This window comes from Actinomadura mexicana (assembly GCF_900188105.1).
GTDB lineage: Bacteria > Actinomycetota > Actinomycetes > Streptosporangiales > Streptosporangiaceae > Spirillospora > Spirillospora mexicana.
The window spans coordinates 1-112,528 of the sequence record NZ_FZNP01000004.1; the positions used below are offsets into that span (position 1 = coordinate 1).

Here is a 112,528-nt window from a genome sequence, read left to right on the forward strand (position 1 = left end):
GTGGCGGGCGTGGTGTACGACCCGGTGCGCGACGACATGTTCACCGCCTCGCTCGACGGCGCCACCTGCAACGGCGAGCCGATCCGCAGCCGGGGGGCGACCCGCGACGAGACCGCGGTGCTCGTCACCGGGTACCCCAACGCGCGGGAGATGCATCGCCGCGGAGAGGATTCTCTGCGGGACTTCGGTTCGCTGGTGGACGCGTTCGCCACCGTCCGCCGTCCGGGCAGCGCCGCCCTCACCCTCGCGCACGTCGCCGCCGGATGGGCGGACGTGGCCTACGGCACGTCCGTCAACGCCTGGGACGTCGCGGCGGCCGTGCTGCTGGTCAGGAAGGCCGGCGGCACCTACCTGCCGCTGAACGGGGAGCCCGGCGGCGACGACTGGGAGGCCCCCGGGTACCTCGCCTGCGTGGGCGGCTTCGACCTGGACGGCTCCGTCATCGCCGGGGTCGCGGGACTCGTGAGCGCCGGGGAGCCGGCATGAGCGCCGCCGAGCGGACCGTCGACTGGATCGTCACCGACCTGGACGGGACCCTCGTCGGGCGCGACCTGCGGATCGTCGAGCCGAGCCTGGCCGCGCTGCGCCGCTTCATCGCCTCCGGCGGCACCGTCGTCATCGCCACCGGGCGCAGCGAGGAGGCCGCGCTGCCGTACTACCGGACGCTCGGCCTGACCACGCCCGCGATCCTGTACAACGGGGCGCGCGTGGTCGACCTCAGCACCGGCGCCGTCCTGCACCGGCGCTGCCTCGGCGTCGCCGCCTGGGCGAAGCTCACGCTGCTGTTCGCCGAGCTGCCCGCCGGGGTCTGGCCGGTGGCCTTCACCAAGGGCCACGCGCACACCGCGGGCTCCTCGCCGGCGCTGCGGGAGTACGCCCGCCGCGACGGGATCGAGCTCGGACGGATCGGCTCGTGGGGGGACCTGCCGTTCGACGACATCGTCAAGGTCATGCTCATCTGCGACCGCCCCGAGCTGATGGATCCGACCGAGGAGGCGGTCTCGGCGGCCGTGTCCGGCGTCACCCTCGTCAGGTCCGAGAGCACCTACCTGGAGGTGCTGCCCGCGGGCGCGACCAAGGGCACGGCGCTGCGCGAGCTGGCCGCGGCCCAGGGCGTGGCCCTCAGCGCCATCGCGGCGATCGGCGACAACCCGAACGACCTGGACATGATCCAGGCCGCCGGTCTCGGCGCCGCCGTCGGGGACGGCGCCGGGACCGTCCGCGCCGCCGCCGACGTGGTGGTGGGCCCCTGCGCCGAGGGCGCGGTGGCCGACCTCGTCGCCCGCGTCCTACCATGATCCTGACCGTCGTCGGCTGCGCGGGCTCGGTCCCGGGGCCGGAGGCCGCGTGCTCCTGCTACCTGCTGGAACACGGCGGCTTCCGGCTCCTGCTGGACGCCGGGACGGGCGCCCTCGGCCCTCTGCAGCGCTTCGCCGACCCGTGCGCGATCGACGCCGTGGTCATCAGCCACCGGCACCGCGACCACTGCTCGGACCTGGTGCCCCTCGCCTACCTGCGGGACCGCAGGGGCACCACGGCCCGGCTGACCGTGGTCGCCCCGGCGGGGACCGAGGCGCACGTCGCCGCCCCGTCCGGCTACGCGCGGGTCCTCGACTGGCGGGGCCCGCCCGCGGGGCCGTGCCGGCTCGGGCCGTTGACGATCGAGACGGCTCCGGTGCGGCACTCGGTGCCGGCCCAGGCCGTCCGGGTCACCGCCGGATCCGGGAGCCTCACCTACTCCGGCGACTCCGGTGAATGCGCCGAGCTCCTGGAACTGGCGCGCGGGACGGACGTCCTCCTGTGCGAGGCGGCGGCCGCCGTCGAGACCCCCGGGTCGGCCGCCGCCCACCTCACCCCGGGGCAGGCGGCACGCCTGGCCAAGGAAGCGGGCGCCGCCCACCTCGTCCTCACGCACCTGCGCCCATGGGCCGACCCCATGGCGGCCCTGCGAGAGGCCCGCGAGTCCTACGACGGCCCCCTCACCCTGGCGACCCCCGGCCTGAGGCTGATCACCTGACCCCCGGCGGCGAACCTCCTCGGCACGGGGGCGGTGCTAAGCTAACGTACTAGTTCGTCCATTGGAGAGGGGCGCATCGCGGCATGCGCAGGTCAATCGCGACCGTTTCGCTCAGCGGGTCGCTGGCCGACAAGCTGACGGCCATCGGGGCCGCCGGGTTCGACGGGGTCGAGATCTTCGAGAACGACCTTCTCGGCAGCGACATGAGTCCCGAGGACGTGCGCCGCCGGGCGGCGGACCTCGGGCTCACCATCGACCTCTACCAGCCGTTCCGCGACTTCGAGGCGGTGCCGCCCGACGTCCTCGCGGCCGGGCTGCGGCGCGCGGAGCACAAGTTCGCCGTGATGGAACGGCTCGGCGCCACGCGGCTGCTGGTCTGCTCGAACGTCTCCCCCGCGGCGATCGACGACGACGCACTCGCCGCCGAGCAGCTGAGGCTGCTCGCGGAGCGCGCCGCGGAGCACGGCATCGACATCGCGTACGAGGCGCTCGCCTGGGGACGGCACGTCGACGACTACTTCCACTCCTGGCGGATCGTGCGCGCGGCCGACCACCCCAACCTGGGGCTGTGCCTGGACAGCTTCCACATCCTGGCCCGCGACGTCGACCCGTACGCGATCCGGACGATCCCCGGCGACAAGATCTTCTTCGTGCAGCTCGCGGACGCGCCGGCGCTGCCGATGGACGTCCTCTACTGGAGCCGGCACTACCGCTGCTTCCCCGGGCAGGGCGACCTCGACGTGGCGGGGCTCGTCGACCACGTCCTGCGGACCGGGTACGACGGCCCGCTGTCGCTGGAGGTCTTCAACGACATCTTCCGGCAGGCCGCCGCGATGCGCACCGCGCAGGACGCCATGCGGTCGCTCATCGCCCTGGAGGAGGCCGTCCAGCGGGCGGGCGGATCGCCGCGCCTGGGCGGGGCCCTCCCCCCTCCCGTCGTGCCGACCGGGTTCGCGTTCGCCGAGCTGGCCGCGCCGTCCGCCGGACCGGTCGGCGAACTGCTCGGCGCGCTGGGGTTCGTCCGCGGCGGGCGGCATGCCGGCAAGCCGGTGGAACTGTGGGAGCAGGGGGCGGCGCGCATCCTGGTGAACAGCGGGAGCGCGGAGAGCCAGGACGGTCCCGCGCTCGGCGCCGTCGGGCTGGAGTCGCCCGACCCGGCGGCGTCGGTCAAGCGCGCCGAGGCGCTCCTGTCGCCCGTCCTGCCCCGCCTGCGCGGTCCCCGGGACGCGCCCCTGGACGCCGTCGCGGCTCCGGACGGGACCGAGGTCTTCTTCTGCCGCACGGCCCGGCCCGACCATTCGAGCTGGACCGACGACTTCTCGCAGGACCGCCGCCCTGCGGGTGCGGCGGCGGGCGAGATAACCCATATCGACCATGTGGCGCTCACCCAGCCCTGGCACCACTTCGACGAGGCGTCGCTGTTCTACCGGAGCGTCCTCGGGCTCCGGCCGCACGACAGCCTGGAACTGCCCGACCCCTACGGGCTGATGCGAAGCCGCGCGGTCTCCACCGAGGACGGCGGGGTGCGGGTGGCGCTCAACGTCGCCTATGTCGGGGCGCACGACGGCAGGTACGACCTGGCGTGGCAGCACGTCGCGCTGGCGAGCGCCGACATCGTGGCGACCGCGCGGCGGGCGCACGCGGCGGGGGCGGCGACGCTCGCCATTCCGGACAACTACTACGACGATCTCGAGGCCCGGTTCGACCTCGGCGCGGAACGGCACCGGCTCCTCCGGGAGCTCGGGCTGCTCTACGACCGGGACGAGCAGGGGGAGTTCCTGCATTTCTACACGGCGACCATCGGCCGGGTGTTCTTCGAGATCGTTCAGCGGCTGGGCGGCTACCGGGGATACGGCGCGGTCAACGCGCCGGTCCGGCTGGCCGCGCAGCACGCCCGGCGAACCCGCCGCCGCGCGTCACACTAGGATCTGGTCCGTCAGCCACCACCTTTGCGGAGTCACATGTCGACGCGGTCCGTCACACCCGCCTCGGGAGAGCGTCAGCGCGACGCCGACCGCACGCGGGCGGAGATCCTGGACGTCGCTCAGCGGGAATTCGCGCGGCACGGTTACGCCGGCGCCCGGGTGGACGACATGGCGGCGCTCATGCGCACCACCAAACGGATGATCTATTACTACTTCGGCGGCAAGGAAAAGCTGTACCTCGCCGTGCTGGAGAAGGCGTACGCCGAGGTCAGAAAGCTGGAATCGGCCATCGACGTACGGCATCTGGCGCCGGTGGAGGCGATCCGGACGCTGGCGGAACTGACCTTCGACCACCACGAGGCGCATCCCGACTTCATCAAGCTGGTCAGCATCGAGAACATCCACCAGGCCGAGCACCTGCGCGAGTCGCGGATGCTCGCCGATCTCAGCGGGCCGGTCGCCGACCTCATCTCGCAGATTCTCGACGCCGGCCGCGCGAGCGGCGACTTCGTGGCCGAGGCGGACGCCGTCGACGTGCACATGATGATCAGTTCGTTCTGTTTCTTCCGGATCGCCAACCAGCACACGTTCGGTGTCCTGTTCGGCCGCGACATGACGGCGCCGGAACACCGGGAGCGTCACCGCGAGATGATCGGCGACATGGTCGTGGCCTATCTGACCGGCGCCGGACGCGGTGGACCGCGGGAGCGCGGGAACTAGCGGCCGGACGGCCGGCGGTCAGCCGATCTCGTCCAGAAAGGCGTCGGCGGCCGGCACGTTCCCTCGAACCTCCTGGGGCGCCTGGGCATGCCGGGCGGATCCGGGCCTGCGGTAGACGAAGCCGGGGCGCGCGGCGGCATCCCGGGCGGCGGCCATCGCGGGCTCGCGCACGAGTTCGTGGTCGGGGGAAAGGGAGCAGGCCGGATCGGTGCGCGCGGCGTCTCCGGTGAGCGCGAACGCCTGGCAGCGGCATCCGCCGAAGTCGGTCTCGCGGCGCGGGCACTCCCCGCACGGGCCGGTCATCCAGCCGGTCCCCCGGTAAGCGTTGAACGCGTCGGACTCGGTCCAGATCCAGGCCAGTGAGCGGTCGCGGACGTTCGGCGGGCGCAGGTCCGTCATGGCGTACGCCGCCGGGCACGGCAGCGCGGTCCCGTCGGGCGCCACCGTGATGGAACGCGCGCCCCATCCGCCCATGCACGGTTTGGGAACGCCTTCGTAGTAGTCAGGCATCACCCACACGAGCTCCGGCCCGCCTCCGGTCGCCCGACGGGCGGCGACCGTCGTCTTGGCGCGTGCGAGTTGCTCTCGGGTGGGAAGCAGGGCTCCCCTGTTCCGCAGTGCCCAGCCGTAGAACTGGGTGTTGGCCAGTTCGATCCGGTCGGCGCCCCAGCGCGCGCCCAGTTCGAGGATCTGGGGCAGATGATCGAGGTTGTGCCGGTGGAGGACGACGTTCAGCCCGAACGGCAGCCCGGACGCGCGGATCAGCTCGGCGGCGCGCGCCTTCGCCGTGAACGACGCGCGCCCGGCGATGAGGTCGGAATCGGTCCGGTCGGCGTCCTGCACCGACAGCTGGACGCCGTTGACGCCTGCCTCGGCCAGGGCGCCCAGCCGTTCGGCGGTAAGGCCGAGGCCGCTGGTGACGAGCTGGGTGTAGACGCCCGCCCGTCCGGCCGCCGCCGCGATCTCCTCCAGGTCGGGGCGGAGCAGCGGTTCACCGCCCGAGAGGTGCGCCTGAACGACGCCGAGCCCGGCGGCCTCGGCGAAGACGCGCGCCCACTCGTCCGCCGTCAGTTCGGTGCCGCGCCTGACCAGCTCCAGGGGGTTGGAGCAGTAGGGGCAGTGCAGTGGGCACGCGTGGGTCACTTCGGCGAGCAGCGCCCAGGGTGCGGCGGGTTCGGTCATCGCAGCCATCCCTCCTTGCGGATTCGCGTGAGGAAGTCGGGGACGTCCTTGTCGAGCGGGGCGTCCCGGTAGGTGCGGGCGAGTTCGGCGATGATGTCGGGCAGGGTGCGCCGTCCGTCGCAGAGCCGCAGGATGCGGCCTCCCTCCCGGCTGAGCAGGACGGCGCGTTCCGGCATGAGGAGGAGATCGGCGTCGCGGACGCGGTCGTGCCGCAGGATGACCGACCGGGCCAGGACCGGCCGCCAGGGTCCCGCCGGCACGGGGGCGGGCGGTGCCGCAGGGGCGCTGTCAGCGGGCATCCGCCGCCCCCGCGGGCGCGGGGGACGCGTGCTCTACCGCGTCCAGAAGAGTCCAGAGGACATCGCACTTGAAAGTGAACGCCGCCAGAGCCTTCTCCTGGTCGGCGCGGCTCTCGGCCCAGCGGTGCACCAGGGCGAGCGCCTCGTCGGCGTCGCGGCGGCCCTGCCGAACCCTGACCTGGAAGTAGCGCAGCCCTTCGGGCTCGACCCAGGGGTAGTGGCGCTCCCAGGCCCCGATCCGCGTGACCATGAGGTCCGGTGCGAACAGCTCGGTCAGCGACGACGCGACGGCTTCGAGAGGCGAGCCGAAACGACAGAAGTTGAGGTATCCGTCCACGGCGAACCGCACGGCCGGCAGGACGCCCTCCCCCGACAGCAGCAGGACGCGGTCCAGCCCGGCCGCCTCGCCGAGCCGCAGCCACCGCTCGATGCCGCCTGCATCGCCGGGACCGCACCCGCCCCCGGCACCGTCGCCGTCCCGGCCGTCGTGGTCGTGGATGCGCCGGATCCAGCTCCGCCGCAGCTCCCGGCTCTCCAGTCCGGCCAGGATGATCGCGTCCTTGATCGGGATGTTGCGCTGGTAGTGGAAGCGGTTCAGGATCCAGCAGCGCAGTTCCTCCCGCGACAGCAGGCCCTCGTGCATGCGCAGGTTGAAGGGGTGCCGGTGGTGGTAGCGCTTGGCGGCGATCTCGCGCAGCCGGCGCTCCATCTCGTCCGGCGTCCAGGGGCGGGGACGGGCGTCGCCGCGCGCGGGACGGGTCGGAGCCGTGCTCAAAGTTCGATCACCAGGCCTTCCGGTGCCGTCTCGACGCCCAGCGCGGCGAGGGTCCGATGCCCCTCGTGCCCCGGGTCGACGAGGGGGTTGGTGTTGTTCAGGTGGGTGTACAGGCGCCGGGCCGCGGGCAGCGCCGCGAGCCGTTCCGCCGTCCCGCCGGGGCCGATGATCGGCAGGTGGCCCATCTCGGTGGCGGTCCTGCGGGTGAAGCCGGACCGGCGCGGTTCGTCGTCGTCCCAGAACGTCCCGTCGACGATGACGCAGTCGGCGGTGGCGAGCGCCGCGGAGAGGCCGGGCGACCAGTCCGCGACCGCCGGGGCGTACACCAGGCTCCTGCCGCTGCTCCGGTCGGTGACGTGCAGCGCCACCGACCAGCGGCCGTCGGGGATGTCGAGATCGGCCGCGTAGCGGGGGCGCTTGCCCGACACCCGCACGGCGCTGATCTCCAGATGATCGGAGCCGTCCAGCGGTACGGGCCCGTCCTCCGGCAGGTCCGTCCAGGCGAGGTCGGTGTAGGGGGCGAGGACGCGGTCGAGGCGCAGCCCGCGCTCCAGCGCGGCGCGGACGGTGCCGGTGGCGGCGATCGGCAGGCTCGGCGCCTCCCGCAGCCGCGGGAGGCCGAGCGTGTGGTCGAGTTCGGCGTCGGTGAGGATCACCCCGGCGACGGGGGTCCGGCGGCCGGCCGGGCCCCCGGGGCGGGGGTCCGGCCGCGGCGCGGCGCTCGACTCGATCTGCTCGGCGATGTCGGGCGTGGCGTTCACCACGTGCCACCGGCCCTCGGCCGCCTCGATCGCGATCGAGGCGTGCCGGCGGCGCCATGACGGGTGCGCGCGGGCGGCGGCGCACCCGTGGCACGCGCAGTTCCACTGGGGGACGCCGCCGCCCGCGGCGGTGCCGAGGATCTGCACCCGCATCGTCACGAGGTCAGAGTTCGGCGCCGAAGTAGGCCGTGACCTCCATGGAGGTCTCGACGATCTGGTAGCCGGGCGTCGACCAGGCGGCCGCCCGCTCCCCGGCCGGGGCCGCCGCGTGGGCGTCCCGGCTCTCGGCGGCCGCGGCCTCGGCGTCGGTGGTGTGCACGGTCATTGCTGCTTCCCTTCCGTTCGGTGATCTGGACGGCCCGGGGCCGGCGCCCCGGGCGGCTCACTGGACGACGATCTTCCCGGTGCTCTGCGGGAAGACGGGGTCGTTGTAGAAGTACTCGCCGCGCTCGGTGAACCTGTGCCTGTAGGTCTCGCCGGGCTTGAGCCGCCCGCTGTTGAAGACGTGCTCGAAGAACGACGCGGCGCCGTGGGAGTGCTCGTTGCCGGCGGGGTTTTCGAAGGTGACCTCGGTGCCGACCGGGACCGTCAGGTGCTGCGGCGCCATGGCGTTCTGCGCGACGGTGTTCTCCTCGCCGCCGGGCGCGCCTGCCGCGGGGTCCCAGATCCGGCCGAGCGTGACCGTGGCGTCCACGGCGCTCCCCGCGACCGCCGCCGCGCGGATCTGGTTCCGCTTGGACGGCGGCGTGGGCGTGGGCGCCGGGCCGACCTCGCCGCCCATTCTGAACGCCCAGAGGTGGTCGCCCTTGGGGATGTCGGGATAGGGCAGCCCGCTGCCGCCTGCGAAGACCGCGATGTACTGCTCGCCGTCGATCTCGTAGCTGATCGGACTGGTGTGGACGCCGGCGCCGCATTGCCAGGTCCACAGGTCCCGGCCGTTGGCGTCGTCCATGGCGACGAGCACCCCGTCCGGCCGGCCCTGGAACATCACGCGGCCGGCCGTGGTGAGGATGCCGTTGCCGTGGGCGAGGGACCATTCGCCTTCCTTGCGCCACACGGGCTTGTTCGTGCGCGGGTCCACGGCGGCGAGGCCACCCGAGAAGTACTCCCCGAGCGGGCGCGCGGTGTTGACGCGCCCGCCGTTGGTGTTGGAGTAGGACGAGTTGATGAGCCCGTAGCCGACGTAGACGAACCCGGTGTGCGGGCTGAACGAGAGGTACGACCAGTCCGCACCGCCGCCCGCGCCGGGGAACAGGATGGTGGCGTCGTCCCAGAACGGCGTGAAGATCTCCCCGGTCGGGTAGTACGGCACCGGCCTGGTGGTGTCGTGGAAGCTCGGCGCCTGGTGGACGAACGGCTCGCCGCCCGGGAAGGGCTGGGTCGGCCAGGTCTTCTGGCGCGGCTCCTGCGGGACGGGCCGCTCGGTGATGCCGTGCACGGGCCTGCCGGTCGCGCGGTCCAGGATGTAGTACATCCCGACCTTGCTTCCGTACATCACGACCTTGCGCCTGCGGTGGCCGATCTGCAGGTCGATCAGCACCGGGGCCATGACGTTGTCGTAGTCCCAGATGTCGTGGTGGACGGACTGGAAGTGCCAGCGGCGCTCCCCGGTCTTGGCGTCGATGGCGACCAGGCAGTTGGAGAACAGGTTCGCGCCGCCCCGGGTGGAGCCGTTGGTCCGGGGATAGGGGTTGCCGAACGTCCAGTAGACCAGCCCGAGCTCGGGGTCGATCGCCGGGTGGATCCAGCAGACGGCGCCGCCGGTCTTCCAGGTGTCGCCCTCCCAGGTGTCGTTGCCGTACTCGCCGGGGCCGGGCGTGCCCCAGAACGTCCAGACGACCTCGCCGGTGCGGGCGTTGAGCGCGTAGCCGCGGCCGCGGGCGCCGGCCGTGCTGCCCTCGGTCCCGACGTAGATGAGGCCGTCCCAGTAGACGATCGCCCCGGCGAGCCCGCCGCGGTTGCCCCCGCACTGCCCCTCCTCGGGGTCGCAGGACGGGTCGCCCTCCCCGGCGACGAGCAGCTCGCGCCGCCAGACGACGGCGCCGCTCTTCTGGTCGAGGGCGTAGACGATGTTCTCGCCGGAGGTGGTGAAGACCAGCCCCTCCCCCAGTCCGACGCCGCGCATGTTGGTCTGCCTGGCGCCGACGCCGGTCCGCCACTTGATCTCGCCGGTCCGGCCGTCGACGGCGAACACGTTCTGCTGGGCGGTCTGCACGTACAGGACGCCGTCCGCGGCGACGATCGTGCTCTGCTGCGAGCGGCCGGAGGTGCTGCCGCCTTCGAGGTTGACGTGCCAGGCGCCGCCGAGGTGCTCGACGTTGCCGCGGTTGATCCTGCGGAGGGTGGAGTGGTTCTGGTTGGCGAGGTTCCCGCAGACCGTCGGGAAGTCGCGTCCGGTGGGACCGAACGCGGCCGGCTGCCGGGGCACCGGCAGCGCGAGCCGGGAGCGGGCGGCCTCGGCCCGCGCCTCCGGGGCACGGAGCGGCGCGAAGGCCACGGTGCCGCCGACGGCCGCCGCCGCACCGGTCAGGAAGTTCCGTCGTTCCATGCCCTCTTCCTCCAAAGGTCCGCTAGACGGACTTAAAGGTCCAGTGAACGGACGCCACGGTAAGCCGGTTTCCACTCCCTGACAAGAGGTCGCACGCGGAATCCGCGCATGGAACCGCTGCTTTCGACGCCGAAATCCCGTAAGTCTGAGGGAAGGGACCCCGACCGCAGATCGGGTATTGCCGCCGCCGAACCTCGCATGAGATGGTCCTAAAACCTCTTGACGGTCCAATTAGTCCGCTAGACGGACCATTGAGGACGCAAGCCAGGAAGGAGTCCGTTCCATGAGGAGACCCTCGTCCCCCCTCGTCACCGGGACCGCCGCCGCGCTCGGCACGGCCGCGGTGCTCGCCACCACGTCGCTGCTCGGCGGAGCGTCCGCCACCGCCGGCGGCCCGCTCGCCAAGCCCAAGGACCGCGGTGCCCAGGAACTCGGCGACCCCGACTACGGCGTGTGCCGCGGCACCGACCCGCGCTGCTACCACGACTGGGGCAACTTCGACCCCGCCGAGGGCTTCAAGATCCTCGTCTACAGCCGGACCGCCGGCCCCCGGCACGCCAACCTCGGGCCCGCTCTTCCGGCGGGTATGAACCCCCCGCTCGGGGACGCGAACGTGGCGCAGAAGGCCCTGGTGGAGATGGGCCGGAAGAGCGGGTTCGCCGTCGACTGGACCGAGGACGTGGCGCAACTGTCCTCCCCTGCCAGGCTCTTCGGCTACAACGCGGTCGTGTTCCTCAGCACGACCCGCGACTCCCTCGACGACGCGGCCCAGACGTCGCTGCGGCAGTACATCCGGGGCGGCGGCGGATTCGTCGGCGTCCACAACGCGTTCGGGACCGAGTACAACTGGCCGTGGTACGAGGGCCTCCTCGGCGGCGCCAACTTCTACGACCATCCGCGCGAGCAGCCCGGGACCGTCCAGACCGTCGACCGCAAGGACGTCTCCACCGCCGGGCTGCCCAGCCGCTGGGCCTTCGCCGACGAGTGGTACAACCTCGTCCCCTTCCCGAGCCGGGTGCGGTTCCTGGCGACCGTGGACGAGAGGACCCTGGAGCAGGGCGTCGCGGGCAACATGAACCACCCGGGGCACGGTTCGTTCCACCCCGTGGCCTGGTGCCAGTACTACGACGGCGGACGCGCCTGGCTCACCACGCTCGGCCACGACGCCAAGGCGTTCACCGACGACGGCGGCGCCTATGCCGGGGCGGAGGAGTTCCAGAGCCTGCTGCTCAACGGGATCGAGTCCGCGATGGGCAGGAAGCCCTTCTGCCGCTGACGTGCGCTGCGCCGGCCCCCCGCGGCCGGCGACCGGGGACGGGGGGCCGCGCCTCATCGCCCACAGGCGCGGTCCCCCGTGCCCGCCCGCATCACAGGCCCAGGTAGATGCGGCGGACGCGGACGTCGTCGCGCAGTTCGCGGGAGGTGCCGGTCATGGCCACCTCCCCGTTCTCCATGACCACGCAGTCGCTCGTCGCCTCGAAGGTCAGCTTGGCGTTCTGCTCGACCAGCAGCAGGCTCAGCCCCTCCTCGCGCAGCCGCAGCAGCACGGCGAGGATGTCCTCCACGAGCTTGGGCGACAGCCCCATGGACGGCTCGTCCAGGAGGATCAGCCGCGGCCGGGCCATCAGTGCCCGGCCGACGGCCAGCATCTGCTGCTGCCCGCCGGACAGGGCCCCGGCGAGCCGGGACCGCATCTCCCCCAGCACCGGGAACAGCTCGTAGACCTCGGCGAGGGACTCCCTGGTCCCGGTGTCTCGCCACGACCGGGCGTAGGCGCCCAGCATCAGGTTCTTCTCGACGGTGAGGCCGGGGAAGACGTGCCGCCCCTCGGGGACGTAGCCGATGCCGTGCCGGACGACGTCGCGCGCCCTGACCTTCGCCAGGTCGGCGCCTGCGAAGGTGACGCGGCCGCCGCTGCGCGGCACCAGGCCCATCAGCGCCTTGAGCGTGGAGGTCTTGCCCGCGCCGTTCGCGCCGATGATGCCCACCGACTGGCCGGGCCCGACGGTGAAGCCGATCGAGCTGACCGCGCACACTCCCCCGTAGTGGACGGACAGGTCCTCCACCGTGAGGGTCGCGCCCTCCCTTCCCGGGGGCGTCTTCTCGCGCCGGGTTCCGGCGGAGGTCGGGTCGGCGTTCATGGGGTCACCTCGCTGGTGTCCGGAAGGGGCATCTCGGCCATGGCGGAGTCGCCGAGGTAGGCCTCGATCACCGCATGGTCGGCGACCACCTCGGCGGGCGTGCCCTCGGCGATCACCGAGCCGCCGGCGAGCACGGTGACCCGCTCGCACAGCGACATCACCAGGCCCATGTTGTGCTCGATGAGGACGACGGTGACGCCGCTGTCGCGGATCGACCGGACGATCTCGGCGAGCTGGCGGACCTCCTCGCCGTTCAGCCCGGCCGCCGGCTCGTCGAGCAGCAGCAGGCGCGGCCCGGCCGCCATCGCGCGGGCGATCTCGATGCGCCGCTGGATGCCGTAGGGCAGCGCGCCCGGCGCGGCGCCGGCGAACCCGGTCAGCCCGAAGCGGTCGAGCAGCTCGTCCGCCCGCCGGTGCAGCCGGTGCTCCTGCCGCCAGACCCCGACGGGCCACAGCGCGTACCGCCAGATGGCCCGGGTGCGGGACCGGTCCAGCGCGACCAGGAGGTTGTCCCGGACGCTCAGCTCCCCGAACAGGCGCAGGTTCTGGAAGGTGCGGGCCACGCCCAGCATGGAGAGCCGGTACGGGCGCGAGCCCGACACGACCCGCCCGTCCATGAGCACCCGGCCCCCGGACGGCCTGTAGAAGCCGCTGATGACGTTGAACAGCGTCGTCTTCCCCGAGCCGTTCGGGCCGACGATGCCGCGGATCTCCCCGCGCCGCACCGTCAGCGAGACGTCCTTGAGCGCCTTGAGACCGCGGAAGTGCTTGGCGATCTCCCGGATCTCCAGGATCGGCTCGCCGCCCGGCCCGGCGCCGCTCGCGGCATCGGCGGTGTCCGCCGGCTCGTACGGCCGGAACGGGCGCAGCACGGCGCGCTCGGCGGTCCGGCCCCGGCGGCGGTGCACCAGGCTCCTCACCCGCGCCGGGACCCCCGCGAGGCCCGTCGGCGCGAACACCACCATGAGGACCACGACGGCGCCGAAGCCGAGCTGGGCGTAGGTCGGGTAGTCGACGAGCTGCTCGCGCACGAGCGTCAGCCCGACCGCGCCGACGACGCAGCCGACGAGGCTCTGCCGTCCGCCGATCACCACCATGGCGAGCAGCAGGAACATGTTGGCGATGTTGAAGGTGTCGGGCGCGACGTAGCGGATGAGCCCGGCGTAGAGGATGCCGGCGAGGCCGCCGAAGACGCTGGAGAGCATGAACGCGGTCATCCGCAGCAGCGGGATCTCCGCGCCGACCGCGCCGGCGGCCAGCGGGTCGTCCCGCATGGCCATCATCCTGCGGCCGAGCCCGGTCCGGACGACGAACAGCCCGAACGCCAGCGCGCCCGCGAACACCACCACCTCGAGGTAGTAGTAGAGGTACTCGCTGGACAGGTCGATGCCGAACATCGGCGGGACGGGGATGGCGGAGATACCCTCGGCGCCGCCGGCCAGTTCGGCGTTGGTCGTCCAGTTGATGAACCCGAGCGCGAGCCCGAGGGTGACGATGCCGAGGTAGTGCGACTGCATGCGCAGCGCCGGGATGCCGACCAGCAGCCCGATCAGGGCGGTGGCCACGAGCGCGATCAGGGCGGCGGGCCAGAACCCGAGTCCCCTGTCGGTGGTGAGGATCGCGGTGGCGTAGGCGCTGACCCCGAAGAAGGCCACCTGGGCGAGGTTGATCTGGCCGGCGATCCCCATGGCGAGGCCCATGCCGATGGCCAGCAGCGCGAACACCAGCGCGATGTTGACGACGTGGATGGCGTAGCCGCCGAGCTGGTACGGCAGCAGCCAGGCGACCAGGACGAACGCGACGAGCGTCGCGAGCCCCGGGGTGCGGCGGTGGCGGAGGAGGGCGTTCACGCGCGGCTCACCGTCGTCTCGCCGAAGAGGCCGGTCGGCCGGATCATGATGGCCGCGGTGAAGACCAGGAAGACCACCAGTTCGGAGTAGCCCTGGAAATGCCCGGCGGCGAACGAGTCGAGGATCCCGATGAGGAAGCCGCCGGCGATCGCCCCGGGCACGTTCCCGCAGCCGCCGAGCATGGCGGCGGCGAAGCCCTTGATCCCGATGGTCCCGCCCATCGTCGGGTTCACGTACAGCAGCGGGCCGGCGAGCCCGCCGGCCAGCGCGGCGAGCCCGGCGCCGACGGCGAAGGCGATGGCGTTGCTGCGGCCGACGTGGATGCCGACCGCGGTGGCCGCCTCGTGGTCCATGGCGACCGCCTGCATCGCGGCGCCCATCTTCGTCCGCTGGAGGAAGCCGACGAGCAGCAGCACCGCGAGCGCCGCGATGACCAGCACGACGAGGTCGTAGGTGCGCACGCGCAGCCCGAGGAACTCCAGCGGAGCGGCCTTGACCGGGGACGCGACGGCTCGGCCGGTGGCGCCCCAGATGAGCACCGCGACGGCCTGCAGGACCATCCCGAAGCCGATCGTGCCGATCAGCATCAGGGTGAAGTCCTTGTTCTCCAGCGGGCGCAGGACCCGCTCGATGAACAGGCCGATGAGCGCGGTGATCGCGATGGACAGCGCCATCGCGAGCGCGAAGGGCAGCCTGCTGGACATGGAGAAGGTGGAGGCGGTGTAGGCGCCGATCATGAGCACGTCGGCGTGCGCGAAGTTGACCAGGCCCATGGTGCGGTAGACGAGGGAGAACCCCATCGCGACGAGGGCGTAGATCGCGCCGAGGCTCAGCCCGCCGATGAGTGTCTGGAGGAAGACCTGCATGGTTCTCTTTCTGACGCGGGCCGGCGGAAGGGCCGGCGGGGACGGGGCGGGCGGCCGGGCACCGAGCTCGGTGCCGGCGTCCGGCCGCCGGCGCCCGTCCGGTCGCCGGATCAGGTTCCGGCCTCGACGACCGTCCCGTTCTTCATGATCCCGATCGTGGTGGCCTTGATCCCGACCCCCGTCCCGTCGTAGGCGAAGTCGCCGAGCAGGCCCTGGTACCGCACCGCGCGGATCGCGTCGGCGAGCTTCCTGCCGGTCGCGACGCCGCTGTTCTTCAGCGCGGTGAGCAGGATCTGCGCTCCGTCGTAGGCCTTGGCGCCGTGCAGTTCGGCGTCCTCGCCGTAGGCCGCCTTGTAGGCTGCCGCGAACCTCTTGGACGCCTCGCTCACGTCGTTGCTGAGGTAGGGCGAGCTGACGATGGTCCCCTCGGCGTTCTTGACGCCGGCCGTGTCGCGGTACACCGGGGTGCCCTGCGGCGCCGCACCGGCGAACGGCACGGTGATGCCGAGGTCGCGGGCCTGCTTGACGATCAGCCCGGACTCCACCTCCTCGGCGCCGAGGAAGATCACCTCCGGCGACCTCTGCCGGATCTTGGTGAGCTGGGCGCTGAAGTCCTTCTGGTCGGTGGTGACGACCTGGTCGGTGACGGGCTTGAGGCCCCGGTCGCCGAGCGCCTTGAGGAAGGCGTCGTGCTCGCCCTTGCCGTAGGACCCGTTGTTGCTGATCATCGCGATCTTCTTCATCTTCTTCTGATCGACGACGTACTCGGCCAGGGTCTCGTCGTAGGTCGTGCTCGTGGGTCCGTTGAGGAAGAGGAACGGGCTCTTCAAGGCGACCATGCCCGGCGACTGCCCGGAGGCGATGTTGGGGATCTCAGCCTGCCTGAGCGAGGGCGCCATGGCGATCGTGACGGCGCTCTCCGCGGTGCCGAGCATCGCGATGTAGCCCTGGCTGTCGATCTTGCGGGCGAGGTTCGTGCCGACCGTGGGGTCGCCCTGGTCGTCGAAGACGTCCAGCTGGATCTTCCGGCCGTTGACGCCGCCCTTGGCGTTCCACTCGTCGACGGCGAGCTTGGCGCCCTTGTGCTCCCACTTGCCGAGCGAGCTCAGCTGCCCGCTCTGGGCGTCGACGACGGCGATCTTGATCGGCCCGCTGCCGCCGGAACCGGAGTCCTTCGACTCACCGGGGGCACCGCACGCCGCGGTCAGGCCCGCGGCGAGGACTCCGGCGGTCAGGGCGGTGACACGGAGTCTGGGGATGTTGAACATTGCTTCACCTCGGTGGGTGGCTGTCGGGGTGGGTTGGGGGTCGGTCGGCTCAGGAGGTGGGCGGCGTGGAGTGGCCGCCGCCGCCCGGGAAGACACCCTGGTAGATGTCGTTGATGTTCCAGTGCCCGGGTGTGGGCACGGGCTCGTTGACCATGGGCACGTCCAGGACCGCCGGGCGGCGCGCGCCGACGGCCGCGCGCAGCGCCGGCAGCAGTGCCTCCGGCGCGTCGATCCGGTGCCCGTCGGCTCCGCACGCCTCGGCGAAGGCGGCGAAGTCGGGGCTGTAGGGCCGGCCGGCCGGGTCGCGGAACTCGCAGCCGTAGGCGGCGCCGAAGTTGGCGGCCTGCAGGTCGGCGATCGTGCCGTGGGCGCGGTTGTTCATCACCACGAACACGACCGGCAGGCCCTGCTCGACCGCCATGGGGACGGCCGGCAGCTGGGCGCTCATCCCGCCGTCGCCGACCAGCGCGACCACCACCTTGCCGGGCGCGCCGATCTGCACGCCGACGGCCGCGGCGGGCCCGAAGCCCATGGTGGACGCGCCGCCGGGGGTGATGAACCGTCCTTCGGCGGGCAGCTCGTAGCACTGGGCCACGCCGTTCTTGTTCCAGCCGACGTCGGTGACCAGCACCGCGTCGGCCGGCAGCGCCTCCCGCAGGTCGGCGAGGATACGCTCGGGCCGGAGCGGGAAGTCGGCACCGCGGCCGCGCTCGCGGCTCCGCCCGAACAGCTCGGAGCGGGCGGCGCGGATGCGCTCGCGCAGCTCCGGGCGCGCCACGGGCTCCGGCCGGACGGCCCGCACGGCCTGTTCGACGGCCTGGACGGCGAGCGTCACGTCCGCGACGGCGCCGATCTCCACCGGGTAGTTGCGGCCGATCTCCGCCGGGTCGATGTCGATCTGGATGAGCCGCCCGGGCGTCCCCCCGTCCGCGGCGGCTGTGCCGGCGGCGCCGAGGTTCCAGGTGTGGCGCGGGTCCCACGAGCTCGCGTCGGTCTCGGCGAACCGGGTGGCCAGGGCGATCACGACGTCGGCCGTGCGGGCGTAGTCGTTGGTGGTGCGCAGGCCCCAGAACCCCGGCATGCCGAGCAGCAGCGGGTGGTCGTCCGGCACGGCGCCCTTGCCCATCAGCGAGTGGACCATGGGGACGTCGAGGTGCTCGGCGAGGGCGAGCAGGGCGCGGCGGCCGGTCTCGCCGCGCAGCCCGCCACCGAAGTAGATCAGCGGCCGTTCGGCCTCGGCGAGCCGCACGGCGATCCGCTCGGCGACGTCGGCGGGCAGGGCGGGCGCGCCCTCGTGCGCCGGGAGCGGGTGCTCGGCCGGGGCGACGGGCCGCGAGAACAGGTCCATCGGCACGTTGAGCAGCACCGCGCCGGGGCGTCCCGAGGAGGCCGTCCAGAACGCGCGCTCGGTGAAGCGGGCGAGGTCCTCGGCGCGGTGGACATGCCAGGCGCGTTTGACGAAGGGCCGGTAGACGGCCGTCTGGTCGGCGTCGGCGTGGAGGTTGACCTCCTGGTGCGGGTGCCGGCCGTGGTAGTAGGACGGGACGTCGCCGGCGATGGCGACCAGCGGCACCGAGTCCAGCGCGGCGGTGGCCACGCCGGTGACGGCGTTCATCATGCCCGGTCCGACATGGACGAGCAGGACACCGGGCCTGCCGGAGGCGCGGGCGTAGCCGTCGGCGGCGTGCGCCGCGGCCTGCTCGTGGCGGGCGATGACGAAGGTGATGGGGCTGCGGCGCAGCGCGTCCAGCAGGGCGATGTTGGTGTGGCCGCAGGTCCCGAAGACGTACTCCACGCCGTAGCCTTCGAGCTGCCGGACGAGCGCCTCCGCCGCTGACACCGACACGGCGCTGTCGTCACGGGGGTGGACGTCCACGGTCATGAGGCGTTCTCCTCGGTTCGGGGCAGGCTGATCCAGGTCTTGCCGGCGATGCCGGCCGCCCGCGCGAAGGCCGCGGGCGCCTCGGCGAGGTCGAAGCGCTCGCGCAGCACCCGGCCGGGGTGCAAATCGTGCTCGGCGAGCGTCGCGATCGTGCGGGGGAAGTCGGCCGGATGGTCGTAGATGAGGCAGCCGCGCACGGTCAGGCGGCGTTGCACGAGGGTGAAGGTGGAGAGGCGGGCGGGCCGGCCGCCCTGGCCGACGGCGATGAGGGAGCCGCCGGGGGACGTGCGCTCCAGCGCCCGCTCGAACGCCTCCGGGGCGCCGGAGGTCTCGATCACCACCGGGAAGGTCGTCCCGGACGGCGGTCCGGAGGCGTCCTCGGCCCCGAGTTCCCGTGCCAGCGCGCGGCGCCCGGGGTGGGGCTCGACGACGAACGGAATTCCCCGGGCATGCGTGACGGCCACCGACACCAGCAGCCCCTGGGAGCCCGCGCCGACGACCAGGCACCGGTCCCCCGGGGCGAGGCCGCTCATGCGGACGGCGTTCAGCGCCACGGTGAACGGCTCCACGCAGACGACGTCGGTGTCGTCCCAGCCGTCCGGGACGGGCCAGGTGAAGCGGGACGGGACCGCGACGCGCTCGGCCAGCAGACCCGGCTCGGAGATGCCGGCCGCGCGGCGGTTCCCGCAGCCCGCCGTGGCACCGGTCCGGCACTGCGCGCACCGCAGGCACGGATAGTTGGGTTCGACGACGACGCGCTGCCCGGGGAACCGGTCGGCGACCCGGTCGCCGGCGGCCGCGACGACGCCGAACGCCTCGTGCCCGAGCACCCACGGCAGGGCGGGCACGGGGCGGTGGCCGGAGACGACCGCCAGGTCGGAGCCGCACAGCCCGACCCCGTGGACCGCGACGACGACCTCGTCCGGGCCGCAGGCGGGCTCGGGCCGGTCGTCCACGACCGCCACCGTCCCCGGCGCGACGAGCGCGACCGCCTTCACGCGGTGCCCCACAGCGAGGTGCCGCGGAGCATCAGCGTCTTGACGACGGTGTAGTCCTCGATCATGCAGCCGGGCGACTCGCGCCCGAAGCCGGAGTCCTTGACGCCGCCGAAGGGCACGTGGTCCAGGCGGTAGTTGGACGAGCCGTTGACGACGAGGCCGCCGACCTCCAGCTCGCGCCAGGCCGTGACGATCCGGTCGAGGTCGCGGGTGAACAGGCCCGCCTGGAGGCCGTACCGGCTCTCGTTGCACTGCTCGACGACGCCGCCGAAGTCATCGAACGGCATGACCGCGACCAGCGCGCCGAAGACCTCCTCGCGGACGAGCGAGGCGCCGGGGGGCGGATCGGCCACGACCGTCGGCAGGGCGGTGGCCCCGTCCCGCCGGCCGCCGAGGAGCACGCGCGCGCCCTGCTCGGCGGCCTCCGCGCTCCAGCGCACCACCCGTTCGGCGGCGTCGTCGTCCACCATCGACCCGACGTCGGTGCGCGGATCCAGCGGATCGCCCACGGTCAGCGACCCCACCTCGGCGGTGAACCCGTCCAGGAACTCCTCGAAGCGCGAACGGTGGACGTAGACGCGCTGGACGGAGATGCAGCTCTGGCCGGAGTTGCTGTATCCGGTGCGGGCGCAGATCCGGGCGGCCTCGGCGATGTCGGCGTCCTCGCACACGATCGTGGCGGCGTTCCCACCCAGTTCCAGCACCAGGCGCTTGGCCCCGGCCGCCCTGGCGACCGCCGCCCCGGTGGCGGCGCTGCCGGTGAAGCTGATGACGGCGACCTCTTCCGCCGCGCACAGTTCGGCGCCGACCGCGCCGTCCCCGTGCAGCAGCTGGACGGCCTCCACGGGCATGCCCGCCTCGACCAGCAGCGCGACGACGGCCGTGGAGACGGCGGGGGCCTGCGGCGGCGCCTTGACGATCGTGGTGTTGCCGGCGGCGAACGAGGCGCCCAGCTTGTGCGCGAGGAGGTTCGCCGGCGCGTTGAAGGGGGTGATGGCGAGCGCCACGCCCGCCGGGGCCCGGTAGGTGAAGGCGGTGTCGGCGACCCCGCGGGCCCACCCCGCGACCGGGAGGGTCTCTCCCCCGATCCGCCTCGCCTCGGCCGCGCAGACGGCGAACGTGTCGGCGACGCGGTCGATCTCGCCCCGGCCGTCCTTGACGGGCTTGCCCAGCTCGAGGGCGAGAAGGCGGGCCAGGTCGTCGCGGTTCCCTGCGGCGGCGCGCGAGGCCCGTTCCAGCACGTCCGCCCGCGAGGCGGGCGCCAGCCGCGCCACCGTCCGGGCGTAGGCGCGCGCATGGCCGCGGACGGCGCCGACCTCGGCGGGGCCGGCGGCCGGCGCCCGGCTGACCGTCGTGCGCAGATACGGTCCGACGCGCTCGCTCTGCGGGCCGTCCGTACTCCACCGGCCGCCGACGAGAGCCGCCGCCTGTACCGGCCCGCCCTCGGCGACCGCCGCGAGCACCGCTTCCAGCATCCGTTCCTCCCGAACCGCTAAGCGGACTACTAGTGCCATCGTGCGGACTTCGCGTTAACGTACGGGCCGCCGCCGGGTGCTGACAAGGGCCGGGGTGGAGAAACCTGCGCGGCGCGCCCCGGCCGCGAGGACTCGCGCATGGCGCTCCACCTCTATCGCTTAATGTTCGAACCAGTGAGTTAGTTATAGGTGACGAGACTCACCAGGGGAAGGGTGCGCGGGAAAATCGTCCGCGAGAGGACCGAAGCCAGACCGGCTAATGGTCCAACTAGACCGCTATGTGGACTACGTGTAACGTACGGAACGTCCCCCGCCCCGGGGCGCGGTCTTCGCCGGTTCCGCGTCCCTCGACGGCGGAGAACCCGGGACACTCGTGCTTCCACCGTCCCGGACCAGAATCGGGGAGAACCAGTGAGCCCAGCGAAGAAGAACGGCGGCGACCAGGCGGCCGACGCCGGGGGCGTCCGCAGCGTCCAGCGCGCCGTAGAGATCATGTCCCTGCTCGGCGAGGAGCGCCCCGTCATCTCGATCCGCGAGATCGTCGAGGCGACCGGCCTGGCGAAGACGACGGTCATCCGGCTCGTCCAGACGCTGGAGCAGAACGGGCTGCTGTGGGCCGCTTCCAACGGCTACCTTCCCGGGCCCGGCCTGTGGCGGTGGGCGCACCTCGCGCGCAGCAGCTGGGAGCTGCCGCCGGAGACCCGCAAGGTCATGCGGGACCTCGGCGCCCGCCGCCGCGAGACGGTGAACCTCTACATGGTCCGCGACATCTACCGGGTCTGCGTCGCGCAGCAGGAGAGCCCGCAGCCGCTCCGGCACGTCGTGCACGTCGGCGACGAGCTGCCGCTGTGGGCGGGTGCGTCCTCCAAGGTCCTGCTGCGCGACGCCCCCGAGACCCTCCTGCGACGCGTCGCCGTCGCCTCCCCCTACGGCGAGGGCCACGTCAAGCGGTTGCGGGAGTGGATCGACGAGGCAGCCCACCAGGGCTGGGCCGACAGCCACGGCGAGCGCGAGGACGGGCTGTCCGCCGTCGCCGTCCCGGTCATCGGACGGTCCGGCTCCGTCGTCGCCGCCCTGTCGCTCAGCGGTCCCACGGTCCGCTTTCCCGAGGAGATCGTCGAGCAGTACGCCGCGGACCTGCGCCAGGTGGCCGGGGAGATGTCCGAACGCGGCTTCGACCACCCGCTCAGCCCCGCGCGCTGAACCCGCGCGGGACCGGCTCAAAGGAGCAACCGCAATGCCGAAGCGACCGCTCAGCGGCGTCCGGGTCCTCGACCTGACCAACGTCCTGGCCGGACCGTACTGCAGCTACCAGCTGATGCTGCTCGGCGCCGAGGTCGTCAAGATCGAGGTGCCGGGGCAGGGCGACCTCGCCCGGCACCTCGGTCCGGAGGCCGAGCTGAACCGGACGGGCATCGGCGCATCGTTCCTGGCGCAGAACGCGGGCAAGAAGTCCGTCGAGACCGACCTCAAGGACACCGCGGGCCGCGCCGAGTTCGAGGACATGGTCCGCGGCGCCGACGTGCTCCTGGAGAACTTCCGCGCCGGCGTCCTGGCCAGGCTCGGCTTCGGCTGGCCGCGGCTGCGCGAGCTGAACCCCCGGTTGGTCTACTGCGCCATCTCCGGCTTCGGGCAGACCGGCCCGATGAGCCAGGCCCCCGCCTACGACCAGATCATCCAGGGCCTCTCCGGGATGATGAGCATCACCGGCACCAGGGACACCGCCCCGCTCCGGATCGGCTTCCCCGTCTGCGACACCGTGGGCGGGCTCACCGCCGCCCTGCACATCTGCGCCGCCCTCGCCGGCCGCGACCGCACTGGAGAGGGAACGTTCCTCGACGTCTCCATGCTGGAGTCGGCGGTGTCGGCCATGGGCTGGGCGATCTCCAACTACCTCGTCAGCGGCGTCCCGCCCGAGCCCATGGGCACCCAGAACGCCACCGCCGCCCCCTCGGGCACCTTCGAGGCCGCCGACGGCCCCCTCAACATCGCCGCCAACCGCCAGCGGCAGTTCGAGACACTGTGCGCCCTCATCGACCGGCGCGACCTCCTCGGCGACCCCCGCTTCACCGACCGGGAGCAGCGCAAACTGCACCGCGACGAACTGACCGGCGAGCTCAACCTCGCCCTGCGCCGCCGCACCGCCCGCGAATGGGAGCAGATCCTCAGCACCGCCGGCGTCCCCGCCGCCCGCGTCACCACCGTCCCCCAGACGGTCGAACTCGACCAGCTCGACCACCGCGGCTTCTTCACCGAACTCCCGTTCCCCGGCGACTCCGAACGCGTGTTCAAGGTCGTCGGCAGCGGCGTCCTGCACGACGGCGAACCGCTGCGCCCCACCGGTCCCCCGCCCCTGCTCGGCGAGCAGAACCCCGAACGCGGTGCCCTGGCGGGCCGCTGGAACGGCCGGAACGCCGTCACTCCATGACCGACCGTCGAGCGCAGGAGGCTCCCGTGAACGACATCGACCCGACGGGCGCCGTCGCGGATTGGTGGGCGACCGCCATCACCCGCATGGAACCCGGCGTCATCGAACTGCGCGGCCGCCCCGTCCAGGACCTCATCGGCACCACCGGCCTCACGTCCATGATCTGGCTGATGCTGCGCGGCGACCTCCCCGCCGCCCGGCAGGCGGCCCTGCTGGAGGCGGCGCTCGTCGCCGCCGTCGACCACGGCCCCCAGGCCCCCTCGATCGCCATCGCCCGCATGGCCGCCACCTGCGGCGTCGGGCTCAACAACGCCGTCGCCAGCGCCGTCAACACCCTCGGGGACGCGCACGGCGGCGCGGGCGAACAGTGCGTCCGGCTGCTGGACGACGTCCTCCGGCGCGAGGCCGCCGGGCTCGACCTCCGCGCGGCGACCGAGCAGACCGTCGCCGCCTGGCCCCGCTACCTCCCGGGATTCGGCCACCGCTTCCATCCCCGCGACCCCCGCCGCGACCCGCTGATCGCCCTCGTCGAGGACGCCGTCCGCGACGGCGTCGTCCCCGGCGACCACCTCCGCGCCGGCACGTCCGTGGAGGCCCTCCTCGCCGAGGGCCGCGACAGGCCCGTCCCGATGAACATCGACGGCGCCACCGCCATCATCTACGCCGAACTCGGCTTCCCCGCCCCGCTCGCGCGCGGCCTGTTCGTCCTCAGCCGCAGCATCGGCATCCTCGCCCACGCCTGGGAGGAGACCCAGAGCGGCCGGCGCAACAAGGGCCCCGTCCCCCGCACGATCCTCCCGGCACACCCTGGACGCACTGGCAGGTCTCAAGGACGGTAGGACGGCGCTGCTCGATGCTCCACACCGGCTTGGGGGCTCAGAAGGTGAGGCGCCCCTACCAGGTCAAGCGTTGCCTCCCCAGCGGGCGCCCGCGTACCGGGCGAGAGTCATCTCGATCTCCTTGCGGGATCCCTTGAGCCGGTAGACGGGGACGACCATGATCCAACCGGTCTTCCTCTCCAGGTAGCACAGCGGGGTTCGCGGCCCCCGGACCGCCGGCAGAGGCGTACCCAGCAACGGGAACACACAGACCGCCCACCCGGCGTCCTTCGCGCGGCGCACCACGACCCGGCCGATCTCGTGCCATCCGTAATGGACGCGTCGGCCGCTGTACCGGAGGTCGAGGCCATCGGCGCCGATCTGCAGTTCGCAGGGTCTGAAAAGCGCGTTCAGTTGCGAGGACAGCCACTGCAACGGGACGCGCACCAGCCAGAACGCCACCACGGCCAGAACCGCGAGGACCAGCGCGAAGAACGCGCCGCCGGAATCCGCCGACTCGATCGCGGCGCGCAGCGCCACAATGCCGAGAGCGATTCCCAGCAGCAGGCGGAGGGCGTACCCGACAAGCGCGAGGACCACGGGCGGGATACTGGCCTCGAACCGCACGGACTGGTAGCGGCCAGGCCGCTGCGTGGCCAGCAGGCCTTTGTCGCCTTCGAAAGGACCTGTCACATCGTCCACCCGCTCGAAAGTGGTGGAGGTGCCGGTGACGTGATATCGCGTCAACATGCCGTGCACGGGAGGGGGAAGCCACGCACCGCTTTCACCGGTCGAGGACAGCACCTCCACCAGTTCCCCCGGGCTCGGCCGTGCGGCAGGGTCCTTGGCGAGGCAGTCCGCGACGACGCCTTGCAATGGGGCGGGGAGAGCATCCAGAACCGGGGACTTGTGCACCACCCGATAGGTCAGCGCCTCCACCGGCCCTTCCCCGAACGGCCGCACTCCCAGGGCGTAGGCGAGCACGGCGCCCAGGGCGAACACGTCGCACGCCGGGGTGATCTCTCCCTCGGAGATCAACTCCGGTGCCATGAAACCGGGGGTTCCGGCGAGGGCGGTGACACCGGAGGCGTCCACCGCCCGGGCGATGCCGAAATCGATGACGCGCGGCCCGTCGGCGGCGAGCAGGACGTTCGAGGGCTTGAGGTCGCGGTGGACGACACCGGCACCGTGGACGGCCTCCAGCGCCTCCGCCAGCCCGGCCCCCAGCGCGAACGCCGAAACCGGCGGGAACGGTCCGTGCTCGGCGACCGCGGTGGCAAGCGACGGCCCGGGCACGTATGCCGTGACCAGCCATGGAATGTCCGCCTCGGGGTCCGCGTCGACGACGGGGGCGGTGTGGAAGCCGCCAACTCGGCGTGCGGCCTCCACCTCGCGTTTGAAACGCCGGCGGAACTCGGCGTCAGCGGCGAAACCCGGGTGGACCAGCTTCACGGCGACCGGCCGGCCGCCGGGAGACGAACCGAGGAACACCTGCCCCATCCCGCCGGCGCCGAGTCGGGCCGACAACGTGTACCGGCCGATAGCACGGGGGTCGCCGGGCCGTAGAGCGTCCACCGCAGTCCTCATCTTCCGTTGTTCCTGGTTCGTACCCGATCACGGGACGTCTCCCGATTGAACCGGACCGGTACTGTTTCTGCCAGTGGCCGTTCTCCCTAGACTGCCTGGACCACCGCCACGCGTCCTTAACGGTGCTTCCACGATTCCTTGACACCGTTTCCATCGGCCTCTTCCAACGCGCAGCACTTGTTCCACGTCGTTGCAGTGAGGTCCGGCCGGCCGATCCGACGGCGCGGCAGGGGCGACGGCGCGCGGCCCTGTGCCAGGTCCGCCATTCCCGAGCCGGGCCCTCCTACGCTCGCCCGGCCCGCGCTTCGTCCTGGCCACGACGCTGTAACGTTATTCCTCTGAGAAACCTCACGGCCGTAACGAGTGGACCTGGGGAAGCCAGTGATCGAAACGGTGTACAGAACCGAGGACTTCCCTCCGGCGGAGAGATTCGACCACTGGCGGGAATGGATGGGCCGTACGCACGTTCCCGTGGATCTGACCAGCGAACATGCCGCGGACTTCCGTGGTCACCAGCGCACCCTGCTGCTCGGCGCGGCGACCGTGTGGCCGACGACCGTCCAGCCGCTGCTGTCCCGGCGGACGGCGAAACTCGTCAGGTGCTCCGATCCCGAGACGTACAACCTCACACTCGTCCTCGAAGGGACCGCAAGCGCCAGCTGGGACGACCGGGAGGCCGAATACCGTCCCTACGACCTGCACAGCGCGAGTTCCTCGCACCCCTGCACGGTCCGGGTCGGGCATCACGATCGAATCGTCAGGTGCGTGGGAGTCGAGATTCCCAAGGACCTTCTGGCGCTCCCGCGGGAGAGCGCCGACCGCGCGATCGGCCGGCCTCTGTCGGCGCGGGAGGGCGTCGGAGCGCTGCTGGCCGGATTCCTCACCCGCCTCAGCACCGACACCGCCGCCTACCGGACCACCGACGGCCCGCGGCTCGGTGCCGTCCTGACTGATCTCGTCTCGGCCCTGCTCGCCCACACCCTCGACTCCGACCGCGAACTCTCCCCCGAGGCCCACCGGCGGACGTTGACTCTGAGCGTCCGCTCCTTCGTCAGCCGGAACCTGCACAACCCGGATCTGACCCCGTCAAGCGTCGCGGCCGCGCATCACATCTCCACCAGCCATCTGTACCGTCTCTTCCAGGACGAGAACGTCCCCATCGGCGCACTGATCCGCAGGGAACGTTTGGAACGCGCTCGTCGGGACCTGGCCGATCCGACCCAGCACGGGGTCCCGGTCCACGAGATCGCCGCCCGCTGGGGTTTCACCCACCATTCGGCCTTCACCCGGGCCTTCCGCGCCGCCTACGGCACCTCCCCCAGCGACTACCGACAGGAAACGCAGCAACCGGCGTCGAACTGAACAGGCTTCCGGACGCCCGGCGTCAGCACCGTCTTCGGCTGCGTCCCCCTCGATCCGTTCGGCTGGGTTACCACGGCGGCGGCCATCGCCGCGGCGATGACGGTCGCCCGTTTCCTCCCGAACGGCGAGGGAGGCTCCGCTCGACAACGGCCGGGCGGGACGGCCGACGCCGAGCGGGCACCCGGCCAGAGATCGGCCTTCGGCCTGGGTGCGGTGCCGCGTCAACGCGTCGTTTGTCCCCCGTGCGAGCTACAGGCGAATGTCCTCCGTGCGGGGAAGATCGCGGGGTCGCCGACTCCCTAGCATTCGTCCTGGCCGGGCCGACGGCCCGAGAAATCCCGCGAAGAAGTCTCGCAGAGGAGTCGGCATGCTGCTGTTGAAGCAACTCCTGCCCGTCGTGGCGGTCGCTTTCGTTGGCGGCCAGTGCCTCATCGCGGTGGAGGACGACGCGGTCCTGAGCCTAATTCTCGGTGTCGCGACGGCCGTGCTCGCTGTGCTGGTGTACGCCTGGACGTCGCGAACATCGCCTTCCTCGGCGACTACCGGGTCGAGAACTTCGGGACGGCGGCGGGCCCGGTCGGCCTGTTCGGCTTCATGGCCCGGCGCCCGCGAAGCCGCGGCCGCTACCCTCGCCCAGTGATCGTTCTGCGGCGGGTCGGGCCCCTGTGGCGGAGTTGGGACGTGACCGTCCGCGATCTCCCGCTCGCGCTCCTGCTCGTCGTCATGTCGTTCCTGCCGGTGCTCCGCGGCCATGAGACGCATGTCGGCGAGCTTCCGGCCCGTCCGTTCGACGCGCCGGCCATCGCGGCGCTCGCCTTCCTCTGCCTCCCGCTCGCCGTGCGGCGGCGGTGGCCGGACGCGTGCCTCGCCCTGGTGTCGCTCGGATTCGTCGCCGCTGAACTCCGCGGTCACCACATGGTCGCGGGAACCGCCTTGCCCATCGCGCTGCTGAGCGCCGGCGCCCACCTGGAACGCCACCGGCGTACCACCGTGATAGTCCTGTCCGCCGCATACGCGCTGCTGGCCGTCGCGCTCCACAGGCTCGGCGGGGCCGAGCATCTGGCCGGGTACCTGACGTTCTACCTCGCGCTGGCCGTCGTCTGGGGCATCGGATCCTGGCTGCGTTCCACCCGCGCCGCCGAGGCCGAGCGCCGCCTCCGCATCGCCGATGCCACCCGTGCCGCCGAACGCACCCGCATCGCCCGCGAGCTCCACGACGTCGTGACCCACCATGTGACGGCGATGGTCGTGCAGGCCGAGGCGGCACGGTACCTGACCGCCGCGCCCGACCGGCTCGACGCGACCCTGAACGCCGTCACCGAAACCGGACGGCGAGCCATCACCGACCTGCGGCACCTGCTCGACCTGCTCAACCCCGACCACGGCGCCCCGCCCCGAGACGACGTCAGGACGGCGTCCGCCGGCGACCTCCGCGCGCTCGTGGAACAGACGCGCCAGGCCGGGCAACCGGTGGAGTTCACCGAGGAGGGCGAGCCGGCGGAGTCAGCCGGCAGCGCCGAACTGGTGGCCTACCGGGTCGTGCAGGAGGCCCTGACCAACGCCCTCAAGCACGCCCACGGCGACCGCACCGTCACCCGGGTGCGTTACGGCGAGAAGGAGATATTCGTGCAGGTCGGCACCAACGGTCCCGCGAAGCGGGTCCGGTCCCCCGGCGGGAGCGGGCGGGGCCTGGCCGGGCTCCGCGACCGGGTCGGCGCTCTCGGTGGCGAGTTCAGCGCGGGCTCGGAGGCCGGCGGCGGTTTCGTCGTCCGGGCGCGCATCCCGACGGGGAGCCCGTCGTGAGCGCACCGGTCCGGGTCCTGGTCTGCGACGATCAGGCGCTGATCCGCACCGGGTTCGCGACGATCATCGATGCCCAGCCCGACCTGGAGGTGGTGGGCGAGTGCGGGAACGGGCGGGCCGGAGTCGACCTCGCCCGCCGCCTGAACCCGGACATGGTGGTGATGGACGTCCGGATGCCGGTGCTGGACGGCATCGAGGCGACCCGCCTGCTGGCCGGCGCCGGGGTCGAGGATCCCATCAAGGTGCTCGTGGTGACGACGTTCAACCTGGACGAGTACGTGTACGAGGCGCTGCGCGCGGGAGCGAGCGGGTTCCTGCTCAAAGACGCCCCACCGGCGCAGATCCTGCAGGGTATCCGCACCGTCGCGTCAGGGGCCGCCCTGCTGGCGCCCGAGGTGACGCGGCAGCTCGTCGGCAGGTACGCGGCGCGGATCCGTCCCGCCCCTGGCACGGCGGACGGCGTCGCGCTGACCTCGCGGGAACTGGAGGTGTTGCGCCTCATCGCCAACGGCCTGTCCAACCGCGAGATCGCCGCCACGCTGGTCCTCAGCCAGGAGACCGTCAAGACCTACGTGTCGCGCATCCTCACCAAACTCGATCTGCGCGACCGCGTGCAGGCAGTCGTCTACGCCTACCGCAACGGCCTGGTCACCTGACCGTCCGCCGTCGGATGGCCCGGTCGCCATGATCGTCGTCGCGCGAACCGTCAAGGACGGGTGCGGTGCGCGGCCCCCTCGGCACGGCGGTTGCGCGGCCATCCGCGGACGGGACCACTCGAGGGGGCGGGGCGCTGTGGTGCGCCGTTCACGGAGGAGACGTGTCGATCAGTATGCGGGCTCGGTCGTCGGCGGAGAGGAACGCCGCCAGTGCCCGTCCCTGATCGGCGACTCCGGCGCGGTCGTCCCTGGAGAAGCGGCGCAGCGGGGTGACGATCACGTCGCCCTCCCTGACGCCCCAGGTCGCGGCCACCCGGCCGTCGACCAGGACGACGCGCTCACCGGCGACCGACAGCCCGCGGTGGGCGTCGTCGACGACCCGGCTGCGGTCGTGGTAGCCGAGGAGCGCGTTGTCGAAGGCCGGCAGGAAGCGCACGGGGGCGGGCGTGTCGGGGTCGGGGCGCGGCGCGTCGGGCAGGTCCAGCAGTTCCCGGCCTCGCTCGTCGCGGAAGGCGACCAGTTCCTCGCGTATCGCGGCGACCGCGGCGGGCAGGCCGGCGAGGCCGCACCAGGCGCGGAGGTCGGCCGTGGCGGCGGGGCCGTACGCGGCCAGATAGCGCCGCACCAGTGTTTCGCCGACCGGATCGGCGCCCTCCCCGGCCGGGGGATCGATCTCGCGTCCCAGCCAGGAGGAGAGCGGGACGTTGCGGACCCCCGCCTTCGCGCGCCACAGCCCGCGCGGCGGCAGTTGCACCATCGGGACGAGCGCGGCGACCACCATCTCGCCCAGCACCCGCGGCCCCGGCTCCGGCCACCGGTCGGCGAGCGCCCGGCCGAGCTCGGGCATCGAGCGGGGCTCGCCGTCGGCCAGCACCGCCCGGCCCGCCGCGGCGAGCTCGTCGAGGTCCACCCCGGCGAGCACCCTGCGGTAGACCCCGAGCGCCCGCTGCCGCAGCATGGGGTCGTGGCGGGCTCGCCAGGCCAGGGCGTCGTCGGCGGTGACGAGGTGGACGGTGCGACGCATGAGATGGGTCCGCACGACGCGCCGCCGCACCAGCAACTCGTCCAGCGCGGCCGGGGCGAACGCGCGCAGCCGGGACCAGAGCCCGACGAACGGTGCCTGCGGTTCCTGCGCCTGCAGGCCGCAAAGGTGCGCGACGGCGTCGCCGACGGGCATGTCGGCGCGTTCGAGCAGCAGCTGCCGGGCGAGCGTGGCGCGGTTGAGGGCCCGGGTGCCCAACACGTTCGTGGGGCTCATGCCGCGGCGCGCCCATCGGACGGTCGGCGGCGTAGCGCCGCGCGAGCGATGACCGGTGGCGCCGAGACCCGGAACCTTGTCCGGCCCGGAGTACGCATCTTCACTGCTGCTTCCTAATCGTCGAGTCGTCCGTGCAGGGGCGCCCACGATCGCACGGATAGCGGCCGGAACGTGGCCGCTATCCCGCGCGATATGGGAGTCATGCCAAAGACCTCAGTGCTTCTGCCGGCGCTGCTGACGCTTCTCCCGGTGCGCCGGAACGGGCCGGGGCGCTGCTCGCCGAGCGGCTGGACCCGGCGTGGAGGGCCTCGGCCCTTCCGGGGCGAACGGCCACGGGTAGGTGGTGATGGCCTCAGCCCCGGGGACCAGGTTGATCGGATGGGACCCGGCCGTAGACGACCGGGTCCCATCCGACACGTGGGACCTCGCCCCTCCCCGGCCGGCGAGCCCTACAAGCTCGGCAGTCGCAGGTAGCGAATCGCCTGTTGCGGGGTGAGGGAAGCGGGAAGGCTCAGAAGCTGCCGCTGCCAGACGTCCACGTTCTCGCGCCATGTGCGGTAGAAGGACAAGCAGCTCATCGGGGAGATCTCCAGGAGACGCTTCTTCGCCTCATCGAGGCGTCGCAGGATCCGGTCGCGATCCGGAATCGGCTCTTCCGTTCCGCGAGCGGATCCGTGCAGGCGGTCCACCACCTCGTCGATGAAACGCGAGCGTTTCTTGATCGCGTCCGTCCAGAAGTAGAGCGTGGACACATCCGCTCCGGAATGGAGCGCCCGGACCAGACCTTCGGCGATGAGCTCGCCGAACTCCTCCGGCGTGGCGCTCCGGCTGAACGGATCGTACGCCAACTGACGCAGCCTGCCCGCGGCGCCCGCCGAGCGAGCCGCGACCGCGTCGTACATGAAGAGCCAGTCCTCATTGTAGATCGCGGGGAAGTACGCGTCCGCGCGACGCACGTCGACGAGAAGTGCGTTGCCCCCGATGAAGGTCGACTGCGCTCCCCCGGAAACCCGGTTGGCATGACACACGACCGAATTGTCGGGAAAGTCGGGTATCTGGAACCCGACCACCCGATACTGCCCGGTCAGACCGGCGGCCTGCCTGATCAGAGAAGGCTCCATGTCCCGGATGTCGTCGTCTAGGAAAAAGACCGTCCGCCAGCCGCACAGGCGGGCCATCAGCAGTCCGATGTTCCTCTTCGTCGCGATGTCCGTGTGCTTTTCCACCGCCCGCCGCTCGAAGCCGAGCAGCGGGTGGGTGTACCCCCGCGAGACTTCCAGGCAAATTGAGTCGGAGGACAGGACATGGCACATCCTGTCCAACTCCCGCAGCTGTGGATACGTGCTGCCCAACAGGACGATCGTGCACTCCAGAGCTTTTGCCAAGGCGATCGCCGGCCCGACCAGCCGCGGAGTGATGGTAGGAACCAGAATGGCGTCCACCGTTCCGGGGCTCACACTGCCGCCAACCTTCGATAAGTCTGTTAACAGATTGATGTGCGAACCCACATGGGACGCCTGTTCAAAATGATCTGTACTCATCTTTCCTCCGTTTGTATTCGTCCGTGACCTGGTCGCGAACGGTCCGAGATCAAGAGTGATCCGAACACTGCTTACTGTCCGAGGAAGAGCCGGCAGGGCAACATGCACCTGGGAGACCGAAGGGCCAGGGAAACGAGAACCGGCGAGCCCTGCAACCGGCTCTTTTCAGCCGGCCAGGCGTCGGTCGTCCGCTCCCGGACCGGGCGTGGTCGCTCAGGCCTCTGCCGAGGGCGTCGCTCGAGGCGTCCCGGTCCCGCTCGTCGCGGTCATGGCACCGTCCGGTCGCGGGTCTGTGACAGCGGATCGATCATGCTGAGCACCTCGGACGTGGGGCGAACGTCGCCGAAGGTCCGGTAGACGGTGTGCAGGGTCGCGTTGTGGTCCCGGTCGCGGCGTGCCGCGTTGGCATCGGCGACCATGATGACCCGGAATCCGAGTGTGCTCGCGTCGCGTGCGGAGGACTCGCAGCACACGTTGGTGACGGTGCCGGTGATCAGGACGGTGTCGATCTCGCGCCGTTCCAGCAGGTCCGGAAGGGGACAGCGGCCCGGAAAGAAGGCGCTGGCCGCCGACTTCTCCACCAGCAGATCGTCGGCATGGACCACGAGGTCACACCAGAGGCGTTCGGTCATCGGCCCGGTGCCGCCGGAGGTACGGTACATCTCGGCCGCTTCCGGTCCGAAGAACTCGTCGGCCACCGCGGTGCGTTCGCCCACCGCCGGCAGGACCCAGGCGACCGTACCTCCTGCGGCCCGGAGAGTGCCGGCCAGGCGGTCGATGTTGGGCACGATCCCCCGGCAGTAGGGATTGCCGGCCACGAAGAACGGCACCATGTCGATCACGACCAGTGCCGTACGGGCGGGAACGAGTTCCGTGAACGCGAACCGGCGGCCGCGGCGGCGTTCCTGGCGGGTGTACTCCCGGGCCTCGATCCGCCACCGGTGCAGCTGCGTCCCGACCTCTGACGGCACGGACCTCTCCCCTCCAGCGCAGCCCGCAAGCACCACCAGGCGGAGGGCTTCGGGCCCGGACAGGCTCACGGTACCGATGGCGTGCGAGATGAGTGAGCCGAACACCGGGTGCGCCAGGTTCCGTGAGCCGCGACGGCTCGAACTGAGCGGCGCCGCCCATGACCGGTCCCCGGAGCCGGTTTCCGAAGGACTTCCTGAGCCGACCGCTTAGGCTGCGGGCGTGAACTACAGCGAACTTGAGGCGGACGTTCTCCGACTGGTCATCGAAGCCGCCGAGGACGACGTTCGCGCCTTCGGAGAGGAGACGGTCACCCGGCTGGTACGGCCGGAACTGCTCTGTGGTGCGGCCGATGACGAGCTCACCGAAGACGCCCGTGCGGCACTCGCAACCGCCTGTGCGAACGTCTTGACGATCGGCGCCACCGAGCTGCAGGACGAGCTCGCCACGATCCATGACGGCGTCCTGGTCGATGACGATCTGGACAACGGAGTCCTCACCGTCATCCGCGCGTTGGCGCACTGGCAGAGCTACTTGGAGCAGAACCGGCGCGGCGAGCTCTACGAACTCGCCATCCGCTCCATCGAGAACGTCGACCACGAGGTCTCCGCTGATCTCGACGACTTCCTCGCCACACCCGAGATGGCCGCTGAGTACGAGCGCATCCGCCGTCTTCTGGCCCCGGGGCAGGGGCGCCGGAACCCACAGCATGTAGTCCAGAGATGACCTGGTCCCTCGCGCTCCCTACAGGCCGACTGTCCGCGGACCGGCGTAAGCCGATAACGACCACCAAGGCCAACGGGCGGAGACCGTCGACCAAGCGGTAACGCCTCCGCACTGTCATCCCTTGACTGCCGTCCCCTAGCCGGGCGCGGGACGGTCGGCGAAGACACCGTGGAGCATGCCCGTGGCCTGCCCGACCTCGATGAGATAGCCGTCCGGGTCGCGCATGTAGCAGCGGATCTCCGCCTTGCGGTCCAGGGGCTCGGTCAGGAACTCCGCGCCCTGGCCGGTGGCCGCGGCGTAGAACGCTCCGATGTCGGCCACCCGGACGTTGAGGAACGTTGACACCGGATCGCCGGGCTCGGGCGGCCTGAGGGTGACGTCGGGCTTGTCCGGGGTGGGGCCGCCGCCGGGGTTCATGATGATCCAGGTGTTGGCCACCTGCACGATGGCCGGGTTCTCCGGGAGCACCACCTTGCCGCCGAGGACGCTCGCGTAGAACTCCCTGGAGACGGCTACGTCCCGGACGGTCAGGAAGTGCGTGATCACGAGCCCCTGGCTCGGCGCCGGAAGGTCGCCTTGGTCCGACATTCAGATTCCTCCGCGTCGCAGGTACTACCTCAGTCCCCGGGCCAGTGATGCGCGTCTTCTTTCAGGGCGGCCCGGCCGTGGTCACCGCGCGGCGGCGACCTCATAGGCGCAGAAGACTCCGATCGCCTTCGGTCCGGCTCGACCGCTGCGGGCCACCGCCCGTACAGCATTAGGAATTGTCCATTCTCGTGTCCGCAGTACACCGCACCCGGCGTTATCGAGGAGGCGCCGAACCCGTCAAGTTCTGGCTAAGCACAAGAACAGAAGACGCCCTCTTCGCCCGTAGTGGGTGATATCCGGGTCGATGAAGGTCTGGTGACGGGCACATCGCCGTTGCCGCGGTCTTTCGTCGTCGGCATCGTCATCGATAGGGTGCCGCTGGTCGTCACAAGTCCGGGCCTGCCCGCGGTCTACGGCCTGATCGTCTTCCTCGCAGGTAGGCCGCGGCGTGTCCGGGAGGCGGCCGCCGTACCCTGCACGGCTCTGGCGCTGATCGAGAGTCTGGACGTCGCCGGCGGCGAGGACGGTGACGTTCCGGTGCGCTTCGATCTCACCGTCGTGCCGGACGACGCGTCGGCGTTCCGCGTCGGGACAACGCAAGACAGCAACGTCGTCGACCTCGCCGACTACCGGCCGAGCGCTCCCTGCAAATGGACACCACGGTCAACGCGTCGTGGCCCTTCTCGTCAGGTGCGGAGGCGATCTCCACCTTCACACTCAGGGCCCCGGGGGGTGATCCAGGGCGAGTCCGCGAGATCACCCCGCATCCTCTCTTCTCAGGGGATGGACTCCGCGGCGGCGAGGGTCAGGGCGCCGGCCAGGGCCGCGCGGGCGCCCAGGGATGAGGACCGGACCTGCACTCGGTCACTGATCGCGGGTTGGGCGAAGCGGCGAAGGGACTCGCGGACGCCCTCCAGGAGGGGGTCGCCTCCCGTCGCGAGCTCGCCGCCGATGACGAGCATCGCGGGGTCCAGGGCGTTGCACAGGTCGGACAGGACGCGTCCGAGCCGGCGTCCCGCGTCGGCCACGATCCGGGCCGCCACCGGGTTGTCGACCAGGGCGTCCAGGGACAGGTCGTCGGGCCGTTCGGGGAGCGGGAGACCCGCCGCGATGAGCTGCCGCCACACCTCGCCGATCGACACCACCGACTCCAGGCAGCCGCGCTGGCCGCACCGGCACTGCGCCCCGCCCTCCTGGATCAGCGTGTGCCCGATCTCCCCGGACGCTCCGTACGCCCCGGTGTAGCGGCGCCCCGCGAGGATCAGCCCGGCCCCGATGCCGTGGGACGCCTTGACATAGATCAGGTCGGACACGTTCCGTGCCGCCCCGTGCGTGTGCTCGGCCAGCGCGGCGAGCTCCGCGTCGTTCGCGATCACCACCTCGCCGCCGAGCCTGGCGGTGAGCTCCTCCCGCGGCCGCACGCCGGCCCAGCCCGCGAGGATCGTCGCCGACTGGATCCGGCCGGTCGCCTGGTTGATCGGCCCCGGGATCCCCGCCACCGTCCGCAGCACCGAGCCGGCCGGGACCCCCGAACGGTCGAGCAGGCCGGCGACCAGTGCGCCCGCCTGGTCGAGCGCGTTGGCCGCCGAGCCGTCCACGTCGACGGGCACCCGGTCCTCGGCGACGACATGCTGCGCAGTCGAGGCGAGGACCGCGGAGACGTGCGTGTGCCCGAAGTCGATGCCGACGAGGTACCCCGGAGGGCGGTGCGGCGACAGCGGGGAGGACGGTCTGCCGCGGCCCGCGCGCTCGGCGGCCGGGTGCTCGTGCACCAGGCCGTCGGCCAGCAGCCCCCGGACGATCCCCGCCACCGTGCTCGGTGCGAGCCCGGTCCGGCGGCTCAGTTCCTGCCGGGTCGCGGGGAAGGACTGGTTCAGCGCGTCGAGGACCGTGCGCCTGCTGCGTTCGATCCTCGGGTTCGGTGGGTTGGGCACGGGACGATGATACCGAATTAGAGCGGTGAATGTACTAAATAATGAGCTTTAAGAGTGTTGACCATAGAGTTTCGCCCAACCTACGATCACCGGACCGTTTGTGGAGCGTTCCCGTCACCTCCACCACCCCCCAGGGAGGCGCATATGGGCCGTGCAGGCACGAAGTGGCGAAGAAGGCGAGGGGTCTCGCTCGCCGTGGCGGCGGCCCTCATGGTCCCGGGAGCATTCGTGGTGGCCCCGGCCCGGGCGGAAGCGCCTCCCCCCTCAGGCGGACTCGTCGAGGCCGCCGGGAAGGACGCTCGGGTCGTCCGGTCACCGGACGGGGACCTGCGGGTGGCGATCGCCACCGAGGACGGGCGGCTCACCTACAGCGTGAAGGAGCGCGGCAGGGTCCTCGTCGGCGCGTCCGGACTCGGCATGGATCTCGCGGGACGGCCCAGCCTCACGCGGGACATGTCCATCCGATCCGTCGAACGGCGCACGATCGACGAGACGTGGAAACCCGTGTGGGGCACGTCCAGCAAGGTCAGGAACCACGCGAACGAGCTCACCGTCCACGCCGTCCAGGACGGGACGGGGTTCAGGCTCGACCTGGTGTTCCGGGTCTTCGACGACGGGGTCGGGTTCCGCTACCGCTTCCCCGGACAGCCGGGCCTCGACGCCTACACCGTCACCGCCGAGCAGACGGAGTTCACCTTCGAGCCCGGCGCGAGGAGCTGGTCGATCGCCGCGGGCACCAACTGGACCGCCGACGAGAAGCACTACCGCGACCTGCCCCTGTCCAGCGTCCCCACCGCGCAGACGCCCATCACCGCATCGCCCGCCGCCGACTCCTACGTGGTGGTGCACGAGGCCGACCTGACCGACTACCCCAGCATGACCCTGAAGGCGGTGCCGGGACGGCCCGGCGCGTTCTCCAGCGACCTGATCAGCCTCCCCGACGGCACGAAGGCCAAGCTGAACGGCGAGTTCTCCACACCCTGGCGCACCCTGACCACGGGCGAGCGCCCCGGTGACCTCGGCGAGTCCCATCTGATCGAGAACCTCAACGACGCCTGCGCGATCTGCGACGACACGTCCTGGATCAAGCCCGCGACGTACGTCGGCGTCTGGTGGGAACTGCAACGGCGGGCCACCACGTGGAACGCCGGGCCGAAGCACGGCGCGACCACCGCCCGGGTCAAGCAGTACATCGACCTGGCCAAGCAGGCGGGCGCCGGATACGTGCTGGCCGAGGGCTGGAACACCAACTCCGGCGGCTCGTGGACGGGCCAGGACTTCCTGACCCCGCAGGCCGACCTGGACCTCCCCGAGGTGCTGCGGTACGCCGAGGCCAACGGCGTCGGGTTCATCGCGCACAACGAGACCCGGGGCGACGTCGACCACTACGACCAGAACCTGGAGAAGATCTTCTCCAGGTACGAGGCCCTCGGCATCCACTCGATCAAGACCGGCTACGCCACGAAGTACCTGCTCGGCGGGGTCAACCGCAGCCACTACGACCAGGAGGCCGTCCGGCACTACCAGCGGGTGGTCGACGCGGCGGCCCGGCACCACATCACGGTCGACGCCCATGAGGCGATCAAACCCACCGGCCTCGCGCGCACCTACCCGAACATGATGACGGGCGAGGGCGTCGCGGGCATGGAGCAGCACAACTACATGGGCGCCAACGGCAACCCGCCCGCGCAGGCCACGATCCTCCCGTTCACCCGGTTCATGGGAGGGCCGGCCGACTACACGCCCGGCGTCCTCAACGTCACCTGGGACCCGGCCCGCCTCGGGACCCGCGTCCAGACCACCTCGGCCGCGCAGCTCGCCCTGTATCCGACGTTCTTCAGCCCCATGCAGATGCTCGCGGACACCCCCGAGAACTACGCCGCCCACCCCGGATTCGCGTTCCTCAAGGACATGCCCGCCACCTGGGACGAGACCCGCGTCCTGAACAGCGCCATCGGGGACTACACGACGACGGCCCGGCGGAGCGGCACTACCTGGTACCTCGGTGCGATCACCGACGAGAACGACCGGACCCTCCAGGTGCCGCTGTCGTTCCTGCCGCACGGCACGTTCGTGGCGGAGACCTACGCCGACGCCCAGGAGACCACCTGGAAGGGCGACCCGCTGCCCGTCGAGATCCGCAAGACGCTGGTCAGGTCCTCCACCCGGCTGTCCATGTCCCTCGTCGGCGGTGGCGGTCAGGCGGTCAGGATCAGGCCCGCGACCGCCGGCGACCTCCGCGGTCTCCCCCGGTACGCCGCGCCCCGAGCGGACTACGGCGCCGCTGAAGCCGTGCTGGACCAGGGCACCCAGCGGCTCACCGTGAAGGCTCCGCTCACCAACGAGGGCAGCACCGTGGCCGAGTTCCAGCCCCGGGTGTTCCTCGACGGCCGCGCCGCCGGCGAGGCCCGGAGGCTCCGCGTGGCAGGCGGCGGAACACGGACCGTCGAGTGGACGCTGCCCGCCTCCGAGGTGCCCGACGGGGACTTCCGGGTCGCGGTGGGCACGTCCAGTGGCGGCGCCGGCAGGCCGGTCCGGGTGGAACAGACGCGTTCACTGGCCGAACTCGTCCAGGACCTGCGGCGGACCGGCAAGATGACGCCGTCGGCGGCGGCCGACCTCCAGCCCGCGATCGTCAAGGGCGAGGCCATGCTCCGCCGGGGCGATGTGACCGGCCGCCTCCTGGCCCTGCAGGACGTGCGGCTCGCCCTCTACGGTCTTCCTCTCGGCGAAGTGAGCGCGCAGGCCCGCACCGCGATCGACGACCGGCTCACCGCCCGCCTCGGCGCACCGGAGGGGCTCCTCTCCCTCGCACTCAAGGTGCGAGTGGCGGCCGACGAGCGGGCCGTCGACCCGGCCCTGTCCGGCAGGCTCGCCGCCGAGGTCAAGGCCGCGGTCCACGCTGCGGCCGCGAGCGACACGACGGGGATGAGAAAGGCCCTCGACCGGTTCGACACCCTGGTGGAGGGCGCGCCGATCGCCCCGGACGTCGCGGCCGGCCTGCTGGCCGCGAGCAGGGCGCTCGCCGCCGAACCACGCACGATCGAGGCGGAGTCCGCGCAGTTCGTCAGCGGCGCGTGCCGGCGCACCGACCACACCGGCTACACCGGCACCGGCTTCGTGGCCTGCCTGAAGACCAAGGACAGCGGCCTGCGGTTCGATGCCCCGGTCACCGCCGAGGGCCTCTACACGGTCCGCCTCCGCTACGCCAACGCCATGGGCTCGACGCGGACCATGACGCTCGCCGGCGGGACGCAGTCCGTCCAACTCCAATTCCCGAACCTTGCGTCCTGGGACACGTGGGCGGAGCACCGGGCCGGCATCCGCCTCGCCCCGGCCATGCCGCTGACCTTCGTCTACGGACTGGATGACAACGGCAACGTCAACCTGGACTCGATCACCATCGAACCCGAACTCGGGGTCGTCCACCGATGACCGCGGCGCCCGGCCAGGATCAAGCGATCCTGGCCGGGCCGGGGGGCGTCCTTCCGGTCAGCTCGCCATGCCGGCGAACATGCCGGGTTGGTAGGAGCCTCCCGGGTTGCGCACGATCACGTTGAGTCGGTTGTTGACGTTGATCATGGCGATCAGGAAGATCCGCGCGGCTCGTTCGCGCGGCGGGGTACCGAACCGGCGGTGTCGGCTCTTGCGGCTAGCCGACCTGGCCGGGCTGATAGTCGCCGCCGCGCCGGCCGACGATGACGCCCATGCGGTTGGTGGCGTTGATGAGGGCGATGAGCATCACCAGATCGGCCAACTGGTCCTCGTCGTAGTGCTCGGCGACGTTCGCCCAGGCCTCGTCGGTGACCCCACCGGCCGCGTCGGCGATGCGGGTGCCCTGCTCGGCGAGTTCCAGGGCGGCACGCTCGGCGTCGGTGAACACCGTGGACTCGCGCCAGGCCGTGACCAGGTTGACGCGCGTGGTGGTCTCCCCGGCGTGCGCGGCGTTCTTGCTCCACACGTCGGTGGCGTAGCCGCAGCCGTTGATCTGGCTTGCGCGCAGCAGCACCAGCTTCTGGGTCGCGGTCGGCAGCGTCGACTCCTCCAGGATCGTTCTGCTCGCCGCGCCGAAATGCCTGGCGGCCTTGGCCGCGGTCGCGGTCGGGTTGCTGAAGAGGTTCAGGCGAGCGGTCATCGTGCGCTCCTTGCTGTCGTAGCCGTAACCCGGTCGGACAAGAGATGCCGGCGACCCGGCGCCTGTGACGCGAACCCGTGTGACGTGCGCCACGCGACCGCGGGCCAGTGAGGATCAGGCCGGATCCGCGTCAGCTGGATCGGGGCCGGTATCGCGCCGTCCACGGTTCGGCGAGCACTCGCGAGGCGATACGCCCGCAGTAATCGGATAGCAGCGGCTGTGGCCGGTTACAGAGGAGGACGGGCGGAGACGTCCAGCAACCGGGCTGCGGCGTGGGCGAGGGGAACGGCTTCCTGTTCGATCCGGCGGAACGGGGTGAGACCCGCGGTTGCGACGGTGTCGTAGGCGGTCGCCTCGGCTTCGGTGAGGTGAGGCAGAACCGCCGGGGACGGCTTGATGGGGCGGCCCGCCTTGTCGTGGTTCAGCCCGTGCTGGGCGTAGCGGTGCAGGTCCGCGGCGTCCATCAGTATCGAGGTGACCGGCTTCGGGGGCGCGCCGTCCGGTGCGGGCTCGGCCAGCGCGGCGCGGAACCGGTCGAGGATCGCGTAGCCGTCCGCGTCGATGTCTCCCCAGTAGACGACGTGGTCCGTGGCGCGGATCCAGGGCACGTTCGCGAGCATGGCCGCGGCCGCCTTGCCGCCGCCCTCGACCACGATCGTGTCCCGCACCGGGGGGAACCAGAGCCGGGAGTCGCGGTTCTCGACGACGAGGACGGTCCGTGGCCGGTAGGCGATGTCGTGCGTGTCGCCGGTGGTCCAGGCGTCGTGCCTGCGGCGGCCCGACGCGGCGTGGTCGGGGTCGACGTAGGTCAGGTGCAGCACGGTCGGACGGGGCCGGACCTCATCCCGGACGTCGCGTCCGGCGACGTCGCGCAGCAGCGCACCATGGGTGTCGAGCCACTTGGTGTGCATGCCGGGGATCGGGAGTTGACGTGCGGTCCATCCCCCCGCGTCCGGGTGCCGGCGCAGCCAGGTCACCGCGCTGAGCAGCACCTCGGCGTCGCCGGCTCCGAGCTGGCAGGCGGCCCGGAGGGCGGCCGGGGTGAGGACCGCGCCTGCGGACCGCAGCGACGACGCGAGCGCCCGGGCGCGGGCGGCGTCCACGGACGGCGGCGCGGTTCCGGAGGAGATCAGTGCGACCGCGGCGTCCAGGTCCACGACCAGCGTGGCGGGGTAGTCGTCCGTCACGCCCTGGACGGACACCGGCTTGCGGACGATCACCACGCCTGCGGGGTGCCGGTCGGCGAACTCACGCCAGCGCATGTGCCACTGGTGCCACGCGGCGTGCCCGATGCGCGCCACCGCACTCCCGGTCGACACGCCGGGACGGAGCGGGACGGAGAACGTGACCGGGTCGCCCACGCCGAGGTCGGCGCACACGGCCTCCGCCCACCTCTGGTCCACCCTGCGACGGAGTGACTCGACCGCGTCGGCCGGAAGGATCAGTCGGGAGGTCACGCGTCGGGAATCGCGACGATGGGTTTCGCCCATGACCGCCCCTCGGTGCTCTTCAGGATCAGGTATTCCGCGTCCACATGGGGCTCGATCGCGCTGTGCTTGTCGTTGGGGGCGCCGATGACCAGTTGGAAGCCCAGCCCGCGCCAGGCGCCGATGGCCCGGCCGGTGAAATGCGCGTCCGCCTTGATCAGCGCCTCGTCCAGGAAGACGGGGGCGTAGCGGGGGCGTTCGGCGCCCGCGTCGCCCAACTGGTAGCGCAGCGCGGCGCCGACGATGAACGCGACCAGTTCCTGGGACTCGCCGCCGGACTTCTCTCCGATGTGGTCGTAGACCGCGACATGCTCGCCGGCGAGGTCGCACTTCTCCGCGCTGATCCGGACGTGGTTGCGCACGTCGACCAGATCGGCGAAGTCAGGCGCGGTGCGGCGGATGCGGTCGATCACCTTGGCCATCCGGTGGTAGGCGCGTTCCCGGTCGGCGTCCGTGGCCGACTTGTCGATGACGGCGCGCACGTCGCGCAGTTCCTTGCGGAACCGGGCGCGCACCGCGGAGTGGCTTTCCTGCGGGTCGATGCGCAGCCGGTGGCCGTCGTCGGCGAACGGGAGTCCGGCGAGGATGCGGTTGACCGGGTCGATCCGGTCGCGGATCTCCCGGACGGCTGCGGCGAGCTCGCTGTCCAGGCTGGTCAGGTCGTTGCCGGAGAGTTTGAGCAGGCTGTCGCGCCACTCGGTCTCCAGCTCGTGCAGGCCGCTGGTCTCCAGATCGGTGAGCAGGCGGTCGAAGTCGCGGTAGGAGGCGTCCGGTTCGGTGCCGAGGTTCGGGTTCGGCCAGCGCTCGACGAACGTCGAGAACGTCTCGTGCAGCGCCTTCCGTGACCGGCTGATCGATTCCTCCGCCGACTTCCGATCGTCGTGCATCCGTTCGACGCCGCGGCGGTGCGCCGCGTCGAACTCGGCCAGCGCCTTCGCCGGGTCGGCGCCGTCCGGGGCGTCGTCGAACAGCGCCGCGAGGTACTCCCTGTGTTCCCAGCTCACCTCGGTACCGGTCGCCGCGGCGGTGTCGAGCGCGCGCTGGGCGCCGTCCACCTCCTCCACGATCGACGCCCAGGACTCGTCGAGGCGCTCCACCTCCTTCTTCTGCCCGCCGATGCTCTCGGTCAGCTTGGTGACCTGTCGCTTGAGCTCCTCCGCTTCACGTTGCAGCCGGTCGATCTCCGGGTTGCCTTCGCGAACCTCGGTGATGACGCGCTCCCAGCGTTCCCGTTCGGCCGTGACGGACTCGACGTCCACCTGGTCCCAGGACAGTTCGGTCAAGGTCTGGTAGGCGGTGCGCCTCTCCTCGAACGAGTTGAGGTCCTGCTCCGCCTTCGTCGCCCTTGTGACGGCGTCGCCGAGACGTTCGCGGGCGCGGCCGATCCGGGTGTCGAGGTCGGCGAGAAGCCTGGTGTTGGTGAATCCCAGCAGGTTGGCCCGTCCATGACCGCCGTGCGCGCCCCGGCCGCCCTGCGATGTCTGCCCGGTGATGCTGAGCGCCTTGGAGTACTGCACCAGCAGTCCGGGCGTCTCGACGCACACGAAGTCGAACCTGCGGGCGAGCTCGCTCTTGAGCCAGGCGGTGAACGGCGACGGCCGGTAGTCGAGCCGGCCGGGGAGCGTCTTGTCGTCCAGCCCGACCTCGTCGCGCAGGCCGGTGCGGACGCCCTCGAACTGGATGCGCCGTGCGACGGGCACCGCGTTGATCGCCTCGCGGAACGAGTTCAGCCGGCCGATGTCGATCAGCATCCGGGTGGCGAACCCGCCCAGCGCCAGGTTGAACGCCTCCCGCCACGGTTCGAACTCCGTGCGCACCTCGATCAGCTCGGCGACGAACGGCAGGTCGTCCGGGGTGAGCCCGGCGGCGCCGGCCAGCAGGTCGCGGGCGGCGTGCAGGTCGGTGGGGATGTTGCCGCGGCGGGCCTTGACCGCGCCGTGCTCGGCGCGCAATCCGGCCAGGTCGCGTTCGGCGGCCTTACGCTCCGCGGTCGCCTCGGCGAACTCGTTCTGGGCGGTCCTCCTGGCGTCGGAGTCGGCCAGCGCCCTGTGCGCCGTGTCGACCAGCGAGGCGAAGTCCCGGCCGGTCGACACGGTGGCGCCGACGGTGTCCAGGACCCGGTCCAGTCGCTTCCGGGCGCGTTCGATGTCGGCGAGCCGCTGTTCCACTCCACGGACCTCGCGGAGCGCGGTCTCCAGCCGGTCGCCGCCGGAGGCGCGCAGGGTGTCGAGCACCGCGTCCCGCCGGGACTCCGCCACCTTGATCAGCGTGGCCGTCTCCCGGACGTCCTCCTCCGCCCGGCGGCGCCGTGCGGTCAGGTCCGACTCGGCCGCGCGCAACAGGTCGAGCCGGCGTTCGTGCCGCCACAGCGCCGCGGGGGACGTCGGGTCGGTGAACGATCCGACGGCGTCGACCACCTGCAACCGGGTCACCGCGCGGTCGATGGCGTCCCGGTGGTCGCGGATCGGGGTCAGCGCCCGCACCTGCCGGCGGGCGGTGATCATCCGGTCCCGGGTGCCGGACAGCTCGTCGAACTGCTGCACCACCTCGTCCGCCGTGGCCAGGGTGGACGGCTCCTCCAGCACCATCGTCTTGTACAGCGCGTCGACGGTGGTGATCTGCTGACCGGCCTGGATCCTGCCGAGCAGCCCGACCGCCTTGTGCCCGTCCCCGGCGGCGCCGATGCCCAGCGTGGTGTGCAGCCGGGCCGTGAAGTCCCGGTCGGTGTCGAAGCAGGTCACGCCTGTCGCGGTGACCGCGGGGCGGGCGAGCCTGCTGGCCGCGGGACCGTCCAGCTCGCGCAGGTCGTAGTCGTCGTCGACGGTGGCGCGGACCACGACGACGTCGTCGAGGGTGCGCGCGGACGACGGCACGTACCAGGCCCGGAGCGCGGTGAACACCGCACCGCTCCGGTCGGCCCAGGTCATCGCGATCGCCGACCAGGTGTCGCGGCCGTCCCCGCGCAGCACCCGCTGCCTCGTCTCACCGCCGGCCCGCGACTCGTCGAGCTTCCCGCGCGCGTAGGAGAGGATGTTGCGCTGGTCCTTGCCCCGGGGCCGGCCGACCACCCCGCCGTTCGAGGCCCCGTTGAACGGCGTGGTGTGCGGCATCAGCAGCGCGATGTAGGAGTCCATCAGCGTCGACTTGCCCGATCCGGAACCGCCGCTGAGCAGGGTCGCGCCGGGAGCGAACCGGACGCGGTGGTATCCGTCGTAGCCGCCCCAGTTGACCAGCTGCAGATCCCGCGCCACCCACTGCTGCCCACGCGACGCCGCCGGGATCAACCCGAACAGCGTGTCGATCATGCTCATGGCGCGACCTCGTTCTGCTCCCGCAGCCACTGGTTCAGTTCGGTGAGCTTCTCGGTGCTCAGCACGACCTCGACCAGCGGCGTGATCCGGTACCGGCCCGCGGACTCCTCCGCGAGCAGGCCCTCGGTGGCCAGTCGCTGCACCGCGTTGCGGATCTCGCGCTGGCCGCGGGCGAGGTTGTGGTCGTCTGGATCGAAATAGGTCAGCACGGTCTGTTCCAGCTCTTCGACGTCGACCCGCGCGGACGTCTCGCCGGTGCCGCGCTCCCGCTGGAAGACGGTCCGCAGGTGGACCAGCACCAGGGTCTCGGCCCGGTTGTAGGGGTCGTCCTTCAGCAGGATCGGGACGTCCAGCTCCCCCGACCGCACCTGCTGCTTGTAGGCGATGCCGCGGTCGTGGTCGACCACGAGCCGGACGAACAGGTCGTGCAACCGCGACTCGATGATCTGCTGGTTCTCCAGCAGCGTGCGCCACTGCGCCGGGTTCTTCTCGGCCAGCAGGAACCTGCGTTGCAGCAGCCGGACCAGCACCCGCCGCACGTCCACGTCCAGCGTGCCCCTGTCACCGGCGAACAGTTCGGCCGGGTCGTCCTCCATCGGGACCGGCTCGATGAAGCCGGCCTCCGCACCGGTCGACCAGTCCTCGTCTGCGCCGTCCGGTTCACTCATCGTCGTTTTCCGGCCTCTCGTCAGCGGCGCGGGTGGGCGCCGGGTTCGCCGCCAGCACGCCGCCGAACGCGAGCCGCCGCCGGGTCCGGTCCGGACGGACCACGTCGACCACCGCGACCTCGGCGGTGTCGGTCATCCCGAAGTCATGTGCGATCTCCAGCAGGCCGAGCAGATCCACCGGCCGCCGGATGCGCTCGGCCGCCGCGCGGAACGCGGCCGCGACGTCGACGCCGTCCGCGCCGTCCGCGTCGCCCGCGAACGCCGCCAGATGCGCGCGCAGTTCGGCGTACTGCGGACCTCCCCATGCCCGGGTGTCCGCGGCCGGCACGTCCTCCGCCTCGTCCCATTCGCGCAGCGGCGTGGGCGGCTGGGGCGGCCGCGGGTCGCTCATGGTCTGCCGCAGCTGCCCGACGTCGGCGACCGGAAGTCGGCGCAGCGGGGCGACGACCGCGCCGCGGCGCGACCCGGGCACCCATGCGTGGAATCCGGACATCACGTTCCGCAGGAGCTCGTCCACCTGGCGGTCCCGCATCGGGTCGTGGTTGCGCACCTGGGTGGTGATGACGTGCGACGCCTGCCGCTGCGCGGCCAGCACCTCCTTGACGCCCTGCTCGATCCGGCGTGCGATCTCGGCGAGTTCCCGCCGCTGCGGCTCCGGCATCAGGTCGGTGAACCCGTGCCGCAGCACGGTGCGCAGCAGGTGCCACAGGTCGTCGATCTGTGCCGGGTCGCCGATCAGGCGCAGCGCCCCGGCGAACGCGCGGCCCTCCGGTGTCGCGTCCATGATCTGCCGACCGCGCTCCAGGTACTCCCGCAGCACCTCCCCGGTCGGCCGCACGTCCTGCCGCAGGTCGGCGACGACGTCTCGCTGCATGGCTTTGATCGACTCGGCGACGCGGGCGAAGTCGGCCGGCAACTCCCGCGCCAGATGCAGCACGTTCTCGGCGGCCTCGAGCAACTGGTCGTCGTCGACGGCGTCGACGGCGCCGCCCTGTTCGAGCCGGTCGAGTTCTCGCCGGCGCTGATCGATCTCCGTCTGGAGTCGCGCCATCCGGGCCATCACGTCCGGGTCGGCGTCCTGCGCGAGCCGCTCGACCGCCTCCAGCAGCGTCCGGACCCGGGATTCCGACACCCTGGTCCGTGCCCCGCCGACCCGACCCGCCACCTCGAGCGCGCCGACGCCATGTGCCGACAGCCGGTACACCTCGACGTCGTCGGAGACCTGCCGCACCAGCCAGCCCGCGTGCACCCACTGCCTGCACAGGTCACGGGCGTTCCCCGCGGGCAGGGGCTGGTCGCCCTCGTAGCCGTAGCCCGCGGCCCGCAACTGGTCGAGGGCGTCGGCGACCTCCGCATGGGCGTCCGCCACCGCCACCGCCGACCGCTCCGGCGTGAACATCATCGCCAGCACGGTCACCACGAACGGCGCATAGGTCCGGTGGAGCAGATCAAGCATCGGGTTCTGGAACGCCCGAAGCGCACCCTGATATGCGCCCTCCACACCTCTTGTACCCATCGCCGACCAGAGTACGACCTGTGGCTCGACGCCACGAATCAAAGCGCCGACACCGTCGTCTTCGTCCACACCTGCCGCTCACCTGATGGGACAGTGGTCGGGCGGCTCGCCCCCAGGTGAGGTAGGCGTCGGCGCTGCGGGCCGCGACCGGACCGGCGGCGTCGGAGAAGCCGCCGACGTAGCTCGCACAGCGGTCACCGCTTCCCGTCCACCGGCAGCCGGCGGACGCCGCAGACTCGCGCCCCCGCCCGGGACCGCAGCGGCCATCGCCGAACACCGGCCAGGCCACTGAGGCCCTATACCTGGACATTTCACTTAATTGCTATCAAAAAGCGGCCTACCAGAGGCTGCAAGGGAGGAGCGACAACATCGCAAATACATCGACACATCACCCTGGCCCGACGGACCGGAAAAGTTCCGGGCCTACCTCTGGTTCGGTCCGATGATTCCAGCGACCATTCCTGGTAGAGGGTACTGGGTCACCGGTGCCGAATGGCTGAAGGCCTCGGAGCATCGGCTTCTCCTGCTCACCGGAAACGCCGGTGTGAGCAACCCCCGGCACACCCGGCGGCGGTGGAGCCCTCCAGGCGAAAGGGAGGCGATCCCGTGGCGAGAAACCGGAACGCGATCCTGTGGGGGACCTGCCCCCGCAACCTTTCCGGCTCCGACTTCGCCGCGAAGGACGCCGCGTACGGTCCGCTGACCATCCGCCGCTCCTACCAGCCCGCCACCGCGGGCATGCCCGCGTCCTGGGCGGCGTGCAACGGCGGCGTGGACGTGGGGAAGCGGGCCAGCTGCTGGAGCGGGAAGCCGTCGATCACCGCGATGGCCGGCGGGAAGCTCGATGCGCAGACCCTGACGTTCCTGCGGTCCATTCCCAAGAGCCACCTCGCTTTCGTCTCGATCTGGCATGAGGGCGACGGGAAGATCCGCAACGGCACCTTCCGCCTCGGCACGTACACAGCGGCTCTGAAACGCTTCTGCGAACTGGTGCAACAGGTGCGATCAGAGGGCTGGCCGCACCTGCACACGATCCAGATCCTCACCGCATGGTCGGGTACCTCACCCAAGACAGGCAGCACCTACGCCGAAACCTGGCCGGGCGACGGGCTTGTGGACGTCCTCGGCGTGGACGGCTACTCCCACGTCGGCAGCGGCCCCGCCTTGTGGGGGCCGGCCGTGAGATTCGCCCGCTCGAAAGGCATCCCGTGGGCGGTCCCAGAGATCGGTTATGGCAGCACCGGCACGCAGAACGTGAACTGGATGAAAGACCAGATCGCCTACCTGACGACGACGGCGGGCGGCGGGAAGCATACGAGGTGTGCATTCGCATGCTGGTTCGACACCATCGGCCCTATCTCGACCCCTACGCCCGGAAACGACTCCAGGTGGATCTCGGCAGCCAAGGCCGCGTCGCGAACCTACTACAGCGACTACACCGAGTTCGTGCTCTGACCGAGATGAGGCTGGTTTCACCAGCGCTTTCCAGGCCGCGTCCGAGTCGACCTTGACCGTCGCATCGCGGCGGCGCGGCCCTACGCCGGCGATGAGGTCGGCCGCACTGTCGTCTAAAGCCGTTGTCGCACCCCTGAAGGTGTGACGGCTCGCCCTGTCGCGGTGCCGCCGAACCGGGCCGACGTTCTGATATCGCGGCCGGGCAGAAGGACGCTGACACGGGCTTCGAGCGAAGAGCTGACGGTCATTACCACGGTCCGCGGCGCAACGCTTTTGTGTCGCGCACGCAAGAGTAATCGCAATATTACACAAAGTAGTATTTGCTGGTGAAGTACGTAACTTCGCCGGGCGGGCGTCCAACCCGCTCCTCGTCGGGGCAGCCGGACTCGCGACTGGCTCGGCCATGAGGAGTCGCGTCATGAATTCGAGCGCAACCCCGCACTCGCGGTTTCGCGCATGCGAACGGTGATGCCGCCAGGCCAGAGAGGAGCCAGGGTTGCTGTACGGGGTCGATGTCGCCAGCTATCAGGGAAAACCCAACTGGTCCGCGGTGCACCGGGCAGGTATCCGTTTCGGATTCTGCAAGGTCACCGAAAGTACCGACTACACCAACCCGACCTGGAGGCACAACCGAGCGGGAATGCTCGCCCTGGGGCCGGGCTTCGTGCCGGGGGCGTATCACTTCCTGCACGGTGGCAACGGCGCCGCGCAAGCCCGCTACTTCCTGGCCAGTGCCGGTGATCTCTCCCGCTTCGCCGTCGCGCTCGACATCGAGGCGTCCGGCGCCAACGCGGCCACGGCCAGGGAATGGGTGGCCGAGTTCAAGAGACGCACCGGCGGCCACCCCGTCATCGGCTACTTCCCGCGCTGGTACTGGGAAGCCCACGGCCGGCCCGACCTCAGCTTCTTCGACACGATCTGGCAGTCGCGGTACGTCTCCGGCTCCGGCACCCCGACCGCCCTCTACAAGAAGGTCCCCTCCTCGTGGTGGGTCCAGTTCGGTGGGGAGCCCATCTCGATCCTGCAGTACTCGTCCAGCGGCTCGGTACCGAGCATCCCGGGTCGCTGCGACGTCAACGCCTTCCGCGGCTCACTCGCGGACCTGAGGACGCTGGCCCTCGGGCCGTACCAGGAGGACGAAGTGCCCATCCGCAGCAGCTACGGCAAGTCCAAGCCCCAGAACCTGAAATGGGGGCAGTTCACTCGTCTCAACTGGGACGTCACACACGCCGACCCGGCCAAGTCCCACTCCGAACCCGACAAGGACCACCCCAACGGCTATCCCGGCTACGTGGCCCCCGCCTCGACATGGGCGGACATCGACACCGTCGTCCGTATCGAAGGCCTCAGCGAGGGCGACGAATACCGGCTGCAGTTCGAGGTCCACGACTGGGAGGACGGCGAGTCCGCCGAATCATGGGCCGAAGTCCGCGCCGACGCCAAGGCGACCGGCGGCGACCAGTTCGCCACCGGCGCCATGCCCAAGGGCCTCCGCAAAGGCCAGCACGTGTACGTCTCGGTCGCGGCCTTCCCCGCCAGCGGAACCACTGGCGGCCGGCCCGCGCCCCGGGCCTTGTCGGGCCGATGGACCATCGCCCAGGACCGCAACTGACCGGCCATCGGCCACTCGCCGGTCGAGGACGACACCATCCCACCCGAACAACGTGGGCGGCATGAGCCCGCACCTGTGGCCGAGGCGGACAGAAACCCGCAGGTGAGAAACGACGACCTTGAGAAATCCGCTCACCGGGCGAAGGAGTGCGATGGCTGAAGCCGACCACATGGACGAGGTGGACGTGAACCCGGGGGTGCACCGGGCGACCGAGACCGACGAGGAGCAGATCCTGCGTGAACTGTACGGCGAGCCCGGCGCTGACGGGATATTCCGCGGGCACAACGAGAACGGCGAGGAGAGCCCGGCATGAGCGCCGCGAAGATGATCGCGGCGGCACGCAGGACGCTGGGGATGTCGGGACGCCCGAACCCCGTCACGCGGGAGTACGCGTCCCGGAACGGGAAGGAGTTCCTGCGCGCGTCCTGGTGCGACATGGCCATCACCTACTGGGCTCGGCACTCCGGCAACGCCTCGGCGGTGCTGCCCAGCGGAGACCGCGCCTACACCGTGTGGCACGTCGACGACTTCAGGAAGGCCGGCCGCTGGCGCACCGGTACCGCCTCCGCCGTCGACCGGGCCAGGCCCGGGGACATCGTGTTCTTCGACTGGGGCGGAAGCAACCGCAGCGGCCTGGTCGACCATGTCGGCGTCGTGGAGAAGGTCCTGGGCGGCGGACGGCTCCAGACGATCGAAGCCAACACCGGTGACGCGGTGAGGCGCCGTGTCCGCGCGGCCGGCGTCATCGCCGGTTACGGACGGCCCGCTTACGCGAGCGGCTGGATGGAGGAGTCCGTGAAGGACCTGCCAATGATCGCCAAAGGCGCGAAGGGTTCGAACGAGGCGGTGCAGACCGCGCGCGGCCTGCTGCTCGCACGCAGCCACCCCGAGATCGGGACCGACATGAACCGGGACTTCGACGCCGTCATGGACAGGGCCGTCCGCGCCGTCCAGAAGTGGGGCAGGATCGAGACCGACGGGATCATCGGTCCCGATACCTGGAGCGTTCTCCTGCGAGTCGACTGATACCGATCAGTTCGTCAGGGAAGTACCTGGTGTGGTGGCGACCTGGAGGCCGAAGGTGTCGCCACAGGGTGCCGACGGCGGTCACGGCCGGTCGTCCTTCCCGTGTCGTGCACGGTGAACGGCAGCACGAGGCGGGACGGGTGGGCCGCGTCGCGGTGGATCTTGTGGGCGTCGGCCGGCCGCTCGTCATTCGACGGTTCGACCACGCATGTCCGGAGGCCGGTCAGACGATGCGTCGGATGGCCGAGACGGCTCGGGCCAGGTGCCGCTCTGCGCGATCGGTGCGGTGCGCTAGTGCGAGGTCGACGTGCACCGCGGGCCGTGCCAGCGGCCGGAAGGCGACGCCGTCGAGGGCCAGGGCCGTCACCGGCTCGGGGACGACGGCCGCACCGAGGCCGCCCGCGACAAGAGTGATCAGAGTGGAGGTCTCGCCGACCTCGTGGCGGATCCGGGGCTCGACGCCCGCGTCGCGGAAGAGCCCGAGCACCACGTCGTACATCACCGAACGGCGGTCCGCGGAGTGCACGATGAGGTCGACGCCCGACATGTCGGTGATCCTGACGTCCCGCAGCGCGGCCAAGGGGTGATCGGCGGGAACGGCGACGACCAGCCGGTCCCGGCGCAGCGGCAGGACCGTGAGCGAGAGATCGGCGATCGGCGGCCGCAGCAGCGCCAGGTCGATCGCACCGGTCCGCAGTGCCGCGGTCTGGTCGGGCACCAGCATCTCGCCGCGGAAGGAGAAGTCGACCCCGGGCAACTCCAGGGAGAGGCCGCGCGAGAGCGCGGGCAGCAGGCTGTAGGTCGCCGAGCCCACGCAGCCGATCGCGAGATGCCCCACCGCGCCGGCCGCGACCCGGCGGGCCTCGTGCGCGGCCTCGGCCACCTCACCGAGTATCTTCCGGGCCCGGACCAGGTAGCCGCGTCCCGCGTCGGTGAGCTCGACCCGGCGCGTGGTCCGGTGCAGCAGTTCCACGCCGAGGTCGCCCTCCAACTGGCGGATCGCCTGCGACAGCGGCGGCTGGGCCATGTTGAGCCGCTCGGCGGCACGTCCGAAATGGAGTTCCTCGGCGACGGCGACGAAGTACCGCAGGTGGCGCAGATCCATAGGGAAGGCGTCTCAATAAGTCCGAATATTGATACTTCACTATATCAAGGCAGGCCACCTAGCCTCGACACCATGAGCTCCTATCTCTACTCCGCAGTGCGGACACCGTTCGGGCGGTTCAACGGCGCCTTGTCGGGCGTCCGGCCGGACGACCTCGCGGCAGGTGTGCTCACCGCGCTGCTGGACAGGGCGCCCCGGCTGGACCCGGCCGCGGTCGGCGAGGTCGTCTGGGGCAACGCGAACGGCGCGGGCGAGGAGAACCGCAACGTCGGCAGGATGGCCGCGCTGCTCGCCGGACTGCCGACCAGCGTGCCGGGCACGACCGTCAACCGGCTGTGCGGCTCCAGCCTCGACGCCGCGATGAGCGGCTCCCGGACGATCGAGTCGGGGGACGCCGACGTCGTGGTGGCCGGCGGGGTCGAGTCGATGACCCGGGCGCCGTGGGTACTGCCGAAGCCGGCCAGGGGCTTCCCGCCGGGGGACCTCGCCGCGGTGTCGACCACGCTCGGCTGGCGGCTGGTGAACCCGCGCATGCCGGAGGACTGGACCGTCTCGCTCGGCGAGGCCAACGAGCGGCTCCGGGAGAAGTACGCCGTCTCCCGGGAGCGCCAGGACGCGTTCGCCCTGCGCTCCCACCGGCTCGCGGCCGCCGCCTGGGACGAGGGCTTCTACGACGACCTCGTCGTGCCCGCCGGGGAACTGGAGCGCGACGAGGGCGTCCGCGCCGGCACCTCGATGGAGAAACTGGCCGGGCTCAGGCCGAGCTTCCGCGCGGACGGCACCATCACGGCCGGCAACGCCTCGCCGCTGAGCGACGGCGCCGCCGCCCTGCTGCTCGGCTCGGCCGCCGCCGCCGACCTGATCGGCCTCGACCCCCTCGCCCGCATCGCCGGACGAGGCGCGTTCGCACTCGACCCGCAGGACTTCGGCTACGCCCCGGTCGAGGCGGCCGAGCGTGCCCTGGCGCGGGCCGGGATCGGCTGGGAGCGGGTCGGCGCGGTCGAGCTCAACGAGGCGTTCGCCGTGCAGTCGCTCGTCTGCGTCGACGCCTGGGGCATCGATCCGGAGATCGTCAACACCCGGGGAGGCGCGATAGCGATCGGCCACCCGCTCGGGGCCAGCGGTGCCCGCGTCCTCGGCACGCTCGCGAAGGTGCTCCGCGAGCGCCGCGAGCGCTGGGGCGTCGCCGCGATCTGCATCGGCGTCGGGCAGGGACTGGCCGTCGTCCTGGAGAACACGGGCGTGCAGGACGCGGGGGCCGGAGCATGAGCCGGACGGAGATCTTCGGAAGTGTCGACGAGGCCGTCCGCGGGATCGAGGACGGCAGCACCGTCCTGGTCGGCGGCTTCGGCTTCGCGGGCATGCCGTTCGACCTCGTCGACGGGCTGATCCGGCAGGGCGCGAAGGACCTCACCATCGTGTCCAACAACGCCGGCAACGGCGACGTCGGGCTCGCCGCGCTGCTCAAGGCCGGGCGCGTGCGCAAGGTGGTCTGCTCCTTCCCCCGGCAGAGCGACTCCCACGTGTTCGACGGTCTGTACCGGGCCGGGAAGATCGAGCTGGAGGTCGTGCCGCAGGGCAGCCTCGCCGAGCGGATGCGCGCGGCCGGCGCGGGCATCGGCGCCTTCTACTGCCCGACCGGCGCCGGCACCCCGCTGGCCGAGGGCAAGGAGACCCGGACCATCGACGGGCGCGTCCACGTCCTGGAGTACCCGATCAAGGGCGACGTGGCGCTGATCAGCGCCCATCGCGCCGACACGATGGGCAACCTCGTCTACCGCAAGACCGCCCGGAACTTCGGCCCCGTCATGGCGACGGCCGCGACCACCACGATCGTGCAGGTGTCCGGCGTCGTCCCCGTCGGCGGCCTCGATCCGGAGGCGGTCGTCACGCCCGCCATCTACGTCGACCGCGTCGTGCCGGTCGAGCAACGGCACTACACCGTCCAAGGAGCGCGCTGACCATGCCCCTCACCCCGGGCCCCCTCACCCCGGACGAGCTCGCCGAGGTCGTCGCCCGCGACATCCCGGCCGGCTCGTACGTCAACCTCGGCATCGGCCGGCCCACCAAGGTCGCCGACCATCTCCCCGACGGCGCGGGCATCGTGCTCCACACCGAGAACGGCATGCTCAACATGGGCCCCGCCGCGCTCGGCGACCAGGTCGATCCTGATCTCACGAACGCCGGCAAGGTGCCGGTGACCGAGCTGCCCGGAGCATCGTACTTCCACCACGCCGACTCCTTCGCCATGATGCGCGGCGGCCACCTCGACGTGTGCGTGCTGGGCGCCTTCCAGGTCTCGGCCACCGGGGACCTCGCCAACTGGCACACCGGCGCCCCCGACGCCATCCCCGCCGTCGGCGGCGCGATGGACCTGGCCATCGGCGCCAAGCAGGTCTTCGTGATGATGACGCTCTTCGACAAGAAGGGCCGCTCCAAGCTGGTGCCCGCCTGCACCTACCCTTTGACCGGCACCGGCTGCGTCAGCAGGGTCTACACCGACATCGCCGTCATCGACGTCGGCCCGGACGGGGCGGCGGTCCGCGAGACGTTCGGTGTCACGATCGGCGAACTGCGCGACCGGCTGCCCGTCCCGCTCATGACCGTTTGACGCCGCCGGTCTCCGTGAGGATGTCCGCCTCGGCCGATGCCAGGGGCACCGGTGTGAACATCGGCGGCTCCTCGGAGGGCTCCAGCGCGGTCGCCCCGTAGAGCCAGTCCACGACGAGTAGCCGCCGGTGGCGCGCTCCCGCCGATCCCGCCGCCTAGGAACGAGCACATCAAGGTCGGTCATGGTCTCCCGCGCCCTTCTCAGGCCACAGGGGCGGAGATATGGCCGATCTCGTGGAACGGGACCGCGAACACGTCGTGCAGGACGAACGCCAAACGCTCACTGGGGGTGAGCGATTCGAGCACGACGAGCAGGGAGTGGCCGACCGAATCGGCCAGCAGCACCTGCTCGTCCGGCGCGGGGTCGTCGGCGGGCGTCACCACGAGGTCAGCGAACGCATGCCCGGAGGCGGTCTCGGGGTGGGCCCGGCGCGATCTCAAGAGGTCCAGACGGATGCGGCCGACCACGATGGTCAGCCAACCCGCCAGGTTGCCGATGCTCTGCTCGTCCTGGCGGACGAGACGCATCCAGGCTTCCTGGACCACGTCCTCGGCGTCGGCGTGCGAGCCCAGAACGCGGTACGCGACGGCGCGCAGCCGCTCGCGCTGGGCTTCGAACGCCTCGGTCACGAGGCCGGACGAGTGGACGTTCACGGCTTGCGCCGCTGACGGAGCGAGACCCGGTTGCCGTCCGGGTCCACCGCCTCGACGCGGACCCCGAACGGATAGTCCACGGGTTCGGGCTCCTCGAACGTGACGCCGCGCCCGCACATGATCGCGAATCCCTGCGGAGATCGTCGGATTCGAGGAGCAGCGGACCGGGTGCGGCGGACCCGCCCGCACCACCCGGCCGTCCCGCGGCCGCCGCATGCGACCACAGGATGATCTGCACCGGGCTGTCGGGAACACCGACGGTGAGGAACCGTCCGTCGAGCCCCGAGAAGTCGACCGTTCACCTTCGGCCGTCGCACCTATGACGAGTGCCGACGGGAGAAGGTAACAGGGACCACGCGGGAGCGGTTGACTCCGCCGGTCGGTGAAGGAGTCTGCGCGACGGGACCTGGCATGTTCCCGCGCAGCGCCTCGCCGAGCGCGGCGACCTCGTCGACCTTCTGCCGAGCGAACGCCGGCAGATCCCGCACCGCCGGATCGAGCGGGTTCTCGGCGTCCAGGTCGACCGGGGGCGCTTCTGCTGCGCCGATGGCGCCGAAGTAGGTCGCGGCCCGCCCCGGTCGGTCCGGTTTACGGTAGGCCTTCAAGGCGCCTTTCGGGTACGTGTGAAAGGGTGAGTCATGCCCTTGAGCACGTACGAACTCAGGACTTCGATCGCCGTGTCCGACATACAGAAGGCGGCCGAGTTCTACGAAGGCAAGCTGGGCCTACCGGTGCTGCGCTCGGGCCCCAGCGCTCACATCACCGGCGGGAGCCGCGTCTACGGTTCCGGTGGCGGGCCGGCGCTGAACGTGTACCAGTCGGTCACCGCCGGGAAGACCCCGTCGACACTGGCGACATGGTACGTCGACGACATCGACCAGATCGTGGACGAACTCACCACGTCCGGAGTCGAGTTCGTCCGCTACGACCAGTACGAACACGATGCCAAGGGAATCACCAACCGGGCCGGCGGCGGGCGTATCGCCTGGTTCCAGGACCCGGACGGCAACACCTTCGCCATCGAAGCCGACATCTGATTCCCTGCGTAGCAGGCCAGCGGGACAAACAGAGCCGCCACGCTCGAACCGATGCGATGCCTGGTCAGTAGCTAGAGGGCGCGTTCGAGTTGCCCGTTGCCTTGTCTGGACGGGCTTTCGCCGCGGATGGACAGACGGAAGCCCTGGGTGGCGGGGCTGCCGCGGCGTACCGCGAGCACCAGCAGCCCGGCCGCGGTGAGCGTCCCGGCGGCGAGGGCTGCGCGGATCATGTGACCTCCTGGTAGCCGGACGCCTGGAGCCGGAAGAGGCGGGCGTAACCGCCGCCGGCGGCCATCAGCGCCGCGTGCGTGCCCTGCTCGACGATCCGTCCCTCCCGCAGGACCACGATGCGGTCGGCATCGCGGACGGCGCTCAGCCGGTGCGAGATGCACAGGCTGGCGCCATCCCGGCGGTGCTCGCGCATCCGCGCGTGCACCTCGTGCTCGGCCTCGGGGTCCAGTCCTGCGCCGGGCTCGTCGAGGATCATCAGGTCCCGGCCCTCGCGGACCAGCGCCCGGGCCGGCGCGACCCGCTTCCACTGCCCGCCGGACAGCACCACGCCGGTCGCCTCGTCCGCCTCGCCGAGCGCGAACATGCGGGTGAGCGCGGTGTCGTATCCGCGGGGCAGGGCGGCCCAGGTCCACGCCGTCCCAGAGGACCTGCCCGCGGGTCTCGGTCGTACATCCGGCACAGCAGCTTGACCAGGGTGCTCTTGCCGGCGCCGTTCAGGCCGACGAGCGCGACGGCGTCGCCGTGAGGGATCGTCAGGTCCAGCCCGCACAGCACCCAGGGATGGTCGTCGCCGTAGCGGAACCACACGTCGCGCACTTCGATCCCGCGGCGCAGCGGCGGCGCGGCCGCGCCGTCCGCGCGGGGCAGGTCGGATTCGGCGCCGACCACGGCGACGTAGTGGGCGAACGCCAGCAACCGCGCCCGGCCACCGGAGACCGCTCCCCGGCGCCCGCGCGCCGATCGGCGTCCACCGCGACGGCGACCGGCCGCTCCCCCGCGACCGGCGCCCCGGGCCGCGCGCGGTACAGGTGCCGGGCCTTGCGGCGGGGACCGTCCCCGCTCCGTCCTTGACCTGATGCCGCCAAGTCGTTCGCCTGCGGAACTTCTCATCGCTCACGGCGCCACCCACGCGCCTTGCCACATACATACGAACGATCGTATGTTTACTTTGTGTCCCCTCCAGCGATCTTCCAGACGGAAGAAGCCGATCCCTGCTGCCTGTCACCCGCGGCGGGAGCCGCCCTCCTCGCCGGGGCCCCCTGGCGCCGGTTCGCGACGACCGGCGACAGCCTCTCCGCCGGCATCGGCGACCCCAGCCCCGGCTACGCCAGCCTCGGCTGGCCCGCCCGCGTCGCCGACGTACTGCGCCGCGTCCAGCCCGAGCTCGCCTATCTCGACCTCGCCGAGATCGGGGCGACGACCGCCAGGACGCTCGAGACGCAGACCGAGCGGCTGCTCGCCTTCGGCCCCGACCTGGTCCATGTTCCGTGCGGAGCCAACGATCTGTTCCGCGCCGAACCCGACTTCGCGCTCATCGAGCGGACGCTGCGGCGCGTGTTCGAGGCGGCGGCGGACACCGGGGCGCAGCTCACGGTGTTCACACTGGGCCGGGCCTTCACCGTGCCGAAGTTCGAGGACTTCCGCGACCGGGTGCGCACGGTCAACGCCATCACCCGGCGCCTGGCGGCCGAGCACGACGCCGTGCTCGTCGACATGTGGGACCACCCGGTCAACTCCCGGCCGGACCTGCTGAGCACGGACGGTATCCACTTCTCCGCGTCGGGCCAGGCGGTCATGGCCGCCGAGATCGTCAAGGGCCTCGCCCGCGTTCTCGAAAGGCAGCCCTCATGACCGGTACCGCCTCCCGCCACGCCCCACCGCCGCGCACCGCGGCCGGCACGCCATGGGGCGCCGTGTCGATCGTGCTGGCCGGCGCGTTCATGGCGATCCTCGACTCGTTCATCGTCATCGTGGCCGGGCCGGCGATCCAGGCCGAGCTCGGCACGTCCGGCGGCGAGCTGCAGTGGATCCTGGCCGGCTACCAGCTCACGTACGCGGTCTTCCTCATCACCGGCGGCCGGCTCGGCGACCTGCGCGGCCGCAAGCGAGTGTTCATCGCCGGCATGGCGCTCTTCACGCTGGCGTCGGTGGGGTGCGCGGTCGCGCAGAGCGCCGCCGTCCTCATCGCGGCGCGCCTCGCCGAGGGCCTGGGCGCGGCCCTGATGCTCCCGCAGGTGTACGCGGCCGTCACGGTGCTGGTGCCCGAGAAGGACCGGCATCGCGCGTTCGGCTACCTCGGTGTCGTGATGGGCTTCGCCACGATCGGCGGGCAACTCGTCGGCGGGCTGCTGATCGGCACCGATCTGTTCGGCTCCGGGTGGCGGTCGGTGTTCTGGATCAACGTGCCGATCGGGATCGCCACGATCCTGTTCGCGGCGCGGTACCTGCCGGAGTCCCGGGCGGCGCTCGCACGGGGGCTGGACCTGCCGGGCGTCGCCGTGCTGAGCGTCGCGCTGTTGCTGCTCACGTTCCCGCTCATCCAGGGCGAGCAGGCGGGCTGGCCGTGGTGGACGTGGGCGGGCCTTGCCGCGAGCTGCGTGGCGTTCGCCCTCTTCGGCCTCGTGGAACGCGGGACCGCCAGGCGCGGCGGTGATCCGCTGCTGCGGCTGCACCTCTTCCGTGCGCGGTCGTTCTCGGTCGGCATCCCGCTCGTCGTCACCATCTACGCCCTCATCACGTCCTACTACCTCGTCCTGTCGATCGCCCTCCAGGAGGGGCTGTCCATGTCGGCCCTGAAGGCGGGACTGGTGTACACCCCGGCGGCTGCGACCTTCTTCGTCTTCAGCCTGATCGCGAGCAGGCTGGTGCCCCGGTACGGCCGCCGCGTCCTGGAGATCGGCGCCATCGTCCTCGCCGTCGGCTACGCGTCCACGGTGATCGTGCTGACCGGCGGCATCTCGTTCACCCCGGCGGCGGTCATCCCGACGCTGATGCTGCAGAGCGTCGGCGGAGGCCTGCTCATCACACCGTCGCTCAACGCGGTCCTCGCCCGCATCGCCCCCGGTGACGCGGGTATCGCCTCCGGCGTCCTGTCCACCGCGCAGCAGGTCGGCGCGGCACTCGGGGTCGCGGTCATCGGAGCCGTCTTCTTCACCGCGTTCGACTCCCCCTCCCCGGGGCGCTCGGCGGCGGCCCACGCGCTGGCGATGGCCTCGATCGCCACTGCCGCCATCGCGCTTGTGGCGGCGGTCCTCGTGTACCTGCTCCCGTCCGGGCGGCGCCGCACTTCCTAGCCCGAACGCGTGATCAGACTTCAAGCCAGGTCTGGCACCTGTTCGACCGCTTGGACGACCGCTTGGACGACCTGCGCCCGCTGCCGAAGTAGGCCGTCCTCACGATGGCACGACGAGGCGCTCCGACCCATCGCCGACCGCGATGCCTTCGGGTGCGACGGCACGGAACCTAGGGTGCCCGGAGGAAGCCGTCGACCGCCCGTCGGGCTCTGCCGACGGCGTCGTCGTCACCGAGCCGCAGCGCGGTGTTGGTCGCGCACAGGACCGCGTCGATCTGGAACGCGGCCAGGTCGGGGTCCAGGTCCGCGATCTGGCCCGCGTCGGCGGCGTGCCGCAACTGGTGGGCGATGAGCCCGACCCAGTCCCGCTGGTCGCGCACCAGCGCGTCGCGGACTCGTCCCGGACGGCTGTCGAAGTCGACGAGGTTGGCGACTCTGAAGCACCCGCCCGGGAACAGTGGCGTCTCGGCGTAGACGATCCAGTGGTCCAGCAGGGCGCGGAGCCGGGCGGTGCCGCACGGCGCCTCCCGGGCGGGACGCACCACCGCGTCCATGAACGCCTCGCGCGCGGAGTCGACGGCCGCGAGCTGGAGGCTCTCCTTCGACCGGAACAGGGTCTGGATGTTGCTCTTGCTGATCCCGAGGTCGGTGGCCAGACGGCCGAAGCTGAGCCCGCTGAGCCCCTCCAGCGAGGCGACGTCGACGGCATGACGGGCGATCGTCCGCCGGGACCGTTCACCGCGTACCAGCCGCTGGTCCGGCCGCGGCTCCGCCTGACCGGCGGTTTCGTCGGGGTCCTGTCGCTGGGTGGGCGCACTCATGAACGTCGATTCTGCCACAACCCGCAATCAATGAATACGACCGGTCGTACGCATCGTGGTGCGGCGCCCTGGCGGTGCTTCATCCGACTCGCCGCATCAGAACGGGGGAAGGGCGGCGTCCGGCGTCCTGCCGGACAGGGCCTGCCCCAATCGCTTTTCAAACATCTCCGACATCTGCGGGAGGGCTACGTCGGGCGGGCCCTCCTCGACGCTGACCGTGGCGACCACTGTGCCGACCCGCATGGTGAGGTAGCCGCCATCGAGGCCGCCCGCGTTGCGCAAGTAGGCAAGGCTTTCGTCTCCTGTTCTCGGCATGGTGAGCGGCTGATATTCGGCGGTCCTGGCCGCCTCCTGGTGGAAGTGCTCCGCGGAGTCCTGGGGGTTGGAGAACGTCGTCACCTGGAATGTGACGGTCATGCCGGTGTTCAGCCTGAATTTGTCGTGACCGAACCACTTCCCCTTGCACGTCCGCGCGCTGGGGCAGTCAAGGTGCCCGTCGGCCGAGGTGACCCCGGCGGCCACCGGTTCCCAGGCCCCCATCGCGCGGGGGTCGGGAAGGGCTTGCCGGACTTGCCGCCGGGTGGTCAGCACCCCGACAGCCGCAGTGCCGCCCGCAGTGCCGCCCGCAGTGCCGCCCGCAGTGCCGCCCGGAGCGGAGGACGGCGGTGCGCCACTGGCCGGGACGGTCGTCGAGGAGCTCGCCTGAGGAGAGCCCGCCGTGCCCCCGCCCGGATTGTCCGACGACTCACAGGCCGTCAAGCCGAGCACCAAGGCGCCGCTCGCTAGCGCCATCGCCGGCGAACGCCATACCGCCATGCGGTTCCTCACTCTCTGCCACACGATCTGATCTTTCAGGAGTAGTGGGACCCCAGCCGGCCAGGTGCCGCCCCTCGACGCAAGATTCACATACGATCGTTCGTATGTCTAGCTGGCCACCTCACGGTGCCATCCCTGGCCATGACGGGCGGCATGCCCCCAGTCGGGCTCGATCGTGAGGCCGGATGGCGTCGCGGCGCACCGCCATGTCCGCCACCCCCCGTGGGGACTCGACTGGCGGCCGAGGTGACACGTGACCATCCCGCGGCCACCCGAGAAACGTTCTGAGCGGGCAATCGGTACCTCGGCTGCAAGCACCGTCAGCCTGGGCGGACCCCCGATCTTCCCGAATCGTTATCGCGGTCCTGATTTCGCTCGTTTTGCGGAACGACCGACATTTGTGATCGTCGGGCTAATACAGTGTGCCGGATGACTCCCACTCCGATGGCGCGAAAGGCCGTCGCCGTACTGGCGACGGCTTTCGTATGTGTGCCACTCGCCGCCGAAGCCGCCTCGGCTGCCGACACATTCCCGTCACAGGACGCCTGTGCGGTGACGAACAACAACACTCCCTTCGGCGACTGCGGTCCCTTCGTCCAGCTCTACGCGGAGAACTTCAACGGCGGCGACGTGCCCGCGGGCGCGTTCAACACGTGCGCCGGCGACGGAGACTTCCGCTGCGCCGGTCTGAAGACCAACTACCCGCACTACTACGACACGCTGGGTGCGTACCCCTCGGGCTGGCCGGACACCGCTACGAGTGGGGCTGACGGGAACGGCGGCCGGACGTTCGGCGGGTACTACCGGCCGGAGAAGGCCGCGAGCGTTTACACGGCGTCCAACGGGGACGGCCAAATGCGGGTCCACATGACCTCCGACGGTTCCGTCAACTCCGTGGCCGCCATGGTTCCCCGCAAATGCATGAACCTGCGGTACGGGAAGTTCACCGAACGGTTCATCGTCCGCACCCGTGCCCCCGGGTTCAAGATGGCCCACCTGCGCTACACGCCGAACGAGGTGGACTACCCGGAGGCGGGCGGGAACTTCTCCAGCGACCCCGTGAGCGTCTTCACGCACGGCTTCAAGGAGTCCAACGCCGACGTGGCGCCCGGCACCGCATGGACCACGTGGCACACCTACTCGACGGAGATCGTGCCGGGCTCGTTGCGGTTCTACCTGGACGGCAAGCTGGTCAAGACTGTCAACGCCGACTTCCCCGAGGCGGCCGACTGGGTCCTCCAGAACGAGAGCGCGCTCGCCGGCGCCTACGCGGCGGCCGGGGCGTCGGTGGACATCGACACCACGTGGCTCACCTGCTACAAGTACGTGGCTCCCGCCTCGCGCTGATCCGCACCGCGCCCGGGTGGATCATCCGGGTACGGCGAACGAGGAGAAGATCGCGGGCGCGGAAGGTCTCGCGACGCGTGCGAACGTGGAGGGGCTGGTGCTTCACCCCTGGTGGTCCCGGCGGTCCTGAAGGACGGCTTCGGCTTCCGGGTGGAGCCCGGCCCCTCCTGCACGACCGGGACGTGCCCGAGCGCCGCGGCTCCTGGCGCTGATCACCGTCCGCCACAGGACGTTCGGTGGTGCCAGGGCTGTGGTCCCTTGATCGCGTAGACGGCTACCCTCCGCTCAGGCGATGCTTCCGAACAGGGAGGCCAGATGCGAGCAGTTGTCTACGACAGGTACGGCTCGACGGATTCACTCCGGGTGGAGGACGTGCCGACGCCATCGCCGGCTCCGAAGCAGGTCCTCGTACGCGTGGTGGCGACCTCGATCAATCTGTCGGATTGGGAGACCTTACGCGGCGCACCGTCGTACTCGCGGATCGGTGGGCTGCGAAGGCCCGCGCGCAGAACGCTCGGCTCGGACATCGCCGGGCGGGTGGAGGCCGTGGGCTCGGAGGTGTCTCGCTTCCGTGTAGGAGATGAGGTGTACGGCGACAACCTCGATCTGAAGGGAGGCTTCGCCGAGTTCGCCGTGGCACCCGAGTCGGCCCTCGCCCACAAGCCGAAGCATCTGACCTTCGCCGAGGCGTCCACGATTCCGCAGGCGGGCGCGATCGCGTTGCAGGGGACGGCCCCCGCCGGCGAGGGGCGCCGGATACTGATCAACGGTGCCGGTGGCGGCTCGGGTTCCTTCGCGATTCAGTTGGCCAGACGCGCCGGCGCCCATGTGACCGGTGTCGACAACGCCGGCAAGCTCGACTTCATGCGGTCGTTGGGCGCCGACGAGGTCATCGACTACCGGAGGCGGGACTTCGCCCGGACCGGCGAGCGGTACGACCTCGTGCTCGATCTCGTCGCCTCCCGCTCGCCGCTCGCCTGCGGGCGGGCGCTGGCCCGCGGCGGCCGGTACTGGTGTGTGGGCGGCTCCGTGCCGATCCTGCTCGGCATCGCGACGGCCGGCTCGATCGCCGGCCGACTCGCCGGGCGGAGAATGGGAGTTCTCGTGGTGCGTCCGGGGCCCGCGAGGTTCGAGCCGCTCGCCGACCTCTGCATCGCCGGCGAAATCGCCATCCGTATCGACCGCACTTTCGCGCTCGACGACGTACCCGAGGCGCTGCGCCACGTCGGCGAAGGACATGCCCGCGGCAAGATAGTCGTGCAGATCTCCTAACGCAGGGGACGGCCGAGATACCGCAGAGAGGCACCGCACCAGGAGCGTAGGTGAGCACACCGCCCTTCATGGGACGCCCGGCCGACGGCGCAGCGCGTCCCACCTGCCATGCCGTCGGTCGGCGCCGGACAGTCGTCCCTTTGCGTCTTCGTCCGCGGATCTACGCCCAGGCCCGCGGTCGCGGGGAGTGGTGTCGTTCGTGGGACTGGGCCGGGTGACTCGTTGCGGGCCGGTCCTGGTGCGTCACCTGCCCGTCGTGCTAACGGGCTCTGATCTGGTCCAGCAGGGCCAGTGTGCGCTGGTGCCAGTGATGGTCACCGGTCTCCTGGTAAGCGGTGGCCGCCTTCTCGATCGCCGCCGCGGCTTCGTCCGGCCGGCCCGCCGTGTGCCGGGCCAGGCCCAGCCCGTGCCACGCCGTGGCTTCGCCGTATCGGTCACCGGCCTGGCGGAAGATCTCTGTGGCGTCGGTGTGGGCCGTGATCGCTTCGTCCAGCCGCCCGGTCTGCTTGAGGGCGCTGCCGAGGTTGTTGACGGCCAGGGCTTCGCGGCGCCGGTCTCCGGCCTGGCGGAAGATCTGGGCGGCTTCGGTGAGCAGGGTGATCGCTTCCTCGAACCGCTGCACGTCGCGCAAGGCGCTGCCGAGGTTGTTCAAAGCCAGGCCTTCGCGGTGCCGGTCTCCGGCCTGGCGGTAGATGGCGGCGGCGTCGGTGTATGCGGTGATGGCCTCTTCGTACCGTTGCCGGCTGAGCAGGGCGCTGCCGAGGTTGTTCAGCGCCCGGCCTTCACCGAGCCGATCGTCGTTCTGGCGGCAGATGGCGGCGGCGTCGGTGTGCGCGGTGACGGCCTCCTCGAACCGCTGGAGATGGCGGTACGCGGCGCCGAGCGCGTTGAGCGCGTCGGCTTGGGCGGACTGATCTCCGGTCTGCCGCGCGGCACGCAGGGCCAGAGTGGACAGCTGAAGTGTGTCGGCGGTGCGGTGTCGCAGATCCAGGTACTCGGCCAAAGCCAGGGCGATGTGGCGGGTGACGTCGGGATGGCCGGTCTCGGCGGCCGTTCCCGCCGCGGCGATGAGGTTGGGCAGTTCGACGTCCAGCCAGACCAGCGCGTCGCCTCGTCCGGTGAACATCCGCTTGCGATCGCGGGTGGTGGGGTGGAGCTGATGGCCGGCGTCGACCGCGCCGGCCCGGTAGTGCCCGAGCAACCGTGCGAGCGCGCCGTCGTGCTCCCCGGCTTCAGCTGGTCCGAGGGCGGTGACGAAAGTGCGCACCGGGTCGCGCAGACGCCACCACCCGTACGGCTGCCCCACCTCCACGAGGGACATCCGGGCCAGGGCCTCCGCCGTGGCCAGGGCTTCGGCGGCGGGCAGGCCTGTCAGGGCGGAGAGGGCGGCGGTGGAGATCTGGGGTCCGGGGTTGAGGGGGATCATCCGCAGCGCCCGCTGCTGGATGCCGGTGAGGTGCTCGTAGAGATCGTGCAGCCGGTCGTCGACGTCGGGCAGGCTGTGCCCGCCAGTGGCGTCCACCGGCTCTGTCGCAGGCGGTCCGTCAGTGGGGGGCTCGGGGAGCAGTCCTTCGGGCAGGTAGCCGGAGCGGACGCCCAGGCGCCATCCGTGGGCGAGAACGGCCAGGTTCGCCAGTGCGATGGCGGTGAGCGGCAGCAGGGTCCGGGGTGCGGGATCGTCGCCGATGTCCTCGCGGTAGCGGTCGAGGCGGTCGGCCAGAGCTTGTTCGAAAGCGGACTGGTCGTCGTCGAGCAGCACCCGCAACAGGTGCTGGTCGGGAGTCAGCGGCCGGGCCGCGTCCAGCCGGAGCGCGGCGCGGACGCGTGCCTGGCGGTCGGGTTTGACGACCAGCGGGGGTTGGTCGCCGTCGACGAGGTAGTCGGCCAGCGCGTCCATCTCGGCCAGCGCGGCCGCGGGTTCGGTGGGCGAGCCGTGGATCTCGGGCGCGACGTCGAACTTGAGGACCAGGTTTCGACGCCACGGCACCTCGAAGGCGCTGCTGATCAGGCAAAGCGCGAACGACCGGACCCACTCGGCGACCGGCGGCGTCTGTGGCTCGTCCATGGAGTAGGACGTTTCGGGGCTGGTGAGCTTCGTGGTGCCATACCGAGCGGTCAGAACGGGGAAGTCGACCTCGAAATCGCCGTTGGGCCAGAGCTTGCGGTCAAGGACCGCCGCCGCGCACTCCGCCGCGTTCCGCAGGGCGGCGCGCGCCAGAGGTCCCGAAAGCGCAGGGTCGAACCAGGCGCAGGCCGCGACATGGTCCAGGAGTTCATCGCAGGTCTCCGCGAACGCTTCGAAAGCGTATTCGTGACCCCAGCGCATCCTGTGCCAACGCGCGAAGGTCCGATCCTCGATGTCGGTGAGCGCCTGGTCGATGAGCGGCCTTTCGACCTGGTGACACGGAACTTGGTACACGGGTGAGGTTCCTTGCTCTCGTCTGTGCAGCGTGGTTCAGCCGGTCGCCCTGTTTTAGGGGCGTCGTTCGGGAAGTCGTCTTCTACGTCGGCGTGGTCTCGACTGCCGTAAAAGAATTGTCGCGCCGGGGCGAACCACAGGCGGGCGCTGCGTCGAGAGGCGTTGTTCGATGCCGCCCGCGCCGACCTCCCCGGCGGCTCTTCGGGTCATGACAGCTCCAGTGATCGAGGACTTCGGTCGAATGACTCTTCGGATGCGCGGTGGACCGACCTCGGACAAACGCGCGTTCGCGGGCCGTGTTCAGCGCGGACGGACTCCGTCGATGGCGATCGCCAGCAGGTGGTCTGCTTCGGAGGGTCCGTCGGCTTCGCGCTCGCTGGCCAGGGAGATGGCGCCGACGAGTTTCAGGAGATGGACGATGGTGATCTCCGGGCGTACGGCGTCGGCCGCCCGCGCGCGGGTGAGAAGTCGCTCGCCCGCGTTGACGATCATTTCGTGGCAGGTGCCGCCGAGCGTCGGGTCGCCGCCGTCGCGCGTCAGTGAGGCGCTCAGGCCGCGGTTGGCCGCGGCGTGGGCGCCGACGGCGCGGAGCCAGGTGAACAGGGCTTCTCCCGGGTCAGCGGTGGTGGCCAGGGCCTCGGCCTGGGCGCAGAGTGCCGCGACTCGGTCTCTGAAGACCGCTTCCAGGAGTGCCCAACGCGTGGGGAAGTGCCGGTGCAGGGTGGCGGAGCCGACTCCGGCACGCCGGGCGATCTCCTCCAGAGACGCCTCGGCGCCGCGCTCGGCGATGAGGGCCTCCGCGGCGGCCACGATCCGGCCGATGTTGCGGCGGGCGTCGGCACGCAGCTGCTGCCCGGGCGGCGTGTCGGCGTCCTGCGGCATGTGCGGCTCCTGACTGCTTGCTAAACGGGGTGGTCCCCCATATCGTAGCGGACGCTAACTGGAGGGACACCCCACTTATGGGGCGGGTGCCCTTCCGCGACTTCACGCGAGGAGAGACAGTGGCACCGACGAACAAGACCGTCGCGGTGGTGGGAGCGACCGGGTCGCAGGGAGGGGCCGTGACACGTCACTTGCTGCGCGACGGCTGGCGGGTGCGGGCCCTCACTCGGGATCCGGACGCGGCCCCTGCCCGGGCGCTGGAGCGGGCCGGTGCGCAGGTCGTGCGGGCGCGGATGGAGGACGTCGCCTCCCTGACCGCCGCGGCCGAGGGCGCGTGGGGGCTGTTCAGCGTGCAGCCCACGGTCGGCTCGCCGGGCACCGCCCCGGACTTCACCACCGAGGACGAGGTGCGCTGGGGCGTGAACGTCGCCGAAGCCGCGCGGGCCGCCGCCGTCGGACACCTGGTGTTCACCTCGGTCGCCGGCGCGGACCGCCATCTCAGCGAGAAGGTACCGGTGAACCTGGTCGGCAAGTGGCGGATCGAGCAGCACATCGCCGACCTCGGCCTTCCCGCGACGATCCTGCGACCGGTCTCCTTCATGGAGAACTTCACCGGCGGCTATGCGCTGCGGAACGGCACCCTGGCCAGCGGAGTCGCACCGGACACCGTCCAGCAGCTCATCGCCGTGGACGACGTCGGCGCCATCGCCGCGTCGGCCTTCGCCAAGCCGCAGGAGTGGATCGGCCGGGCGGTCTCCCTAGCCGCCGAAGAGCTCACCCCGGTCCAGGTCGCCGAGGCCATCGGAACGGCGCTGGGGATCTCGCTGCCTTACGTCCAGATCCCGCTCGAAACGATCCGGAACGTCAGCGAGGACTTCGCCTACGCCAACCAATGGCTCAACGAACTCGGCTACCGCACGGATATCGCCGCCACCCGGCGCATCCACCCCGCCGCGATGGACTTCGACACCTGGTTGGAACGCACCGGCGCAACCAAGATCGCCTCGTTTCTGGAGGGCGCGCACACCGTCGGCCAGGGTGCGTGAGCGCTCGCCTGCCCGACCTCGACTGCAGGGGCGGCCGGGCCGAGTCGTGGCGGATGGAGGAATCGCGCCGCGTGTGCGTCCACACGGAAGGGTCTTGGACGCCGTGGAGGACCGTGCCGAGGAGCGGCCGCGGTAGCCGCAGGCGTGGGCCGTCCGCTCATCGGCCGTTGGGGGCATCGCCGTTGGCGGGGCCGTTGGCGGGGCCGTTGGCGGGGCGGCCCGGCTGGTGGAGGGGGAGCCGCAGTGTGAACCGGGTGCCGGGCGAGTGATCGGCGATGTGCAGGTCGCCGTGGTGGCTCTGGGCGATCTGGCGGGCGATGGCCAGGCCCAGGCCGGTGCCTCCGGGATCGGAACTGCGGGCGTCGCGACCCCGGTAGAAACGGCCGAAGACCTTCTCGCGTTCGTCGGCGGGGATGCCGGGGCCGTCGTCGGTGACGTTCAACACCGCCTCCCCGTGCTCCTGGAAGACCGCGACGTCGATGTGGGTTCGGGCGTGGCGTTCAGCGTTGTCGAGCAGGTTGTTCAGCAGGCGGGTCAGCCGGACGGGCGAGGCGTCCACGACGACGCCGGCTTCGACCGTGACGGAGACGGTGACGTCCGGAGGCCCGAGGCCCTGGGTGCGGCGGTCGGTCTCGGTCCGGGTGAGGTGCGCCAGGTCGACCTCCCGTGTCCGCAAGGGGGCATTGGCCTCCAGCCGTGCCAGTTCCAGCAGGTCGGCGACGATGTCGCCGATACGCTCGGCGTCGTACAGCGCGGCGTGCAGGATCTTGCGGGAATCGGCGTCGGGGTCGGCGAGGGCGGCCTCCAGACGCGTCCGCAGCCCGGCGAGCGGACCGCGCAGATCGTGGGAGGTGTCGGCGACCACCTGCCGCTGGTACCGCAACGCCTGCTGTGCCGCCACCGCGGCCCGGCGCTCGCGTTTCTGCGCACGCCGCAGCCGTTGGTTGACCTCCTGCAGCTCGCGCGCCCGCACGAACAACTCGGCCTCGATCGCTCGTGTCCGCGCGGCCAGCGCCTGCTGCGGCTTGATGTCGCTGTCGGCCTCGCGCAGCCCCTGGATGAACCCGGTCACCTCCTCCACCCGGTTGACGACCAGCGCCACCCGTCCGTCCGGCCCCAGCACCGGGGCGTTGAGGATGGTCCAGTACCGCTCATGGAAGACTCCGGGCCGTTCCGGCTCCTCGGTGTCATAGCGTTGCAACGGCATGGTGTCGACCTCGGCCGTGTCCACCACCCGTTCCAGCGACGCGCGCAACTGGTCGGCGCTGCGCCCCGACGCCCCGCCCGGGAACACCTCGAACAGGTTCCGGCCGACCACCTGCTCCCGCGACCATCCCGTCAGTCGCTCATAGGCGCCGTTCACCGCGACGTAGACCCAAGCGGACGACAGGATCGAAACCGCCACCGGCGACGCCTCAAAGATCGCCGAAAAGTCGACTTCGGACACCTTCATCCCTTATCCACACTGCGGGCAACGGATGCCCAACAAAGAGTCGAAATACCCCCAAGCCGGCCCCGAGGGCCCGGCGCAGCGCGGCCGCACTGCGCCCGACACGCCCGCCCGGATTCGAGCCCGCATCGCGGCCGCCGTCGGTGCGCGGATCCTCCCCTTCGTCGACATCGCGGCGGATCTCGGATGACCCGGACCTGGCGGTCCCAGGCAGGACCAGAACAGGATGTCTCAGCCAGGCCGCCGCCTCCCGTGCTCGAAGTCCCGCGTCCGCCACCGGCACTTGGAACGGCTTCGGCCCGTCTTGGCCGCCATGTCCTCGCCTTGGACCTGCGCGGACACGGTGACAGCACATGGACGAGCACGTACTCGCTCGATCTGATGGGTGACGACGTGCTCGGATTCCTCGATGGCAGAGGGATCGACCGGGCCGATCTGGTCGGCCATTCGATGGGCGGGGCGGTCGCCGTCCTGGTCGCCCAGCGGCAGCCTCGCCGGGTCCGGCGCCTGGTCGTCGAGGACACCCCGCCTCCCCCCGACGACCCGCCGGGAGAACCCGCCGTTCCCATGACCGAGCCGAGCAGTCCCCTGCCGTTCGACTGGCGCTCGTTCGATCCGATCATCGCGCAGTTCCGGACTCCCGACCCCGGCTGGTGGGGACGTCTGAAGGCGATCACCGCTTCCACGTTGCTTGTCAGCGGTGGACCGAGCAGCCATGTGCCGCCAGAGGCGCTGGCCCGGATGAGCAGGAGCATCAACGACTGCCGATTGGTAACCGTCAAGGACGCCGGGCATCGCATTCACAGCATCAAGCCGGACGAGTTCTGGTCCGCAACAGCTCCTTTCCTCCAAGAGCGCGCGGCGCCATCGCGTACTGCGGCGCCATCGCGTACTGCGGCGCCATCGCGTACTGAGGCGTCGTGAATGCTCGGCGGTCACGGGTGGGAGGGCGTCAGAGCGACGGACAAGCGAGCCACCGGCCGGCGCGACCGTGTCCAGTCGGCGAGTCGGGCGTGCCTACAACGCCGCTGTCATCCGGCATGACGCACCTGGCGAGTTGCCGGTGCGCGCTCAGCTGGACGTTCGGGCGGTCAGCGGCGTCTCTCCGGAGTGGGCCGCGGGCCGGACCCGGGGGGACGGACCACCTACACCGGTCAGCGCGGCTGCCGAGACCCCACGAGGCCGACTCGGCCCAGCTCGCGCATTATTCTTCCGCCCGGATCGCCTGTGTGGGGCAGAGCAGGACTGCCTGTCGCACCGCCTCGTGGTCCCCGGCGGGGGGCTCGGCCTGCCGGAGCACGACGATGCCGTCATCGTCGCGCTGGTCGAAAACGTTCGCGGCAGCGAGCGCGCACTGGCCCGCGCCGGTGCACAGCTCGGTGTCCACAGTGATGCGCATGAGCGCCTCCGTCAGTTGATCGGGCGCGTGGCGAGCGCTTCGATTTCGCGGTCGGACAGGGTTCGGTCGACGGCCAGGTTTTTCTCGGCGAGCCAACCGGCGGAGTAGCGGGTCTCCGGCTGCTCAGCCTCGATGGCGGCGCGGATGGCGACCGTTCTCCGCGCCCGCCGGGCGTCCCCGTGCACGGTGTGGCCGGCGTGCAGCAGTTTCCACGCGGCCACCAATCCGATCCCGGACGAGGCCCCCGGTGGCCTGGCAGACCTTCGGCATCATCACACCTCCCATACGACGGGCAACTGGTGCACGCCGTAGATGAGCATGTCGGTGCGCATGGCCACCTCGTCCGCCGGAACCGCGAGGCGCAGCGCGGGGAACCTGGTGACCAGCGCCGGCAGCGCGACCTGCAACTCGACCCGGGCGAGCTGCTGGCCGAGGCACTGGTGCACGCCATGCCCGAAGGCCACGTGCCCGCCGGTCTTCCGGAGCAGGTCGAGCGTGTCGGGGTCCGCGAAATGCGCGGGGTCCCGGTTCGCCGCCGGCACCGAGACGGTCACCGTCTGCCCGGCCTTGATCACCTCGTTACGCAGTTCCACGTCCTCCAGGGCGGTGCGGACGGTGAACGGGATGATGCTCAGGTACCGCAGCAGTTCCTCCACCGCGCGGTCGGCGATGCCCGGGTCCGAACGCAGGGCGGCCAGTTGGTCGGGATGCGTGAGCAAGGCGTAGGCGCCGAGCGCAAGCATGTTGGTGGTGGTGTCCAGCCCGGCGCCCAGCAGCGTGAAGCCGATGTTGACCAGTTCCTCGTCAGTGAGGTCGCTCTCGGTCAGGCCGCTCAGCAGGTCGTCGGTGGGTGCGGCGCGTTTGACCGCCACCAGTTCCTGGATGTACCCGTGCACTGCCTGGTAGGCCGCCGCCATCTCCTCCTGCGAGTTGTCCAGGCGGAACAGAGCCAAGGCGTCCTGCTGGAAGCGGGCGCGGTCCGCGTACGGAACGCCGAGCAGCTCGCAGATCACCTGCGCGGGGACGGGCTGCGCCAGCGCCGTCACCAGGTCCGCCGGACCGCCGTGCTCGGCCATGGCGTCCAGGTGCTCGTCGGTGATCTGCTGGACCCGGTCGGTGAGCTGCCGCATCCGGCGGACGGTGAACTGGCCGGTGAGCAGGCGCCGGTAGCGGGTGTGCTCCGGCGCGTCCATCCCGCTGAACATCCCGGCCGGGGCGGGCCGGCCGCCGGGGGTTCCGGGGACCGGCATGTGCCGCAGCTCGGGTCGGACGCTGAGCCTCGGGTCGGCCAGCACCTGGCGAACCAGGGCGTGGCTGGTCACCAGCCACCCCTGATGCCCGTCCGGGTAGTCCAGCCGGCTCAACGGGCTTCGCTCGCGCAGCTCGGCCAGGCCCTTGGGCGGGTCGAACGGCCGGCCGGCCGGGCGTTCCGTCGGCAGGGTCCTGATCATCTGCAACTCCTCACAGCGAGCTTCACGACTTGCGAGACCTTAGGGCCGGGTTTCGGCAGCCATCAAGATCAAGATCTGGTCAGGCCAGCTCAAAGGGCTATGATCGATGCAATGACGGTATGAGCGAATGCATCGAGGCGGTACGGTCACTGTTCCCGGAGGATGGTGTGCCAGGCAGCAGACTGACCTACCAGGAGCGGCAGCGCCTCGCCGCCGGGCTGGCGGACGGGCTCAGCTACGCCGACATCGCGCGGCGGCTCGGCCGTCCCAAGTCGACCGTGATTCGCGAGGTCGCCCGCAACGGTGGGGCGCACGGCTACCGGGCCGGCCGCGCCCAGCAGGCGACCCGGTGGCGGGCGCGCCGCCGCAAGCCGGTCTCGCCGCCGGCCGCGGCCCCGCCCGCCACGGGGGCCGGCGACTTGCAGACCCGCCGTGAGTTCGAGGAGCGGTTCGCGGCGATGGCCACCCAGACCGGCATGCCCGCGATGATGGCCAGGGTCGTGGTCTGCCTGTTCACCACCGAGACCGGCAGTCTCACCGCGGCCGAACTGGCCGCCCGGCTGCAGGTCAGCCCCGCCTCGGTCTCCAAGGCCGTCGCCTGGCTGGAACAGCGCGGACTGCTCCGGCGTGAGCGGGAGGGCCGCCGCGAGCGTTATCTCATCGACGACCATGTCTGGTACCAGGCGTGGCGGGCCAGCATCCAGGGCATGGCCATGTGGGCCGACGTCACCGACCAGGGCGCCGAGCTGTTCGGCGGCGACAATCCGGTCGGTGCCCGGCTGCGCGCCACCAGCCAGTGGCTCCAGCACGTCCGGCAGGACATGATCGAGGCGGCCGAGCACTGGCGGCGGACGTTCTCTCCGTGAGCCCGAGCGGATTCGGTGAGGGGCGCAAGGAGCTCAGCTGTTCTCGCGGCTCTGGTCGGGACCCGACGACCCGTTCTCCGCGCGAATGAGATGATGCTCGCCTACGGAAGACCGGGGGCGGTTCGCGGGCCTCGGTAGGGCAGGGTCTGGCTGTAGACGACGCTGGTCGTGGTGCTGCCGAACTGGGCGAGTTCGTCGACGATCCGTTCGAGGTGGGCCATGGAGCCCGCCGCCACCTTCAGGGTGAAGCAGTCCTCGCCGGTGGTGCGCAGGCATTCGAGGATCTCCATGCGCTCGGCGAGCAGGCGGCGCAGCGGCTCGTGCCGGCTGCCGGGGTACTTCAGGCGCACGACGGCCAGCACGGTGAACCCCACCTTCGCCAGGTCGATATCGGCCCGGTACCCGGTGATGACCCCGAGTGCCTCCAACCGCCTGACGCGTTCGGTGGTCGCCGAGGCGCTGAGATTCACCCGGCGGCCCAGCTCGGTGAGGGGAATGCGGCCGTCCTGCTGGATCTCCACCAGGATCGACCAGTCGGTCATGTCAAGATCCTCGGTCATCTGCCGAATCTACCGCTGGTTTCACGGCGACCACGGTCGAGCACCGTGAGCACCGCCTTCAGAAACAGCTGATCAACTGGGTAGCGTTCTACTGTGCGTATTGGAGTGAATATTCCGAACTTCGGGCCGGGGACGGCTCCGGCCGTGCTGCGGCGCTGGGCGCAGACCGTGGAGGCGCTCGGTTACGACATGTTGACGATCTCCGACCACGTCGTGGTGACGCCCGACGTCGCCGAGCAGTATCCGGCTCCGTTCTACGAGCCGTTCACCACCCTCGCGTGGCTGGCCGGCGTCACTGAACGGGTCGCGCTCGGCACCTCGGTGCTCATCGTGCCGTACCGGCATCCCCTCCTCGTGGCCCGGATGGCGGCGAACCTCAATCAGTTCAGCGGCGGCCGCCTGGTGCTCGGCGTGGGCGTCGGCTGGGCGCGCCAGGAGTTCGACGCGCTCGGGGTGCCGTTCGAACAGCGCGGACGGCTCACCGACGAGCACCTCGGGGCGATGCGCACCGCCTGGGCGGACGAGGACGACTACCAAAGCGGGCCGATACCGATCTGGGTCGGTGGGAACACCGACCTGGGCATGCGCCGAGCGGTACGCCTCGGCGATGCATGGCATCCCCTGCGCATGACCCTGCCATGGTTGCGGAGCGCGGTGGACCGGTTGAAGGCCATCGCCCAAGCATTGGAACGGCCGGTGCCCGCCCTGGTCCCCCGCATCGTTCTGCGGCTGACCGACCTGCCGGTCACGGGCCCCGAACGGCGCGTCGGCGAGGGCACCATCGAACAGGTCCTCCAGGACTTGGAAGAGCTGCGGCTCCTCGGCTCCGAGACCGTCGTGCTCGACCCGTTCGACGAGGACCCCGCGGAGACGCTTGCGCCGGACAGGGCCTGGCAGGCGCTGGAGATCGTGGCCGACCGCTGGACCTGGACAAACTCGACTAACCAAGGGGAACCACAGTGACACCTCAAGACGAGGACTTTCTGCGCAGGGCCATCGAGCTGGCCGTCAAGGCGCGCGCGAGCGGGGACGCCCCCTTCGGATCGCTGCTGGTGGGGCCGGATGGCGACGTGCTGGCCGAGGAGCACAACACGGTCACCAGCGACGGCGACATCTCCGCCCATCCGGAGCTGAAGCTGGCCCGATGGGCGGCCCGCGAGCTGGACCCGCCCACCGCGGCGGCCACCACCATGTACACCAGCTGCCAGCCCTGCGACATGTGCAGGGGCGGCATCGAACGGTCCGGGCTCGGGCGCGTGGTGTACGCACTGTCCAACGAACAGCTGTCCACGCTCAAGCCGGGCGGCGGCTGGCCGCAGGTGCCTCAGGAGGGTCCGGCTCTGTTCGATGAGGCCCGCACCCCGATTGAGGGCTTCTACCACTGACAGCTGGCAGAGCCATACGGATGAGCGCTTCTCGCGGCGGATGAGTAGGTTCACACCCGCTGGCCGGCCTGCCGCCTTCCAGCGGGGCGGCAGGGCGCGGTGCCGGGGACCGGAGGCCCATTCGCCTGGCGGACGGCGTACGTCGATTTACAAACATTGTGTATGTATGTATTCTGCCTGAGCGATCTTCTGGAAGGACGCTCATGCAGGCGATACAGCAATCGGCGTGGGGAGACACCGAGCCCCTGGCGCTGGTCGAGGTGGCGAAACCGGCACCGGTCTTCGGCGAAGTGCTGGTCAAGGTCCGGGCGGCCGGGGTCAATCCGGTGGACGTCTACACACGCCGCGGGCAGGCGTACAACCGGGTGCTCGACCTGCCGTTCATCAACGGCTGGGACGTGGCCGGGGAGGTGGTGGAGACCGGCTACGGCACGCCCCGGTTCCAGCCGGGCGACCGGGTGTTCGGAATGCCGTGGTTTCCCCGGGCGGCGGGCGGCTACGCCGAGTACGTCACGGCCCCCGCCCGCCATTTCGCCCGTATGCCGGAGGGCTTGGCCTTCACCGAGGCGGCGGCGCTGCCGCTGGCCGGCCTGACGGCATGGCAGATGCTCGTCGAGGTCGCCGCGATCGCGCCCGGACAGCGGGTCCTGGTCGCGGGTGCGGCCGGAGGCGTGGGGCACCTGGCGGTCCAGATCGCCAAGGCGTGCGGCGCGCACGTGACCGGCACCGCGAGCGCCGCCAAACACGCCTTCGTCCGCGGACTGGGCGCGGACGAAGTGATCGACTACACCACGGCCGAGGTGTCCGACGCGGTGCGGGACGTGGACGTCGTCATCCAGATGTTCGGCGGCCGGGCGGGGCTCGCGGCGCTGGAGTGCCTGCGGCCCGGGGGCGTCCTGGTCAGCGGCCAGGCGGCCTGGACCCCGGGGCTGCACGAGCGTGCCGGCGAGCTCGGCGTGCGCGCCGTGGACTACCTCGTGGACCCCGACGGTGCGGGGCTCGGCGCGCTGGCCGAGCTCGTCGCCGACGGGCGGCTCAAGGTGCACGTCGACGCGGTGTTTCCGCTGGCGCAGGCAGCCGCGGCACACGACCGCATCGCCGACGGCCACACCACAGGCAAGATCGTGCTCGCCGTCGGTGAGCCCGCGTGAGACGAGGAGACGCGGAGATGTCAGAGGAACACCTCACCCCGACCGCGGTCGTACGGGCCTACGCACAGGCGAAGAGCCGTGCGGACATCCCGGCGGCGATGCGGTTCTGTCACCCGGACGTCGTCTTCGAGACGATCGCCTTCCGGGCCGTCGCGACCGGCTGGGACGAGGTCGCCCGGCAGAACACCGCGTTCCTGCGCACCTTCCCCGACTACGGCGTGGAGCTGGAGTACCTGGTCGAGGCCGGTGAGCTGGCCGTCGGCGCCGGGACGGTCCGGGCCACGATGAAGGCGAGCCTGGTGGGGATCGAACCCACGGGCAGGTCCTTCGCACTGCCGTTCGCCTGTCACTGGACCGTGCGGGACGGGCTTATCGCACATGAGCGGTTCTTTTTCGACTTCCATCAGATGTGCGAGCAGCTAGGACTGTCCACCGAGGACGCGGCGGCGAAGTTCGCCGCCTGGCGCGAGCGTGAGAAGAAGGCGGCGCGATGACGACGTATGTGCTGGTACATGGTGCTTGGCACGGCGGCTGGTGCTGGCGCCGCGTGGCCGCGCGGTTGCGGGAGGCCGGGCACGAGGTCCACACCCCGACGCTGACCGGCCTCGGTGAGCGCGCCCACCTGGCGGGACCCGAGATCGGCCTGCGGACGCACGCGGACGACCTCCTGGGCCTGCTGGAGTACGAGGATCTCCGGGACGTCGTGCTCGTCGGGCACAGCTACGCCGGTCTCGTCGTGCGCGAGGCCGCCGACCGCATCCCGGAACGGGTCACCCGCATCACCATGGTCGACGCCTGGGCGGGCCGGGACGGGGAGTCGCTGGACGACCTGGCCCCCGCGTTCTTCCGCGCCTGGGTCGAATCGGCCACCGTCGACGGCCTGGTCCCGCCCGCCCCCGCGGCCACCGTCGGCGTAACGGAACCGGACCAGGTCGCATGGCTGGAATCGAAGCTGACGCCTCATCCGCGGCGAACGTTCTCCGAGCCGACCCGGTTGTCCGGGGCCGTCGACGCGATCCCGTGCCGCGCGATCCTCTGCACTCCCGGTGGTCCCATGCCGTTCGTCCGGCTCGCCGAGGAGCACGGCTGGGCGGCCACCGTTCTGGACGTCGGCCACGACGCCATGGTCACCGCACCGCGCGACCTGGCGGACGTCCTCCTGCAGGACGCGTGCGGCTCCTGACCGCGATGCCGGGCCGGCGATCCCCTACATGAACGAGACCTCATGACGAAAGGTGCGACGTGGCCGAGGTGAAGATCGGTTACCTGCTGCCGACCCGCGACCGGGCCGCGGGCGATGACGACGACCTGGCCGGGCTGATCGAGCATGCCCGGCACGCCGACGCCCTCGGGTTCGATTCCGTCTGGACCGGTGACAGCCCCCTCACCCGGCCCCGCGCCGATCCCCTGCTCCTTATGTCCGCCGTCACCGTCGCCGCGCCCCGGCTCACGCTCGGCACCGCGATGATGCTGCCCGCGCTCCGGCATCCGATCCTGATGGCGCACCAGCTCGCCACCCTGGACCGGCTCGCCGGCGGACGGCTGATCGTCGGGATGGGCGCCGGCTTCCCCACCCACGGCACCGAGGCGCAGTTCGACGCGATCGGCGTCCCCTTCCGGACCCGCTTCAGCCGTCTCGAGGAGTCGATCGAGGTGATGCGGCGGTTGTGGAGCGGCAAGGGCGTGTCGTTCACCGGCCGGCATTTCGACTTCCGCGAGGTCACCATCGCACCCTCTCCGGCGCGTCCGGGAGGGCCGCCGATCTGGCTGGCGGGAAGCGGCGAATCCTCCCTGCGGCGGGTGGCGCACCTGGGCGACGGCTGGTTGCCCTATCCGCCCGACGTCGCCGACTACGCGCGCGAGCGGGCGGCCGTCCATGGCCTGGCGCCCCGTCCGGTCACCGCCGCCCTGTACGCGACAGTCTGCCTTGACGACGATCCCCAGCGGGCACGCAAGCTCCTGCGCAAGAGCATCGAGCGTTACTACAACGCACCGCTGGAGATGGTGGAGAAGATCCAGGCCATGTTCGCCGGCCCTCCTGCGGGTGCCGCCACCTGGCTGAACCGCTACATCGGAGCAGGGGCCCGGCACCTCGTCATACGCCTTGCCGCCGACGACCACCACGCGGCGCTGGAGCGGTTCGCAGCCCATGTCGTGCCCCTGCTCGACGTGTGAGGACGAGGGCCGCGGCGCATCCGAGACACCGGCACCGCGTGGGTTCCTCTATTCTCGGTCCAGGTCGGGAGGATACGCGGGTGGCAACGAACACAAGTGCGCGCCGGAGTCAGCAGGAGCGCACCAGGGCGACCACGGGCGCCTTGGTCGCGGCGGCTCGTGAGCTCTTCATCGATGACGGTTTCTCCGTCACCACTCTGGACGCGATCTGCGCCAGGGCCAAGGTGACGCGTGGCGCCTTCTATCACCACTTCAGCAACAAGGAGCACATCTTCCGCGAGGTCTACGCCGCCGAGCAGAAGAAGCTCGCGGCAGACGTCCGGAGGGCGTTCCAGGCCCAGCGAGATCCTTGGGACGGGATGTTCGCGGGCTGCCGCGCCATGCTGGAGGCGTCCCTGGAACCCGCCGTCCGCCGCATCACCCTGCTGGAGGCGCCGGGCGCGCTCGGCTGGTCGGCCATGCGCGACATCCAGGCGGGATGCAAGGACCAGATGCGGCGCGGCCTGGCCATCGCGGTCGATGCCGGGTGCATCTCCGAACGGCCGCTGGATCCCGCCACCTCACTGCTGTACGGCGGGATGTGCGAAAGCGCCCTGGACATCGCGCACGCCACGGACCAGCATGCCGCGCTGCACGATTCGCTGGCGGAGCTCCGCCTGGTGCTCGCCGGTGTCTCTGGCCGTTCGACCGCGGGCTGCGCCCACAAGGGGCCTTCCTAGGCCGCCTGGGCCACCTGCCGTCTTGGAGGACCCGCCGGGTCACCGGGCAGGTCCTCCGGGAGCCGGTCGCCTCCGATCGGCTGCTCGTCCCGCTCACGACCGTTTGACGCCGCCGGTCTCCGTGAGCGTGTCCGCCTCCGCCGATGCCAGGGGCACCGGGGTGAACATCGGCGGCTCCTCGGAGGGCTCCAGCGCGGTCGCCCCGTAGAGCCAGTCCACGAACGAGTAGTCGCCGGTGGAGCGCTCCCGCAGCAGGACGTTGCGGCGCCGCCGGGACGTCCCGTCGAGGTGCCACAACTCGCCCCAGGCACGCGAGGCGGTCAGCACGCGGCGGCAGTGCTCGGGCCGGACGGCCTGGTAGGCCGCAAGGACGGCCGGCCAGTCCACCGTCCCGTCCTGGGCGAGATTGCGGGCGACGTGTTCGCCGAGCACCCAGCCGTCCTCGATCGCCATGATCGCGCCCTGGGCGATGTACTGCAGCGGGGGGTGAGCGGCATCGCCGAGCAGCGCGATGCCCCCGTCCACCCAGGTCATGAGCGGGTCGCGGTCGTACATCCGCCACCACCGGTCGCGCCACATGTGGGGCAGCCCTTCGCGGACGAAGTCACAGGTCTGCTCGAAGGCCGCGTCCAGCTCGTCGGGCGTGCCCCAGTCCTCCTCGCCGGCGCGCGCCTTGGGCGACTCGAACACGGCGACCTGGTTGAGCAGTCCGCCGCCGCGCAGCCCGTAGTGGACGAAGTGGCAGCCGGGGCCGACGTACACGACGACCTCGGACAGGTCGACCTCCGCTCCCCGGCCGCTCGCGGTCGGGGTGGTGCCGCGGTAGGCGACGTAGGCCGACGAGACCGGCCGGTCGTCCGAGAGCATCCTGCGCGCCACCGAATGCAGCCCGTCGGCCGCGATGGCGACCCGCGCCTCCTCTTCGCGGCCGTCGGCGAGTGTCACGCGAACGCCCTCGGCTGTGTTGGCGTAGGCGACCGCCCGCTGCGAGGTCCGCAGGTCGACGCCCGCGCGCTCGCAGGCGCGCAGCAGCATGGCGTGCAGGTCGCTGCGGTGGATGACCAGGTAGGGATGGCCGTAGCGCCGCTCCAGGTCGCGCAGGTCGAGCCGGGTCAGCTCCGAGCCGTCGACGGCGTCGCGCATGATCATCGCGTCGGGCAGGACGCCGAGGGCGGCCGCCTCCTCCAGCAGGCCGTAGTCGTCGAGGATACGGGTGCAGTTGGGGGCGAGCTGGATTCCCGCGCCGACCTCGCCGAAGGCGGCGGCCTGTTCGAGCACGCGGACCGCGAGGCCGCGGCGGGCCAGCGCGTAGGCGGCCCCCAGCCCGCCGATCCCGCCGCCGACGACGAGCACATCAGGGTTGGTCATGGTCTCTTCCTTCTCGCGGGCGTCAGAGCCAGGGGCCGAGTCGCGGATGGCCGGTGAGGGCGTGGGGCCGCCCGGCCAGCCAGGCGGCCGCCTCGGGCAGCGGCCCGTCCGGCAGCCTCGAAGCGTCCAGTTCCCGCTTGGCGGCGATGTCGACGACGAGGGCACGCAGGAAGTCGCCCGGCAGATCGGCGAAGGAGACACCGCGGTCCATGTCGACGGCATGGACGAAGAGCTCGCGCGACCGCAGCCAGGGGACTTCGGTGGCGGGCACGGTGCGGCCCTGCGCCGTGACCACCTCGCTCTGCCACTGTCGCCCGGTCAGCGCGTCCATCGCCGTCCGCAGCGACGCGCAGGAGCGGGTCAGCCAGCCGGTCAGCTCCGGACCGCTCATCCGAGGGCCGCGCTCGATCCCGGCCGCCCGGTCTTCGGGCGAGGCGTACATCGGCGTCACGTCCCCGGTGGCCGCCCAGTGCACCAGGTTGCCGAGCGCGTCCGCGTTCGCCGCGACGTGGGCGACCAGATGCCTGCGGGTCCAGCCGGGCAGCAGGCTCGCCGTGTCGTAGGCGGGCTCGGTCAGGCCGCCCGCGGCGGCGAGGAACAGCTCGGTGCCTTCCTGCGTCCAGCGGAGGGCGTCGGAGAAGGAGCGGGCCATCAAACGTCCCTGACGATGCGGTTGGCGCAGGCGCCGAGGCCGTCGATCTCGGTCACCACCGTCTCGCCGCCGGTCAGGTACACCTTCGGGTCGCGGGCGTGGCCGACGCCGGCGGGGGTGCCGGTGGCGACCAGGTCGCCGGGCCGGAGCCGGACGATCGTGGAGATGTACCTGACCAGGGAGACGGGGTCGAACAGCAGCGTGCCGGTGTCGTCGGACTGCATCACCCTGCCGTCCACGACGGCCCTGACGCCCAGGGCGGGGCGAACGCCGCCGACCTCGTCGGGGGTGACCAGGTAGGGGCCGACGGGAGTCGAGGAGTCCCAGATCTTGCCCTGGGTCCACTCGATCGTGCGGAACTGCCAGTCGCGCACGGAGACGTCGTTCATGACGGTGAACCCGGCGATCGCCGCCTCGGCCTGGGCGTCACCGGCGCGGCGGACCTCCCGGCCGATGACGACGGCCAGTTCCACCTCCCAGTCCAGGGCGTCGGTCTCGGCCGGCTTGACGATGTCGTCATGCGCGCCGATCAGGGAGTCGGCGAACTTGGGGAACAGCGTCGGGTACGCCGGAAGCTCCCGGCCCATCTCCTTGATGTGACCGGTGTAGTTGTGCCCGACGCAGATCACTTTCGAAGGACGCGGCACGAGGGGGGCGAAGTCGGCGCCCTCCACGTCGTAGGCCGTCCCCGCGCCGGACGCCGCCCTGGCCCGCCAGTCCGGCTCGGCGAGCAGGGCGCCCAGGTCGCTGAATCCGAGGTCGACGAGCTTGCCGTCGTCGAGTCGGGCGGCGCGGGTGCCATCGACGGTGCGGATGGTGCAGAGCTTCATCAGGCGTCCTTGGCGAATCGGTTGAGTTTGAGCGCCTCGAAGACGGGCGCGTCGCAGAAGCGGAACAGGTCCAGGGCCCCGGAGTCGGAGTCGGACGACCCGGCCTCGGACCGCACCGAGAACGGCTCCCACGAGGGGACGGCGAACAGGTCTCCGCGCGTCACCGACCAGGCCCGGTCGCCGACCGTCACCGTGCCGGAGCCGTCGAAGACCTGGTAGACGCTGGAGCCGGTCTCACGGACCGGCGCCGTCGCCGCGCCCCGCGCCACCCGGTGGAACTCGGCGCGCACGGTGGGCAGCACGTCCGCGCCGTCGACGGGATTGCCGTACCGGACGGCCGCGTGGCCCGGTTCCACCGTGGCCGCGAACCCCTCCTTCTCCAGCGCCAACTGGTCGGCCAGGGCACGGTCGGTGTACTCCCACTTGTAGGACAGCAGCGGCGAGCCCGGGGTGGTGTGACCGACGCCGACCGGACGCAGCCCGGGATGGCCCCACAGCCGCTCCGAGCGGGACCGCTCGGGCGTGGTGCGCTCGTCCTCGGAGATCTCGTCGCGTCCGGACTCGAAGAACTGCGCCTCGGTCAGGTACTGGAACGGGATGTCGAGGCCGTCGATCCAGGCCATCGGACGATCGGTGGCGTTGTGGTGGGCATGCCAGTTCCAGCCGGCCTGCGGGAGGAAGTCGCCCCGGTTCATCGGCACCGGGTCGCCGCCGACGACCGTCCACACGCCGGAGCCCTCCACGACGAACCGGAAGGCGTGCTGGGTGTGGCGGTGCTCGGGCGCGTCCTCCCCCGGCATCAGGTACTGGATCGCCGCCCACAGCGTCGGGGTGGCGAACGGGCGGCCGCCCAGTCCCGGGTTGGCCAGCGCGATCGCCCGGCGCTCGCCCCCGCGCCCGACCGGAACGAGCCGGCCGGCCAGCTCGGCCAGCCGGACCAGCCGGTCCCACCTCCACACATGCCCGGTGGCGCTGGACCGCGGGTGGACCGGCATCAGACCGCCGATCTCGGTCCACAGCGGGACGAGGAGTTCGCTCTCGAAACCGCGGTAGAGATCTTCGAGCTCGGGAGTGACGTCCGGCTGGCCTGGCGCGTCAACGGCCCGCAGCTTCACGGGAGAGCCCGCCAGAGCGTCGGCAGAGGTGCTGGTCATGCCGGCAATCGTGCTGCCTGTACTCTCTGAGGAAAAGGAAATTCTGTTCTACAGAATCGGGGACCGGGTGGACAAGCCGCTCAAGGAACCGCCTCCGTACGCCGTCACGAGCGTCGACAACGCCCTGCGCATCGCGACGATGCTGCAACTCGAAGGCCCCCTCACCGTCTCCGAGGTCGCGCGGCGGCTCGGCGTCGCGAACTCGACGGCGCACCGACTGCTCGCCATGCTCGTCTACCGGGACTTCGCGGTCCGCGATTCCGACCGCGCCTACCGCGTCGGCCCCGTGCTGGAGCTCGCCGCCCACTCCCAGTCGACCGCGGCCAGGCTGCGGGCCGCCGCGCTGCCGCATCTGCACAGGCTGGCCGAACTGCTCGACGAGTCCGCCAACCTCACCGTCCGCACCGGCGACACCGCACGCTTCATCGCCAGCGTCGAGTCACAGCAGGCCCTGCGGGTCGGATCCCGCGAGGGCATGGTCTTCCCCGCGCACCGCACGACCGGCGGCCTGCTGCTCCTCGCCGAACTGCCGCCCGACCGGTTGGCGGCCCTGTACTCCCCCGACCGCTACGATCAGCGGCCCGGCGACCCGCCGGACCTCGACTCCCTGCAAGCGGACCTGGCACGGGTACGCCGCAACGGATTCGCCCTCAACGAGGGCCGCTCCGAGCGCGGCGTCGTCGCGGTCGGCGTCCCCGTGCGAGCACAGGACGGCGAGGCCGTTGCCGGCCTCTCTCTGTCGATGCCCAGCGCACGCTACGAGAAGGAACGGCTCCCCCATCTGGTCGCCACGCTGCGCACGGCGGCCGAAGCACTGGAGCGCGACCTGGCCGATGAAAGCGCTGATGCTTGAGGCGTTCGGATCGGCGAGGCCCACCCGGGCCGCCCGACGGCCTCACTCCAGATCGTCGAAGTGATCCAGAAGACCACTGAAGTCGGTTCCGGTGAGAGGTTGCTCGGTCCAGATGGTCTTGCCGTGGGGAGTGTGGCGGGTCCCCCAGCGCTGGGTGAGCTGTGCGACGAGGAGGAGGCCGCGTCCTCCCTCGTCGAGAAGGCGGGCACGGCGCAGGTGCGGTGCGGTGCTGGTGCCGTCGGAGACCTCGCAGATGAGCGTCCGGTCGCGGATGATGCGCAGTTGGATCGGTCCCTTGGCGTAGCGGATGGCGTTGGTCACGAGTTCGCTGACGATGAGCTCGGTGACGTAGATGGCCTCGTCGAGACCCCAGCGCGTGAGCCGCTCAGCCACCAGGTTGCGGGTTTCGGCGACGACGGCCGGGTCGGCCGGCAGATCCCAGCAGGCGAACCGGTCCGCGTCCAGGACGTTGGTGCGGACAACGAGGAGCGCGGCGTCGTCCACGGGGCAGGGCGGCAGGGCGGCCTTGAAGACGCTGTCGCAGGTCTCGGCCAAGGACGATGACTGACCGGTCAGGGCCAGCCGCAGGCGTTCGAGTCCGACATCGATGTCGTGATCGCGGGACTCGACGAGGCCGTCGGTGTAGAAGGCCAGGATGCTGTCCTCCGGCAGTTCGACCTCGGTGCTCTCGAAAGGCAGGCCACCGACGCCCAGAGGCGGTCCTGCGGGCAGGTCGAGGAAGTCGACCGAGCCGTCGGGTGCGATGAGTGCGGGTGGCGGGTGGCCGGCGCGCGCGAAGGTGCATCGGCGGGAGACGGGGTCGTAGACGGCATAGAGGCAAGTGGCGCCCACTTCGTTCTCCGCCTCGTCGTAATCGTCGGTGGCCGTCTCGGCGGAGAACCGGCTGACGAGATCGTCGAGACGGGTGAGGAGTTCGTCGGGAGAGGAGTCGATGTCGGCGAGGGTGCGCACGGCGGTCCGCAACCGCCCCATGGTGGCGGAGGCGTGGATGCCGTGGCCGACGACATCACCGACGACCAGGGCGACCCGTGCACTGGACAGTGGGATGACGTCGAACCAGTCTCCGCTCACACCGACATGGGAGCTGGCCGGCAGATAGCAGGTGGCGGCCTCCACGGCGGACTGCTCGCAGAGACGGTGCGGAAGCAGGCTGCGCTGCAGTGTCAGGGCGGTGGTGCGCTCGCGGGTGTAGCGCCGGGCGTTGTCGATGGAGACGGCCGCCCGGGCGGTGAGTTCCTCGGCCAGGAGCACGTCATCCTGCTCGAAGGGCTCCGCGGACTCACCCCGGACGAAGGCGGCGACGCCGAGAGTGACACCGCGGGCGCGTACCGGCACCGAGAGGACCGAGCGCAGCCGGTGTTCGCCGATGGCTTCCGCCCAGGCGGGGTGGCGAGCGGTCGCCGCGACGACTTCGGGGTCGTCGACGTCCATCAGGATCGCCTGGCCGGTGGCCAGGCACCGTGCCGGCGGCCACAGTTCGTGACGCAGGTCGAGTCCGTCTGGATTCGTCCCGGGCCGGTCGCCGAAGGTGGACCTGTATGCCACGCTTCGCAGCGCGACCTGGTCGCTCAGCGGCCCTGGGCCGGGTTCGTCGCCGACGAGCACGGCTTCGAGCAGGTCGACGATGGCGAGTTCGGCGAACTGGGGCACCACCAAGTCGGTCAGTTCCTGGGCGGTTTTGGTGACGTCCAAGGTGGTGCCGATGCGGGTGCTGGCATCGCTCAGCATGGTCAGACGGTGCCGAGCGCGGTACTGCTCGGTGTTGTCAAGGACGCCCACCCACACGGCCTGCGTCCGGCCTGCCCGGTCCTTGAGCGGGGAGATGAAGACCGACCAGTTGCGCTCGCGGGTCTCTCCGGGGACCCGCCGGTAGGTCTCCCTGTGCACGGGCTGCCCCGTGTCGAGCACCTGGCGCAAGTACCGCTCCAGCAGCCTCCAGCGGTATCCGGGCAGAACGTCGCTCAAAAGGCGCCCGTGCAGTTCGGCTTGCGTGAGGTCGACCCTTCGGCACATGAGGTCGTTGACTCTCACGAGCCGCAGGTCCCGGTCATGGATCGCCATGGCGAAGCGGGACTGGGTGAACGCCAGATCGAGGAGGCGTGCGTCACCAAGGCCCGGAATTCCCTCGATGGAAATTCCGGGGGTGGTGAGGGACACGACAAGCCATTCGGTCCTGCCGCGGCTGTCGTGACCGGGGTAGGCCAGCAGTTCCACCGAGACCCGTCCGCCGTCTTTGTGCCACAGCGGAACCTCTCCGCTCCAGGGAGCGGGGCAGGGCAGACGCCACGGAGCCGGGGACGGAGCAGCGTCTGCCAGCAGGAGAGACGCCGGACGTCCCAGCACATCTTCGGCGATGTACCCCAGCATCTGCTGGGCCCCGGGACTCCAAGCCGCCACCAGCCCTTGGTCGTCCACGACGGCGGTGGCGACCGCAGGGCCCGGTTCCTCTTCTCTGCCCACAGGGCCGCTGATGTGCGCGTCCATTATCTCGCGTCCAGTTTTCGGAAGTCTTCCGCAGGCTGCCGCAGCTCTATGTCCCTGGACCATTTCTGGACCAAATTAACCATAACGGACGGCACAGTAAAATCAGGGTATTAAGCTAGACATCTCCTTACCAACCGGATGAATCGGCTGAGCGGCGGATGCGGCCGCCGACGTCTTTGCCGGGCGCCGGCGAGCGGGCGGCAGGGTGACGGAGGGAACGACGGGGGGCCGTACGCCGTCCCCTCCGCGGCTCAGCCGCTCACACCGTTGCTCTGCTGCCCCGCCTGCCGGAGGATCTCCCCCGCGTCGTCGAGAGGAGGGTGGATGACGTCCAGGATGGTGTCCTTCACCTGCTTGGCCTGCGCTCCGTCGAGCTGCACCTGACGGTCCCAGCCAGTGGTGTAGAGAGCGCCGGCGGAGCCGAGGTCCAGGCACGTCACGTACGGGTCCGGATCGAAGTCCACAAGGGGGACATCGAGCAGGTCGGCGGCGGCGTTGTGCCCGGCGGCCTTGCCCATGGGGGTGGCGAACTGGCAGCTCTGCAGAACGTGATGGTCGGCGTCCGCGTGGGCGGCGGCGACGTCCCCGGCGGCGAAGATCTCGCCGTCGACGCGCAGCCGGCGGTCGACCAGGAGGCGGCCCAGCCGATCCCGCTCACCGGGGACCTGCGCCGTCAGCAGGCTGGCGCGCATGCCGCCCGTCCATACGACGACGTCCGCTGCCAGGCGGGTGCCGTCGATGAGGTAGGCGCCGGTTTCGTCCACGGCCGTGAGGGTGGTGCCGAGCCGGACCTCGACGTCCAGTGCGGCGAGGGCCGCCTCGATCTGGGGACGGGGTCCCGGCCCCAGGTCCGGGGCGACGGTGTCAGCGCGCTCGATCATCACCACGGTGCCCCGTTCCGCCAGTTCGGTGGCGATCTCCAGGCCGGTGAACCCCGAGCCGACGACGACGGCCCGGGCCCCGTCCATGCCGTTCAGCCGGCCGGCCAGCCTCGCCGCCCCCTCGGCGGTGTCGATGTCGTAGAGGAGCTCGGAGCCGGGGATCGCCGGGCGGGCGAGGCGGCTGCCCGCCGCGAGCACGAGCCGGTCGTAGGAAAGCACCTGGTCGTTCGCGGTGATGCGGCGGGCGCCTGTGTCGATCTCGGTCACCTCGGCTCGCAGATGCGTGACCCCGACAGGCTCCAGGAAGCGCTTCAGCGGAACGCGGGACCAATCGGGGACCAGCCTGTGCAGGCGGGGACGCAGCACCATGTCCTCGTTGGGGGCCACCAGCGTGATGTCCAGGTCGGACTCACCGCGGACCAGGGCGGCCGCGGCGGCGCTCCACGCGCCCGCGAAACCGCCGCCGATGATGACGATGCCGGACATAGATCTCCTCTTGACCGTGACAGGGGTAGGTGTGATCAGGACGGGTCGGCGAGCGGGGCCGTCCGCCGACCGTGCGGTCGTCTCACCGCAGCGCCCGCTTGTGGATCTTCCCCGACGCGGTGCGCGGCAGGTCATCGACGAACTGGACGGTCTTGGGGATCTTGTAGCGCGCCAGCCGCCCGGTCAGGAAGCCGATCAGACCGTCCCGGTCGGGGACGGCACCGGTCCGTAGCCGGACGAAGGCGCGGCCCACTTCGCCCCAGCGGCCGTCAGGCACCCCGATGACCGCGCACTCCGCGACGTCCGGGTGTTCCAGGATCTGCGCCTCCACCTCGGCCGGGTAGACGTTCTCCCCGCCGGAGATGTACATGTCCTTGATGCGGTCGACGATGTAGAAGTACCCGTCTTCGTCCACCCGCCCCACATCACCGGTCCGCAGCCAGCCGTCCTCGGCCAGTACCGCGGCGGTGGCCTCGGGGCGCTCCCAGTACCCCGGCATCACGGTCGGTCCCTGGATGAGGATCTCGCCCACCGCATCGGCCAAGGCGGAGCGTTCCAGACGGACGTCGCTGAAGAAGTGCGGGACACCGGCGGATCCGGCCTTGGCCGTGCTCATCTGGGCGCTGAGGATGAGGGCGCCCGGTGCGGCCTCGGTCAGTCCGAAGCCCTGCAGGAACTCCAGTCCGCGTTCCTGGTACGTGCGGATCAGCGGCAGCGGCACGGGTGCTCCGCCGGCCAGAAGGGAACGCACGGACGACAGGTCGGCCGTCGCCCAGCGGGACGACCGCGCCAGGTCGGCGAACATCGTCGGCACGCCGAACATCCAGGTCACCCGGTGGCGTTCGATGAGGTCGAAGCAGGCGTCGACGTCCCAACCGGGCATGAGTACGGCGGCGCCGCCCTTGAGCAAGGTCGGCAGCAAGGTCATGTTGAGCGCCGCGACGTGGAACAGCGGCGCGCTGACCAGGGTCACCTCGTCTCCGGCCAGGTCCAGTTCCACCAGGGTGTTGAGACAATTCCAGATGACGTTGCCATGGGTCAGCACCACCCCCTTGGCGCTGCCCGTGGTGCCCGAGGTGTAGAGGATGAGTGCGGCGTCATCGTGGCCCACGGGCTCGTCGACAGGGTCGTCGGGAGCGGCTCGGACGCCCGCTTCGTAGTCGAGCACGCCGTCCACGCCGCCGTCCACGCCGCCGTCCACGGCCACCAGAAGCGGCGCCGCCGTCAGGTTCGCCACCACACCGGCGCTTTCGGCGCTGTAGATCAGCACCGACGCCCCGCAGTCGCGGAGTTGGTGCTCCACCTCCGCGACCGCCAGCCTGGTGTTGAGCGGGACGAAGACGGCGCCGAGTGTGTGAGCGGCGAACAGGCTCTCCACGAAGGCGGGGCGGTTGGGACCGAGGTAGGCGATGCGGTCGCCGCGGCCGACCCCGAACTCGCGCAGCGCGTGGGCGAGCCTCGTCACCCGTAGGTAGAGGTCGGCGTAGCTGACGGAGCCGTGTTCGCTGAGAAGCGCGGCCCGGTGAGGGCCGCTGCGCGCCCGGCGGGCCGGCCATGATCCAAGGCCTTGGTTCCGCATCAGGAGTCCTTTCCGCTTGCCGGAGCGAGGTCCCCGTTGCCGGAGAAGGCCAACCGCTGCAGCAGAACCAGCAGCAGATCGCGTTCCTCGGGGGCCAGACGCTCCAGGAATCGTTCCCTGGCCGCCTCGACGTCCTTCTTCGCCTGCTTGCGCAGCTCCCGTCCGCGCGGAGTGGGTGCGACCAGTCGCGCACGCCGGTCGCCGGGATGAGGCAGGCGCTCGACCAGCCCCTCAGCCTCCAGGGCGTCGACCAGAGCGACCACCGGGCTCGGGTCGAGCCCCAGGTAGGCGGCGATCTCGCGCTGGGAGACCCCGTCGCGGTCGCACACGTACGACAGGACGGAAAAGTGCCGAACCCGCAAACCGTGGCCGGCCAGGTGGCTGTTGGTGATCCGCACCATGAGCCCGCTGGTACGGGCCATCAGGAAGCCGACGTCGCCGGCCAGCTCCCCCTCTTCACGTCCTGTCACCGCAGCACCCGTCTCCCAAACGATGCGAACATCAATGATTGAATTTATCATCTATATTGCCGTACCGTCCAGGCTGCGGTCCGCGAAGAGCGGACGCCCGAACGTGGAGGAGAGGTCATGGATCTTGCGAGGAGGGTGGCCGTCGTCACCGGTGCCGGTGCCGGGCTGGGGCTGGCGTACGCCCAGGACCTGGCCGCGGCCGGCGCCCGGGTGGTGGTCAATGACGTGGATGCCGGCGCGGCCGAGGCCGCGGCGGCATCGATCCGTGCGGGCGGTGGCACCGCGGTGGCCGAGGTCGGCGCCGTCGGCGACTCGGTGATCGCACAGGCGCTCGTCGATCGCGCCGTCGGCGAGTACGGCCGGCTCGACGTGATGGTCACCAACGCCGGAGTGCTGCGTGACACGGTCGTGTGGAAGATGACCGACGAGGACTTCGACGCGGTCATCGACGTCCACCTCCGGGGCACTTTCACCTGCGTGCGAGCGGCCGCCGTCACCATGCGGGCGCAGGGCGAGGGCGGCAGGATCATCTGCGTCGGCTCCCCCACCGGGCAGCGCGGCAACTTCGGCCAGACCAACTACGCCGCCGCCAAGGCCGGCATCGTGGGCATGGTCCGCACCTGGGCGATGGAACTCGCCAGGTCACAGATCACGGTGAACGCCGTCGTCCCGGTCGCGGGTACGGCGATGACCCGGACGGTGCCCTTCCTCAAGTCTCATGTCGAGGCGCTGGATCGCGGAGCGGAACTGCCGTCCTTCGTGCGCCGCACGCTGGGTTTCGGCACTCCGCGGGACGCCGCCGGGCTGGTGACGTTCCTCGCGTCGGACGCGGCCGCGGACGTCACCGGTCAGGCGATCGGCATCGGCGGTGACCGGGTGGGCGTCTGGTCGCACCCTCAGCAGATCAACGCCGCCTACTCGGCCGGCGGCTGGAGCGCCGACGACCTGGCCGCCGTCTGGGCCACGACGCTCACCCCCCACCTCCAGACATTCGGCGAGCAACTGCCTCTGCCCCAGGAGTGATTCCATGTCATCGAAGATCCACACCGACGCCCTCACCGCCATCGACGTGCACGTGCACATCGAGGTGGACGACGCCGGCCACACGTCCATGGGCGGCGAGCTGCTCGAGGCCTCGGCGGCGTACTTCAAGTCGGACCACCGCACCCCGACCGCGGAGGAGATCGCCCGGACCTATCGCGACCGGGCGATGGCGGCCGTCGTCTTCACCGTGGACCACCAGGCGGCGACCGGCCACCCGCCGATCGCGAACGAGTTCGTCGCCGAGGCCGCCGCCCGGCATCCCGACGTTCTGATCCCCTTCGCGAGCCTGGACCCGGCGCGGGGCCGCGCCGCCGTCGCCGAAGCGGCCCGGCTCGTCGGCGAGTACGGTGTCCGCGGTTTCAAGTTCCACCCGAGCCTGCAGGGCTTCGATCCGGCCGACCGGGCCGTCTATCCCCTGTACGAGGCCATCGCCGCGCAGGGCGTCCCGGCCGTCTTCCACACCGGCCAGACCGGAATCGGGGCCGGGCTGCGCGGCGGCGGGGGGATACGCCTCGGCCTGTCGAACCCGATGCTGCTCGACGAAGTCGCGGCGGCCTTTCCCGACCTCACGATCGTCATGGCCCACCCCTCCTTCCCCTGGCAGGACGAGGCGCTCGCGGTCGCCACCCACAAGGACAACGTCTGGATCGACCTTTCCGGCTGGTCGCCGAAATACTTCCCTCCCAACCTGATCCGCTACGCCAACTCGCTCCTGCAGGACAAGGTCCTGTTCGGGTCGGACTTCCCGGTCATCACACCCGACCGCTGGCTCGCCGACTTCGAGCGCCTCGACATCAAGCCGGAGGTCCGGCCCAAGATCCTCAAGCACAACGCGTGCCGGCTCCTCGGCCTGACCGGATGATCACGGAGAACCCGATGCCCAGGACCGTCAAACTCGCCGAGCTCGCCGCACTGGTCGGCGAGGACCTCGGCCACAGCCGGTGGCTCACCGTCGACCAGCGTCGCATCGATACGTTCGCCGACGCGACCGACGACCACCAGTGGATCCACGTCGACACCGACGCCGCGAAGGACGGCCCGTTCGGCCGCACCATCGCCCACGGTCACCTCACGCTCTCGCTGCTCATCCCTCTGTGGAGCGAGCTGCTCGACGTCCGGAACGCCACCACGAAGATCAACTACGGTCTGGACCGGGTACGCTTCCCCGCGCCGGTGCCGAGCGGGGCCCGCATCCGGCTCCAAGCGGTCATCGACGAGGTCACCGAGATCCATGGTGGCGTCCAGCTCGTCGCCGACGCAGTGATCCACGCGGAGCGAGGGAGCAAACCCGTCTGCGTCGCCCGCCCCGTCCTTCGATACCTGGCCTGATCCGCGAACCGCCATGCCCGGCCCCGTCCCCCGGGGACGGGGCCGGCCGTGTCCGCCGGCACCGCGCCGCGGTCGCCCGGCCCAGTTCGTCACCTGTGAGAACAAGGAGCTCCGCACCATGGGGCATTACAGAGGCAACGTCCGTGACATCGAGTTCAACCTGTTCGAGGTGTTCTGCGTCGACAAGGCCCCCGGTGCGGGCGGCCGGTTTCCGGACCTGGATCGCGACACCATGCGCCACGTGCTGGACGAGGTCCACAGGCTCGCCGTGGGTCCGCTCGCGGACTCGTTCGCCGACGCGGACCGCCATCCGCCGGTCTTCGACCCGGCGACCGGCTCGGTGACGCTGCCGGCCTCCTTCAAGAAGGGCTACGCGGCACTTCGAGACGCCGAGTGGTGGCGGTTGGAGGCACCGGTGCAACTCGGTGGCGTCGCGGCTCCGCGACCGCTGGTGTGGGCCGTCGCCGAGCTGATCCTGGGCGCCAATCCGGCCATGCATCTGTACGGCACCGGCGTGGCGTTCGCCGGCGTCGTGCATCGTCACGGCACCGAGTCCCAGCGCCTGATCGCCCGGCACATCATCGAACGAGGGTGGGGTGCCACCATGGCGCTCACCGAGCCGGAGGCGGGTTCGGACGTCGGTGCCGGCCGTGCCAGGGCGCTGCCGCAGCCGGACGGCACCTGGCACATCCAGGGCGTCAAACGGTTCATCACCTCCGCCGAACACGACCTGAGCGAGAACATCGTCCATCTCGTGCTCGCGCGGCCGGTGGGAGCGGCGCCCGGCACCAAGGGGCTGTCGCTGTTCATCGTGCCGAAGTTCCTCTTCGATCCTAAGACCGGGAGGATCGACCGCCGCAACGGCGTGCGTGCCACCGGTCTTGAGCGCAAGATGGGACTCAAGGCCTCCACCACCTGCGAGCTGAGCTTCGGCGCGGGCGAGCCCGCGATCGGCTACCTCCTCGGTGACGTCCACGACGGCATCGCCCAGATGTTCGATGTCATCGAGCACACCCGGATGCTGGTCGGCGTGAAGGCCATGGCGACACTGTCGACGGCGCATCTGAACGCCGTGGAGTTCGCCAGGACGAGGATCCAGTCGCCCGACCTCGCGCGCAAGGGCGACAGAACCGCCCCGCCCGTCACGATCATCCATCACCCCGACCTGCGCGTCGGCCTGATGCTCACCAAGGCGTACACGGAAGGGCTTCGCGCCCTGGTCCTCTACACGGCCGCGCTGCAGGACGAGATCATTCTGGCCGAGCACGAGGGGGCCGACACCACCGCGGCACGTGCGATCAACGAACTGCTGCTGCCCATCGTCAAAGGCGTCGCCTCCGAACGCGCCTGCGAGCGGCTCTCCCACGCCCTGCAAACGTTCGGCGGTTCGGGCTACCTGCAAGACCATCCCGTGGAGCAGTACCTGCGAGACGCCAAGATCGACACTGTCTACGAGGGGACCACCGCGATCCAGGGGCAGGATCTCTTCTTCCGGAAGATCCTCAGGAACGAGCGGGTCGCGCTCGGTGCCCTGACGGCAGAGGTGACCGCTTTCCTGGACTCCCTCGGGGACGACCGGCTGAAGCACGGGTCCGCCGCCGTACGCGCGGCCCTGGAGGACGTCAACGGTATGGTCGACGCGATGATCGACCAGTGGCGCGCCGCCGAGCGCGACCCGCGCGAGATCTACAGAGTCGGCCAGAACACCACCCGCCTGCTGATGTCGGCCGGCGACCTGGTGATCGGATACCTGCTGCTGCGGCAGGCCGCCCGCGCCCTGGGCAGGCTGGACGAGGCGGGGCTGCCGGCCGCGGACCGGGCCTTCTACGCGGGCAAGCAGGACGTCGCACGGTTCTTCGCTCGCACCGTCCTGCCCGAACTGGCGGTTCGTCGCGCGATCGTCGCATCCACCGACAACGCCATCATGGACGTCGCCGAAGACTCCTTCTGAGGAGGGTCCCCGGACGAGGCTCGGCCCAGGCGGCGACTGCACTCCGTGCCACGCTCCGCGGGCGGTGACCCGGCAGAGTTAGCAGGGCAGGCACGGACGCCCAGTCGGCACCGGTGCGCTGAGAGCGGCCCCCTCGGGGCGGAGGACAGAAGTGGCCTGCCGCACCCTTGGGGGCCGCTTGGCGGCACGTCACCCGCGGGCGACTCCTCCGCGGGGCCGGCCGATGCTCGCCATGCCCACCGCCACCAGCAGAGCGGCCCCGTTGAAGACCTGGCTGACCCAGGAGGGGGCGCCGACCAGAGTGAGGCCGCTCACGCTGACCGCTACGAAGAGCACCCCGATGACGGTCCCGAGGACGGAGGGACGTCCCAGCTCGATCACGATGGTGCTGAGGAAGACCGCGGTCAGCGCCGGGAAGAGCAGGCTCATGCCGCTGTCGGAGGTCGCCGCGCCCTGGCGCGCCAGAAGGAGCACCCCCGCCGCCGCGGCGACGAGACCGGACAGCACGAACGACAGGAACTGGACGCGCATGACGTCGACACCGACAAGCCGGGCCGCGTTGGCGTTGGAGCCGACCGCGAAGAGATGGCGGCCGAGCGGCGTCTGGCCGATGACGAACCACACGACGACTCCCATCCCCGCCGCCGCCACCACGATCCGGGGAACGCCGAACCACGTCAGCGACCCGAGGTCGGTCAGCCCTCCCGCGATGCCCTCGGTGATCTGCATGCCGTCGGTATAGGCGAAGATCGCGCCGCCCAGCAAGGTCGCCATGCCCAGTGTCGCGATGAAGGGGTTCATCGAGAAACGCGCCACCAGCAGCCCCAGCACGACACCGATCAGGACACCGGCCGCCAATGCGATCGCGACGGCCACCGGCATCGGGAGGCCGAACCGCGACATCCCGGCGGCCGCGACGACGCACGCGGTCGCGCTGACGGCGCCGACCGAGAAGTCCAGGTAGCCCGCGGCCATGGGGAACAGCAGCGCCAGCGCGACGGCCAGCCCCACGGCCTGGTTGGCCAGCAGTGCTTGGACGTTCGCCGAGCTACGGAAAGCCTCTCCGGACTCCGGCAGGCCTGCGAACACGACTGTCATGACGACGAGCATGAGCAGCAGGCCGTAGCGTTCGACCACGGCGACGGCGGCACGGGAGCTCCGGACGCCGTACGCCGCCCTCTTCTCCGGGCCGCTCCCGGGGGGCGTCACGGGAGGCCCCGGGGCCACCCCCGTGTCGGTCGGGCCGTTGACATTGACCATCTTCAAGTCCCTTTCACGTGGTCTGGGTCGCGGCGGCGATGGCGGCCTCGGTCAACCGATCACCGCTCAGTTCGCCGGCGTCGACGCCCTCGCGCAGGATGACGACCCGATCGCAGAGCCCTTCGAGCTCCTCGAAGTCCGACGACACCACCAGTGCCGCGTTGCCGCCTGCGACGTGCTCGCGGATGAGAGCGTGGATCTCCGCGCGCGCCACCGCGTCCACTCCCTGGGTGGGCTCGTCGAGCAGCAGCAGCCGCGGATTGAGCCGGAACCAGCGCGCGAGCACGGCCTTCTGCTGGTTGCCCCCCGACAGGGCACCGAAGGCGACGTCGGGACCGGCGGCCCGGACCGCGAAGGGCTCCAACAGGGCCGCGGCGTCCCGCCGCTCGGCACGACGCGCCATCCGCCAGCCCGCCCAGTAGTCACCGACGACGGTGGCGGACATGTTCTCCCACACCGGGCGGTCCGCGAACGCCGCGTCCCGCGCCCGGTCCTCGGGCACCAGTGCGATGCCCGCGCCGATCGCGGCGGCCACGGTCCGGTGCCGGCCCGGCGCACCGCAGATCTCGATCCGGCCGGCGTCCACCGGCAGGACCCCGAAGAGCGCCTGGAGGAGACTGGAGCGGCCCGATCCGAGCAGGCCGGCCACTCCGACGATCTCTCCCTGCCCGACCTCGAGATCCACCCCGCGCAGCGGCCCCCCGGCAAGGTCGCGCACGCGCAGGATCGGCGTCCCGGCCGCCCCGCCCCGCGGCGGGACCTTCCGCCCGGGAGCGCGCCGTGCGGCACGCTCGCGGGCCGCCTCGCCCGCCATCAGCGCGACCACCCGGGCCTCGTCCAGCTCCCCGGGCGGGGCGGTCGCCACCACCGCCCCGTCGCGCAGCACGCTGATCCGGTCGGCGATGCTGAGCACCTCGCGCAGGCGGTGACTGACATAGATGATCGTCTGCCCTCGGGCCCGGCAGCGCCGCAGCGCTTCCAGGAGGAGCGAGACCTCGTGGTGGGGCAGGCTCGCCGTCGGCTCGTCCAGCACCAGCGTCACGCGCTCGCCCTCGTCGGCGTCGCGCAGCGCCCTGGCGATGGCGACCAGGGTCCGGTCGCTGGGACGCAGGTCGCGCACGAGGGTCCGCGGGTCGAGGTCGACCTGGGCCCTCCGCAACCGCTCCTCCGTCCGGCCGTGCAACCGCCGCCACGAGATCGCAGGTCCCGCCCACCGCGGATAGCCCTCGTCCAACGCGAAGTTCTCACTGATCGTCAGGTCGGGGACCAGTCCGAGGTCCTGGTGGACGAACCGCAGACCGGACGACCGCGCCACCGCCGCCGTGTACGACCCCGTGGCGTACCGCCTGCCGTGGATCGCGATCGCCCCGCCGTCGTCGGCGCCGTACACGCCGGCCAGGATCTTCAAGGTGGTCGACTTCCCCGACCCGTTGCCGCCGAGGAGGGCGTGGACCGCCCCCTCCTCCACCCGCAGGCTGAGAGCGTCGAGCACCCGGACGTCGTCGAAGGACTTGGAGACGTCGGTCAACTCGACCGCGGCGGGACCGGCTCGTCCACCAGACGCGGTGGACATCACGGCGCCTCCACACCGCTCTGGCGGTCCCATGCCTTCTTGTAAAGGCCGTCGTAGGCGATGGGACCGGTGTACTCGGTCCCGGGCGCCGGCATGTTGCGCGTCCTGTCAACGATCTGCAGGCCGACGCCCGCGGCCGCCGGCGGACTCCCCTGGAAGGCCCGGTTGAGCGCGTCTACGGTCGCGTAGGCCCGGTAGCCCGCAGAGGCGCCGTAGCAGATCTGCTGCCCCTTGCCGCTGCGGATGTAGTTCATGTTGTCGATCTGGCACTCGCCGCCGACCACCAGGAGGCCGGGCCGGTTCGCCGCGACGAGGGCCTGCTGGACGCCCGCCACGAAGAAATGATCGATGTCCACGGTGACCACGTCCACCTGCGGATGCTTCAGCAGAGCGGTTTCGAACTTCTGGCGGATTCCGGGGACGTCGGCGGGCGAGATCTTCACCGAATCGACGATCTGGCAGCCGCCGCACGCGGCGATCCGGTCGGTGAAGCCCTTGGCCTGGTACTCGCCCATGGCCACGTCCTCGAACGACACGTGCAAGATCTTCGCCTCGCCCTTGGTCTTGGCGACGACGGTGTCGGCGCGCAGGCGCCCCATCCGGGTGTAGAAGTCGGCGAGCGTGGGCGTGGCCGCCGAGTGCCGCGCCGGAGCGTCGAACAGCGCCTTGCTGCGGCCCTGGGTCGGGTCGTCGCAGTCGAAGCCGCTGAAAGACGCGATCTTGACGCCCGCGCGTCTCGCCTCCACGAGCGCCTGCCGCATCGGGGCGCAGTCGACCGCCAGCAGGACGATGCCGTCGGCCCGGGCCGCGGTCGCCTGGCGGACGCAGCCGCCCCACCCACCGCTCTCGTTGTTGCGTCCGTCGCAGACCTGGGTTCTCCAGCCGAGCGAAGCGGCGGCGGCCGACACTTCCCGGCCCTGGTAGACCAGCGCGTGAACCTGCTGCCAGGCGGAGATCACCCAGATGTTCTTGCCCGAGGCCGCCTTGGGCCCGTCCGCCGCGGGCTCGGTGTAGTCGGCCGTGCCGTACGCGCGCGTGACGGCGTCAGTCGACTCCTTGACGACCTGGGCGGAGGTGACCGTGCCCGCCGACCCCTCCGAGCGGGTGGACCCGCAGGCAGCGAGCGAGAGGAACAGGGGGAAAGCGAGCAGAGCGGCCAGGAAGGGCGCGCGTCTGCGGTTGGGGTGACGCATGTCGTGCGTTCCTAACTTGATCGGGGTGGGGTTCAGCGGTAGTCGGCCGGGACGGTGAGGGGCCAGTTCGTCCGGGCCTCCAGCGCCGCGGCCAGCCGCAGCAGGGTCGCCTCGTCGAACGGCGCGCCTATCAGCTGCACGCCGACGGGCAGCCCGGTGGGCGCGACGTGGATCGGCAGGCTGATCGCGGGCTGACCTGTGACGTTGGCCAGCAGAGTGAAGGAGACCATCAGCAACGCGCTGGGCTGCGCGGTCGCCACGTCACGGTTCGCGTCGGCGCGGACGACGCCGCGTGCGGGCGGCCGGCAGGCCATGGTGGGAGTCAGGAGCACGTCGAAGTCGCGCCGCCACTGGGCGACGATCCGGCGCGTCTCGGTTTGAAGCAGGACCGCGGTCCGGACGTAATCTCCGGCGCTGACCTGTTTCATCCGATCCCACCGGTACCGGTTGTACGGCTCGGCTCGGTCGGGGTCGGCAAAGGGATTCACATAGAGGGAGCCGGGAATGACCTGGTCGACGTAGCCTTGCGCGGCCTCGGGGCTCAGCAGCTCCGGTGAGACCGGATGGACGTCGTGGCCCATCGCGTCGAGAAGCGACGCCGCAGCCGTCGCGGCCTCGACGCATTCCGCATCGACGGGAAGTCCGGTGGGGGCGTCCACCATCAGGCCGATGCGGAGTCGGCCGGGATCCCTCCCCGGCTCGTCGGCGAAGGGCCGCTCCGGCGGCGGCGCCTGGAACCAGCCGTGCGGGTCCGGGCGGGACATGACGTCGAGCATCGCGGCGGAGTCCTGCACGTAGCGGGTGATCACACCCTCCGTACTGCAGTACTCCCACGAGGACTGGACGAGCTGGGGGACGCGTGCACGGCTGGGCTTGAGCCCGACGAGCCCGCACGCCGATGCGGGCATCCGGAGCGAGCCGCCTCCGTCGTTGCCGTGCGCCAGCGGGGCCAGGCCCGCCGCCACCGCCGCGGCGGCGCCACCGCTCGATCCTCCCGGCGACCGACGAAGGTCCCACGGGTTCGTCGTCGGGCCGTAGCGCGCGTTCTCGGTGTCGGGCAGGGTGCCCATCTCCGCGGAGTTGGTCCTGCCCATGAGGATGCAGCCCGCTTCCAGGAACCGGTCGACGACCAGCTCGTTACCATGGCGCGGCGTGTCGGGAACCCCCAGCGACCCCATGGTGTTGGGCTGCCCGGCCACGGAGGTCAGGTCCTTGATCGGCAGGGGCACACCGTGGAAGGGTCCGAGCTGCTCGCCCGACATGACAGCCCTGGTGGCCGTCTCGGCGGCGTCCATGACCCGCTCCGGGTCATGCCAGATGAACGCGTTGAGCTCGCGATCGTATTGCTCGATGCGCCCGAGATAGAACTCGACGACCTCCACGGGGCTCACCTTGCGCGAACGGACCGCCTCAGCGATCGAGACCGCGGAGCTGAAGGGTTCCATGATCCTTCCTTTCACTCGTGTCCGCTGATCCGCCGGGAGGCATCGCTGCGGAGCGAGGCGATGGGCGATGGGCGATGGCGCTCCGCGTTCCGGCCCGTCCGGCAGAAAGCGGTCGTCCGCTCTGAGGAGCCACCGGCGGCAGGCCGTCCCAGCGCGGACGTGCGCCGTTGCCTGTGCGGCGGATGGTCAGGCATCCGGCGGTCACGCTGCGTCCACACCCGCGGCAGGCGGCGGTCGGTGACTCCTGCGTGCAGGCGGCCGCGCGGAGACGAATCGGCGGCGTCGGAGGGAAGGCGGCTCCACTCGGAGGGCGGCCCCTCGATGCCGAAGCTCGGATGTGAACCAACAGACATAGCCGCACCATACGAGCGGGGTTCCAGATAACGGTACGGTATTCTGCTATGGAGAACAGGCCGCCTTACCCGCTCCGCTCGGTGGACAACGCCCTGCACCTGCTGCAAGTCCTGCGCGACCAGGGCGGGCTGCGTGTCAGCGAGGCCGCCGCGGAGCTGGGAACCGCCCGCTCCACGGCGCACCGGCTGCTGGCCATGCTCGTGTACCGGGGCTTCGCCGTGCAGGACGACAACCACACCTACCTGCCGGGGCCCGCCCTCTCGGCTCCCAGCCTGCTCGGCGGGCCGCGCATGCAACGGCTACGCCGTGCGCTGCTTCCGCACATGGAGGCCCTGTGCGACCGCGTGAACGAGTCGGTCAACCTCATGGTCCGGGTCGGCACGCAGACGCGCTTCCTCGCCACTGTCGAGTCCCACCAGGCTCTGCACGTGGGTGATCGGCAGGGCACGATCCTTCCCGCGCACCTGTCGTCGGGCGGCCGCGCCCTCCTAGCCGAACTCGACGACGCGCAGCTGGCCGCGCTGTACTTGACCGAAGACGCGTCGAGTTCCGCGGCCCATCGGGATACGTCCGCCTCAGACCGCGACGGCAAAATCTCGACGGCCGATTTCCAGCGGCTCCTGGAGGGGCTGCGCGGCGTGCGCAGGAGCGGTTACGCGCTGAATCTCGAAGCCACCGAGGCCGGCATCTGCGCCATCGGGAAGTGCGCGGTCGACAGATCCGGCCAGGTCGTCGGAGCCCTCACCATAGCGGCACCCACTCCTCGTTTCCCCCGAAGCCGGATCTCTCCTCTGGCGGCAGAGCTACGCCTCACGATCGAACGCGCCTGCCATGACATGGACCCGCATATCATGTAACTCCCCGTTTTCCGACGGCGCGCCCTGGACGACAGCACCCGACCTGGAACGGTGCTCGTGATCACAGGTCGGTAATCAAGATCGGAAGTTCTCACCGATCCCCGGAGTTCGCCCGATCGGAACGAGACATCTATGAGGTGAAGCCCTCGGTAAAATGCCTGCTTCCCGAACCTGCTAATGGCAAGCGGATACGGCGAGTCCCGACCGAAACGAATTAACCGGCCACGGCCTTCCCCGACGATCGGGCTGCTCTCTTGAGATCGGTCCGGTGAACCGCTCGTCCTGCCCGGTGCGCAAGGCGACGCGCTGGCGATCTGCACGAGGCCGACAGATCGGCGAGGCGGGCTCACCGGCCGGCAGAATCGAGGAGGCCTTTCTCGCCGTGCTCGTCGAGGATGTTTCCGGCCTACTCGCGACCCGAGCCCCGGTCCCCTCAAGGCCCACCATGACCGGCGGCCTTCGCGGCGGGCCACTGCATGCCGAGCGCCCGCGGCGCCGCCGCGGACGCTCGGCATGGCGGCGGGAGATCACCACTCGACGGGGCCGAGCCGGTCGATGAAGGTCCCGGTCGGCCCGTCGGCGCCGATCGTCGCGAGCTCGATGATCGAGTCGGTGCCCTCGGTGACCGTGAGCTCGCCGGTGTGCCTGTTCATGTCGGTGGCGGCGAACTTGCGGTTGGCGACCTCGCCGGGAGTGGCGACGTTGAACTTGATCTCCGGCAGCGCCTGGGCGTACCGGACGGTGACCATGTTCAGCGCCGCCTTCGAGGAGGAGTAGGCCAGCTCGTGCATCCGCGAGACCGGCTGGGCCGGATCGGTCACCACCGCAAAAGAACCGCCGGCGCTGGACACCATCACCACCCGCGGATTGTCCGCCGCCCGCAGCAGGGGCAGGAAGGCGTGCGTGACCCTGATCGGCCCGTACACGTTGACGTCGTAGACGGGATGGATGTCCCCGGCCGCCGCGTCCGCCGGCGCGACCACGCCTCCCGAGGCGCCCGCATTGTTGATCAGCACGTCGAGACGGTCGGTGTGCCGGCGGACGAGCGCCGCGGCATCGAGCACCGACTCGTCGGAGGTCACGTCCAAGGGCACCAGGACCACGTTCGCGCCGCCGGCGGTCAGCTTGTCGGCGGCTGCCCGTCCCCGGCCCTCGTCACGCGAGCCGAGGAAGATCTTCCAGCCCCGTTCCCCGAGCCGCCGGGCCGCCTCCAGCCCCAGCCCCTTGTTGCCTCCGGTGATCAGCACCGAGGTCTGCTCCACGCTCGTCATCGGTCCCCCATTCGCGATAGCCGGTACCGCGCGGATCGTCCGCGCGGCATCTTGACGTCCATGGGGCACCGGCGCCGGGAGCCCTGTGACAGCCGAAGGCGTGTGACGTGCGCCACAAACGGGCGGCCTCCCCGGTGGCAGCGCGAACACCGAGGACTAGCGGCTCAGGGCGGCGGCAGTACGCCGCGCTCGATCGCGGCCATCACCGCCGCCGTCCGGTCCGACACCCCGAGCTTGGCGAACACCCGCAGCAGGTGCGTCTTCACCGTCGCCTGCCCGATGAACAGGCGTCCTCCGATCTCGGCGTTGGTGAGGCCCTGCGCGACGAGGGCGAGGACCTCCGTCTCCCGCGCCGACAGCACGGGGGCCTCCCTCACCGCGCCCAGCCGCGCCGACACCGACGGCGACAGCACCGTCCGGCCCGCCGCGACGTCCCGGATCGCCCTGGCCAGGTCCGCCCGCGAGGCGTCCTTCAGCAGGCAGCCGGCGGCGCCCGACCGGACGGCCGCGACGATGCCGGCATCGTCCTCGAACGTCGTCAGCACCAGCACCCGGCACCCCGGCCCGAGCCGCTCGATCGCGCTCACCCCGTCCCCGCCGGGCATCCGCAGGTCCATCAGGATCACGTCCGGCGCGACCCGCGGCGCCAGCGCGACGGCCTCGTCCCCCGAAGCCGCCTCCGCCGCCACCTCCATGCCGGGCTCGGCCGCGAGCATCCCGCGCAGCCCCTCCCGGACGATCGGATGGTCGTCCACGATCATCACCCGGAGCACGGCACGACCGCCTCGACCACGGCGCCCTCGCCCGCGGCGCTGCGCACCACCAGGTCACCGCCCGCCTGCTCGACGCGCCCGCGCATCCCCCGCAGCCCGAACCCGGACGCGGTCACCGGGTCGAACCCCCGGCCGTCGTCGGCGACCGTCAGCCGCACCGCGTCCCGCTCGAACTCCAGCGACATCCACACCGATCCAGCGCCGGAATGCCTGCGGATGTTCGTCAGCGACTCCTGCGCCACCCGCAGCAGCACCGCCTCCGTCTCCAACGGCCGCTGCTCCCCCTCGACATCGAACTCCACGGGAAGCACGAAGCCGGCGGCGAGCCGCCGCAGCGCCTCCACCAGCGACCCCTCCGCCAGTGCGGGCGGCGCCAACGCCGCGACCAGCCCTCGCGTCTCGGCGAGGTTCTCCCGCGCCGTCCGCGCGATGAGGCCCAGATGCCGGTTCGGCCCGACCTCCGCCTCGGCGGCCTGGACCAGCATCGTAATGCTGGTGAACCCCTGCGCGATCGTGTCGTGGATGTCGCGCGACAGCCGCTCCCGCTCGGCGAGCACGCCCGCCTCGCGGCTCACCTCCGCGAGCTCACCGCGGGTGCGGTCCAGCTCGTCGATCAGCCGGGCCCGCTCCCGGTTCTGCGCGCTGAGCCGTCCGATGAACGTGGCGAGCAGCGCGCTGCACGCGATCGACACCAGCATCATCACCAGCGTCAGCGTCACGCCCGCGCCGGACGCCGCCATCGCGGAGCCGATCGCCCCCGAGAACAGCACGACCATCAGGGCGAACCCGCGGCCCACCCCGTACATCATGTAGACCTGCGGTACCAGCGCGGCCAGCCCCGTCGACGTCACCGGCGCCAGAAGCGTCGCGGGCACGAACATCAGGACCAGCGCCGCCGCATACAGCCGGCACCCCGGCCGCTTCTCCTCCCGCGACCGCAGCGCCTTCCGCCCGACCGCCGCGTACGCCAGGCTCAGCAGCACCAGCAGCATGATCGCCGCCGCCCGCCGCCCCGGCGGCAGGCCGTCCGCCGCCGTCGCCGCGATCGTGCCGACCAGCACCAGCGCGAAGTAGGCGTCCCAGAACGGATACGACCGGAACCAGACGTTCGCCGCTCGCGCCATCACCGGATCGACGCCGGTCATCGCTCACCCCTGTCCACCGACCGGTGGATACCCCTGCTGGACCGGCACCGGGAACATTCTAGGCATGTCCGCAAACACCGCTAGGAATTGCATGTTCACCCTGACCATTCTCTACGGTCTCGTCATCGCCCTCCTCGCGATGCTGGACGTCCCCGCCCTCGGCATCGTCGCCGCGATCGGCGGCGTCCTGCTCGGCTGCGGCTGGGGCTTCTCCGGCAGGTTCACCCGCCGCACCTGACCCGCTCAGTGCCACCGCACCTCGGCGAACCGCCCGATCAGGCCCGCGAACGACGGCCCCCGCCCGGCCCCCGTACCGGCCCGTACTTGCGAACGGTGCGCCCGAGCCCCTTCATCGACGCACGGACGGGGTCTCGTTCGCACAAGATCGTCGGCAGCATCAGTGCAGCGGGCCGATGGTGCGCTCGCTCTCAGTACAGGGCCGACTGGTCGATGGTGGCCGGGACCACGGGCGGGGCGCGGATGTCGGTGGAGACGGGGTGGGCGGGGCCACACAGCCCTCCCGGCCGACTACGGACGCCGGCGCTCGCCGACCGGTCAGAGAGAGGCCAGGTAGGCGTCGGTTTCGGCGGGATCCATCAGCCAGTTCGCGAAGTCGTGGGGATTGGCGTACCCGTAGGCGAACCGGTAGGCGACCGCCTCGTTCTGAGCCGCCACACCGAGCACTTTTTGCACATGCTCGGGCAGCGGGCCGAGCATCATGTTGGTGTAGGCGGTCGGATGCCGCGCGTAGTCCCAGAAGACGTCGAACGTTCGCTGCATCCACTTCGCGTCGAACGGCCGGTCCCCATGTCGGATGATCTCCTGGCAGTAGATCGCGGCGCAGCGCGCGGCGTTGTTCGAGCCCTGCCCCGTGACCGGGTCGTTCGCCACGAGCACGTCACCCATGCCGAGAACGTTCACCGAGCCCGACAGCCGTCCCACCGGGTGCCGCACGACCGGTGCGTAGCCTCCGTACAGGGTGCAGCGGGCGTCCGTGGGCTCCGCGCCGGCGGCCCGCTCGTATTCCCACGGGGCGTACTGGCGCATCAGCTCCAGGGTCCGGGCCAGGTGGCCGTCCGGGGACGGGCGGTCCGACCACACGTCGAACGGCCCTCGGGGCACGGCCTCCCAGAGGATGATGTCGCAGGGACCGGTGTTGGTGTAGCCCGGCATGAAGAACAACTCCCCGATCCCCGGGGTCGCGGTGATCCGGACATGGGGCTCGGGGTGGTCCGGCCGCGGGGACATACCGTGCAGGTAGATGCACGACAGGTGCCGCTGCGGACGGTCGTAGGGGGACCGGGACGCGTCCCGGTCGAACAGCTCGACCAGCTCCCCCTTGCCGGCCGCGACGAGCGTCAGGTCGTACAGCGCGGCCAGGCCCTCCAGGTCGGAGGTCATCACCCCGTGGTAGACGACGTTCCCGCCGCGTGACTCGAACAGCTCCAGCCAGCCCGCCATCTTCACTCTCTGGTCCACCGACTGGGCGTAGTCGTCCCATCGGCCGACGAACTGCAGCGCCTCCTGGCCGGGCGGCCCGGCGACCGTCAGCCGCTGCGCGACGATCCTGGGGGCCTGCTCCTCCCACAGGTTCAACCCGCGGTCGCGTTCCAGCTGGAGCTGCGGCCAGAACATGCACTGGGTCGACATGATCCGGCCGCCGCGGATCTCCTCCGGGGTCCGAGCCGACATCACCGTCACCTCGTAGCCCTCGGACTGAAGGCTCAGGGCGAGCTGCAGCCCGGCCTGCCCGGCACCGATGATCAGAATCCTGCGCAACGCGTCCTCCTAGCCGAAGATCCCCGGGGCATCAGGGGGTGGCCACGGCGCCGGACCGCCGTCCGGCCGTGGTCTGCAGGGTGTGGGTCAGGGTCTCGGTGAGCACCCTGGCGACCGAGCCGCGGTCGCGGGCGTCGCAGGTCGTCAGCGGTACTTCGGCCGGCAGCCTCAGCGCGTCCCGCACCGCGGGGAGCGGGTGGGAGCACCGGCCGTCGAACAGGTTGACCGCGACGATGAAGGGCACGTCGGAGTCGTTCTCGAAGTAGTTCACCGCGGGGAAGGAGAGGTCCAGCCGGCGCGTGTCCACCAGGACGAGCGCCCCGCTGGCGCCCCGGCACAGGTCGTCCCACATCGGCCAGAAGCGCGGCTGGCCGGGCGTGCCGAACAGGTACAGGATCAGATCGGCGGCCATGGTGATGCGCCCGAAGTCCATCGCGACGGTGGTCGTGGTCTTGCCGCCGGGCTCGCCGGCGACCGAGTCGACGGTCTTGGCGGCCTGGGTCATCCAGGCCTCGGTGTTGACCGGAGGGATCTCCGACACCGCGCCGACCAGGGTCGTCTTGCCGACGCCGAACCCGCCCGCGACGACGATCTTGGCCGAGGCGCGCGACTGCGGCGGGCGGTCAGGCGAGCTCGCGTAGACCATCGATCACTCTCTCCAGGATGCGCGGGTCGTACGGGGAGATCCCAGACCCGATCGCGACTCGGTCACCCGCCGCCAGATCGCTCAGCAGGACTCGGGTGACTCCCAGCGACACCCCGCAGTTCGCCGACAGTTCCGCAACCGACTCCTCGGCGGAGTGCACACGGTCGTAGAGGGCGCGGGCCTCGGGTAGCAGGCGCGCGGCGAACGCGGCGTCGTAGCCACGTCCGGTCACCAGGGTGTGCACGAGCAGGTGCCGGCGCCCGCGGGTCCGCCCGCCGGTCAGGACGTAGGGCCGCACCCAGGGATGGGCCGTCATGGTCGACCTCCAGTCGCGGGGAGCGCGCGGGTCATGGCGTCCTCTGCGCGGTCGACATCCGGCGCAGGTCGTCGCGCATCTGCGGGGTCAGCACGTGCCCGACGCTCTCGACGAGCCGGCTCATCTGGTGGGCCACCGCACCGAGGTTGGCGCCCTCGGACACCAGCACCGCCAGCCCGGCCAGGCTGCCGATGCTCATGAACAGGAAGTGGCCGGCCGGGAACTTCAGCATCACCTGCTCGCAGCCGCTCTCCCCGACCCTGCGGGCGATGTTGTTGGCCAGGCTGATCATGCCGCTGGTCATGGCGGCCACCGGGTCGGCGAAGTCGGTGGGCATCCGGCCGGAGCCGACGAGCAACAGGCCGTCGGAGGACACCAGCAGCGCGTGCGCGACCCCGGGCGTGGAGTCGGCGAAATCGTTGAGCAGCCAGCCGAAGCCCTCCGGGCCCTGCGGCCGGTCGTTGTCGACGTTGACGGTCATGATTCGGCTCGTCCCTCCGAGGGGTCGTCGGCTTCGTGCCCGCCCGCGATGCGGCCGCCCGAGGCGAAGGCCTCCAGGTCCTCGGCGAACGACTGGGCGGCCTGCTGCCCGCCGCCGGGCGCCGGCACCGAACGCAGGGTGGCGCTCGCCTTCGGCATCGCCTCCGAACTCCGCAGGCTCACGCTCTCCCGTCGCGGCAGCGGGTCGAGGCCGGTGACCGCCGACTGTGCGACTGGAGCCTCGGCGGGAACCGGCTCCGGCTCCGGCATCGTCAGATGGGTCAGCGACCGATCCACGGCGACGGGGGGACGCGGTGCCGCGGCCGCCGCCGGACGGGGCGGAGCGGGAGGATCCTCCACCAGTTCGCACAGCAGCGCGGGCGGTATCACCACCATCGCGACCGTGCCTTGGGCGGAGCCGCTCACCGCCGGGCGGCACGCCAACTGCACACTGATCCCGTGCTTGGCCGCCAGCCGGTGGGCGACCGGAAAGCCCGTGTGGCGCGCGGTGTCCGGCCCGATCGGCGGGACGGGCCCGGCGAGCATCGCGTTGACGGCCTGCAGCCGATCCGGATTGATGCCGATGCCCCCGTCCTCGATCCGCATCATGACGGCGCCGTTGTCCAGCAGGTAGGCGCTGACGGTGACCCGGGACGGGGAGTACCTGGTCGCGTTGTCCAGCAGCACGGCCAGCAGGCAGGCCGCGTCATCGGCGGCGTACGGGACCACGGCGAGCTGGACGACCTTGGCGATGACCACCTGGGTGTACCGCTCGATCGAGGACTCGGCGAGGCGGACGACGTCGACGAGCGAGGTGGTGTGCCCACCCATCTCCCCCGAGTCGCGCCCGGCCAGAACTCCCATCTCGCGCGCCACGCGGCGCATCCGGGTGACCGCATGATCGACTCTGTAGAGCAGTTGCAGCCGATCGGGGTCCTCTTCCTCGCCTTCCAGTTGGTCCAGGGCGGGACGAAGCTGTTCGCTCAACAGCAGCACCTGCTGGGAGAACTGCTCGAACACCGCCGGCCAGGCGCTCTCCGGAGGAGGACCGGCAGGGAGGGAAACGGCCGCGACGTGACCGGCCGGCGGGGCATAGCCGGTCGCCGGGTGTGCCGCACCTGCGCTCCACCCGCCCTGCTGCACCTGCTGAGGCTGCATCCCGGGCCGCGTCTGTGGCGCGGGAGGTGACTGCGTCGGCCGGGACGCGACCGCCCTGCGCCTCCACCGGCTCACGTTCGGTCACCGCGGCATCGCATGCTCACTGACATGTCCGTGTCGCCACGGCCCCGCTTCATGTTCCGGGTCGTCCTTCCGGTTGTTGCGTCCGCGCCCGGCGAGGCGGCTCCTGGAGGCGTTCAGGGGCCTGCACCTGCATCGACGCACGGCACAGCCACGCGCAAACCTTTGCGAGAGAGGTCCTCAGGCACGGCGACCACGCAAAAGGGTGGCAGAACAACTTGTGGTGAGCAACGCCCTTTGAGAAAACCGCGCCATTTGTCGCAAAGATCCCTTTTCCCGCACTACCTCCTCCACCTCAAGCCGGCGGATGAGGCCACGGACCTGCGCCGAGGTGAAGCGAGGCTTCTGGTCTGCGGCGAACTGGGCCTCAACGCTCTTCCAGAGAACCAATCGCCAACCACGCTTCCTGGTTTTATCGTTGAGCCAGATGAAGGCGTTTTCGAGCGCCAGACCTGATTTCTGCTATTAGCGGCCACCCGGATCTGGATGCCGTCCCAGCGAGCACGGGTTCGGGGATTTCGGCGGACGCGGGCCCGTGCGGTCTCGCCGCGCCTTCCGGGCCAGTCACCTCGGGCCCACCGCGACTGTCAGCGCCGGTCGCCGACCGACGCGGTCATGACGGCGATCGCCATCGAGGAGCCGTTCGCCGATGAGTTCCTCGACGACCTGCGGTCCCTTTGCGGCATCCCGGACGACAGGCCGCTGCCCAGTCCGATCCGGGGCGGCCGGAGGTCGCCGGATGGGCGGCTGCGAGATCGAGGTTGTCGGTGCTACCGGGGGCACCTCGGCTCTGACCGGCCGCGGGCATTCCGGCTGGGTGAGGCTGGGCCCGTGGGTTCTGGTGCCCACCGCCGTAGCTACCGCCGCCGTGGTCGGCGTCGGCGGGAAAGCGGTCTGTCCGTCACTGGCCTACTGCGTTTTCGGCATGCGGGAGCCGGGTACCGCCCCATACCCCAGCGGCGGAGGTGATCGGTGTGATCGACGACACCGGTGGGCGGCCGCCGTCCACGCCCGAAGAGCGGTTGAGCGTGCACTGCCAGGCCCAGCCGGGCGACGGTGTGCTGGTGGCGGGTGTCGCCGGGGAGATCGATTCGGCCACCGCGGGGCTGCTGCGCGAGTGGGTGATCTCGGCGGCGGTGCCGGTCTCAGCGCCCCGGCTGGTCCTGGACCTGGACGGGGTGACCTTCTGCGACGCCGCGGGGCTGGGCGCGCTGGTGGCGATCCGCAACGCCGTCCGCGCCCGCGGCGGGGACCTGGTCCTCGCCCGGCCTCCGGACATGTGCCATCAGATCCTGCGCCGCACCGGCCTGGACCGGCACATCCACATCGCCGCCACCCTCGACCGCGCCATCGCCCTCCTCACCAGCTGAAACCGCCCGCCGCAGGTCCCTGGTCCAGGGCCCTTACCCGCCGGGCCGTTCTCCCGCCGACCGTCACACCGTCGACTTCGCCAGCCACCCCTTCGCGTCCCGCCCCGGCACCCACACCAACTCACCGCTATCGCGATACCGGTCACACGATTGGAGCTGTCCGCTCCCCCGGCGACGACGCCTGGCGAAGCCGCGCGGCCGCCGTCCGGACCCTGGGGAACCCTCTATCACCAGTCCACGGCCATGGTCATGCGCACTTCCGCAGTTGGCGACGATCACCTGGTGCCGCGCCCCGAGGAATCTTCGACGCGTCCGACCGGGCCCGTCTTGGCCAGCAGGCTCATGCCCCAGAACTGGGCCACAAGGATCCGGACGAGAAGGTCGGGGTCGACACCCTCGCGCAGCGCTCCCCGATCGGCGGCCGCGCCGCGCAAGAAGGCGAGGGGCGGCCTCACCCGAGACGACGGCGCTGCGTCGCCGCCTGCGCTTCCTGTCCCGAAACGTGACGGACCCCGCTCTCGTCCGAGGACGGGAGCGGGGTCTGTGATGGGGCTCGGGGACGGCCAGGCGGATCACCTGGTCGGGCTCGGTCAACCGAGGGGCTTCGGGGCGCCCTTCTTGCCGGCGCCGTGGCCCCAGGACAGGACCTCGTACTTGACGCCCTTCAGGTGGCCCGTCGAGGTGCCCGTGTCGTACTTGCTGCTCGGCTTCTTGCCGTCCACCAGGTGGCGGAAGGTGTAGGTGTCGAGGTCGAGCATGACGCCGCGGTGCGACGGCTCGCCCGGCCCGCGGTCCCCGACGAAGCCGGTGACGCTGTGCCCCTTGTAGGTGACCTTCACCTTGGTGTGCATGGGCCAGCTCGGGCTGGCGAACAGGCCCTTCTGCATCGGCTTGCCGCCCGCCGGGGCGCCGGTGTCGCCGTTGACGCCCGAGCCGTCGTCCCAGAAGTAGGACGCGGTGGTGCTGCCCGACAGGACGGTGTGGCTCTTCGGAGCGACCTTGCCGGTGGTATGGCGGGTGGCCTTCGCGTGGTGCTGCCCGGTGACCTGCTGCCCGGTCACCTGCTGTCCGGTGACCTGCTGCCCGGTGACCTTGTGCGCCATCGGGTTGTCCGCCGGGGCTCCATGGGAGGTCTCGACCGCCACGCCCGCGACCAGCATGCCCGCGAAGGCGGTACCGATCAGGGCGATGACTCGCTGCTGCATGCTCATCCTTTGCTCGGGTGGTCCGGGCGCCGGGTCACGCCTTCGGCCGTGAGGGGCTCGCCGTTCGGGCATGACGGATCCGGCGCACGGCGCGTGGGCGTGCCCGCGACGTGGGTGTGATCGCGCGGATGGAGAAGGGGGGAGCACCACTGGACGGTGCGGGGCAAGGGGCCGCCGAGCGGCCCCGGCTCACCGGTATTCGGGGTAGCCGTAGCCGGCGACGGTGGAGGTGTCGCGGACCTTCTTCTTCACCGCGTCACCGGTGTTGCCCTCGATGGTGTTGATGGTGCCGTCGTGGTTGTCCTTCACGACGATGCCGACATGGTCGACACCCTTGATGCCGCCGCCGTTCCAGGCGAAGAAGACCACGGCGCCGGGCTTCGGGGTCTCGCCGAAGCGGCCGGTCTTCTTGAACCACTTGGCATGGCTGACGGTGTAGGCGTCGGCGCCCATGCCCATGGTGC

The 112,528-nt window shown here is 71.1% G+C and carries 106 protein-coding genes and 1 pseudogene (1 of these 107 cut by a window edge); 45 read left to right on the plus strand and 62 right to left on the minus strand.

Translation table 11 applies throughout. The annotated features are described in order from the left end of the window. The 5 genes from CHC11_RS11420 to CHC11_RS11440 all read left to right on the plus strand — a co-directional run. Window positions 1-486, plus strand: a 486-nt coding sequence (locus CHC11_RS11420) for an inositol monophosphatase family protein (RefSeq protein ID WP_281258305.1), incomplete at its 5' end; no start/stop codon positions are given. Next, window positions 483-1,298 carry a Cof-type HAD-IIB family hydrolase gene (locus tag CHC11_RS11425; RefSeq protein WP_089311673.1) on the plus strand — a complete coding sequence of 272 codons (816 nt, stop codon included), beginning with the start codon at window positions 483-485 and terminating at the stop codon, window positions 1,296-1,298. The genes CHC11_RS11420 and CHC11_RS11425, both read left to right, overlap by 4 nt. Beyond that, complete coding sequence (locus tag CHC11_RS11430; RefSeq protein ID WP_089311674.1) at window positions 1,295-2,017, plus strand: MBL fold metallo-hydrolase; 723 nt, start codon at window positions 1,295-1,297, stop codon at window positions 2,015-2,017. The genes CHC11_RS11425 and CHC11_RS11430 overlap by 4 nt, the downstream gene beginning before the upstream one ends. Window positions 2,018-2,100: 83 nt before the next feature. Continuing rightward, window positions 2,101-3,942, plus strand: a complete 1,842-nt coding sequence (locus tag CHC11_RS11435; RefSeq protein ID WP_089311675.1) for a bifunctional sugar phosphate isomerase/epimerase/4-hydroxyphenylpyruvate dioxygenase family protein — start codon at window positions 2,101-2,103, stop codon at window positions 3,940-3,942. 36 nt (window positions 3,943-3,978) lie between these two features. Beyond that, a complete protein-coding gene (locus CHC11_RS11440; RefSeq protein ID WP_089311676.1) occupies window positions 3,979-4,662 on the plus strand; it encodes a TetR/AcrR family transcriptional regulator in 684 nt (227 codons plus the stop codon). Between the two features lie 18 nt (window positions 4,663-4,680). Here the strand turns inward: CHC11_RS11440 and pqqE are convergent, their stop codons facing one another. Genes pqqE through CHC11_RS11470 form a run of 6 tightly spaced genes read right to left on the minus strand, consistent with a single transcriptional unit; the run spans window position 4,681 to window position 10,227 of the window. Beyond that, a complete protein-coding gene (gene pqqE / locus CHC11_RS11445) occupies window positions 4,681-5,844 on the minus strand; it encodes a pyrroloquinoline quinone biosynthesis protein PqqE (protein WP_179278795.1) in 1,164 nt (387 codons plus the stop codon). Next, a complete protein-coding gene (gene pqqD / locus CHC11_RS11450) occupies window positions 5,841-6,143 on the minus strand; it encodes a pyrroloquinoline quinone biosynthesis peptide chaperone PqqD (protein WP_089311678.1) in 303 nt (100 codons plus the stop codon). Before pqqD ends, pqqE begins: the two co-directional genes overlap by 4 nt. Then, window positions 6,133-6,918 carry a pyrroloquinoline-quinone synthase PqqC gene (gene pqqC / locus CHC11_RS11455; protein ID WP_245919106.1) on the minus strand — a complete coding sequence of 262 codons (786 nt, stop codon included), beginning with the start codon at window positions 6,916-6,918 and terminating at the stop codon, window positions 6,133-6,135. The genes pqqD and pqqC overlap by 11 nt, the downstream gene beginning before the upstream one ends. Then, a complete protein-coding gene (gene pqqB / locus CHC11_RS11460) occupies window positions 6,915-7,832 on the minus strand; it encodes a pyrroloquinoline quinone biosynthesis protein PqqB (protein ID WP_089312111.1) in 918 nt (305 codons plus the stop codon). The genes pqqC and pqqB overlap by 4 nt, the downstream gene beginning before the upstream one ends. Before the next feature lie 10 nt (window positions 7,833-7,842). After that, window positions 7,843-8,004: a pyrroloquinoline quinone precursor peptide PqqA gene (gene pqqA, locus CHC11_RS11465; protein ID WP_089311680.1), complete on the minus strand. Its 162-nt coding sequence runs from the start codon at window positions 8,002-8,004 to the stop codon at window positions 7,843-7,845. A 57-nt stretch (window positions 8,005-8,061) separates the two neighbouring features. Beyond that, entirely contained in the window at window positions 8,062-10,227 is a 2,166-nt protein-coding gene (locus CHC11_RS11470) for an outer membrane protein assembly factor BamB family protein (protein WP_089311681.1), read from the minus strand. Between the two features lie 283 nt (window positions 10,228-10,510). On the opposite strand from CHC11_RS11470, the gene CHC11_RS11475 reads away from it, so the two are divergent. Further along, the gene (locus CHC11_RS11475; protein ID WP_089311682.1) at window positions 10,511-11,503 is read left to right on the plus strand and encodes a ThuA domain-containing protein; all 993 of its coding nucleotides are present in this window, start codon (window positions 10,511-10,513) and stop codon (window positions 11,501-11,503) included. A gap of 91 nt (window positions 11,504-11,594) precedes the next feature. Here CHC11_RS11475 and CHC11_RS11480 read toward each other — a convergent pair whose 3' ends face one another. The 7 genes from CHC11_RS11480 to CHC11_RS11510 all read right to left on the minus strand — a co-directional run bounded on the left by CHC11_RS11480 (window position 11,595) and on the right by CHC11_RS11510 (window position 20,707). Continuing rightward, complete coding sequence (locus CHC11_RS11480) at window positions 11,595-12,368, minus strand: ABC transporter ATP-binding protein (RefSeq protein ID WP_089311683.1); 774 nt, start codon at window positions 12,366-12,368, stop codon at window positions 11,595-11,597. Further along, window positions 12,365-14,218, minus strand: coding sequence for a branched-chain amino acid ABC transporter ATP-binding protein/permease (locus tag CHC11_RS11485; RefSeq protein ID WP_089311684.1), 1,854 nt, complete (start codon window positions 14,216-14,218; stop codon window positions 12,365-12,367). Before CHC11_RS11485 ends, CHC11_RS11480 begins: the two co-directional genes overlap by 4 nt. Next, window positions 14,215-15,084, minus strand: a complete 870-nt coding sequence (locus CHC11_RS11490) for a branched-chain amino acid ABC transporter permease (protein ID WP_089311685.1) — start codon at window positions 15,082-15,084, stop codon at window positions 14,215-14,217. The genes CHC11_RS11485 and CHC11_RS11490 overlap by 4 nt, the downstream gene beginning before the upstream one ends. A gap of 110 nt (window positions 15,085-15,194) precedes the next feature. After that, window positions 15,195-16,352 carry an ABC transporter substrate-binding protein gene (locus tag CHC11_RS11495; RefSeq protein ID WP_089311686.1) on the minus strand — a complete coding sequence of 386 codons (1,158 nt, stop codon included), beginning with the start codon at window positions 16,350-16,352 and terminating at the stop codon, window positions 15,195-15,197. A gap of 49 nt (window positions 16,353-16,401) precedes the next feature. Then, on the minus strand, window positions 16,402-18,234 hold the full coding sequence (locus CHC11_RS11500; protein WP_089311687.1) for a thiamine pyrophosphate-binding protein: 1,833 nt from the start codon (window positions 18,232-18,234) through the stop codon (window positions 16,402-16,404). Further along, complete coding sequence (locus tag CHC11_RS11505) at window positions 18,231-19,232, minus strand: zinc-dependent alcohol dehydrogenase (protein WP_089312112.1); 1,002 nt, start codon at window positions 19,230-19,232, stop codon at window positions 18,231-18,233. The genes CHC11_RS11500 and CHC11_RS11505 overlap by 4 nt, the downstream gene beginning before the upstream one ends. Beyond that, a complete protein-coding gene (locus CHC11_RS11510) occupies window positions 19,229-20,707 on the minus strand; it encodes an aldehyde dehydrogenase family protein (RefSeq protein ID WP_179278796.1) in 1,479 nt (492 codons plus the stop codon). Before CHC11_RS11510 ends, CHC11_RS11505 begins: the two co-directional genes overlap by 4 nt. A gap of 411 nt (window positions 20,708-21,118) precedes the next feature. Between CHC11_RS11510 and CHC11_RS11515 the strand changes: the two genes are divergently transcribed. From CHC11_RS11515 to CHC11_RS11525, 3 genes are read left to right on the plus strand one after another with little or no spacing between them, the layout of a single operon-like run. Continuing rightward, the gene (locus CHC11_RS11515; protein WP_218826025.1) at window positions 21,119-21,910 is read left to right on the plus strand and encodes an IclR family transcriptional regulator; all 792 of its coding nucleotides are present in this window, start codon (window positions 21,119-21,121) and stop codon (window positions 21,908-21,910) included. A 34-nt stretch (window positions 21,911-21,944) separates the two neighbouring features. Then, window positions 21,945-23,135, plus strand: a complete 1,191-nt coding sequence (locus CHC11_RS11520) for a CaiB/BaiF CoA transferase family protein (RefSeq protein ID WP_089311689.1) — start codon at window positions 21,945-21,947, stop codon at window positions 23,133-23,135. A 26-nt stretch (window positions 23,136-23,161) separates the two neighbouring features. After that, the gene (locus tag CHC11_RS11525) at window positions 23,162-23,974 is read left to right on the plus strand and encodes a citryl-CoA lyase (RefSeq protein ID WP_245919109.1); all 813 of its coding nucleotides are present in this window, start codon (window positions 23,162-23,164) and stop codon (window positions 23,972-23,974) included. Between the two features lie 63 nt (window positions 23,975-24,037). Here CHC11_RS11525 and CHC11_RS11530 read toward each other — a convergent pair whose 3' ends face one another. Beyond that, window positions 24,038-25,540: a serine/threonine-protein kinase gene (locus CHC11_RS11530; RefSeq protein ID WP_089311691.1), complete on the minus strand. Its 1,503-nt coding sequence runs from the start codon at window positions 25,538-25,540 to the stop codon at window positions 24,038-24,040. A gap of 450 nt (window positions 25,541-25,990) precedes the next feature. Here CHC11_RS11530 and CHC11_RS11535 point away from each other — a divergent pair, with 450 nt between their 5' ends. From CHC11_RS11535 to CHC11_RS11550, 4 genes are all read left to right on the plus strand, one after another. Further along, a complete protein-coding gene (locus CHC11_RS11535; protein WP_089312114.1) occupies window positions 25,991-26,902 on the plus strand; it encodes a helix-turn-helix domain-containing protein in 912 nt (303 codons plus the stop codon). Window positions 26,903-27,269: 367 nt separating this feature from the next. After that, a complete protein-coding gene (locus CHC11_RS11540) occupies window positions 27,270-27,542 on the plus strand; it encodes a hypothetical protein (protein WP_089311692.1) in 273 nt (90 codons plus the stop codon). After that, complete coding sequence (locus tag CHC11_RS11545) at window positions 27,539-28,705, plus strand: sensor histidine kinase (RefSeq protein ID WP_089311693.1); 1,167 nt, start codon at window positions 27,539-27,541, stop codon at window positions 28,703-28,705. Before CHC11_RS11540 ends, CHC11_RS11545 begins: the two co-directional genes overlap by 4 nt. Further along, window positions 28,702-29,361 (plus strand): response regulator, encoded by a 660-nt coding sequence (locus CHC11_RS11550; RefSeq protein WP_089311694.1) that lies wholly within the window; start codon window positions 28,702-28,704, stop codon window positions 29,359-29,361. The genes CHC11_RS11545 and CHC11_RS11550 overlap by 4 nt, the downstream gene beginning before the upstream one ends. Window positions 29,362-29,509: 148 nt before the next feature. Here the strand turns inward: CHC11_RS11550 and CHC11_RS11555 are convergent, their stop codons facing one another. The 3 genes from CHC11_RS11555 to CHC11_RS11565 form a co-directional block, all read right to left on the minus strand. Further along, window positions 29,510-30,619: a winged helix DNA-binding domain-containing protein gene (locus CHC11_RS11555; protein ID WP_089311695.1), complete on the minus strand. Its 1,110-nt coding sequence runs from the start codon at window positions 30,617-30,619 to the stop codon at window positions 29,510-29,512. A 449-nt stretch (window positions 30,620-31,068) separates the two neighbouring features. After that, complete coding sequence (locus CHC11_RS11560; RefSeq protein ID WP_143227030.1) at window positions 31,069-32,160, minus strand: hypothetical protein; 1,092 nt, start codon at window positions 32,158-32,160, stop codon at window positions 31,069-31,071. A gap of 266 nt (window positions 32,161-32,426) precedes the next feature. Continuing rightward, window positions 32,427-33,002, minus strand: coding sequence for an isochorismatase family protein (locus CHC11_RS11565; RefSeq protein ID WP_218826028.1), 576 nt, complete (start codon window positions 33,000-33,002; stop codon window positions 32,427-32,429). A gap of 349 nt (window positions 33,003-33,351) precedes the next feature. On the opposite strand from CHC11_RS11565, the gene CHC11_RS11570 reads away from it, so the two are divergent. Further along, window positions 33,352-33,855 carry a hypothetical protein gene (locus CHC11_RS11570; protein ID WP_089311698.1) on the plus strand — a complete coding sequence of 168 codons (504 nt, stop codon included), beginning with the start codon at window positions 33,352-33,354 and terminating at the stop codon, window positions 33,853-33,855. 135 nt (window positions 33,856-33,990) lie between these two features. Here CHC11_RS11570 and CHC11_RS11575 read toward each other — a convergent pair whose 3' ends face one another. Together CHC11_RS11575 and CHC11_RS11580 are read right to left on the minus strand one after the other, a co-directional pair. Next, on the minus strand, window positions 33,991-34,443 hold the full coding sequence (locus CHC11_RS11575; RefSeq protein WP_089311699.1) for a VOC family protein: 453 nt from the start codon (window positions 34,441-34,443) through the stop codon (window positions 33,991-33,993). A gap of 776 nt (window positions 34,444-35,219) precedes the next feature. Further along, window positions 35,220-36,377, minus strand: a complete 1,158-nt coding sequence (locus CHC11_RS11580; protein WP_143227031.1) for an ROK family transcriptional regulator — start codon at window positions 36,375-36,377, stop codon at window positions 35,220-35,222. Window positions 36,378-36,605: 228 nt separating this feature from the next. Here CHC11_RS11580 and CHC11_RS11585 point away from each other — a divergent pair, with 228 nt between their 5' ends. Beyond that, window positions 36,606-39,812, plus strand: a complete 3,207-nt coding sequence (locus tag CHC11_RS11585) for a glycoside hydrolase family 97 N-terminal domain-containing protein (protein WP_179278797.1) — start codon at window positions 36,606-36,608, stop codon at window positions 39,810-39,812. 217 nt (window positions 39,813-40,029) lie between these two features. Here CHC11_RS11585 and CHC11_RS11595 read toward each other — a convergent pair whose 3' ends face one another. From CHC11_RS11595 to CHC11_RS11615, 5 genes are all read right to left on the minus strand, one after another. Continuing rightward, the gene (locus tag CHC11_RS11595; RefSeq protein ID WP_089311702.1) at window positions 40,030-40,512 is read right to left on the minus strand and encodes a carboxymuconolactone decarboxylase family protein; all 483 of its coding nucleotides are present in this window, start codon (window positions 40,510-40,512) and stop codon (window positions 40,030-40,032) included. 227 nt (window positions 40,513-40,739) lie between these two features. Further along, complete coding sequence (locus tag CHC11_RS11600; protein ID WP_089311703.1) at window positions 40,740-42,002, minus strand: DUF3322 and DUF2220 domain-containing protein; 1,263 nt, start codon at window positions 42,000-42,002, stop codon at window positions 40,740-40,742. After that, the gene (locus CHC11_RS11605) at window positions 41,966-45,310 is read right to left on the minus strand and encodes an ATP-binding protein (RefSeq protein WP_089311704.1); all 3,345 of its coding nucleotides are present in this window, start codon (window positions 45,308-45,310) and stop codon (window positions 41,966-41,968) included. The genes CHC11_RS11600 and CHC11_RS11605 overlap by 37 nt, the downstream gene beginning before the upstream one ends. Continuing rightward, window positions 45,307-45,978: a DUF4194 domain-containing protein gene (locus CHC11_RS11610; RefSeq protein ID WP_089311705.1), complete on the minus strand. Its 672-nt coding sequence runs from the start codon at window positions 45,976-45,978 to the stop codon at window positions 45,307-45,309. Before CHC11_RS11610 ends, CHC11_RS11605 begins: the two co-directional genes overlap by 4 nt. Continuing rightward, window positions 45,971-47,494, minus strand: coding sequence for a DUF3375 domain-containing protein (locus CHC11_RS11615; RefSeq protein WP_089311706.1), 1,524 nt, complete (start codon window positions 47,492-47,494; stop codon window positions 45,971-45,973). The genes CHC11_RS11610 and CHC11_RS11615 overlap by 8 nt, the downstream gene beginning before the upstream one ends. Before the next feature lie 606 nt (window positions 47,495-48,100). Here CHC11_RS11615 and CHC11_RS11620 point away from each other — a divergent pair. The 4 genes from CHC11_RS11620 (at window position 48,101) to CHC11_RS11630 (ending at window position 51,587) form a co-directional block, all read left to right on the plus strand. Next, window positions 48,101-48,949, plus strand: a complete 849-nt coding sequence (locus tag CHC11_RS11620; protein WP_089311707.1) for a glycoside hydrolase family 26 protein — start codon at window positions 48,101-48,103, stop codon at window positions 48,947-48,949. A 496-nt stretch (window positions 48,950-49,445) separates the two neighbouring features. Further along, a complete protein-coding gene (locus CHC11_RS11625; protein ID WP_089311708.1) occupies window positions 49,446-50,561 on the plus strand; it encodes a glycoside hydrolase family 25 protein in 1,116 nt (371 codons plus the stop codon). A 151-nt stretch (window positions 50,562-50,712) separates the two neighbouring features. Beyond that, the gene (locus tag CHC11_RS41240) at window positions 50,713-50,874 is read left to right on the plus strand and encodes a hypothetical protein (RefSeq protein ID WP_179278798.1); all 162 of its coding nucleotides are present in this window, start codon (window positions 50,713-50,715) and stop codon (window positions 50,872-50,874) included. Next, entirely contained in the window at window positions 50,871-51,587 is a 717-nt protein-coding gene (locus tag CHC11_RS11630) for a CHAP domain-containing protein (RefSeq protein ID WP_089311709.1), read from the plus strand. The genes CHC11_RS41240 and CHC11_RS11630 overlap by 4 nt, the downstream gene beginning before the upstream one ends. A 223-nt stretch (window positions 51,588-51,810) precedes the next feature. Here the strand turns inward: CHC11_RS11630 and CHC11_RS11635 are convergent, their stop codons facing one another. Next, on the minus strand, window positions 51,811-52,692 hold the full coding sequence (locus CHC11_RS11635) for a LysR substrate-binding domain-containing protein (RefSeq protein WP_089311710.1): 882 nt from the start codon (window positions 52,690-52,692) through the stop codon (window positions 51,811-51,813). A 72-nt stretch (window positions 52,693-52,764) separates the two neighbouring features. Between CHC11_RS11635 and CHC11_RS11640 the strand changes: the two genes are divergently transcribed. The 3 genes from CHC11_RS11640 to CHC11_RS11650 are packed head-to-tail and all read left to right on the plus strand — an operon-like array spanning window position 52,765 to window position 55,303. After that, complete coding sequence (locus CHC11_RS11640) at window positions 52,765-53,961, plus strand: thiolase family protein (protein WP_089311711.1); 1,197 nt, start codon at window positions 52,765-52,767, stop codon at window positions 53,959-53,961. After that, on the plus strand, window positions 53,958-54,653 hold the full coding sequence (locus CHC11_RS11645; protein ID WP_089311712.1) for a 3-oxoacid CoA-transferase subunit A: 696 nt from the start codon (window positions 53,958-53,960) through the stop codon (window positions 54,651-54,653). Before CHC11_RS11640 ends, CHC11_RS11645 begins: the two co-directional genes overlap by 4 nt. A 2-nt stretch (window positions 54,654-54,655) precedes the next feature. Then, a complete protein-coding gene (locus CHC11_RS11650) occupies window positions 54,656-55,303 on the plus strand; it encodes a 3-oxoacid CoA-transferase subunit B (protein WP_089311713.1) in 648 nt (215 codons plus the stop codon). A 200-nt stretch (window positions 55,304-55,503) separates the two neighbouring features. On the opposite strand, the gene CHC11_RS42570 is transcribed toward CHC11_RS11650, so the two are convergent. The 3 genes from CHC11_RS42570 to CHC11_RS11665 form a co-directional block, all read right to left on the minus strand. Next, window positions 55,504-55,932, minus strand: a complete 429-nt coding sequence (locus CHC11_RS42570; protein ID WP_245919111.1) for a sigma-70 family RNA polymerase sigma factor — start codon at window positions 55,930-55,932, stop codon at window positions 55,504-55,506. 20 nt (window positions 55,933-55,952) lie between these two features. Beyond that, entirely contained in the window at window positions 55,953-56,075 is a 123-nt protein-coding gene (locus CHC11_RS43400) for a hypothetical protein (protein WP_281258306.1), read from the minus strand. A gap of 198 nt (window positions 56,076-56,273) precedes the next feature. Continuing rightward, on the minus strand, window positions 56,274-56,561 hold the full coding sequence (locus CHC11_RS11665) for a hypothetical protein (RefSeq protein WP_089311714.1): 288 nt from the start codon (window positions 56,559-56,561) through the stop codon (window positions 56,274-56,276). A 72-nt stretch (window positions 56,562-56,633) separates the two neighbouring features. On the opposite strand from CHC11_RS11665, the gene CHC11_RS11670 reads away from it, so the two are divergent. Then, window positions 56,634-56,993: a VOC family protein gene (locus tag CHC11_RS11670; RefSeq protein WP_218826032.1), complete on the plus strand. Its 360-nt coding sequence runs from the start codon at window positions 56,634-56,636 to the stop codon at window positions 56,991-56,993. A 71-nt stretch (window positions 56,994-57,064) separates the two neighbouring features. Here the strand turns inward: CHC11_RS11670 and CHC11_RS41245 are convergent, their stop codons facing one another. Both CHC11_RS41245 and CHC11_RS11675 read right to left on the minus strand, forming a co-directional pair. Then, window positions 57,065-57,223 carry a hypothetical protein gene (locus CHC11_RS41245; RefSeq protein WP_179278799.1) on the minus strand — a complete coding sequence of 53 codons (159 nt, stop codon included), beginning with the start codon at window positions 57,221-57,223 and terminating at the stop codon, window positions 57,065-57,067. Further along, a pseudogene (locus CHC11_RS11675) lies at window positions 57,220-57,941 on the minus strand (ATP-binding cassette domain-containing protein); the annotation flags it as partial. The gene CHC11_RS41245 and the pseudogene CHC11_RS11675, both read right to left, overlap by 4 nt. Before the next feature lie 234 nt (window positions 57,942-58,175). On the opposite strand from CHC11_RS11675, the gene CHC11_RS11680 reads away from it, so the two are divergent. Beyond that, a complete protein-coding gene (locus CHC11_RS11680) occupies window positions 58,176-58,856 on the plus strand; it encodes an SGNH/GDSL hydrolase family protein (protein ID WP_089311716.1) in 681 nt (226 codons plus the stop codon). Then, window positions 58,853-60,298 carry an MFS transporter gene (locus tag CHC11_RS11685; protein WP_089311717.1) on the plus strand — a complete coding sequence of 482 codons (1,446 nt, stop codon included), beginning with the start codon at window positions 58,853-58,855 and terminating at the stop codon, window positions 60,296-60,298. Before CHC11_RS11680 ends, CHC11_RS11685 begins: the two co-directional genes overlap by 4 nt. Window positions 60,299-60,467: 169 nt before the next feature. Here the strand turns inward: CHC11_RS11685 and CHC11_RS11690 are convergent, their stop codons facing one another. Both CHC11_RS11690 and CHC11_RS11695 read right to left on the minus strand, forming a co-directional pair. Further along, window positions 60,468-61,118 (minus strand): TetR/AcrR family transcriptional regulator, encoded by a 651-nt coding sequence (locus tag CHC11_RS11690; protein ID WP_218826033.1) that lies wholly within the window; start codon window positions 61,116-61,118, stop codon window positions 60,468-60,470. 96 nt (window positions 61,119-61,214) lie between these two features. Then, the gene (locus CHC11_RS11695; protein WP_143227033.1) at window positions 61,215-61,934 is read right to left on the minus strand and encodes a hypothetical protein; all 720 of its coding nucleotides are present in this window, start codon (window positions 61,932-61,934) and stop codon (window positions 61,215-61,217) included. Between the two features lie 552 nt (window positions 61,935-62,486). Between CHC11_RS11695 and CHC11_RS11700 the strand changes: the two genes are divergently transcribed. Together CHC11_RS11700 and CHC11_RS11705 are read left to right on the plus strand one after the other, a co-directional pair. After that, window positions 62,487-63,281: a LamG domain-containing protein gene (locus CHC11_RS11700; RefSeq protein ID WP_089311719.1), complete on the plus strand. Its 795-nt coding sequence runs from the start codon at window positions 62,487-62,489 to the stop codon at window positions 63,279-63,281. 363 nt (window positions 63,282-63,644) lie between these two features. Beyond that, window positions 63,645-64,553 carry an NAD(P)-dependent alcohol dehydrogenase gene (locus tag CHC11_RS11705; protein WP_218826034.1) on the plus strand — a complete coding sequence of 303 codons (909 nt, stop codon included), beginning with the start codon at window positions 63,645-63,647 and terminating at the stop codon, window positions 64,551-64,553. A gap of 259 nt (window positions 64,554-64,812) precedes the next feature. Here the strand turns inward: CHC11_RS11705 and CHC11_RS11710 are convergent, their stop codons facing one another. Next, window positions 64,813-66,972, minus strand: coding sequence for an Imm49 family immunity protein (locus tag CHC11_RS11710; protein ID WP_089311721.1), 2,160 nt, complete (start codon window positions 66,970-66,972; stop codon window positions 64,813-64,815). A gap of 300 nt (window positions 66,973-67,272) precedes the next feature. Beyond that, window positions 67,273-67,854, minus strand: a complete 582-nt coding sequence (locus CHC11_RS11715; RefSeq protein WP_089311722.1) for a TetR/AcrR family transcriptional regulator — start codon at window positions 67,852-67,854, stop codon at window positions 67,273-67,275. Window positions 67,855-67,931: 77 nt separating this feature from the next. Here CHC11_RS11715 and CHC11_RS11720 point away from each other — a divergent pair, with 77 nt between their 5' ends. Then, entirely contained in the window at window positions 67,932-68,900 is a 969-nt protein-coding gene (locus CHC11_RS11720; RefSeq protein WP_218826035.1) for an NmrA/HSCARG family protein, read from the plus strand. Between the two features lie 157 nt (window positions 68,901-69,057). Here CHC11_RS11720 and CHC11_RS11725 read toward each other — a convergent pair whose 3' ends face one another. Beyond that, a complete protein-coding gene (locus tag CHC11_RS11725) occupies window positions 69,058-70,353 on the minus strand; it encodes a sensor histidine kinase (protein WP_089311724.1) in 1,296 nt (431 codons plus the stop codon). A gap of 183 nt (window positions 70,354-70,536) precedes the next feature. Here CHC11_RS11725 and CHC11_RS11730 point away from each other — a divergent pair, with 183 nt between their 5' ends. Further along, on the plus strand, window positions 70,537-71,274 hold the full coding sequence (locus CHC11_RS11730) for an alpha/beta fold hydrolase (protein ID WP_089311725.1): 738 nt from the start codon (window positions 70,537-70,539) through the stop codon (window positions 71,272-71,274). Between the two features lie 280 nt (window positions 71,275-71,554). Here the strand turns inward: CHC11_RS11730 and CHC11_RS11735 are convergent, their stop codons facing one another. Genes CHC11_RS11735 through CHC11_RS11745 form a run of 3 tightly spaced genes read right to left on the minus strand, consistent with a single transcriptional unit; the run spans window position 71,555 to window position 73,200 of the window. Next, window positions 71,555-71,749, minus strand: coding sequence for a ferredoxin (locus tag CHC11_RS11735; protein ID WP_089311726.1), 195 nt, complete (start codon window positions 71,747-71,749; stop codon window positions 71,555-71,557). Between the two features lie 11 nt (window positions 71,750-71,760). Then, on the minus strand, window positions 71,761-71,970 hold the full coding sequence (locus CHC11_RS11740) for a hypothetical protein (RefSeq protein WP_089311727.1): 210 nt from the start codon (window positions 71,968-71,970) through the stop codon (window positions 71,761-71,763). 51 nt (window positions 71,971-72,021) lie between these two features. Then, window positions 72,022-73,200, minus strand: coding sequence for a cytochrome P450 (locus CHC11_RS11745; RefSeq protein ID WP_089311728.1), 1,179 nt, complete (start codon window positions 73,198-73,200; stop codon window positions 72,022-72,024). Between the two features lie 167 nt (window positions 73,201-73,367). On the opposite strand from CHC11_RS11745, the gene CHC11_RS11750 reads away from it, so the two are divergent. Next, on the plus strand, window positions 73,368-74,066 hold the full coding sequence (locus CHC11_RS11750) for a helix-turn-helix domain-containing protein (RefSeq protein ID WP_089311729.1): 699 nt from the start codon (window positions 73,368-73,370) through the stop codon (window positions 74,064-74,066). A gap of 101 nt (window positions 74,067-74,167) precedes the next feature. Here CHC11_RS11750 and CHC11_RS11755 read toward each other — a convergent pair whose 3' ends face one another. Next, complete coding sequence (locus tag CHC11_RS11755; protein ID WP_089311730.1) at window positions 74,168-74,626, minus strand: Lrp/AsnC family transcriptional regulator; 459 nt, start codon at window positions 74,624-74,626, stop codon at window positions 74,168-74,170. A 93-nt stretch (window positions 74,627-74,719) separates the two neighbouring features. On the opposite strand from CHC11_RS11755, the gene CHC11_RS11760 reads away from it, so the two are divergent. The 7 genes from CHC11_RS11760 to CHC11_RS11790 all read left to right on the plus strand — a co-directional run bounded on the left by CHC11_RS11760 (window position 74,720) and on the right by CHC11_RS11790 (window position 80,056). Next, complete coding sequence (locus CHC11_RS11760) at window positions 74,720-75,589, plus strand: LLM class flavin-dependent oxidoreductase (protein WP_089311731.1); 870 nt, start codon at window positions 74,720-74,722, stop codon at window positions 75,587-75,589. Continuing rightward, entirely contained in the window at window positions 75,586-76,011 is a 426-nt protein-coding gene (locus tag CHC11_RS11765; RefSeq protein WP_089311732.1) for a nucleoside deaminase, read from the plus strand. Before CHC11_RS11760 ends, CHC11_RS11765 begins: the two co-directional genes overlap by 4 nt. Window positions 76,012-76,214: 203 nt before the next feature. Then, window positions 76,215-77,162, plus strand: a complete 948-nt coding sequence (locus CHC11_RS11770; RefSeq protein WP_089311733.1) for an NADP-dependent oxidoreductase — start codon at window positions 76,215-76,217, stop codon at window positions 77,160-77,162. A 17-nt stretch (window positions 77,163-77,179) separates the two neighbouring features. Beyond that, window positions 77,180-77,656, plus strand: a complete 477-nt coding sequence (locus CHC11_RS11775) for an ester cyclase (RefSeq protein ID WP_089311734.1) — start codon at window positions 77,180-77,182, stop codon at window positions 77,654-77,656. Then, window positions 77,653-78,345, plus strand: coding sequence for an alpha/beta fold hydrolase (locus tag CHC11_RS11780; RefSeq protein ID WP_089311735.1), 693 nt, complete (start codon window positions 77,653-77,655; stop codon window positions 78,343-78,345). The genes CHC11_RS11775 and CHC11_RS11780 overlap by 4 nt, the downstream gene beginning before the upstream one ends. A 59-nt stretch (window positions 78,346-78,404) precedes the next feature. Further along, window positions 78,405-79,337, plus strand: coding sequence for an LLM class flavin-dependent oxidoreductase (locus CHC11_RS11785; protein ID WP_089311736.1), 933 nt, complete (start codon window positions 78,405-78,407; stop codon window positions 79,335-79,337). Window positions 79,338-79,417: 80 nt separating this feature from the next. Then, window positions 79,418-80,056 (plus strand): TetR/AcrR family transcriptional regulator, encoded by a 639-nt coding sequence (locus CHC11_RS11790; protein WP_089311737.1) that lies wholly within the window; start codon window positions 79,418-79,420, stop codon window positions 80,054-80,056. Between the two features lie 93 nt (window positions 80,057-80,149). On the opposite strand, the gene CHC11_RS11795 is transcribed toward CHC11_RS11790, so the two are convergent. Genes CHC11_RS11795 through CHC11_RS11810 form a run of 4 tightly spaced genes read right to left on the minus strand, consistent with a single transcriptional unit; the run spans window position 80,150 to window position 84,060 of the window. Next, the gene (locus tag CHC11_RS11795) at window positions 80,150-81,424 is read right to left on the minus strand and encodes an FAD-dependent monooxygenase (RefSeq protein ID WP_179278801.1); all 1,275 of its coding nucleotides are present in this window, start codon (window positions 81,422-81,424) and stop codon (window positions 80,150-80,152) included. A gap of 22 nt (window positions 81,425-81,446) precedes the next feature. Then, window positions 81,447-82,076, minus strand: coding sequence for a maleylpyruvate isomerase family mycothiol-dependent enzyme (locus CHC11_RS11800; RefSeq protein WP_089311738.1), 630 nt, complete (start codon window positions 82,074-82,076; stop codon window positions 81,447-81,449). After that, window positions 82,076-82,906 carry a fumarylacetoacetate hydrolase family protein gene (locus CHC11_RS11805; protein ID WP_089311739.1) on the minus strand — a complete coding sequence of 277 codons (831 nt, stop codon included), beginning with the start codon at window positions 82,904-82,906 and terminating at the stop codon, window positions 82,076-82,078. Before CHC11_RS11805 ends, CHC11_RS11800 begins: the two co-directional genes overlap by 1 nt. Further along, window positions 82,906-84,060, minus strand: a complete 1,155-nt coding sequence (locus CHC11_RS11810; protein WP_089311740.1) for a cupin domain-containing protein — start codon at window positions 84,058-84,060, stop codon at window positions 82,906-82,908. The genes CHC11_RS11805 and CHC11_RS11810 overlap by 1 nt, the downstream gene beginning before the upstream one ends. Window positions 84,061-84,127: 67 nt before the next feature. Between CHC11_RS11810 and CHC11_RS11815 the strand changes: the two genes are divergently transcribed. After that, on the plus strand, window positions 84,128-84,913 hold the full coding sequence (locus CHC11_RS11815; RefSeq protein WP_089311741.1) for an IclR family transcriptional regulator: 786 nt from the start codon (window positions 84,128-84,130) through the stop codon (window positions 84,911-84,913). A gap of 42 nt (window positions 84,914-84,955) precedes the next feature. On the opposite strand, the gene CHC11_RS11820 is transcribed toward CHC11_RS11815, so the two are convergent. From CHC11_RS11820 to CHC11_RS11835, 4 genes are all read right to left on the minus strand, one after another. Continuing rightward, window positions 84,956-87,394, minus strand: a complete 2,439-nt coding sequence (locus CHC11_RS11820) for a SpoIIE family protein phosphatase (protein ID WP_245919115.1) — start codon at window positions 87,392-87,394, stop codon at window positions 84,956-84,958. A gap of 275 nt (window positions 87,395-87,669) precedes the next feature. Further along, window positions 87,670-88,785: an NAD(P)/FAD-dependent oxidoreductase gene (locus tag CHC11_RS11825; protein WP_089311743.1), complete on the minus strand. Its 1,116-nt coding sequence runs from the start codon at window positions 88,783-88,785 to the stop codon at window positions 87,670-87,672. Between the two features lie 82 nt (window positions 88,786-88,867). Further along, on the minus strand, window positions 88,868-90,364 hold the full coding sequence (locus tag CHC11_RS11830) for an acyl-CoA synthetase (RefSeq protein WP_089311744.1): 1,497 nt from the start codon (window positions 90,362-90,364) through the stop codon (window positions 88,868-88,870). Further along, window positions 90,364-90,834 (minus strand): MarR family winged helix-turn-helix transcriptional regulator, encoded by a 471-nt coding sequence (locus CHC11_RS11835; RefSeq protein ID WP_218826037.1) that lies wholly within the window; start codon window positions 90,832-90,834, stop codon window positions 90,364-90,366. Before CHC11_RS11835 ends, CHC11_RS11830 begins: the two co-directional genes overlap by 1 nt. Before the next feature lie 117 nt (window positions 90,835-90,951). Between CHC11_RS11835 and CHC11_RS11840 the strand changes: the two genes are divergently transcribed. The 4 genes from CHC11_RS11840 (at window position 90,952) to CHC11_RS11855 (ending at window position 95,158) form a co-directional block, all read left to right on the plus strand. After that, a complete protein-coding gene (locus tag CHC11_RS11840) occupies window positions 90,952-91,857 on the plus strand; it encodes an SDR family NAD(P)-dependent oxidoreductase (protein WP_089311746.1) in 906 nt (301 codons plus the stop codon). Between the two features lie 4 nt (window positions 91,858-91,861). Further along, complete coding sequence (locus CHC11_RS11845) at window positions 91,862-92,740, plus strand: amidohydrolase family protein (RefSeq protein ID WP_089311747.1); 879 nt, start codon at window positions 91,862-91,864, stop codon at window positions 92,738-92,740. A gap of 14 nt (window positions 92,741-92,754) precedes the next feature. Beyond that, window positions 92,755-93,207: a MaoC family dehydratase gene (locus CHC11_RS11850; protein WP_089312117.1), complete on the plus strand. Its 453-nt coding sequence runs from the start codon at window positions 92,755-92,757 to the stop codon at window positions 93,205-93,207. 118 nt (window positions 93,208-93,325) lie between these two features. Next, window positions 93,326-95,158 (plus strand): acyl-CoA dehydrogenase family protein, encoded by a 1,833-nt coding sequence (locus tag CHC11_RS11855; protein WP_089311748.1) that lies wholly within the window; start codon window positions 93,326-93,328, stop codon window positions 95,156-95,158. 189 nt (window positions 95,159-95,347) lie between these two features. On the opposite strand, the gene CHC11_RS11860 is transcribed toward CHC11_RS11855, so the two are convergent. The 4 genes from CHC11_RS11860 to CHC11_RS11875 are packed head-to-tail and all read right to left on the minus strand — an operon-like array spanning window position 95,348 to window position 100,629. Next, window positions 95,348-96,418 (minus strand): ABC transporter permease, encoded by a 1,071-nt coding sequence (locus tag CHC11_RS11860; protein ID WP_089311749.1) that lies wholly within the window; start codon window positions 96,416-96,418, stop codon window positions 95,348-95,350. A gap of 13 nt (window positions 96,419-96,431) precedes the next feature. Next, window positions 96,432-97,991, minus strand: coding sequence for a sugar ABC transporter ATP-binding protein (locus CHC11_RS11865; protein WP_179278802.1), 1,560 nt, complete (start codon window positions 97,989-97,991; stop codon window positions 96,432-96,434). Further along, a complete protein-coding gene (locus CHC11_RS11870) occupies window positions 97,991-99,184 on the minus strand; it encodes a substrate-binding domain-containing protein (protein WP_089311751.1) in 1,194 nt (397 codons plus the stop codon). Before CHC11_RS11870 ends, CHC11_RS11865 begins: the two co-directional genes overlap by 1 nt. Before the next feature lie 32 nt (window positions 99,185-99,216). Beyond that, window positions 99,217-100,629 (minus strand): amidase, encoded by a 1,413-nt coding sequence (locus CHC11_RS11875; protein ID WP_179278803.1) that lies wholly within the window; start codon window positions 100,627-100,629, stop codon window positions 99,217-99,219. Between the two features lie 401 nt (window positions 100,630-101,030). On the opposite strand from CHC11_RS11875, the gene CHC11_RS11880 reads away from it, so the two are divergent. Then, a complete protein-coding gene (locus CHC11_RS11880; RefSeq protein WP_089311752.1) occupies window positions 101,031-101,840 on the plus strand; it encodes an IclR family transcriptional regulator in 810 nt (269 codons plus the stop codon). A gap of 527 nt (window positions 101,841-102,367) precedes the next feature. Here CHC11_RS11880 and CHC11_RS11885 read toward each other — a convergent pair. The 3 genes from CHC11_RS11885 to CHC11_RS43405 form a co-directional block, all read right to left on the minus strand. Further along, window positions 102,368-103,111 carry an SDR family NAD(P)-dependent oxidoreductase gene (locus tag CHC11_RS11885; protein ID WP_089311753.1) on the minus strand — a complete coding sequence of 248 codons (744 nt, stop codon included), beginning with the start codon at window positions 103,109-103,111 and terminating at the stop codon, window positions 102,368-102,370. Window positions 103,112-103,275: 164 nt separating this feature from the next. Next, the gene (locus CHC11_RS11890; RefSeq protein ID WP_089311754.1) at window positions 103,276-103,884 is read right to left on the minus strand and encodes a response regulator; all 609 of its coding nucleotides are present in this window, start codon (window positions 103,882-103,884) and stop codon (window positions 103,276-103,278) included. Then, window positions 103,872-105,029, minus strand: a complete 1,158-nt coding sequence (locus tag CHC11_RS43405) for a sensor histidine kinase (protein ID WP_089311755.1) — start codon at window positions 105,027-105,029, stop codon at window positions 103,872-103,874. The genes CHC11_RS11890 and CHC11_RS43405 overlap by 13 nt, the downstream gene beginning before the upstream one ends. 91 nt (window positions 105,030-105,120) lie before the next feature. Here CHC11_RS43405 and CHC11_RS41250 point away from each other — a divergent pair, with 91 nt between their 5' ends. Next, on the plus strand, window positions 105,121-105,267 hold the full coding sequence (locus CHC11_RS41250) for a hypothetical protein (RefSeq protein ID WP_179278804.1): 147 nt from the start codon (window positions 105,121-105,123) through the stop codon (window positions 105,265-105,267). Window positions 105,268-105,584: 317 nt separating this feature from the next. Here CHC11_RS41250 and CHC11_RS11900 read toward each other — a convergent pair whose 3' ends face one another. From CHC11_RS11900 to CHC11_RS11920, 5 genes are read right to left on the minus strand one after another with little or no spacing between them, the layout of a single operon-like run. Next, entirely contained in the window at window positions 105,585-106,808 is a 1,224-nt protein-coding gene (locus CHC11_RS11900; RefSeq protein ID WP_089311756.1) for a styrene monooxygenase/indole monooxygenase family protein, read from the minus strand. Between the two features lie 31 nt (window positions 106,809-106,839). Beyond that, window positions 106,840-107,454: a GTP-binding protein gene (locus tag CHC11_RS11905; protein WP_089311757.1), complete on the minus strand. Its 615-nt coding sequence runs from the start codon at window positions 107,452-107,454 to the stop codon at window positions 106,840-106,842. Beyond that, window positions 107,432-107,770, minus strand: coding sequence for a DUF742 domain-containing protein (locus CHC11_RS11910; RefSeq protein WP_089311758.1), 339 nt, complete (start codon window positions 107,768-107,770; stop codon window positions 107,432-107,434). The genes CHC11_RS11905 and CHC11_RS11910 overlap by 23 nt, the downstream gene beginning before the upstream one ends. 31 nt (window positions 107,771-107,801) lie before the next feature. Then, complete coding sequence (locus tag CHC11_RS11915) at window positions 107,802-108,251, minus strand: roadblock/LC7 domain-containing protein (RefSeq protein WP_089311759.1); 450 nt, start codon at window positions 108,249-108,251, stop codon at window positions 107,802-107,804. Next, entirely contained in the window at window positions 108,248-109,237 is a 990-nt protein-coding gene (locus CHC11_RS11920; protein ID WP_143227034.1) for an ATP-binding protein, read from the minus strand. The genes CHC11_RS11915 and CHC11_RS11920 overlap by 4 nt, the downstream gene beginning before the upstream one ends. Window positions 109,238-110,463: 1,226 nt before the next feature. Here CHC11_RS11920 and CHC11_RS11925 point away from each other — a divergent pair. Next, window positions 110,464-110,859, plus strand: coding sequence for an STAS domain-containing protein (locus tag CHC11_RS11925; protein ID WP_179278805.1), 396 nt, complete (start codon window positions 110,464-110,466; stop codon window positions 110,857-110,859). A gap of 275 nt (window positions 110,860-111,134) precedes the next feature. Here the strand turns inward: CHC11_RS11925 and CHC11_RS11930 are convergent, their stop codons facing one another. The 3 genes from CHC11_RS11930 to CHC11_RS11940 all read right to left on the minus strand — a co-directional run. After that, entirely contained in the window at window positions 111,135-111,314 is a 180-nt protein-coding gene (locus CHC11_RS11930) for a hypothetical protein (protein WP_089311762.1), read from the minus strand. Between the two features lie 135 nt (window positions 111,315-111,449). Continuing rightward, window positions 111,450-112,064 carry a hypothetical protein gene (locus CHC11_RS11935; protein WP_245919117.1) on the minus strand — a complete coding sequence of 205 codons (615 nt, stop codon included), beginning with the start codon at window positions 112,062-112,064 and terminating at the stop codon, window positions 111,450-111,452. 189 nt (window positions 112,065-112,253) lie between these two features. Beyond that, window positions 112,254-112,528 carry the 3' portion of a CHAP domain-containing protein gene (locus CHC11_RS11940; RefSeq protein WP_089311764.1) on the minus strand. Its footprint extends 394 nt past the window's final position, so the window shows 275 of its 669 coding nt (coding positions 395-669); its start codon lies off the right edge, out of view; the stop codon is at window positions 112,254-112,256.

What these genes read in the sequence shown, in the direction of transcription:
- CHC11_RS11425 (WP_089311673.1), top strand. Translation starts at nt 483, where the DNA reads ATGAGCGCCGCCGAGCGGACCGTCGACTGGATCGTCACCGACCTGGAC.
- CHC11_RS11430 (WP_089311674.1), top strand. Translation starts at nt 1,295, where the DNA reads ATGATCCTGACCGTCGTCGGCTGCGCGGGCTCGGTCCCGGGGCCGGAG.
- CHC11_RS11435 (WP_089311675.1), top strand. Translation starts at nt 2,101, where the DNA reads ATGCGCAGGTCAATCGCGACCGTTTCGCTCAGCGGGTCGCTGGCCGAC.
- CHC11_RS11440 (WP_089311676.1), top strand. Translation starts at nt 3,979, where the DNA reads ATGTCGACGCGGTCCGTCACACCCGCCTCGGGAGAGCGTCAGCGCGAC.
- pqqE (WP_179278795.1), bottom strand. Translation starts at nt 5,844, where the DNA reads ATGACCGAACCCGCCGCACCCTGGGCGCTGCTCGCCGAAGTGACCCAC.
- pqqD (WP_089311678.1), bottom strand. Translation starts at nt 6,143, where the DNA reads ATGCCCGCTGACAGCGCCCCTGCGGCACCGCCCGCCCCCGTGCCGGCG.
- pqqB (WP_089312111.1), bottom strand. Translation starts at nt 7,832, where the DNA reads ATGCGGGTGCAGATCCTCGGCACCGCCGCGGGCGGCGGCGTCCCCCAG.
- pqqA (WP_089311680.1), bottom strand. Translation starts at nt 8,004, where the DNA reads ATGACCGTGCACACCACCGACGCCGAGGCCGCGGCCGCCGAGAGCCGG.
- CHC11_RS11470 (WP_089311681.1), bottom strand. Translation starts at nt 10,227, where the DNA reads ATGGAACGACGGAACTTCCTGACCGGTGCGGCGGCGGCCGTCGGCGGC.
- CHC11_RS11475 (WP_089311682.1), top strand. Translation starts at nt 10,511, where the DNA reads ATGAGGAGACCCTCGTCCCCCCTCGTCACCGGGACCGCCGCCGCGCTC.
- CHC11_RS11480 (WP_089311683.1), bottom strand. Translation starts at nt 12,368, where the DNA reads ATGAACGCCGACCCGACCTCCGCCGGAACCCGGCGCGAGAAGACGCCC.
- CHC11_RS11490 (WP_089311685.1), bottom strand. Translation starts at nt 15,084, where the DNA reads ATGCAGGTCTTCCTCCAGACACTCATCGGCGGGCTGAGCCTCGGCGCG.
- CHC11_RS11495 (WP_089311686.1), bottom strand. Translation starts at nt 16,352, where the DNA reads ATGTTCAACATCCCCAGACTCCGTGTCACCGCCCTGACCGCCGGAGTC.
- CHC11_RS11500 (WP_089311687.1), bottom strand. Translation starts at nt 18,234, where the DNA reads ATGACCGTGGACGTCCACCCCCGTGACGACAGCGCCGTGTCGGTGTCA.
- CHC11_RS11510 (WP_179278796.1), bottom strand. Translation starts at nt 20,707, where the DNA reads ATGCTGGAAGCGGTGCTCGCGGCGGTCGCCGAGGGCGGGCCGGTACAG.
- CHC11_RS11520 (WP_089311689.1), top strand. Translation starts at nt 21,945, where the DNA reads ATGCCGAAGCGACCGCTCAGCGGCGTCCGGGTCCTCGACCTGACCAAC.
- CHC11_RS11530 (WP_089311691.1), bottom strand. Translation starts at nt 25,540, where the DNA reads ATGAGGACTGCGGTGGACGCTCTACGGCCCGGCGACCCCCGTGCTATC.
- CHC11_RS11535 (WP_089312114.1), top strand. Translation starts at nt 25,991, where the DNA reads ATGGGCCGTACGCACGTTCCCGTGGATCTGACCAGCGAACATGCCGCG.
- CHC11_RS11540 (WP_089311692.1), top strand. Translation starts at nt 27,270, where the DNA reads ATGCTGCTGTTGAAGCAACTCCTGCCCGTCGTGGCGGTCGCTTTCGTT.
- CHC11_RS11555 (WP_089311695.1), bottom strand. Translation starts at nt 30,619, where the DNA reads ATGAGCCCCACGAACGTGTTGGGCACCCGGGCCCTCAACCGCGCCACG.
- CHC11_RS11560 (WP_143227030.1), bottom strand. Translation starts at nt 32,160, where the DNA reads ATGAGTACAGATCATTTTGAACAGGCGTCCCATGTGGGTTCGCACATC.
- CHC11_RS11575 (WP_089311699.1), bottom strand. Translation starts at nt 34,443, where the DNA reads ATGTCGGACCAAGGCGACCTTCCGGCGCCGAGCCAGGGGCTCGTGATC.
- CHC11_RS11595 (WP_089311702.1), bottom strand. Translation starts at nt 40,512, where the DNA reads ATGACCGCTCGCCTGAACCTCTTCAGCAACCCGACCGCGACCGCGGCC.
- CHC11_RS11600 (WP_089311703.1), bottom strand. Translation starts at nt 42,002, where the DNA reads ATGGGCGAAACCCATCGTCGCGATTCCCGACGCGTGACCTCCCGACTG.
- CHC11_RS11605 (WP_089311704.1), bottom strand. Translation starts at nt 45,310, where the DNA reads ATGAGCATGATCGACACGCTGTTCGGGTTGATCCCGGCGGCGTCGCGT.
- CHC11_RS11610 (WP_089311705.1), bottom strand. Translation starts at nt 45,978, where the DNA reads ATGAGTGAACCGGACGGCGCAGACGAGGACTGGTCGACCGGTGCGGAG.
- CHC11_RS11615 (WP_089311706.1), bottom strand. Translation starts at nt 47,494, where the DNA reads ATGGGTACAAGAGGTGTGGAGGGCGCATATCAGGGTGCGCTTCGGGCG.
- CHC11_RS41240 (WP_179278798.1), top strand. Translation starts at nt 50,713, where the DNA reads ATGGCTGAAGCCGACCACATGGACGAGGTGGACGTGAACCCGGGGGTG.
- CHC11_RS11630 (WP_089311709.1), top strand. Translation starts at nt 50,871, where the DNA reads ATGAGCGCCGCGAAGATGATCGCGGCGGCACGCAGGACGCTGGGGATG.
- CHC11_RS11635 (WP_089311710.1), bottom strand. Translation starts at nt 52,692, where the DNA reads ATGGATCTGCGCCACCTGCGGTACTTCGTCGCCGTCGCCGAGGAACTC.
- CHC11_RS11640 (WP_089311711.1), top strand. Translation starts at nt 52,765, where the DNA reads ATGAGCTCCTATCTCTACTCCGCAGTGCGGACACCGTTCGGGCGGTTC.
- CHC11_RS11645 (WP_089311712.1), top strand. Translation starts at nt 53,958, where the DNA reads ATGAGCCGGACGGAGATCTTCGGAAGTGTCGACGAGGCCGTCCGCGGG.
- CHC11_RS11650 (WP_089311713.1), top strand. Translation starts at nt 54,656, where the DNA reads ATGCCCCTCACCCCGGGCCCCCTCACCCCGGACGAGCTCGCCGAGGTC.
- CHC11_RS43400 (WP_281258306.1), bottom strand. Translation starts at nt 56,075, where the DNA reads ATGTGCGGGCGCGGCGTCACGTTCGAGGAGCCCGAACCCGTGGACTAT.
- CHC11_RS41245 (WP_179278799.1), bottom strand. Translation starts at nt 57,223, where the DNA reads ATGATCCGCGCAGCCCTCGCCGCCGGGACGCTCACCGCGGCCGGGCTG.
- CHC11_RS11685 (WP_089311717.1), top strand. Translation starts at nt 58,853, where the DNA reads ATGACCGGTACCGCCTCCCGCCACGCCCCACCGCCGCGCACCGCGGCC.
- CHC11_RS11690 (WP_218826033.1), bottom strand. Translation starts at nt 61,118, where the DNA reads ATGAGTGCGCCCACCCAGCGACAGGACCCCGACGAAACCGCCGGTCAG.
- CHC11_RS11695 (WP_143227033.1), bottom strand. Translation starts at nt 61,934, where the DNA reads ATGGCGGTATGGCGTTCGCCGGCGATGGCGCTAGCGAGCGGCGCCTTG.
- CHC11_RS11715 (WP_089311722.1), bottom strand. Translation starts at nt 67,854, where the DNA reads ATGCCGCAGGACGCCGACACGCCGCCCGGGCAGCAGCTGCGTGCCGAC.
- CHC11_RS11720 (WP_218826035.1), top strand. Translation starts at nt 67,932, where the DNA reads ATGGGGCGGGTGCCCTTCCGCGACTTCACGCGAGGAGAGACAGTGGCA.
- CHC11_RS11725 (WP_089311724.1), bottom strand. Translation starts at nt 70,353, where the DNA reads ATGAAGGTGTCCGAAGTCGACTTTTCGGCGATCTTTGAGGCGTCGCCG.
- CHC11_RS11730 (WP_089311725.1), top strand. Translation starts at nt 70,537, where the DNA reads ATGACCCGGACCTGGCGGTCCCAGGCAGGACCAGAACAGGATGTCTCA.
- CHC11_RS11735 (WP_089311726.1), bottom strand. Translation starts at nt 71,749, where the DNA reads ATGCGCATCACTGTGGACACCGAGCTGTGCACCGGCGCGGGCCAGTGC.
- CHC11_RS11745 (WP_089311728.1), bottom strand. Translation starts at nt 73,200, where the DNA reads ATGATCAGGACCCTGCCGACGGAACGCCCGGCCGGCCGGCCGTTCGAC.
- CHC11_RS11755 (WP_089311730.1), bottom strand. Translation starts at nt 74,626, where the DNA reads ATGACCGAGGATCTTGACATGACCGACTGGTCGATCCTGGTGGAGATC.
- CHC11_RS11770 (WP_089311733.1), top strand. Translation starts at nt 76,215, where the DNA reads ATGCAGGCGATACAGCAATCGGCGTGGGGAGACACCGAGCCCCTGGCG.
- CHC11_RS11775 (WP_089311734.1), top strand. Translation starts at nt 77,180, where the DNA reads ATGTCAGAGGAACACCTCACCCCGACCGCGGTCGTACGGGCCTACGCA.
- CHC11_RS11780 (WP_089311735.1), top strand. Translation starts at nt 77,653, where the DNA reads ATGACGACGTATGTGCTGGTACATGGTGCTTGGCACGGCGGCTGGTGC.
- CHC11_RS11795 (WP_179278801.1), bottom strand. Translation starts at nt 81,424, where the DNA reads ATGACCAACCCTGATGTGCTCGTCGTCGGCGGCGGGATCGGCGGGCTG.
- CHC11_RS11800 (WP_089311738.1), bottom strand. Translation starts at nt 82,076, where the DNA reads ATGGCCCGCTCCTTCTCCGACGCCCTCCGCTGGACGCAGGAAGGCACC.
- CHC11_RS11805 (WP_089311739.1), bottom strand. Translation starts at nt 82,906, where the DNA reads ATGAAGCTCTGCACCATCCGCACCGTCGATGGCACCCGCGCCGCCCGA.
- CHC11_RS11810 (WP_089311740.1), bottom strand. Translation starts at nt 84,060, where the DNA reads ATGACCAGCACCTCTGCCGACGCTCTGGCGGGCTCTCCCGTGAAGCTG.
- CHC11_RS11825 (WP_089311743.1), bottom strand. Translation starts at nt 88,785, where the DNA reads ATGTCCGGCATCGTCATCATCGGCGGCGGTTTCGCGGGCGCGTGGAGC.
- CHC11_RS11830 (WP_089311744.1), bottom strand. Translation starts at nt 90,364, where the DNA reads ATGCGGAACCAAGGCCTTGGATCATGGCCGGCCCGCCGGGCGCGCAGC.
- CHC11_RS11840 (WP_089311746.1), top strand. Translation starts at nt 90,952, where the DNA reads ATGGATCTTGCGAGGAGGGTGGCCGTCGTCACCGGTGCCGGTGCCGGG.
- CHC11_RS11845 (WP_089311747.1), top strand. Translation starts at nt 91,862, where the DNA reads ATGTCATCGAAGATCCACACCGACGCCCTCACCGCCATCGACGTGCAC.
- CHC11_RS11850 (WP_089312117.1), top strand. Translation starts at nt 92,755, where the DNA reads ATGCCCAGGACCGTCAAACTCGCCGAGCTCGCCGCACTGGTCGGCGAG.
- CHC11_RS11855 (WP_089311748.1), top strand. Translation starts at nt 93,326, where the DNA reads ATGGGGCATTACAGAGGCAACGTCCGTGACATCGAGTTCAACCTGTTC.
- CHC11_RS11860 (WP_089311749.1), bottom strand. Translation starts at nt 96,418, where the DNA reads ATGGTCAATGTCAACGGCCCGACCGACACGGGGGTGGCCCCGGGGCCT.
- CHC11_RS11865 (WP_179278802.1), bottom strand. Translation starts at nt 97,991, where the DNA reads ATGTCCACCGCGTCTGGTGGACGAGCCGGTCCCGCCGCGGTCGAGTTG.
- CHC11_RS11870 (WP_089311751.1), bottom strand. Translation starts at nt 99,184, where the DNA reads ATGCGTCACCCCAACCGCAGACGCGCGCCCTTCCTGGCCGCTCTGCTC.
- CHC11_RS11875 (WP_179278803.1), bottom strand. Translation starts at nt 100,629, where the DNA reads ATGGAACCCTTCAGCTCCGCGGTCTCGATCGCTGAGGCGGTCCGTTCG.
- CHC11_RS11880 (WP_089311752.1), top strand. Translation starts at nt 101,031, where the DNA reads ATGGAGAACAGGCCGCCTTACCCGCTCCGCTCGGTGGACAACGCCCTG.
- CHC11_RS11885 (WP_089311753.1), bottom strand. Translation starts at nt 103,111, where the DNA reads ATGACGAGCGTGGAGCAGACCTCGGTGCTGATCACCGGAGGCAACAAG.
- CHC11_RS43405 (WP_089311755.1), bottom strand. Translation starts at nt 105,029, where the DNA reads ATGACCGGCGTCGATCCGGTGATGGCGCGAGCGGCGAACGTCTGGTTC.
- CHC11_RS41250 (WP_179278804.1), top strand. Translation starts at nt 105,121, where the DNA reads ATGTTCACCCTGACCATTCTCTACGGTCTCGTCATCGCCCTCCTCGCG.
- CHC11_RS11905 (WP_089311757.1), bottom strand. Translation starts at nt 107,454, where the DNA reads ATGGTCTACGCGAGCTCGCCTGACCGCCCGCCGCAGTCGCGCGCCTCG.
- CHC11_RS11910 (WP_089311758.1), bottom strand. Translation starts at nt 107,770, where the DNA reads ATGACGGCCCATCCCTGGGTGCGGCCCTACGTCCTGACCGGCGGGCGG.
- CHC11_RS11915 (WP_089311759.1), bottom strand. Translation starts at nt 108,251, where the DNA reads ATGACCGTCAACGTCGACAACGACCGGCCGCAGGGCCCGGAGGGCTTC.
- CHC11_RS11935 (WP_245919117.1), bottom strand. Translation starts at nt 112,064, where the DNA reads ATGCAGCAGCGAGTCATCGCCCTGATCGGTACCGCCTTCGCGGGCATG.